Source organism: Acidaminococcus fermentans (assembly GCF_009696675.1).
In the GTDB taxonomy this organism is placed as follows: Bacteria; Bacillota; Negativicutes; order Acidaminococcales; family Acidaminococcaceae; genus Acidaminococcus.
The window spans coordinates 1-89,041 of sequence record NZ_VULN01000011.1; the positions used below are offsets into that span (position 1 = coordinate 1).

An 89,041-nucleotide genomic window follows, 5' to 3' on the forward strand; every position below is an offset into this window, starting at 1 on the left:
CACGGCAAACCTCCTGTCCTGTGAGGGAGAATTTCTGTCCGATAATTAATTTCGTACTATCCGTACAGTATACACCGTATGTCCAAAAATTACCCCCTCCGTGTCCAATTTTAGTTTACCACTTCAACAGTAACCTTAAGAAAGATATATCTAAAAAATTTTGGGGGCGTTTTGAGACACTCCTAAAGATTATAGTATTTATTATAAGAGCCAAAGAGCAAATCCCTGATTCTCCCTTACTTATTTACTTATTTTGGGGGCATTTTAGGTTTTATTTGTCCCCATAAATAAGTCTTAAAAAGATTGTTAAAATGATATGATAAAGTATATGGTTCTTTTCATCTGTCTTTTTATTGAGTCAATATAACAACTACTATAGAGTACCAAAGACCACAACTACTATAGAGCAACACCAAAGATAATAATTACCATAGACTCTACTTTAAAGGCTACATCAAAGATAATAACTACCATAGGCTCTACTTTAAAGGCTATACCAAAGATAATTACCAAAGATAATAATTACCATAGACTCTTTACCAAAGGTCTTTTTATCAGGTCTTTCAAGGAATCTCTTATATGGATATCTCTTATATGGATGATGCCTGTTCCAATTAAAAGCCCGGAAACCCGCATGGATACTGGGTGAATTTAATTGGCACACTATAAGGGAGAAGAGGGGGAAAAAAGAACTAGTCTAAGACTATTATAAGATATTACTCCAGTATAAGTATTATATAAAGAAATACTCTATAGAATTCTTTACGTGAGATTTCTAAATAGGGTCTTTCATAAGTCTTTTATAGGTCTCATGTATTGATTTGTATTCTAAAAGAGTGCAATTATTAATCATCATCAATCATCATCATTGCTAAAGGGTCTTTAGTTATTGGTATTCTCGTAATAATGTACATAAGTCCTTTATATGAGGACAACATAAGTGTTATTATTATTATTAATTTCCTCCCTATGTAGTTCCCCTGTAGCTATCCTATGTATATCCCTATTGGGTGCTATGTGGGTATATCTTAAATTTAATGGTCTCTTTGTCTTTAGTTATAAATATTATCCATTGTGTATGTGTTGTTTTCCTCCTTATTATGGCCCCTATAGCGGTATCTTAACTTATTCAGGTACTCCCTATAGGGGCTTTTTTTTTAATCGTTATTTATTATATATGAAGAACTAACCAAAAAGAAAAAGAGAGGACTACTCCTTATTATGTATCTGAAGTAGTCCCCCTATATATATCCCTGTATGATTCTCTCTATATTGCTCTATACAGCTCCTTTATAAGGTAAAGTTTGTAGTGGTCATAATTGGTCATATATGGTATTGAAATCCTTATCATCATAATCTACACCGATAAAGACACCGCCTGTATAGCCCCATATATTCATACTAATTAAATCTTCTAGTACATCTTCTGCATAGCACTTCTTTTCTCTAGCCCTATCATCCTCTATAAGGTCAAGACAAGAATTAAATAGAGTCATATCATCTGTAGGCCAATTTCTTTCTATTTCATCATAAAGACACTCTGTAATATCTATGGAACCATGAGAAGAAATAAGAAAGAATTTCTGTTTGTCTCTAGCATATTTTAAGGCCGCATGGGTACCCCAATAGCCCTTTAAAAGGAGTCTCTGTAATGGTTTATTGCTTATCTGATTCACACAGGATTCAATAAAGATTTTCTCTGCAAAGTTTTTTCCCCCTCTGTTCTCTAACAGGGTCTTTAATTCGGTCTCTGTCTTGATTTCCCCTTTACGTCTGATAATGGTGTTATTCATCATAATAATGATTCCTCCTTCTTAATAAGTTAGCAATATTGCCATTGGTGGTTATCCAAAGGATTATATTTCTCATTCTGTACTTTCATTTCCTTATTGGTATACTCTACATAAATTCTTGTAGTGGATACATCTTCATGCCCTAGTATCTTTTGAAGAGTGAAGAGGTCTCCCCCATTGAGAAGAAAGGTCTTTGCAAAGGTATGTCGCCATGTGTGAGCTGATAGGCGTTTCTCTGGTATCCCTAAGCCCTTTAGGTGTTCTTTCAGGTACTTGAACACCGTATCAATGCCCCCATTGCCTAAGGGAGTCCCATAGTAGGTTATAAGGAGTCTAGGAGTAAAGGCCCCATATTCTTGAAGGACTGTCTCTCTCTCCCTAAGATACCTTTTCAGGATACGCCGCAAGGAGACCCCTAAAGGAATTTCCCTTGATTTATCCCCCTTTCCATGCTGTACCACCAAAAAGCCTTCATGAATGTGAATATCCGTTACCGATAACTTCATTGCCTCTGTCTTTCTCATTCCTGTACTGAAGAGAAGGCACATGAGCATATAATTACGATAGCCAATAAAGGTGTTCTTATCAAAACTTTTCAGAATCTCTAAGACTTCCTGTGTAGAGAAAGTCCTTGCGTGTTTCTTTTGGTATTTAGGTTTCCTGATATGTTTCATGGGATTCTCTGCAATGTATTCCCACTCTGTCAGGAAGTTATAGAATACTTTGAGTACCATATATTTGTCCGCTATGGTCACTCCTGCTAAGTTCCTCTTACGGAGGTATTCAAGGTACTTTAAGACACTGTCAGGAGTCGTTTTATTTATAGTCTCTATATGCTCCTCCTGTGTTAGGAATAACATATAGGGTAATAGGCTCCTCCTGTAGTTGTCTATGGTGCTGACCGCTAAATTACTACTGATACAATGCCGATAGAAAACATTTAAGGACTCTTGTACTGATAATTCCATTTGGTTCTCCTCCCTTTTCGTCTTTCTCATTTTCTCCTCCTGTGTTATATATAAATTTTGTTCACAATTTGTTCACAATCTAGGGACTCATTTAGACCCTTTTTCACAGGTTTTTACAGGATTTTATAGAAGAAATAGGGAAAATTAGCATGGAATACAGATACATAAGAACCCGAATAGATTTTAAATCTTGCGTGTTCCTAAGCACATATAACAAAAAAGACACCCCTTTTGGGATGCCTAATTGTCTACCGTATGTAGAATTTCAAGGGTGACTAAACTCTGAACTACTGATTAATACTAGGTTTACGATTTTCTCGTGTACCTTTAATCTAGTACAGAACTTAACCACTAGAAAAAATGGCGGAGTGGGAGAGATTCGAACTCTCGCGGGGTTTAACCCCCCTAACGATTTAGCAAACCGTCCTCTTCAGCCACTTGAGTACCACTCCGTTTGAATCAGCTGACTTGTTTATAATACACGATTTGCTGGTTTCTGTCAACAGTTTTTTTAGAGGGGATATGGCAGGGCAAATACCCGGCATTTGCCTTCCATCGGCCGCTGACCGCTGACAAGGGGGTGTTGCACGTTATGTGCAACACCCCGGCCTCGTGAGCCGCATAGCGGCTCAGTCTCGGGTCTCGAGCCAAATGAAAAATTTGCAGGCAAATTTTTGAACGTGTAAATCGATACCGTAGGGGCTGCACGCCGGGCAGCCCGCCAAATCATCGATTATCTGTGCATTTTGCGGGGCGCCGGGCCTGCGCCCCCTACGGTTATACACAATAAGAAGAACCTGGTCGAAGGACAGGTTCTATCCAGTAGCCCGCGACCAAAAAAAGGGGTGCTGCTCATGCAGCAACCCCTTTACTTAAACCACTTGTCATAGATCTTCTGATATTCCCCGCTCTTTTTCAGTTCTCCCAGAGCTTTGTTCAGCTTGTCGCTGAGCTCTTTGTTCTTTTTGGCGGTGGCGATGCCGTACATGTCCCCTTTGGTGGGTTCTCCCACCATTTTGGCATATTCGCTGCCCCCCTGTTTCAGGAAGTACTGGAGTACCGGCAGGTCACTGATTACCGCATCGGCTCCCCCGTTCTTCAGTTCCAGGCAGGCGGTATCGGAGGTATCAAAGGTCTTTACCGTAGCCCCTTCGATTTTCCCGGAGGCGTCAGCCCCGGTGGTCCCCAGCTGGACGGCGATGTTCTTCCCTTTCAGGTCCTCCAGGCTCTTGATGGCGTTGTTGTCCTTCCGGACCACGGTGGCCAGACCGGATTCATAGTAAGGATCCGTGAAGTTCACCTTCTGTTTCCGGGCATCGGTGATGCTCATGCCCGCAATGGCCACGTCGATGTTGCCGGCGTCCAGGGCAGGGATCAGGGCATCGAAGCCCATGCCTTTCACCGTGACTTTCTCAAACCCGGCCTTTTTCCCCATGGCCTTGATCAGGTCCAGATCGAACCCGGTCAGCTCTCCGCTCTGTTTGTCCGGGAATTCAAAGGGCGCAAAGGAAGGTTCCGTCCCTACGATCAGTTCCTTCTTCTCCGCCGGCTTGGTTCCGGCAGTCTGGCTGCCTCCGCAGCCCAGGGTTCCCATCAGTGCAGCGAACAGGCAGATCGCAGCTAGAATCTTTTTCATAATTATTCCTCCCTCATTCAGCCCTTTCCGTATTGTATGGCTTTGATTGGGATTAATTATACGACTCTATGTATTATTATGCAACAACTTTTTAATAAAAATACAAAAAACAACTCAGCTGACCTGGTTTTCGCCCCCACACCCGCCTGCTGGAAGGTTCGCTCCTAAGCCTCATGCTCCCCACTACTGCTTCTCTCGCTTTTCGCGGCAGGACTTACTTCTAAGCTGCACCGTGCTCACAATGGCTTTTCATTGCTTACGTGGATCGTTTTGCCTGCAACTGGCATCGACTTGCAACCACAGACCTGAGTTGTTTGTTCTATTATAAAAGCCGGGGAAAACTTTGGCAACCGGAAATTCACAAAGGAGCGGTTTTAGTGTATACTGAAAGCGGATAGAAATCTCAAGCAAAGGTCGAATTCTCATGATCACCATTCCCCAATTCCTGGATTTTCCCACGGATACCGACACCACGGAAATCGTACAGGGGTTCCTGAAACTGCTGGAACTGAAAAGCCACGGGCTCTTTCTCCACAGCCAGCAGGTGGCCAACTATGCGGCTGCCACGGCCATCAAAATGGGGCTGCCTCTCAACGAGGTCGGCTGCATCAAAACGGCGGCCCTGCTCCATGATATCGGGCAGTTGTCCATCCCCAACACCATCCTGGCCAAATATCCCTATTTCAATATCCGGGAACGGGCGGCCTACCGGCGGCACTGTGAAGCCGGGGCCAGCATGGTGGAAAATATCCCGGCCTTTGCCCATATCATGAAGATCATCCTCCACCACCACGAAAACTGGGACGGTAGCGGCTACCCCAAACGGCTGAAGGGAGTCAATATCCCCATCGGCAGCCGGATCATCGCCGTGGCCAATTTCTACGACCGGAAATGCAATCCCTGCACCCGTCAGTGGCAGATCGCCGGCTGCAAAAGCCCCCAGGTGATCCGGGATCTGGCCGGGATCCAGTTCGACCCGGATGTGGTCCAGGCCTTTTTCGCCTCCATTGCCAATCATTAAGAAAGCACAACCGGTCTGCCGGTTTGCCCATAAATCTTTTTGAGGAGTACACACCCATGAAAAACTTTACCGTAAAGACCCAGGGAACCTGTGCCCGCCAGATTGAATTCGGTCTGGAAGACGGCAAGCTCCACAATATCCATTTCCAGGGAGGCTGCCCCGGCAACCTGTCCGCCATCAGCAAACTGCTGGAAGGCGCCGATGCCCGCCATGCGGTGGAACTGCTGAAAGGCAACACCTGCGGGGATAAAGCCACCTCCTGTGCCGATCAGCTGGCCAAAGGTGTGGAAGAAGCGTTGAAGGAAGAATAAGAAAGAAGAGCTGCACACTGGGTGCAGCCCTTTTTTTCATGCCCAATTTATAGTAAAATAGTAATGATACATACTTTTGAGGGGGATTTGTTATGCCAATTGGGGTTTTGATGAATGTGGCTGCGGTGGTACTGGGGGGAATCCTGGGGAATTTCCTGGGGCCGCGGCTTTCGGAGGATTTCAAGGAGAAGCTGACCACAGTGTTCGGCTCCTGTGCCCTTTTGATGGGAGTCATCTCCATTACCTTCATGAAGAATCTGCCGGCGGTGGTGTTTGCGGTGATTGCCGGCACCATTGTGGGCCTGGGGATCCACCTGGGGGACCGGATTGTCAACGGATCCCGGAACCTGGAAAAACTGATCAGCCGGGTGCTGCCCGCTTCCACTGGGGACAGCCTGATTCCCCGGGAAGAATATGAAAGCCGGCTGATCACCATCATTGTGCTGTTCTGCGCCAGCGGCACCGGGATCTACGGCAGCATGGTGTCCGGCATGGCCGGGGATCACAGCATCCTCATCGCCAAATCCATCATGGACCTGCCTACGGCAGCCCTTTTTGCCTGTGAACTGGGGATCATCGTCAGTTTTATCGCCCTGCCCCAGCTGGTGATCTTCCTGTGCCTGTTCGTTCTGGCCAATGCCCTGCTGCCCTTCTGCACTCCGGACATGATCGGAGATTTCAAGGCCTGCGGAGGGACCCTGCTCCTGGCCACCGGGTTCCGGATGCTCCAGCTGAAAGATTTCCCCATAGCCGATATGATCCCGGCCATGGCCCTGGTGATGCCCTTGTCGGCGGTGTGGAGCGGAGTAATCGTACCGCTGTTGTAAGAAAACGGGGCTGTTGCGTATGCAACAGCCCCGTTTTTCACATCCTCAGCATCAATTCTTTTTCCACTACTTTCCCGTCCTGCACATACACCCGGGGCACCCGCTTGCTGATGTTGCAGGTGATTTCGTAGGGAATGGTGCCGGCCAGAGCGGCCAATTCATCCAGGGACTGATGGGTGCCGAACAGTTCCAGTTCGCTGCCCACGTCCACTTTCGGCTTGTCCGTCAGGTCCACCATGCACATATCCATGCAGATCCGTCCCCGCTGGGGAGCCAGGCCCTGTTCCGTCACGAAACCGCACCGGTTGGACAGGCAGCGCATGAACCCGTCGGCGTACCCGATGGGCGCCACCCCCATCCGGGTGGTCCTGTCACAGGTGTAGATGCCTCCGTAGCTGATCCTGGTCCCTTTGGGATAGATCTTGATGGTGCTGATGGTGGTCTTCACCGCCATCACCGGCTTCAGCCCCAGGATCCGGGCGTGTTCTCCATAGCCGTAAAGCAGCAGCCCCGGCCGGACCATGTCCAGATGGGTATCGGGGAACAGGGTGGTGGCTCCGGTATTGGCGCAGTGGCGGAGTTTGAATTTCTTTCCGGTCCGTTTTTCCACTTCGTCGCAGACATTTTTGAACAGTTGGAACTGGTGCCGGGTATAGGCCAGGGCCTCTTCTCCCGGTTCATCAGCCACAGCGAAATGGGTGAAGATCCCTTCCGGCTCCAGCCCGGACAGACTGCAGGCGTGGATGATTCCCTCCACCCCGTGTTCGAAATAATCTCCCTCGCAGATGTACCCCAGCCGGGACATGCCCGTATCCACCTTCACATGGATCTTCAGGGTTCCCCCGTACTTCACGGCTTCTTCACTGTATTCCAGGGCCTTGGCTTCACAGGTCACCGCCTGGGTGATGTTGAAGCAGATCAGCCGGTCCACCTGTTCCCGGGGGGTATGGCCCAGGATCAGGATGGGCATGGTGATGCCGTTGAACCGGAGTTCCATGGCTTCGTCGATGCTGCTCACCGCCAGATAGTTGGCGCCCAGGGACTGGAGCAGTTTCCCCACCTGGACGGCTCCGTGGCCGTAGGCATCCGCCTTCACCACTCCCAGGAATTTCACCTTGGGTCCGATGTGTTCCCGGATTTTATGATAGTTGTAGGCCAGGGCGTCCAGATCGATTTCCGCCCAGGTACGGCGCAGCGTAGATTTCATGTTCATATCCCCTTTGCAGAAGGCCACGGCTCAAGGCAGGCCCATTTCTCTGCTTTATGATACCACATTTTTTCGGCCAGGGCACGGTTTACTGGCCGAAGCTCTTTTCCAGGGCTTTCCACTGGTACCGGGGATTCACTCCCAACACCGCATGGACCAGGGTCCCCTGGGGATTTTCCTGGAGTTGTCCGTTCTTGTCCACGGTGATCCGCCGGTCCTCCACGGCGAACTGTTCCGGAGCCAGCTGATAGAGCACCGGGAAAATAGCCGGCAGCACCGCCGCATTCTCTTCCCCGGTTTTGGCATGGGCAGCCTGGTTGGCCCGGATCAGATCCAGGAATTCCGGCCAGGTACCCTGCCGGGACAGATTCTGGAGCTCTTCTTCTTCAATGTACTGGGTACCGGTGAGTTCCACCGGGAACAGGGTAATGTCCAATCCGCTTTCCATTACGATTTTCACCGCTTTGGGGTCCCAGGCGAAGTTGGCTTCCCCCAGGGTTTCCGGATCCGGAGCCGCCAATTGGCCTCCCAGGATGTACACCTGGTCGATCCGGCTTTTGATGTCCGGATCCTGGACCAGGACTGCCAGGGTGGACAGAGGGCCGGTGGCCACATAGGTGATGTGCCGGTGCTGTTTCAGTTTTTCCCGGGCTTCTTCCAGGCTGCCGGGCTGAACCAGTTTCCGGCCGTTTTTTTCGTTTTTATCCCGGAAGGTATCCGAAAGGCCCAAAAGACCATCCTTCCCGTTGAATCCGGGTTCCCGGTATCTGGGCTTTTTCCCCTTCCAGGGACGGTCCGCCCCGTGGTATACCGGCAGATCCAGTTCCAGATCCCCCAGGACCAGCACCAGGTTGCTGCTGGTCTGCTTTTCCGGGGCATTGCCATAGGTAGCCAGAACCAGATCCGGTACCACCTGCCTTTGCTTCATCAGAAACAGGGCCAGGGCATCATCGCTGCCCGGATCGCTGTCAAAGACCAGGGACGGGGCTCCTGCCGTTTCTCCTGCCGCAGCTCCGGAAATCCCGGGGATGCTGAAGGTACAGGCACATATCAGGCCTGCCACCAGCAAAGCCAGTTTTTTCTGTATGTTCACCAAGGTACCAAACCTCCCATTGTCAAAAATAACCATGGAATAGTATAGTACGGAAGAAGAAAGGTGGCAAGGGAAAGCGGATATGGTATAATCGGGGAAGACGACAATCATGAAGGAGAGATGCACTATGGAACCCAATCCGCAGGAAAATCCCGAAACAGCGGAAAACAGCCAGGCGTCCCCGGATACAGCGGCGGACGCTTCGGAAGAAAAAAAGACGGAACAGACGGAAGCTCAGGCTTCCCAGGAGGCAGCCGCCCCAAACCTGCCGGCGGAAGATGAGGCAGAAGAGGCGGAAACCCGGCCCATGGACGAAGAAGAAGAGAAACCCCTGGCCCGGGCGGACCGGTCCCTGATGTATTTTTTCTGGCCTCTGGTGGTGCTGATTCTGTACGTGCCGGCAGGGCTGATCTGGCTCTGCTTCCGGTTCATGTACTATAAATCCCAGCTGCTGCTCCTTACCAATAAACGGCTGGTGCTGTTCAAAGGAGCATTCAAGAAGAAGCAGTATATGATTCCCCTGGACATGGCCGCCCAGATGACCATGGAACAGGGATTCCTGGGCCGGAAAGCCGGCTACGGCACCCTGGTCATCGGAAAAGGCAAAGAAGCGATCCGGTACGATTACGTCCGGGATCCGGAGAAGTTCATAAAGAAGTGCAAAGAGGCTGTGAATTGATTCACAGCCTCAGCCGCGGCCCCAAAAAGGGGACTGTTGCACATGCAACAGTCCCCTTTTTGTCATTCCAGCTCAAACGCTCCCGTGTACAGCTGCCAGTACATCCCCTTCTGGGCCAGCAGCTGTTCATGGGTTCCCTGCTCCCGGATCCTGCCGTGATCCAGCACCAGGATCTGATCAGCGTTCCGGACGGTGGACAGCCGGTGGGCGATGACGAATACGGTCCGCCCTTCCATCAGGGCATCCATCCCCTGCTGGACAATCTGTTCGGTCCGGGTGTCGATGCTGGAGGTGGCTTCGTCCAAAATCATCACCGGAGGATCCGCCACCGCCGCCCGGGCAATGGCCAGCAGCTGGCACTGGCCCTGGCTGAGCCCGGCACCGGCCCCTTTCAGCACTGTAGCATACCCCTGGGGCAGGTGCCGGATAAAGTCGTCCGCTCCGGCCCTTTTGGCCGCCGCCACACATTCCTCATCGGTGGCGTCCAGCCGTCCGTACCGGATGTTTTCCAGCACCGTGGCGGTAAACAGCACCGTATCCTGGAGCACCATGCCCAGGGACCGGCGGAGAGCCCCTTTCCGGATCTGTTCCAGAGGGATCCCGTCATAGGTGATGGACCCGGAAGCAATGTCGTAGAACCGGGTGAGCAGGTTGGTGATGGTGGTCTTCCCGGCGCCGGTGGCCCCTACCAGGGCGATTTTCTGGCCGGGCAGGGCATCGATGGAAATATCCTGGAGGATGGGTTTACCCTTTTCATACCCGAAATCCACATGGCGGAAATGGACCTCTCCCTGGAGAGGCTGCAGTTCTTCCTTTCCCGCTTTTCCCGGCAGCACCCAGGCCCAGTGCCGGACCCCAGTGCCTTCTTCCAGAGGCCGCAGTTCCACGGTCCCGCTGTCCTGTTCCGATTTTTCGTCCAAAAGCCCGAAGATCCGTTCCGCCCCGGCCATGCCCATGACCATGGCGTTGATCTGGGGGGAGATCATCTGGATGTTGGTGGCAAACTGCCGGCTCATGCCCAAAAAGGGCACCATCACCGCCAGGCTGAAGGGCAGCCCGGAAAGGGACAGGTTGGGCACCTGTTTTTCCAGGAACAGGCCTCCGCAGGCCGCCACGATGATGTAGATCAGATAGCTTACATTGTTCAATATGGGCATCAGGGTGTTGGAATACTGGTTGGCTTTGCAGGAAGCATCAAAAAGAGCCTGGTTCACCCGGTCGAACTCCGCCCGGGCTGCCCTCTCATGGTTGAACACCTTGATCACCTTGCCCCCGTTGATGCTTTCTTCCATGAAGCCTTCACAGTCCGCCAGGGTGTGCTGCTGCTCCATGAAATACCGGGCACTCCGGCCCCCCACTTTCCGGGTAATGACCACGGACCAGAGGGAGCCTCCCACCACCACAAGGCTCATCCACAGGCTGTAATACAGCATAATGGCCAAAAGCACCGTCAGCGTCACAGCGGTGACGCATAACTGGGGAAAAGACTGGGAAATCATCTGCCGGAGGGCTTCCACGTCGTTGGTGTAATAGCTCATGATGTCCCCCCGCTGGTGCCGGTCGAAATACCCCAGAGGCAGGGTTTCCATATGGGTGAACAGCTTTTCCCGGAATTTGGCCAGACTCCCCTGGTTGAATACCGCCAGCAGCTGGTTGTAGGTTACATTGGCCAGAAGGCTCACCAGGTACAGCAGGGCCAGGATCCGCACATAGCCGTAGATTTCCGGCTGGACCGCCGCCCAGGGCAGCTGCTGGTTCCAGGCCCTTTCCAGCACGGCCACCACCTTCTGCATGAAGATCCCGGGCAGGGACAGGATTCCCGCATTGATGAAGATCAGCACCAGGATCCCGGGCAGCAGCCGGGGATAGAACCCCCACAGGGGCCGGAAGAACCGCCAGGCTTTTTTCCAGCTGAAGATGTTTTTCTTCTCAGCCATGGAGCGTCCCCTCCTTTTCCCTTTCTTTTTCCAGCAGATTCTGGGACCGGGCCATTTCCTGGTAGATGTCATCGGTCCGGAGCAGCTCTCCATGGGTACCCATACCGTGGATCCGTCCCTTGTCCAGCACCAGGATCCGGTCCGCCCGTTCCACGGAAGACAGCCGCTGGGCGATGATGAAGGTGGTGGTGCCGGGAAGGGCCGTGGCCAGGGCGTCCCAGATGGCCCGGTCCGTCCGGGTGTCCACTGCCGACGTGCTGTCGTCCAGGATCAGGATCCTGGGCCGTTTCAACAGGGCCCGGGCAATGCACAGCCGCTGTTTCTGGCCTCCGGACAGGTTGGTGCCCCCCTGTTCGATCCAGGTGTCATATCCTTTGGGCAGCCTCCGGATGAATTCGTCCGCACAGGCCCACCGGCAGGCTTCTTCCAGTTGGGCCTGGGTGGCATGGGGATTTCCCCAGCGCAGGTTGTCCGCCACCGTACCGGAAAACAGCAGGTTTTTCTGGAGCACCATGGCCACGTTTTCCCGGAGGGTTTCCAAGTCGTACCGGCGCACGTCCACCCCGCCCACCTGGACAGAGCCGGCAGTCACATCATAGAGCCGGGGAATCAGCTGGACCAGGGAGGATTTGCCGCTGCCGGTGCCTCCCACGATTCCCACCACTTCCCCGCTCCGAACGGACAGGGTAATGTCCTGGAGCACCGGTTCCCCGGTACTCCCTTCATATTGAAAAGAGACCCCCTGGAAATCCACAGAGCCGTCCCGGACGGTTTTCACCGGATCAGCCGGGGAAGTGAGGGTACTGGCTTCTTCCAGCACTTCCCGGACCCGCTGGACCGATTCTTCCGTAAAGGTAAGCATCACCATGATCATGGACAGCATCATGAGGGATCCCAGGATCTGGAAGCTGTAGGTGAGCAGGGTGGAAAACTGGCCAATGTCCAGCAGCCGGCCCCGGGTGGTGACGATGAGCCGGGAGCCCTGGGTCAAAAGGAAAATCATGACCCCGTAAATGCAGATCTGCATGAGCGGGTTGTTCAGGGCCACGTACCGTTCCCCTTTGGTGAAGATGGCCTGGACCTTCCGTGCGGTTTCATCGAATTTGGCGATTTCCGTTTTTTCCCGGACAAAGGATTTTACCACCCGGATGCCCTTGATGTTTTCCTCCACCTTGTAGTTCAGGGCATCGTACTGAGGGAAGCCTTTCCGGAAAAGGCCCACGGACAGCACGGCAATTTTATACAGTCCATAGCCCAGAATGGGGATCACCACCAGAAAGCACAGGGCCATCCGTCCCCCCATGTACCAGGCCATGAAGAAGGAGGCCAGCAGGTTGAAGGGGGCCCGGAAGGCGGTGCGCACCAGCATCATGAAGGCCATCTGGATATTCTGGATGTCCGTGGTGAGGCGGGTCACCAGGGAGGCGGAGGAGAACCGGTCCATATTCCCGAAGGAAAATTCCTGGATCTGATAGAACACGTCCTGGCGGAGATTCTTGGCAAAACCGCAGGAAGCCCGGGCGCAAGTGATTCCGGCCACATAGCCGCAGGCTAGGGCGCACAGAGCCATGAGGAGCAGGATCCCCGCATAGTGGAGGATCCGGTCCAGTCCGCAGCCTGCCTTCACCTCATTGACCAGCAGAGCGATTTCATAGGGGATCAGGGCCTCGAACACCACTTCCCCCATGACGGTAATGGGAGTCAGCAGAGCATCTTTTTTGAATTCCCGGAGGGACCGGAGCATCATCAGCCAGGAACCCTGGCGGGAAACCCCTGCCCCTGATTTTCGGTTGTTGTTTTCCATAGCACATCCCCTGTTTCCGTTAGTATGAACTATCTTATAGCTTACCATAAAAAAGGAGCTGCTGCACGGGCAACAGCTCCTTTATCAATTCCCACTGGCCAGGGCCAGCGCATAAACCTTTTTCACTCCTCCCTGCTTCAGGGTCCGGGCGGCTTCTTCCAAGGTGCTGCCGGTGGTGCAGATGTCGTCGCAGAGCAGCACGATATCCGGCAGATTTTCCTGCCGGACCAGGGTGAAGCATCCTTTGATGTTCTTTTTCCGTTCTTCCGGGGTCAGGCCGTACTGGGGCCGGGTGCTCCGGTTCCGGATCAGCAGGGTCTCCCACCGGTACCCTTCCTGCCGGCACCAGGGCCGGAAGATTTCTTCCGGCAGGTCGTATCCCCGTTTTTTCCGCCGCCGGGGATCCGTGGGGATGCCGGTGGCACACAGGGTCACTTCCGGAGGCAGGTCCCAGGAGAATTTCCCCTCCTGGCGGATCCCCCGGGCCCATTCTTCCCCCAGCCGGGGCAGCAGGTCCTCCCGCCCCTGAAATTTGGCCTGCTGGAGGGTTTTCTGGATGGCCCCGGCGTAATCCAACAGGAAGAACATCCCGTCCACATGGGGACAGTCCAGACTCCCGGGATGGAAAGAACGGGGATGCCACACCCCTTCCCGGCACCGGCCGCACAGGACCCCCGGTTCCCGGACCTCCTCCCCGCAGCCGGGACAGCAGTGGGGATAGAACAGGGACTGGAGCAGGGCAAGGATGGATGAGAACATGGTGCACCTCTTCACTCACTGTACCTTTTCAGCCGTTCCGCCAGGAGACTGTAACGCTTCCGGGTCCGGTCATTGCCTACAGCGGCGGCCAGGGCTTTTTTGCTCCCGGCCAGGTACACCTGCTTTTTGGCCCGGGTGATGGCGGTATAGAACAGGTTCCGCTGGAGCAGGATGTAGTGGCTCAATACCAATGGCATGAGCACCACGGCATATTCGCTGCCCTGGCTTTTGTGGACGCTCATGGCATAGGCCAGCCGCAGATCGGAGATTTCCGCCCCTTCGTAGGTCACCGCCTCCCCTTCCGCCCGGTCCGGGAAGTCCACGGTCACATAGGCTCCCTGGATGCTCCGGATCCGGCCGATGTCCCCGTTGAACACGTTCTTTTCATAATTGTTCCGGATCTGCATCACCTTGTCCCCTTCCCGGAGCAGCAGGAAGCTTCCCCGGTACTCCTGTTTTTCCGGGTCCGGGGGATTCATCCGGGCCTGGAGCAGGTTGTTCAGGTTCTCCACCCCGCACAGGTTCTTATGCATGGGGGTAAGCACCTGGAGGCTGTCCTGGGGTTGGGTCCGGGCCAGATGGGCATAAAGGTCCACAATATAGTGCATGGTTTCCTCTTCCGTGGCAAATTCCCGGAAGCTGAAATCCTTCTCCCCTTCCCATTGGGGCATCAGCCCCTGGTTGATCCGGTGGGCATTCCGGACTATGGGGCTCAGTTCCGCCTGACGGAACACGTTTTCCAGCCGGACAATGGGCATGGTGCCGCTGCGGATAATGTCCTGGAGCACGGAGCCGGGCCCCACACTGGGCAGCTGGTCCACATCCCCCACCAGGATCAGCCGGCAGCCCAGCGGCAGAGCCTTCAGCAGGTTGTACATCAGCACGATGTCCATCATGGAGGCTTCGTCCACAATCACCGCATCCGCCTCCAGGGGATTGTCCTCATCCCGGCCCCAATAGGAATCCCCTTCTCCGTTGGGAGTGTATTCCAAGAGCCGGTGGACCGTAAGAGCCGGCTTCCCGGCGCTTTCCGACAGACGCTTGGCCGCCCGTCCTGTAGGCGCTGCCAGCAGGATCTTGCACCCGGCCTGTTCCATCACCGACAGGATTCCCTTCACCACGGTGGTTTTCCCGGTGCCGGGACCCCCGGTGAGCACAAAGACCCCATGGTCCACGGACGCCTTCACCGCTTCCGCCTGTTCCGGGGCCAGCTGGATCCGTTCATCCTGTTCCCATTCCCGGATGATCTTCTGGTAGTCCACCTTCCACAGGGCGTTCACATTGTCCCGAAGGGCCAGGAGCCGCCGGGCCACCCCTTCTTCCGCCCGGTACAGGTATTCCGGATACACGTCCACATGGTCCCCCTGGTCCTCCACCCGGAGCAGGTTGTCCCGGAGCAGCTGGTCGAAGACCTGACGCACTTCCAGAGGTTCCACCTGGAGCACTTTGGCCGCCATGGCCACCAGCCAGGAATCCGGCACACAGGTATGGCCCTGGTTGGCTCCCTGGAGCAGGGTAAAATGGATCCCCGCCCGGATCCGGTCCTCGTCATGTTCATCCACCCCCAGGTTCCGGGCCAGGGTGTCCGCCGTCCGGAACCCGATCCCGTCCACATCTTCCGCCAGGCAGTAGGGGTTGTTGCTGATCCGGGTCACCGCCGTATTCCCGTACAGAGCCTGGATCCGGGGAGCGAAGTTGCCGCTGATCCCGTGGCTTTCCAGGAAAAACACCAGTTCCCGGTTTTCCCGGAGTTCTCCATAGGAAGTCACAATGGCCTCCGCCTTCTTTTTGCCGATGCCGCTGACCTCCCGGAGCCGTTCCGGGAATTTTTCCAGGATCTCCAGGGTATCCTCCCCGAACTTGTCCACGATCCGCTGGGCCATGGCCGGGCCCACTCCCTTCAGCACCCCGCTGCCCAGCATCTTCACCAGGCCTTCCGCCCCCTTGGGCTGGATGGCTTCCCAGCTCTGGGCCTGGAACTGACGCCCGAACCGGGGATGTTCCCCCCAGGTGCCCGTAAGCCGCACCTGTTCTCCGGCATAAGGGGCCTGTCCCTTGTAAACAATGGAAATGGTCCCCACTTCCGGATTTTCTCCCCGGAAGACACTGAAGGTGCCTGTAGCTGCCTGGAAGACGATATTTTTAATGGTGATTTCGATGGAAACGGTTTCGGCCATACCCTGCTGCTCCTTCTGAACGTATGTTCCTATCATTATAACATAGTTTTCCGTTTTTTTTGACAGCCCATGGAGAATTACGGTATAATAAGAAAGCTGAATTCTGAACGAAATCGAAGAAAATCAAAGGAAGTGAACGCCACGTGATTGGAAAAGGCACACAGGCAGCGCTGGACATGTACCGCTGTGCAGAAGAAGTTGTATTCGACAAAGAAAAGATCCGGGATATTCTGGAAGAAGCCGCCGAACGGTTCTGTCTGAAGGAACTGGCCCTGTATTCCACAGAAAATGATGAAGGAGACGATTTCTGTTTCGTCATGCTGTGTACCAACGGCCATCTTTTCCTCCATGTCTTCCCCACCTACGGGTATGTGGAGGCGGATGTATTCACCCTGGAAAGCGCGGCCAATCCGGAACAGGTGGCTGTATTCCTGCGGCAGGAATTCGGTCCTGACCAGTCCAAACTCACCACCCTGAAACGGGGGGACTACGGTTCCATCAAAGACATGAAGCCTCAGCGGAAAAAGATGGTGAAGACCATGCGCCGGGCCAAGAACGCAGGCGCCAAACTGAAGAAATTCATGACCTGGAAAAAAGACAAGGAATAAGACAAAGAACAAGAGGCTCTGCTGCGGCGCCTCTTGTTTTTGACAATCAAAGGAAGAATGAACCATGAAATATATCTGCTGGGACATTGACGGCACCCTGCTGCTCACCAACTACGCCGGGGTGGCTGCCATGAAGTCCACCATCAACGACCTGTACGGTCTGGACAATTTTGAATTCACCTACGGCATGGCCGGCCGGACGGACACCTATATTGCCCGGAAGGCCATCGAAGGGATCCAGGGCCACTGTACCCCGGACGAAGTGACCCGGATGCTCCAGGCCTACGGAAAAAAACTCCCGGCCTCCCTGGTGGCCAAAAAAGGCCATCTCCTGCCCCATGTACAGACCACCCTGGACTGGCTCCGGGAAAACCCGGACACCACCAGCCTGCTGCTCACCGGCAACTGCGAAGTAGCCGCCCATGCCAAGCTCCGGTATTTCGGCATTGAAGAGGAATTCGACTACAGCCGCAGTGCCTTCGGGGAAATCAGCGAGCTCCGGGACGACCTGTCCCAGGCCCTGTGGGACAAAGTGCGGAAAACGGATCCGGCAGCCACCCGGGACCAGCTGGTGGTCATCGGGGATACTCCCCACGACATTACCTGCGCCCAGGCCATCGGGGTCCGGAGCCTGATTGTACTGAAAGGCTCCGCCTACAAACCGGACCGGCTGGAAGCTTATCACCCCTGGAAGATCATCCCGGAACTGCCGGAAGACCCCAAAGACCTGATGGCCATCCTGGAGGAGGAGTAAGACCATGTTTGGAAAAAAAGTTTTTCTCACAGCCCTGCTGGCCCTGACCGCTGCCCTGCCGGTTTCCGCCTACCGGCAGAGTGATGTGGATCAGCTGCTGGCCACCCGTTCCTGCCCCGGCGGGGATCTCCGGGGCGCTTATCTCCGGGATGCGGATCTTACGGGAGCCAATCTCCAGGGGGCGGATCTCAGCTATGCCAATATGACCAGCGCCATTTTGGAAAACGCCAACCTGAAGGAAGCCAATCTCCAGAAAGCCAATCTGCGGAATGCCTATATGGCTGGTTCCGACCTGGAAGGGGCGGACCTGTCCAACGCCAATTTTTCCCATACGGTGCTGAACCGGAGTTCCCTGGTGGGGGTCACCGCCTACCGGACCAGCTTTTCCCATGCTCTTTTGACCTTCGCCAACCTGTACACGGCGGACCTGCGGGAAAGCAATTTCGACTATGCCAACGGAGCCATGGCCAACTTCTTTTCCGCCAACCTGGCCCGGAGCTGGCTGTTCGGGACCCAGCTCCGGGGAGCCAACTTCACCTCCGCCAACCTGTACAACGCCCGGCTCCGGAAGGCCAGCCTGCCGGAAGCCAATTTCAAGAACGCCAATCTCATGAGCTCCACCCTGGAAGGGAGCAACCTGAGCAAAGCAGTGCTCACCAACGCCAACCTGGACGATGCGGACCTGAGCCACGCCAACCTGGAAGGTACCCAGTTCTCCAGCGCAGATCTGGCGCTGGCGTACAGGAAATAAAAAAGGAGGTGTGAAAGAATTCACACCTCCGGTCTCGGACCGCGGGTCACGACCCGAGACCTTCACAAAAAAAAGCTGTTGCTCTCGCAACAGCTTTTTTTATACTTTTTATTTCCCTTCAGCAGCAATGGCGTCGCTGGCGCAGACAGCCACTACGTCTACTACGTCCTGGGTGGAGCAGCCGCGGCTCAGGTCCAGAACCGGTTTGGCCAGGCCCTGTACCAGAGGCCCAAGGCAGGTGGCACCGCTGAACCGTTCAACCAGTTTGTAACCGATGTTGGCAGCGCACAGGTTCGGGAAGATCAGCACGTTGGCATGGCCGGCCACTTTGGAGCCAGGAGCCTTCCGTTCCCCAACTTCAGGAACCAGGGCAGCATCAGCCTGGAGTTCACCGTCGAAAGCGAAGTCCACGTTCCGGGATTTCAGGATTTCAACAGCTTCTTTCACTTTGTCAACTTCTTCACCGGAGCCGGAGCCTTTGGTGGAGTAGCACAGCAGAGCCACTTTCGGTTCTGCGATTTCCAGGGTGGTCTTGGCCCGTTCAGCGCAGCTTACAGCGATATCGGCCAGCTGTTCAGCAGTGGGATCGATGATAACGCCGCAGTCCCCGAAGACCAGTTTGCCGTGGTCGCCCAGGTTTTCTTTGTCGCTGAGCACAATGAAACCGCTGCATACGGTCTTGTTGCCGGGTTTTACGCCCACAACCTGCAGGCCGGCTTTGATGGTGTCAGCGGAAGTCCGGGTGGAACCGGAAACAACGCCGTCAGCATCGCCCATGGCCAGAAGGCCGGCACCAAAGAAGGTGGTATCTTTCAGCATGATTTCCCGTGCTTTTTCCACGGTCATGCCCTTTTTCTTTCTCCGTTCTGCGAAGTAAGCGCACAGTTCGTCCATTTTTTCATAGGTTGCAGGGTTGACGATCTTTACGCCGTCAAAGCTGATGCCCAGACGTTCTGCATCTTTCTGCAGTTTGGCGGGATCCCCTACCAGCACGATTTTAGCAAACCCTTCCTTCGTAACGATAGCAGCAGCTTTCAGAGCTCTGTCACTGTCGTTTTCCGGCAGCACAATCACCTTTTGTGCAGGTTTAACACGAGCCTTCAGTTCGTCCATAAATGCCATTCCATATCACTCCTACCCAAATATTAAAAGGCTGGCGCAGAGCGCCCCTTTTCACAGTTTCTATTATATCACTTTTTTCCGCAATGCCGCAGGAGAACTTTTCCCATTTTAAAACAAGTAATATTCTGATAAAGAAAGGTGGTGTGAAAAAATTCACACCACCAGCCGCGAGCCGCGACTCAAAAAAGGCTGTTGCTTGCGCAACAGCCCCTTTTTTTACTTCGCTACAATATTCACCAGCCGGCCGGGGACGGCGATGACTTTCATCACTTTCTTGTCTCCGATGGCGGCTTTGACTTCTTCCTGTTCCAGGGCCAGGTTCCCCAGGTCCTCTTTGCTGATTTCCGGTGCGGTCATGATCCGTGCCTTGGGTTTCCCGTTGACCTGGATCAGCACTTCCACCTGTTCCACTTTGATGGCTTCCGGGTCGTAGGTGGGCCAGGGTTCCTTGTGGATGCTGTTTTCGCTGCCCATGGCGTCATGCCACAGTTCTTCGGTGATGTGGGGCGTAAAGGGCGCCAGCATCAGCAGCAGCTTGGAAATGGCTTCGTACACCAGACCGTCGTTCACCGGTTTGGCCTTTTCCCGGTACGCATACAGGGCATTCACCAGTTCCATCAGGGTGGAAATGGCAGTGTTGAAGTTGAACCGGTTGTCAATGTCCTCGGTGACCTTCTTGATGCTCACATGGAGGATGTGCCGCAGTTCTTCGTCCGCTTCGTTCAGGTGGGCGGTATCATAGGAGGTGACCTTCCGGGCCAGCACATCCTTGAAGTAGTACACGATCCGCCATACCCGGTTCAGGAACCGGAAGGACCCTTCCACTCCCTGGTCGCTCCATTCCAGTTCCCGTTCCACAGGAGCGGCGAACATAATGAAGAGACGGGCGGTATCGGCCCCGAACTTCCCGACGATTTCTTCCGGAGACACCACGTTCCCCAGGGATTTGGACATTTTGGCCCCGTCCTTGATCACCATGCCCTGGGTCAGCAGGTTGGTGAAGGGTTCGTCCGCTTTTACCAGGCCGGCGTCGTGGAGCACCTTCATGAAGAACCGGGAATACAGCAGGTGCAGGATGGCGTGTTCGATGCCCCCGATGTACTGATCCACCGGCATCCAGTGGTTTACGGCTTCTTCACTGAAGGGAGCCTTGTCATTGTGGGGATCGGTGTAACGCAGGTAGTACCAGGAAGAGCACAGGAAGGTATCCATGGTGTCCAGTTCCCGTTTGGCCGGGCCCCCGCATTTGGGGCAGGTGCAGTTGACGAACTGTTCACTGGTAGCCAGGGGAGAAGAGGCACCGGCGTCGAACTTCACATCCAGAGGCAGCTTCACCGGCAGGTCTTTTTCCGGTACCAGCACTTCTCCGCAGTGCGGGCAGTACACCACCGGAATGGGGCAGCCCCAGTACCGCTGACGGCTGATCAGCCAGTCCCGGAGACGGTAGTTGATCCGCCGTTTCCCCAGGCCTTTTTCTTCCATATAGTCAATGATGGCCTTCATGGCCTTGTGCATTTCCATGCCTGTGAAGGGACCGGCATTCACCAGTACCCCGTCTTTGTCCTCATAGGCATCGGTCATTTCTTCCAGCTTCAGTTCCTTGTCCTTGGGCTGGAGGGTGAGGATCTTCTTGATGCCGTATTTGGTGGCAAACATCCAGTCACGATGGTCCCCGGTGGGCACCCCCATAACGGCGCCGGTACCGTAGTCCACCAGTACATAGTTGGTGATCCAGATCTGGACTTTTTCCCCGGTGAGAGGATGGATGCAGTCCACTCCGGTGTACATGCCCAGTTTTTCCGATTCACTGGAGGTCCGTTCAATATCGGAGGTGTTCTTCACTTTGTTGCAGAAGGCTTCCAGTTCCGCTTTCCGGGGATTGTCCTTCAGCAGTTCTTCCACCATGGGATGTTCCGGAGGGATCACCACGAAAGTGACCCCGTAGATGGTATCCGGACGGGTGGTGTACACATTCAGTTTCTTGTGAAGACTGGGAACTTCAAAGCCGAATTCCAGACCTTCGCTGCGGCCGATCCAGTTCCGCTGCATGGTCTTCACCCGGTCCGGCCAGCCCGGCAGTTTGTCCAGGTCGTCCAGCAGCTGTTCCGCATAGTCGGTGATCTTAAAGAACCACTGGCTCAGCTGTTTCTTTTCCACCGGCTGATGGCAGCGCCAGCATTTGCCGTCTTCCACCTGTTCGTTGGCCAGTACGGTTCCGCAGGTGTCGCACCAGTTCACGGAGGCTTCCTTCTTCACAGCCAGGCCCCGTTTGTACATCAGTTCAAAGAACCACTGGGTCCATTTGTAGTACTCTTCCTTGCAGGTAACCACTTTCCGGTCCCAGTCATAGGACAGTCCCAGTTCCTTCAGCTGCCGGGTCATATTGGCGATGTTTTCCATGGTCCATTTGGCAGGGGGAATCTTGTGTTTGATGGCGGCATTTTCCGCAGGCATGCCGAAAGAGTCGAAGCCGATGGGATGGAGCACATTGAAGCCCCGCATGGTCCGGAACCGGGCCACCACGTCCCCGATGGAATAGTTCCGCACATGGCCCATGTGCAGGTTCCCGGAGGGATACGGGAACATTTCCAGCACATAGGATTTGGGCCGGGGATCCTCATTGCTGACCTGGTAGGTCTTGTTGTCTTCCCAATACTTCTGCCACCGGGCTTCGATCTCGTGTGGCTCGTACTTTTCCTTGAACATGAACATACCTCCTAAAAAAGAAAACCCGTCTGAAACACCTTGCATAAGTTCTCTGGATTCAGTAACATATGAGTATTACAGTGGTTTTTGTCTGTGTAATAGATTCATTATATATTTCGTATCACATAAAGTCAACGCAGGAAGGAGTGGGAACAATGGCAATTTATGCCATGGGGGATCTGCATTTTTCCGGAGAACCCCCCACAAAGCCCATGGAGGTTTTTGGAGCCCAGTGGCTGGGCCATCGAAAAAAAGTCATCACATACTGGAAGGAAACGGTAAAGGACGGAGACACGGTGCTCCTGGTGGGAGACACCTCCTGGTCCATGGATCTGGAAGACGCGGTGGCAAAGGATCTGGGGCCTTTGGCGGCCCTCCCCGGGGATCTGGTGATCCTCAAGGGGAACCATGACTACTGGTGGAATTCCTTAAAGAAACTCCAGGCGGCCCTGCCCCCCAAAGTCCATTTTCTCCACAATACCTTCTACCAGACAGGGGATGTGGCCCTGTGCGGCACAAGGGGCTGGAACCTGCCCAGCATGCCCGGGTTCGGGGAACACGACCAGCTGGTCTACGACCGGGAATGCCAGCGGTTGGAACGGAGCCTGGCCGGAGCCCGGGAGGCCGGGGCGAAGCACCTGATCGCCGCCCTCCACTACCCTCCCCTGTACAACCCGGAAGAAATCACCGGCTTTACGGAACTGTGCAAAAAGTACCAGGTGGAACAGTGCATCTACGGCCATGTCCACGGAGATGCGGCCCATTTCCTGAACCTGTTCCAGGGAGAACGGGACGGCACCCGGTACCGGCTGGTGGCGGCGGATTATGTGGATTTTCATCTGGTGAAGATTTGCGATTGAAGAAAGGGACCCATCGTGCATCAATATCTGTTTTTTGTAGGCGGCTTCCCGGTGCGCATGTACGGGATCATGCTGTGCATCGCCATTTTCATGGCCACTGCCGTGGCTTATTTCCTGGCCTGGCGGGACGGCCGGGGCTGGGAAAAATACCTGCCGGACATCGGCATCTACGGAGGCTTCTGCGGGCTCATCGGAGCCCGGCTCTGGGATGTGTTTTTCTTTGACTGGGGGTATTACAGTGCCCATCTCCTGGAAATCCCCTTTGTGTGGCAGGGCGGCATGGCCATCCAGGGGGGCATCCTGGGAGGGGTGCTGGGCGGCGCCCTGTACTGCTGGCGGCACAACGTCAACTGGATCGACATGCTGGATGTGATCTGCCCGTCTCTGTTCATCGGTCAGAGCATCGGCCGGATGGCCAATCTGCTGAACGGGGACGCCTTCGGGGCTCCCACGGGAGGAGATTTCGGCATCCTGTATCCGGCAGGGACCCTGGCCCGGTCCACCTACGGAGCGGTTCCCCTGTGGCCGGCAGAAGTGTGGGAAGGCCAGATCGATGTGATTCTTTTTGCCCTGCTGCTGCTGTTCCAGACCACCAGGCCCAAAAAAGGACAGCCCTGCTGCCTGTACGTAATGCTCTACAGCCTGCTCCGGTTCTTCCTGGAATTTCTCCGGGGAGATTACGTGGAACCCATGCTGTGGGGTCTCAAAAGCGCCCAGGTCACCGCCCTGGTGTCCTTCGGCGTTGCTCTGGTGCTGTTTGTGTGGGCGGGGATGAGAAAACCGGCTGCTTGAGGCAGCCGGTTTTTGTCAACGGCCGCTGACCGTTGGCAGCTGACAGCGATAGGGTGTTGCACGCAACGTGCAACACCCCCTTTTTTTATTTCTTCCGATTGTAATTGATCAGGCACCCGGCCTTGATGATTTCTTTTTCTTCCTGGGTCAGGGGTTTGATGAACAGGGTCAGTTCCACCGGTTCTCCCTCTTTCAGCACCCAGGCCCGGATCTGGTCCAGACTGCCGTCCAGGGCTTCCCGGATCCCCGGCACGAAGATCCAGTCTCCCACTTCAAATCCTTCCGGTTCCCCTTTCAGGTGGAAGGGCAGCATCCCCCAGTTGATCACATTGCTCCGGTACCGTTTGGTGGCATAGTCCTGGGTGATGTTGGCCAGGCCCCCGATCACCCGCTGGCAGCTGGCAGCCTGTTCCCGGGCAGACCCGTCACCGGGCCGGGTGGCGTACACCAGGGACCCGATTTCCGTATTGGACAGGGCAGCCCCTTCTCCTCCCGGGATTCCCTGGATCCGGCGGAACAGAGTCCCCAGTTCCGGGTTCTCCAGCAGCAGGTCTTTGCCGGCTTCCCGGGCCAGTTCCAGTTCCTTCACCGCTTTGGTCCGTGCAACATAGCCCGGATCCCGGCGGCTCAGGGTGAATTCCGCCAGGCCCAGAGGGTTGGACCGGTAGGAGGAAGTTTCTCCGGAGGGGATCAGTTCATCGGTGGTGGTCACCGGATCCAGGATCTTGGAGCACACCTGGAGCAGTACATTTTCTCCCAGTTCCGGCATTTCCGGCCAGTCCTTGATGTTGGGACCGTAGAACAGCTTCTGTTCCGGTTCCGGTTTGCCAAAGCCGTTGTACACCCGGGCCTTGTAGGCGCTGTCGTCGAAATGGTATTCCGGTACGCTGCCGAACACATCCCCATAGACTTCTGCGGAAGTCAGGATGCCGTTATTGGCTGCGGTAGCCGCAATGCTCCGGGCGTCCATCAAGGCCACTGCCGCCATCTGTCCCTGGCCCGGTTTGGACCCTTCCCGGTTGGGGAAGTTCCGGGTATTGTGCCGGATGGACAGGCCATTGTTGTTGGGGGTATCCCCTGCCCCGAAGCAGGGTCCGCAGAAGGCGGTCTTTACCACGGCTCCGGCAGCCATCAGATCTCCCAGCAGGCCCTTTTTCATCAGATCCATGTACACCGGCAGAGAAGACGGATACACATTCAGGGCAAATTCCCCGCTGCCCATGGACCGGCCCCGGAGGAGAGCGGCGGCTTCCGCCACGTTGGAGTAATTCCCGCCGGAACAGCCTCCGATGACCCCCTGCTGGACCTGGAGCTTCCCGTCCCGGATCTTGTCCGTAAGGGTATAGGGAGCCCGTCCCTGGGACACTTCTTCCGCTTTCTTTTCCGTTTCCCGGAGGATGTCTTCCAGGTTGGCGTTCAGTTCATCGATGGTGTAGGCGTTGGAAGGATGGAAAGGCAGGGCGATCATGGGCTTCACCTGGGACAGGTCCACCTGGATGCAGCCGTCATAATAGGCCACTTCTCCCGGATTCAGTTCCTTGTAATCGGCCTCCCGGTGATGTTCCTTCAGGAAGGCCCGGGTATCTTCGTCAGTCCGCCAGATGGAGGACAGGCAGGTGGTTTCCGTGGTCATTACGTCCACCGCATTCCGGTAGTCCGTGGACATGGAGGAAACCCCGGGACCCACGAATTCCATCACTTTGTTCTTCACGTAGCCGTTCTTGAACACCGCCCGGCACAGTGTCAGTGCAATGTCCTGAGGTCCCACCCAGGGCTGGGGCCGGCCGGTAAGATACACGGCCACCACTTCCGGGTAATCCGTATCCCAGGTGTCTCCCAGGATCTGTTTGTCCAGTTCCCCGCCCCCTTCGCCTACGGCTAGAGTCCCCAGGGCCCCGTACCGGGTATGGGAGTCGGAACCCAGGATCATCTTCCCGCAGCCGGCGTGCATTTCCCGCATGTACTGGTGGATCACGGCTACATGGGGCGGTACGAAGATGCCCCCGTATTTCTGGGCGGCGGTGAGGCCGAAGAGATGGTCGTCCTCATTGATGGTGCCTCCCACGGCACACAGGGAATTGTGGCAGCAGGTGAGCACATAGGGCATGGGGAAATGGTCCATGCCGGAAGCCCGGGCGGTCTGGATGATCCCCACATAGGTCAGGTCGTGGGAAGTGAGGGCGTCATAGCGGATCTTTAGATGATCCGGGGAACCGCTGGTGTTGTGGTCCTGGAGGATACCCCAGGCAATGGTCCCCTTCCGGCCTTCTTCCCTGTCCAGTTTCCGGCCCAGTTTCTGTTCTCCCAGGGCCTTGTTCTCTTCCGGGATCAGGTCCCGGCCGTTCAGCAGATATGCACCGTTTTTCGTCAGTTCAATCATTTCATTCACCTCATGGATAGATTACAGGAACAGGCCGCCCAGGAAGAATACATGCAGGGCTGCCATAATTACATTGATGCCCACATTGGCCACACTGAGCAGGAACAGGGTCTTGAACATTTTGTTCATCTCGTAGGTGGTGGTTTCCTTGGCTGCGGAATAGGAGGACATGATGATGGCCCCGCCGGTGGACAGAGGGCTGATGGCCGCCGCAAAGGAGGTGGCGGTAATGGCGGAGATCAATTCCACGTAGCTGACGCTGCCTCCGAAGGTACCGGTGATCTGGTGAGCGATAGGATACAGAGCCGGCATGACCACACCGGTGGTGGAGCTGACCCAGGACAGGATCCCGGAAGTCGCGGCCATAATGGGCACGGCGGTGGAAGCGGTCATAAAGGAAGCCAGGAAGTCGGACACCAGTTTGATGCCTCCCAGTTTGGTGATCACGCTGACCAGCATCCCCACCCCGCAGATCAGCATCAGGGTGCCCCAGGGAATCTGGCGGATGGCCTGTTTTTCGTCAGCGCATTTCAGGAGGATCAGCACGGCAGCCGCCACAAAGGCGAACAGGCCCGTATCCATCTTGAAGCCGATGCAGAAGATGACCATGACGGCAATGGCGCCCATGGTGATTTTCTGTTCCCGGTTGAAAGCGGGAATGTCGGACAGTTTCAGCGGGTTGTCCCCATTCACCTTGTACCCTTTGTACAGCAGGTAGACAACCACCGTGAACACAAAGCCGGACAACAGGGTGGTCAGGAACAGGTGGAGGCCGAAGCCGTCGATGCCATAAGGTTCCGACAGGTTCCGGGCCAGGATCCCGGTAAGGGACAGGGGAGAAGCGCAGCCGGCGTTGGCCCCCAGTTTGGCGTACAGAGCCGTGGCCATAGGGTTGATCTTCAGCTCAAAGGCCAGGTACACGGCGAAGGTGGTCATCAGGATCCCGGCGGCAATGTGGCCGGGTCCGATGGAAGAGATGAAGGCGCTGAGCACAAACATCAGGATGGGGATCAGGTAGGTCCGTTTCCCCACCAGAGCTACCACTTTTTTGGAAAACAGATCCAGTGTGCCGTTGGCGGAAGCCATGCCGAACAGGAAGGTGACCCCTACCAGGGTTACGAACATGGAGCTGGAGAACCCGCTGACAATGGCCTTGGCCGAAAGGTTCCCCGCCATACCCAGCAGGAAGGCGGCCCCCACAGAGAAGAAACCGATGTTGATTTTTTTGATGAACCCTACGGCGACCACCAGGGCCAGCACCAGCAGGGAAATTACGCTGAAGTCCATATCCATTCTCCTTTTTCTTCTGTATCAGACCCGTACCCGGGCCAGGCCTTCCAACAGCAGGTTGGCTGTCCGGTACCCGAAGGTATCCAGGATTTCCGGCACCGTTCCATTTTCCTTCCAGTCCACTCCGCAGGGCAGGATCCCTCCCGGATGACCGATCCGGATGTTCTGGAGATCCCCTTCCGGACGGAACACCTGCCGGACCAGGGTGCCGGGGACCGCTGCAGCGGCCGCGGTGCACATGGCTCCCGTCATGGCGTAACTGGGATGAGCCTTCTGCATGGACATCATCCGGGCCACCAGGTCCACCTGGTCAGCCTTTATGGTTTCCCCTGCCGAAGTGGTGTAGGCGGCAGGAGGAGCCACCAGTGTCATCTTGGGCAGTCCCGGAGTCACCCAGGCCGCTTCTTCCGGTTTCTCACAAAGTCCCAGCTTCACCGCTGCCAGGCCCCGGATGGTTTCCAGCAGCCGGAGCAGTTCCGGATCTCCGTTGATGGCATCGGGCAGTTCCGTTCCCGTAAGACCCAGGTCAGCAGCCCGGACAAATACCAGAGGGTTGGCCGCATCCACCAGGGATACTTCCACCGGACCCTTCCCCGGTACTTCCAGCACATCCACCGGGTTCCCGGTGGGCAGCAGCCCTTTCCCCAGGGTCCCCGCCGGTTCCACGAACCGGAGTTTCAACGGAGACGCCGTCCCCGGCACCCCGGCGATCCGGAATTCTCCCTCATACTGGACCTGCCCGTCACGGGTGGGGACTTCTTCCTGGATCACCTTGCCGGTGTTGGTGTTGTAGATCCGCACCAGGGTAGTGCCTTCCAGAGCCGGCACCAGTTTCTTTTCAATGGCGAAAGGCCCGACCCCGGAAGAAATGTTGCCGCAGTTGCCTCCGTAGCTGACCACCGCCTTGTCCACGGAAACCTGGGCGAAGGTGTAATCCACATCCGCGTCAGGCCGGTCCGATTTCCGGAGGATGGCCACCTTGCTGGTCACCGACTGGCTGCCTCCCAGTCCGTCGATCTGTTTCTTGTCCGGGCTTCCCATGAGCCGCAGCAGCAGGGCATCCCACTGTTTCCGATTGGCCGGAAGATCCTTTTCCAGCAGATAGACCCCTTTGCTGGTGCCTCCCCGCAGTATCGTTACCGGCAGTTTGTATGCTTTCTCCATGTTTCTGTACCTCCCTGGATTCCTGAACTCCGTTCTTTCGTTGACTCTATGGTACCAGAATTTTCAGAATGGGTTAAATTCATCTTTTATCAGTTCATCATGAATTTAATTCATGGTTTTAGACCCAAATTTACGAAGAAAAGCTTTTTTCTGAACAGTACTTTTTATAAAATCAGTTATTTTGTCACTTTTTATCCGCTTGAAGGGTTCTGTACAGAAAGAAAAGAGAATTTTTGTATTTTCAGTACAATAAAAACAATTCATGTTTTCTATATTAGCTATGGTTTTCAGGAATGATCCAGGGTATAATCAAAGAAAAAACAAGGAGGATGCCATGGATTTCAAAGAACTGAACTATGTGCTGGCCATTGCCCGGCACCAGAACATCACCAAGGCAGCAGAAGCCCTCCATCTCACCCAGCCCACCCTGTCCAAATTCCTGAAGGCCCTGGAAACAGAACTCCACCAGCCTCTGTTCCAGCGTCTGGGGAACCGGTACCAGCCCACCTACGCCGGGGAGCGGTACCTCCAGCGGGCCCGGGAGATCCTGGAGGCCAAACGGGCCCTGGACCAGGAAATGGGGGATATTATCAAGAACAACGAAGGGTATCTGAAAATCGGATTTCCCACCATGCGGGGCACCTATATGCTGCCCATCACCCTGCCCCTGTTCCATGAAAAATACCCCAATGTACGGATTGACGTCCACGAGGCCAATTCGGACCATCTGGTCCGGCTGCTCCTGGACGGGGACATCGATCTGGCCTTTTTCAACTACCTGGACCCGGAGCCCGGGCTGGCCACTACGGTGATCAGCCGGGAGGAAGTGGTGCTGGTGATGCACAAAGACAGTGAATTCACCCGATACGGACAGAAGAAGAAGGACTGCCGGTATCCCCATATGGACCTGCGGCTCCTGAAGGACCAGGGGTTCATCGTCCAGAACCCCAGCCAGCGGACCCGGCAGGTGGTGGACCGGCTGTTCCGGCAGCAGCACCTGGAGCCCCGGATCATCCTGGAAACCAAGAACATCCAGGCAGAAGCGGAACTGGCGGCCCGGGGCTACGGGTTCACCTTCATCACCGAGACCCATCTGAAGTACATCCCGGACCGGAGCCAGCTGGCCCCGTTTTCCGTAGGCAGTCCCAACACTACGGTTACCTTCGTGGCCGCCTACCGGAAAAACGGCTACCTCCCCTTCCACGCCCAGGAGTATATCAAAATCGTGAAGGAGTTTACGTAAAAAAGAGGATGCTGCACGCGCAAAAAACACACGTGCAGCATCCTCTTTTTGTCAACGGTCAACGATGGGGTGCTGCGTGCAGCACCCCTTTTTCACTTCACCATCTCCCGCATCTCCGGCAGATAGTACTTTCTTCCCTCTTCCAGGATCTGTGCCGGGATGCCGAAGAAGGGTTCGGCGATGCTGCCGGCCATGGCGGCCAGGGTGTCCGTATCCCCGCCCAGGGACACGGCGTTCCGGAGGGCGTCTTCAAAATCTTCCGCCTCCAGGAAGCTTTCCAGAGCCTGGGGCACAGAGCCTTCACAGGTGGCATCCCCCTGATAGCTGTCCCGGATCTCCTCCAGCCGGAAATCCAGGGGATAGTACTGGCGCAAATAGGTACGGATCTGGTCCTTGTTCTTGTGCTGCCGGGCCAGGAACACCGCCCCGGCCACAGCCCGGGCCGCCCGGTAGGAATCCGGATGGTTGTGGGTCACCTGGCAGGACAATACCGCCAGATGCTGGGCCTCTTCCAGGGTGGAGGCGAACCACCCTGCCGGGGATACCCGCATGGCCGCTCCGTTGCCGAAGCTGCCATAGGGCCCCAGAGACGGATCACGGAGCCACAGCCGGAATTTGCCCCCGAACCCGGCATTGGGATACTTCTGCCCCAGGTTCCGCATTTCCCGGGCCAGAAGGGGCAGCACTGTATCCGCCTCCAGCAGTTTCCCGGCCTGTTGGGCCTCCCCAAAGGCCCTTGCCACCGCCAGGGTCATAAGGGAATCGTCCGTTGCCCGGCAGCCGGGACCGAACAGGGGAAATTTCTTCCCTTTGTGCCCGGACCATTCATAAACCGATCCCACAATATCTCCGATAAATGCCCCTTCCATCCTGTACCTCCTATTTCCACTCCAATTCCACCGGGCAGTGGTCGCTGCCCATGACTTCATTGTGGATGATCACGTCCTGGATCCGGTCTTTCCCGTTCTGGGACACCAGGAAATAGTCGATCCGCCACCCGGCGTTCCGTTCCCGGGCCTTGAACATGTAGGACCACCAGGTGTAGGCACCGGTCTTGTCCGGATACAGGCTCCGGAAGGCATCCACGAACCCGTGTTCCAGGAACTGCTGGAACTTGGCCCGTTCCTCGTCCGAGAACCCTGCGTTCTTGTGGTTGCTGTCCGGATTCTTCAGATCGATGGGCTGGGCGGCCACGTTCATGTCCCCGCAGACAATCACCGGCTTCTGTTCTGCCAGTCTGGCGCAGTAGTCCTGGAACACGTCCTCCCAGTCCATCCGGTAGTCCAGCCGGGTAAGCCCCCGCTGGGAATTGGGGGTGTACACGTTCACCAGGATGAAATCCGGGTATTCGGCGGTGATCACCCGGCCTTCCTGGTCGTGTTCCGCAAGGCCCAGGCCGTAGGTCACTTTCAGGGGTTCCGTCTTGGAAAAAATGGCGGTGCCGGAATAGCCCTTTTTCACCGCGCTGTTCCAGTATTCATGGTAGCCGGGGAACTGGAAATCCGCCTGTTCCCGCTGCATCTTGGTTTCCTGGACGCAGACAATGTCCCCGTCCGCCTCTTTCATAAAATCAGCAAAGCCTTTGTTCATACAGGCCCGGAGGCCATTTACATTCCAGGTGATCAGTTTCATGGGTATACCTCGTTTGTCTTTTATCGTGAATCGTTGGTCAAAGGATACGGCGCCGAACAAATGGCGGCGCCTAACCCACCACCATTGCGCAGGCGCAACGGTCCCCCGCCCTTGAAAAGGGCGGATATACTGCACGCCGGGCTGCGCCCTTGTGCATAAAGCAATGGGCCGCAGGCCCGAGCCCCTATCCGCCCTTTTCAAGGGCGGGGGACCAGCCGCAAGGCTGGTGGTGGGTTAGCAGCCCCCGGCTGCGTTTCCATTCATCGCCATCTGCCCCGGGCAGATGGTCTCCATGGACTGCGGACTAGAGACCAGTGACTGTTTGCCTCTCCCCCAGCTCCGGAAAAATCCAGTTCAGGACCCCCAGCCAGGCTGCCCACAGAACCGGATACACCGGCTCCGGGAGGATGAATACGAAGGATGTGAGAAAGCTCCAGAAGGCCGCCGTAATGAGCAGCAGACCTCCGTTGAACAGCAGCCGGTGCTGGTAATGGGCACCGCAGCGGCAGTATTCCAGCCCCAGGGCCAGGTAGAACAGCTGCTGGAGGAAGGCCGCCCCCAGGGCTCCCTTGTCCGTGTCCCACACGGCCCACAGGGCCCCCAGTGTCATGAGCACCGGCCACAGTGTCCACAGGGCGCCCCGGGGCTGACGTATTTTCCGCCAGCCGAAGAAATGCCACACACTGTACCAGGTACAGGGCACTGTCACCAAAAACCACAGTTCCAGCAGGGGATATTCCACCCGCAGCGGCCAGGCCGCCGGAAACAGGTACAAAGTCCCCAGCACCAGGGCCACCGCGGCCAAATGCCAGGCTTTTTCCCTCTTCTTCAGCCGTTCGATCACCGGCAGGGCCAGCCACACCCCGGACCCCACCCAGAACAGCAGCACCAGTTTCAGAGGAAAATACCAGTCCAGGGCCGGAGTGGCAAAGGTGGTCAGGGTGTTGAACAGCAGCACCACCCAGAAAATCAGGTCCTTCCGCTGCCGGAGGATCAGTTTGCTCAGCTGCACCTTATCCATGGCTGGTTTTCTCCATTTTGGCCAGAAATTCCAGGCTCCGGAGGGGCCGGTCCGTCTGGTACAGGATGAACTGGTGGAGGATCTTCTCCATGGCCATCAGTTCCCGGCCCCGGACAGTGAAATCCGGAGGGGACGCCAGGTCCAAATGGAGCAGCCGGTCCATCAGGTCCCGGGTGGCCACCGTAAAGGGCAGTTCGTCCCCCATGGCACAGTTTTTGCACAAAAAGCCCCCCTGGACCAGGCTGAAATACCCGTCTTCCGTCACTGGTTCCCCGCAGCTGGTGCACTGGTCCAGGATGGGGTTCAGCCCGCACAGGGCCAGCAGCTTCAGCAGGGTGCTGTCGGTGACCAGCCGCCGGTTCCGCTTCCCCAAAAGACGGAAGGCTTCCAGCAGCAGCAGGAACACCTCTTCCTGGGGTTCCTCATCCCCCAGGAGATGTTCCGCCGCTTCCCCGATAATGGCTCCGTAGGCCAGGTTCTCCCAGTCCATGGCAAGGGGCATCTCCAGGCTTTCACAGCTCCGGAGAGAAGCCACCTTCCTCCCTGGGGAAAGGCTCAGCCGGAGATGGGCAAAAGGCTGGACCAGGCGGCCGCTCTGGCTCCGGGGATAGGCCGCTCCATAGGCCACAAAGGGGATTTTGCCGTGTTCACGACAAAAGCAGACTGCGTATTTATCCGCAGTCTGCCAGTTTTTTACTCGGAGGATCACTGCTTCGTCTTGAAACACTTCACTGCTCATGGACAGCCGCTTCCTTCTTGTCTTTTTTCAAAGGGATCACCCGGACCCGGAGCACCCGGAACCCGGTGGAATCCAGCACTTCGAACTTGTAGCCGTTTTCCTCCACACTGTCGCCCACCACCGGCTGCCGGCCGATGAGGCCGAACACATAACCTCCGATGGTGTCCTCTTCCGGATCATCGAACTGGATCCCCATGATTTCCGATACTTCATCCAGGAGCACCAGTCCGTCGAACACATAAGAACCGTCTGGCATCTTGTTGATTTCCGGCATATCCGTATCATGCTCGTCCTGGATATCCCCTACGATTTCTTCCAGCAGGTCTTCCATGGTCACCAGCCCTGCGGTGCCCCCGTATTCATCGGCTACCGCCGCCATCTGCACATGCTTGTGCTGCATCAGCTGGAGGATCTTGGCAATGGACATGCTTTCCGGCACCACGTCGATTTCCCGCATAATGGACCGGAGGTCGAAGCCCGGCTGCCGGTAGTCCGCATTCATGAATTCCCGGATGTGGACCATCCCCAGGATATGGTCCCGGTCCTCTTCACAGAGAGGGTACCGGGTGTGGCCGGATTCCCGGATCACCTTCATGTTTTCCTCGATGGGATCGTCCACGAACAGGCACACCATGTCCTGCCGGGGCACCATCACTTCCCGGGCCACCCGGTCTGCAAAGTCGAACACATTGTCAATGAGCCGGCTTTCCACCGGATCGATGCTGCCGCCTTTTTCACTGGCACTGACCATTTTCCGGATGTCATCCTCCGAATGGCTGGCCCCCTTCTGGGCCGGTTCCACCCCCATGAAATGGTACAGGGCAGCGCCCACATGCCAGAACAGATAAGCAAATGGATATAAGATTGGTTTCAGTATGCGCCCAAGCGCAGGTCCCGCGTCTATAGGACATCTCTCCTTTGATCATTTTGCCGGTTTTTCCGGCGGGGTATATCGCTCAAATTATACACTTTTTCCCGGCGTCCGGTCAATATTGGGGACGGTCTCCGGCCAGCCCCAGCCGTTTCAGGTCCCCTTCCTTTTCCCGCCATTTGGGACGGACCTTCACCCACAGTTCCAGGTACACCCGGTTCCCCAGGAAGGCTTCCATATCCTCCCGGGACCGCTGGCTGATTTCCTTCAGCATCTTCCCCTTGGCCCCGATCAGGATGGCCTTCTGAGAATCCCGTTCCACATAGATATCTCCCCGTACGTACACCATCCCGTTGGGCCGGGTCTTCATTTCCTGGACCTGGACCGCCACCGCATGGGGCACTTCGTCCCGGGTCAGCTGGAGGATCTTCTCCCGGATGATTTCCGCCGCCATCACCCGTTCCGGCTGGTCCGTATACATGTCTTCCGGATAGAAATCAGGCCCCACTGGCAGGCAGCTCTGGATTTCCTGGAGCAGAGGCGAAAAGTCCTCATCTTCCAGAGCGGACAGGGTCAATACGCTGCGGAAGGGATATTCCTTCCGGAATTTGTCGATCATGGGCAGGAGCACCGCTTTGTCCGCAAGCCGGTCGATTTTGTTCAGTACCAGGATCACCGGCGCTTTGCAGTCTTCCCGCAGCCGTTCCAGGATCACCTGTTCTCCCTTCCCCCGTTTTTCCGAGGCATCCACCACAAAAAGCACCACATCCACTTCTTTGATGGCATTGAGGGCCGCCTGGACCATGTGTTCTCCCAGTTTGTCCTGGGGTTTGTGGAGGCCGGGGGTATCCAGGAACACCATCTGGGCTTCCGCCGTGCTCAGGATGCTCAGGATCCGGTTCCGGGTGGTCTGGGGCCGGTCGGAGATGATGGCCACCTTCTCCCCCACCAGATGGTTCACCAGGGTGGATTTTCCCGCATTGGGCCGTCCCACCACGGCTACAAAACCGGAGCGATGCTGTTGGGTATTCTGTTCTTCCATATAAGTCCTTTCTGTATTACAAACTGAAATCATAAGGCAGCAGGTCCGCCACCGTGGCGGTCTTTACCTGTCCCTTCACATTGGTCAGATAGATCCGGGGGATGCGGAATTCCGCCATCACCTGCCGGCATGCCCCGCAGGGGGACACCGGTTCCGGCGTATCGGCAGTGACGCACAGGGCGGCAAACTCCCTGATACCTTCCTTCACGGCGGCAAAGATGGCACACCGTTCCGCGCAGAGGCTCAGGCCATAGGAGGCGTTTTCCACATTGCAGCCGGTGAAGATCCGGCCGTCCGCTGCCCGGACCGCTGCTCCCACCGCAAAATGGGAATAGGGGCTGTAGGAATTTTTCCGCACGGCACAGGCCGCTTCAAACAGCTCCCGGTCCAGTTCAGCCTCCATAGTTTTCCTCCGCCAGGTCCAGTTCCCGGAGGATTTCCTCCTCCCTGGCCCGCATCACCCGTTTGTCCGCCTCTTCCATATGGTCATAGCCCAAAAGGTGGAGCATGCCATGAACCGCCAGGTAGGTCATTTCCCGGGTGAGCCCATGGCCAAATTCCTCTCCCTGTTCCACGGCCCGGGGAGCGGAGATGATCACGTCCCCCAACAGGTGTTCCGCTTCCCCGTCGTCCACTTCCGGTTCCTCGTCCCCTTCGTCCAGGGCAAAGCTCAGCACGTCCGTAGGCCGGTCGATGCCCCGGTAGTCCCGGTTCAGGGTATGGATCTCTTCATTGTTTACAATGGTAATGTCCACTTCCGTGTTGTCTGTGAGGTTTTCCTTCCGGGCCACGATTTCCATGGCCTTTTTCAGGGTCTCTTCCAGTTCTTCCGGAATGGCAATCTCCGTCTGGTTGTTTTCCAGGGTAACGATCATTTTCCTTCTCCTTTATTCCTGTCAGCACCGGGCTGCCGGCGTTTCTTCCGGGCCCGGTCGTATTTTTCATAAGCCCGGATGATGGCCCCCACGATTTCGTGCCGGACCACATCCTGTTCAGAAAAATGGATGATGCCGATCCCCGGCACGTCCTGGAGCACCTGGGCCGCATTCACCAGTCCGGAAGGCCGTCCTCCCGGCAGGTCCACCTGGGTGGCATCCCCGGTGACCACCAGCTTGGAGCCGAAGCCGAACCGGGTAAGGGCCATCCGCATCTGTTCCTGGGTGGTGTTCTGGGCCTCGTCCAGGATGATGAAAGCATCATTCAGGGTCCGGCCCCGCATGTAGGCCAGAGGGGCCACTTCGATGATCCCCCGCTGGAGGTTCTTCTGGAAGGCCTCCACCCCCAGCATTTCGTACAGAGCATCATACAGGGGCCGCAGATAGGGATCCACCTTTTCCTGGAGATCCCCGGGCAAAAAGCCCAGCTTTTCCCCGGCTTCCACCGCGGGACGGGTGAGGATGATCCGTTCCACTTCCTTGTTTTTCAGGGCCTTCACCGCCATGGCCACTGCCAGGTAGGTCTTCCCGGTACCGGCGGGCCCGATGGCAATGGTAATGTCATTCTGGGCAATGGTCTTCAGATACCGCATCTGGCCCAGGGTCTTGGCCTTTACCTGCCGTCCCCGGACAGTGGTGAGCACCGTATCGGTGAACAGCTTGTGGAGCTGTTCCTCCTGGCCTTCCCGGACCAGTTTCAGGCTGTATTTCACATCATGCTGGGTAATGGGCAGCCCCTGGCGGTACAGGTACAGCAGCTCTCGGATCAGCCGGTCCGCCAGTTCCACATCCTGTTCCGCTCCCTGGGCGATCAGTTCGTTTCCCCGGGGGATCAGCCGGCAGCCCAGGCTCTCCTGCATCTGCTTCAGGTATTCATCTGTTTCTCCCAGTACCGCCACCATTTCCCGGGCGTCCTGGAATTCAAACCGTTTTTCCGTCACTTCCGACAAACTCCATTCCTCCTGCTTGTTACGAGTTGATTGACTGTTCCTTTCATTATATCGTTTCCGGAAGAAAAAAGAAACAGGAAACCCACTTGACAAAGAACCCCATTATCGTTTAGAATAAGTTTGTTGCTTATGGAACTATAGCTCAGATGGTTAGAGTATCACGTTGACATCGTGGGGGTCACTGGTTCGAGTCCAGTTAGTTCCACCAGATAAAAAGCAGAGGCTGCCGGAAGGCAGCCTTTTTTGTTGTATGGGTTCAGCGTTGGTTGTTTCAGAATCAATTTGTCAAAATTGATTTCCATCGGCCAGTGACCAGTGACAAAAAAGAGGCCCGCAGGCCTCTTTTTTCTTATTTACTTCACCCTATTCCGCAGGGTCCCGATTCCTTCGATGGAACATTCCACCACGTCCCCGCTTTTCAGGAACCGGGGCGGGTTCATGCCGATACCGGTGCCGGCGGGAGTACCGGTGGCGATGATGGTCCCGGCCCGAAGGGTCATCCCTTTGCTCAGTTCGCTGATGATGTAAGGGATTCCGTGGACCAGCAGTTTCGTGTTGCTGTCCTGGCGCAGTTCCCCATTCACCTTGCAGGTGAGATGGAGCGCCGGCGGAAAATCAAATTCATCCGCCGTAACGATGCAGGGCCCCATGGGGGCAAAGGTGTCCAGGCTCTTTCCGAAATACCACTGTTTGTGGGCCACCTGCACATCCCGGGCGGTCACGTCGTTGATGATGGTGTAGCCAAACACATAATCCCCGGCATCCTTTTCGTCCACATCCCGGGCTTCTTTGCCGATGATCACTGCCAGTTCGCATTCATAGTCCAGTTCCTTCACCACATTGAAATGGCCGTCGATGGTCCCGTCCGGATCCACCGCCCGGTCCACCCGTTTGGAGAAGTACACAGGTACCTGCCGCTGGACGATTTTTTCCGGTACATATTCATCAGGCAGTTCGTCGTCGTGGGATTTGTAGTTGATGCCCAGACAGATAATGTCATTCCGGGGATGGGTAATGGGAGCCAGGAGCTTGACCTGGTCAATGGGAACCGCACCCATGTCCACCCGGGCAATAGCCAGCAGTTCTTCAAAATCCGCCTGCTGGATCAGTTCATACATATTGTTGTACTTGTTGGCCGGGATCACAAATTTTCCATCCTCGGAAATGATCCCCACCTGTACATCGCTGTCGTATTCGAAGGTAACGATTTTCATGACTCTCCACTCCCCTAACCGATTCCACGGTACAGTGTTTTCATTTCTCTGTATTCATTGTACAATGTTTGTGCTAAAATTACCAGTATATGATACAAAACTTCCTAACTGTAAACCTTACTGTTATAGAAGAATCTGTTTTTCCCAAAGGAGGATGCCATGTTTGCCGGATATCAGCTGGATGACGGCCACGGAGACTACAACCGCAGCTACGAACAGAACTGGGATATCGATTACGCCGACTATTCCACCGACCACAGAGAGAACAACTACAGGAACTATGAATGGAAAGTTCCCAAAAGCAAAAAGGAACGGATCAAAAGTATATTGAATCATTATGAGTGACAAAGGGGTGCTGCACACAGCGTGCAGCGCCCCCTTTGTCTTTCCTCCGTGCACAAGAAATTGTTTCTAAATGGCGAAAATTCTTCTACAGTGGACAAATTCTCTGTTAATTCCCATAGTTGTCTTTACCTCGATAACACTTTGAAAAAATATTGTATGAGGTATACAAAAAACTGTTGACAATTGTATCCGGTAGTGATAAATTACGTACCATAAACAAGCATCCGATTTGATCACGGCACTTGCATTCCCGAGTGTCGGATTTTTTTCGAAGGAGTGATGATGATGAACGGATTAACGCTTGTGTGTCTTGCTATCGTAATCTTTATCTGCGCGTACATGTTTTATGGCCGCTGGCTGGTAAAGACCTGGGGAATCGAACCGGATGCGAAAACTCCTGCCTACCGTTTCCGGGATGACAAGGACTTTGCCCCTGCTTCCCGTTTCACGGTATTTGCCCATCAGTTTTCTTCCATTACCGGTGCCGGCCCTGTAACCGGTCCGATTATCGCCGCCATGTTCGGTTGGGTTCCTGCTTTCTTATGGATTTTGGTAGGCGGCGTATTCTTCGGTGCGGTACAGGATTTCACCGCTCTCTATGCTTCCGTGAAGAACGATGGCAAAGGCATGGGTGCCCTGATTGAAAAATACGTGGGCCATACCGGCTGCAAAATGTTCCTGATGTTCGGCTGGCTGTTCTCCCTCTTGGTAATCGCCGCCTTCTCTGACATTATGGCCAGCACCTTCAACGGCTTCTCCAAAACCGGCGAAATGATGGGGCCCAACGCCTCCGCCGCTTCCATTTCCATGATCTATATTGTAGTAGCCATGATCTTCGGTGTGGTGACCCGTCGGTTCAACATCCACGGCTCCAAAGAACTGATCCTGGGGATCCTGTGCATGGTGGCCATGGTGAGCCTGGGCATTGCCCATCCCATCTATGCTTCCCGTACCACCTGGCTGTATGTGACCTATGCGTACTGCTTCGCCGCTTCCATTATGCCAATGTGGCTGCTGATCCAGCCTCGTGACTATCTGTCCGTATTCCTGCTGCTGGGTATGATCCTGGCCGGTGTGGTTGGGATCATTGTTGGGAATCCTTCCATTAATATGCCTGCCTTCACTTCCTTTGATGTAGCCGGCAAGCCTTTGTTCCCCATCCTGTTTGTAACCATCGCCTGCGGGGCTGTATCCGGGTTCCATTCCCTGGTTTCTTCCGGTACTTCCTCCAAGACCATTTCCAATGAAAAAGATATGCTGCCCGTTGGGTACGGTTCCATGCTGATTGAATCCACCCTGGGTGTGGTTTCCCTGGTTATCGCCTGCTCCGTGGCTGTAAACGGCCAGCTGCCCAAAGCCACTCCGTTTGCTATCTTCGGTGGTGCCATCGGCAACTACTTCACCATGTTCGGTATTCCCAAATATTACAGCACCTGCATCGTGACCATGTGCGTATCTGCTCTGGCCATGACCACCATCGATGCGGTAACCCGTATCGGCCGGATGATGCTCCAGGAAATCCTGGCTCCGGAAGAAGGCAAGGAACAGGGTTCCGTGGCCAAGTTCCTGAGCAATACGTATGTGGCCACCGTCGTGACCCTGATCCCCAGCTACCTGCTGTGCCTGGGCGGTTACATGAATATCTGGCCGCTGTTTGGTGCTGCCAACCAGCTGCTCAGTGCCCTGTGCCTGGTTGCCCTGGCCGTATTCCTGAAAGTGACCGGACGTAAGAGCTGGATGCTCTACATCCCCATGACCTTCATGTTCCTGGTGACCATGAGCGCCCTGTGCCTGTCCATCTACGGCATCTACAAGAAAGCCATGGCCGGGGTGTTCTTCCCCATGGTGGAAGGTCTCCAGCTGGTAGTAGCCCTGTGCCTGATGTTCCTGGCCATCAACGTGGTCCGGAGCTGCACCAAGGAACTGTTCACCGGCAAAGTAGAAGTTGCCGACAAATAAAAAAAAAGACTGCCTTCGGGCAGTCTTTTTTTCATCACTCCAGCAAGAAGGGGGCTGTTGCATGAGCAACAGCCCCCTTCTTGGGTCGCAGATCGCGAGTCGTGACCCGTGGCCCGCGACCGGGAGTGTGAATTTTTTCACGCCCCCTTATCTCCCCAACAGCCGCAAAAACTCTGCCTCGTCCAGGATGGTCACTCCCAGATTCTGTGCCTTGGTGTACTTGCTGCCCGGGTCAGCTCCGGCTACTACGTAATCAGTCTTTCTGCTGACACTGCTGGTGACCTTGGCGCCCACTTCCTGGGCCATGGTCTGGGCGGTGGCTCTGTCCAGGGTGGGCAGGGTACCGGTGAACACCATGGTCTTCCCATAGAAGGGATGGTTCTCATCCTGAGCCGGTCCGGAGGTCATTTCCATATTGAGCCCCAGTTCCTTCAGCCGTTCCACAAAGGCCTGGTTCATGGGGTCAGCAAACCAGGTGACCACGCTTTCCGCAATCACCGGACCGATGTCCGGTGTCTGGGCCAGGTCTTCCTGGGTGGCTGCCATGAGCTTGTCCATGGTGCCGTATTTCTGAGCCAGGGTCCGGGCCACCTTGGCCCCTACGTGGCGGATCCCCAGGGCAAAGAGCAGCTTGTCCAAGCTCTGGCTCTTGCTCCCTTCGATGGCGCTGATCAGGTTGTCCGCGCTTTTGGGCCCCATCCGGTCCAGCTGCTGGACCTGTTCCCGGGTCAGGAGATACAGATCTCCCGGATCCTTCACCAGCCCGGCTGCCGTCAGCTGGGCCAGCACACTGGGGCCGCAGCCGTCGATGTTCATGGCGTCCCGGCTGGTAAAATGGATCAGTCCTTCCCGTCCCAGGGCCGGACAGTGGGGATTGGTGCAGCGCCAGGCCGCTTCTCCCGCCTTCCGTTCCACCTTCCAGCCGCATTCCGGACAGGTTTCCGGCATGTGGAACTCTTTTTCCTCCCCGGTCCGTTTTTCCGGCACCACCCGGAGCACTTCCGGAATGATTTCCGCGGCTTTGTTGATGATCACATGGTCCCCGATCCGGATATCCCGTTCCTTGATGAAATCTTCATTGTGGAGGGTGGCCCGGCTGATGGTGCTGCCGGACAGCCGCACCGGCTGAAGTACGGCAGTGGGGGTCAGCACCCCGGTGCGGCCCACCTGGATCACAATATCTTCCAGCACCGTTTCCGCCTGTTCCGGAGGGAACTTGTAGGCCATGGCCCAGCGGGGATCCTTGCCGGTGGCTCCCAACAGGTTCTGCTGCCATACGTCGTTTACCTTCACCACCACTCCGTCGGTGTCGTAGCCCAGGGAGGCCCGGCGTTCTCCGTGCTTTTTGATCAGTTCATTGGCTTCCTGGATGGTGTCCACCAGGGTCCGGCCTTCGGTGGTGGTGAACCCGTACTGCTGGAGCATGTCCATGGAGGCGTTGTGGGTGGGCAGGTTCCCGGCTCCCACTCCGATGCCATAGGCAAAAAAGGCCAGGGACCGTTTGGCGGTGACCCGGGGATCCAGCTGGCGCAGGGATCCGGCCGCCGCATTCCGGCAGTTGGCGAATTCCTGTTCCCCGGCTTCCTGCCGCTCCTCGTTCAGCTTCACAAAGGCCTGCCGGGGCATGTACACTTCTCCCCGCACATCCAAAAGCTCCGGGATCTCCATGCCGGGAATGGGCTTCAGCACTTTGGGAATGTTGGCAATGGTCCGGACGTTTTCCGTAACGTTTTCCCCCACCACTCCGTCACCCCGGGTGGCCGCCCGGACGAACCGGCCATTTTCATAAATGATGCTGCAGGCCAGGCCGTCGATCTTGGGTTCCACCACATACTGGACTTTGGCATCCTTCGGCAGCCCTTCATGGACCCGCCGGTCGAACTCTTCCATCTCTTCCGGGGAAAAGGCATTGGCCAGACTCAAAAGCGGGGTCATGTGCCGGACTTCCGTAAATCCTGGCTTGGCATAGCCTCCCACATGCTGGCTGGGAGAATCCGGGGTCACAAGCTCCGGATACTCTGCTTCCAGGGCTTTCAGTTCCCGCATCATGGCATCGTATTCCGCATCGGTGATCAGGGGATTGTCCTGGACATAATACAGATAGGAATTCTTTTTCATCACGGCCCGCAGCTCGTTGATCCGGGCTGCCGCCGCCTCTTTGGTCATTTCACTCATGGCACTCTGCTCCTCAGATTTTCTGCAGGATCTTGTATTTGGTGGCCAGCTGTTTGATGCCGCTGCCCGGGAAGGCCACAGTCACCAGCTGACCCTCGCTGCCGTCAGGACGGGCTTCGATGATGGTCCCCACCCCGAACTTCTTGTGCCGGCATTTGTCCCCGGCCCGGAATTCCGGCACCGGACCCCCTTCCGGCACGAAATGGCTCCGGGGAGATGGGGTATCCAGGATGCTGCCTCCCCGGTTCCGGGCAATGTTCCGGAGGCTGGCATGGGTGCCGGCGCTGCCCTGATGGCCCCGCTGACCCCCGTAGCTTCCGTAGGTGCTCCGGCGCACCGCCACGTTTTCGATCAGGTTCCGGGGAATCTCCTGGAGGAACCGGGAAGGGGGATACATGACCACATGGCCGTACACCATCCGGCTCCGGCAGCTGGTGAGATACAGCCGCTTCTTGGCCCGGGTGATTCCCACATAGCACAGCCGCCGTTCTTCTTCCAGTTTGTCCTCGTCTTCCAGACACCGCTGGCTGGGGAACAGGCCGTCTTCCATGCCTCCGATGAATACCACCGGGAACTCCAGCCCCTTGGCGGAATGGAGGGTCATGAGGGTGACGGAATCCTGGGTCAGCTTGGCGTCGTCGATGTCCGCCACCAGGGCCACATGGTTCAGGAAGTCTTCCAGGGTCTTGTTGTTCTCTTCCCCGGGATCCTTGGCAAATTCGTCGGCGATCCGGAGGAATTCGTTCAGATTGTCCAGCCGGCTCTTGGACTGGTCGGACCCTTCCAGCCGAAGAGCTTCCAGATACCCGGATTTTTCCAGCACCTGGGTCATCAGGTCCTTCACCGGCAGGGTATCCTTCACCCGGGCCAGTTCCTGGATCATGTCACTGAAGGCCTGGATTTTCCCAAAGGCCCGGCCCAGCACCTCTTTGGCCTGGACGGTCTGGAGCACTTCCGGCAGGGTCATGCCGCTTTCTTCCAACAAGCTCCGGACCTTGGCCACGGTAGCCGCCCCGATGCCCCGCTTGGGTTCGTTGATGATCCGCTCCAGCCCCTGGATGTCCCGTTCGTTGGCCAGGAACCGGAGATAGCTCAGGGTATCCTTCACTTCTTTCCGGTCGTAGAACTTCAGGCTCCCTACCATTACATAGGGGATCCCGTTGTTGATCAGGTTTTCTTCAAACATCCGGCTCTGGGCGTTGGTCCGGTACAGGATGGCCATATCCCCCAGTTTGGTGCCGTCATTCTGGAGCTTCCGGATCTGGCCCACCACGAATTCCGCCTCTTCCCGGTCGTCCCGGGCCTGGTAGTAGGCAATGGGCTGGCCGTTGCCATTTTCCGTCCACAGGTTCTTGGGCCGGCGGGCGGCGTTGTGCTTGATCACTTCATTGGCCGCATCCAGGATCACCTGGGTGGACCGGTAATTCTGTTCCAGCTTGAAGATCCGGGCCTGGGGGTAGTCCTTCTCGAAATCCAGGATGTTGCTGATGTCCGCACCCCGCCAGCCGTAGATGCTCTGGTCAATATCCCCCACCGCGCACAGGTTGTTTTCCGGAGCGCTGAGCAGTTTGGCCAGCAGGTACTGGACATGGTTGGTGTCCTGGTACTCGTCGATGAGCACGTAATGGAACTTGTTCTGGTATTTTTCCCGGACTTCCGGCACGGTCTGGAGCAGCTTCACCGTCAACAGCAGCAGATCGTCGAAATCCACCGCATTGCTCTGGACCAGATGCTTCTGGTATTCAGCGTAGATCTCCGCCACCTTCTTGGCATGGTAGTCCTCCGCCTGCCGGGCAAAAGCCGCCGCATCCACCTGGGCATTCTTGGCATTGGAAATGGTGGCCAGGAGCCCCGGAAGGGGATAGAACTTCTCGTCCAGGTTCAGCTTTTTCAGAGCTTCCTTCAGCACGTTTTTGCAGTCGGAAGGATCATAGATGGAAAAAGACGTGGTGTACCCGGGAAGAGCATTGATGTCCCGCCGGAGCAGCTGGTTGCAGAACCCGTGAAAGGTGTACAGCCACACGTCCTTGGCGGAAGGGCCCACCAGGGCATCCACCCGCTGGCGCATTTCCTTGGCCGCCTTGTTGGTGAAGGTGATGGCCAGGATGTTCCAGGGCTTCACCCCTTTTTCCAGGAGGTAGGCAATTTTGGTGGTCAGGGCTTTGGTCTTGCCGCTGCCGGCCCCGGCCAAAATTAAAATAGGCCCGGCAATCTGACGGACTGCCTCAGCCTGCTGTTCGTTCAAAGAAGCTAAAAGGTCTCTCATTTTTTCCTCGATTCTATGTTTTGTTCCCTAATATTCTAACAGATTCGGTCTTTTTTTGCTATAATAGAAGAATCCTTCAAATGAACCTGTTTTAGAAAGGAAGTCTACTATGGAACAATTCTGCGAAAAGGTTTTCCACCTGAAGGAAAACCACACCACCATGCGGACGGAGATCATTGCCGGGATCACCACCTTCATGACCATGGCCTACATCCTGATCGTGAATCCCTCCATCCTGAGCGCCACCGGCATGGACAAAGGGGCCCTGCTGACGGTCACCGCCATTGCCTCCGCCCTGGGCACCTTCTTTATGGCGGCCTTCGCCAACTATCCCTTCGCCCTGGGACCCGGCATGGGACTTAACGCCTACTTTGCCTACACCGTTTGCCTCCAGATGGGGAACACCTGGGAAATGGCCCTGTCCGCCGTACTGGTGGAAGGGATCATCTTTGTGATCCTGTCCCTTACCTCCATCCGGGAAGCCATCTTCAATGCCATCCCCATGACCCTGAAGCAGGCCATTTCCGTGGGGATCGGCCTGTTCATCGCCTTCATCGGTCTGCTGAATTCCCGGATCATCGTAGCCAACCCGGCCACCAAGGTGTCCCTGTATTCCTTTACCAAGGCCATGGCCGACGGCACCTTCCACAGTGTGGGGATCACCGTGCTGATCGCCATGGTGGGGATCCTGCTCACTTCTTTCCTGATCATCAAGAACGTCCGGGGGAACATCCTGTTCGGCATCCTGGGCACCTGGATTTTGGGGATGATCTGCGAAGCCACCGGGCTCTACGTGCCCAATCCGGAACTGGGAACCTTCAGCGTATTCCCTGATCTGTCCCGGGGCCTGGCGTCCTTTGCCCCCATCAGCCCCACGCCCCTGTTCCTGCAGCTGGACTTCTCCCATGTGCTGAGCCTGAACTTCTTCGCCGTCATCTTCGCCTTCCTGTTCGTGGATACTTTTGACACCCTGGGGACCCTGATCGGGGTGGCTGCCAAAAGCGACATGCTGGACGAAAAGGGTCAGCTGCCCCACATCAAAGGAGCCCTTATGGCTGACGCCTGCGCCACCTGCACCGGGGCGCTCCTGGGCACCAGCACTGTAACCACCTTCGTGGAAAGTGCCGCCGGGGTTTCTGAAGGAGGCCGCACCGGACTCACGTCCATTACTGTAGCCATCCTGTTCCTGTTGTCCCTGTTCTTCAGCCCCTTCTTCATGGCCATCCCCTCCTTCGCCACCGCTCCGGCTCTGGTGATTGTGGGGTTCCTGATGTTCTCTTCCGTGACCAAGATCAACATGACCGATCTGACGGAAGCCATCCCCGCCTACATTGCCATCATCGCCATGCCCTTCGCCTACAGCATTTCCGAAGGGATCTCCTTCGGGGTCATCACCTACGTGATCCTGAACCTGTTCGCAGGACACAAGGACAAGATCAGCGGCTTGATGTACGTGCTGGCAGTGCTGTTTGTCTTGAAGTATGTGTTGTTGTAAGGATTAAAAAAAGACCGCTTCGGCGGTCTTTTTTTGTCAGCGGTCAACGGCCGAAGGATGCCAGATGCCCACGCATCTGCCTTTGAACGTGAAACCCGGCGGGTTCCCTCCTGCCGCTAGAGACTAGTGACCAGTGACTGTCAGCTCATGACCATCTGCCCCCGGCAGATGGTCTCCTTTTGCGTGAGACAGAAAAGCGGCCCTGCCCCTTTTCACCCCCGCCCCCTTACACCCTGTGATGCAACTTTTACTCTTTCTCCTCCGGCTGGGGAGCCAGCATGATCTTGATGATCTCCTTATCGGTTTCCCGCATGCCTTCCCGGCCCAGCTGGCTTACGTTGCGGATGGTAGCTTCCACGCCGTTGTTCACGATGCCGTCCCCGCTCTTGAACTCGTTGCCGCTCTTGTACATGGAATAGCCCAGGAGCCCGGCTTCCACGCTGGACGCGATCTTGGCGGCGCAGGAAGCCTTGGCCCCGTCGCAGATGATCCCGGACACGATGGCCAGGGAGTTCACCAGGGTATGGGAAATGGCTTCGTACCCTTCTCCGTGGAGATAGGCGATGCCGCAGCCGGCGGCGCACCCGGCGCTGACAGCCCCGCAGTAGGCGGACAGCCGGCCGATGCCGGTCTTTTCATGGATGGCGATCAGGTTGGACAGTACCAGGGCCCGGTACAGTTTTTCCTTGGAAACATTCAGTTCCTTGGCATATTCGATTACGGGCACGGATACGGTGATTCCCTGGTTGCCGCTGCCGGAATTGATCACAACCGGCAGTTCACAGCCGTTCATCCGTGCATCGGACCCGGCAGCCGCCTTGGCCACTGCCCGGTTCTTGATGTCGCTGCCATAGGTCTTCAGCAGCACGGAACCGATGTTGGCCCCGTAGTTCCCCAGCAGTCCTTCTTCAGAAATGGCGGTGTTGCACTGGATCTGGGGATCCAGCATGGGCTTCACGTCTTCGAGGTCACAGGTATTGGCGAAATCCATGATGTCTTTGATGTTCAGCAGGTTCTTGTCCGCCAGGCCCACTTCCCTGGTTTCGTCCTGGCAGCCGGCGCCTCCGTCCTTTTTGGCTTCGTACAGGGTCTTTTCATCCTTCTGGATCAGGACGATGTTGGTGTGGTACTGGGCGATCCGCACCAGGGAAGAATGGTCTCCCTTATGGAGTTTGACAATGATGTCGAAGATCAGGCCATTGTCCACCGCATCCACTTGGATGGCCACGTTCTTCAGGAAGTCCTTCATTTCTTTCTTCTGTTCCGGAGTCACTTCCGCAATGACTTCCAGCTGCTTTTCAGCTTTGCCGCCCACGATCCCGGCGGCGGCTGCTGCCTGGATGCCTTTCAGTCCGTCAGTGTTGGGCACCACCACGCTCTTTACGTTCTTGATGATGTTGCCGCTGACGCCGATTTCCACCTTGTCCGGCATTTCACCCAGGATTTCCCGGGCTTTGGCCGCCGCATAGGCGATGGCGATGGGTTCAGTACAGCCCATGGCCGGCACCAGTTCTTCCTTCAAAATCTGTACATAGGTCTGATATCTGTTATCCATCTTTTCCATGTTAGTCTCCCCTTATTTCTTCCGATTGAAAGTCAGCCGCATCTGGTGCCACACCACATCTCCGTGGGTGGAATCAGAAATTCCTTCATCCACAAAACCGAATTTGGCATAATAGTAGACCAACCGTTCCTTGCAGGTGAGTACCACTCCCTGCCGGCCCTCCGCCTGGGCCGCATCGATGAATTTTTCCAGCACCTTTCCGGCCAGGCCCTGTTTCCGGCGGTGGGGATCCGTGTCTACTCCGAAAATCATCTGCCAGGCCCCGTCTTCCTGGTGCATATCCGCTTTTTCATACATTTCGTCGGTGAGATCCGGGTGATCCGTCACCAGTCCATTCACAAAGGAAACCAGCTGATCCCCGTCCCACAGAAGGAAAAAGTGATTGGGATAGGCCTTCACCCGGTCCGCGATGGATTTCCGGGTAGCCGCTTCTGCCTGAGGGAAGCAGGCAGCTTCCAGGCTGGCGATGGCGTCCACATCCTGGGGTTTTGCACAGCGAATTTCCATATCAGTCTTCCTCCTTTTTCCCGCTTTTGTTTTTGTCCTGAAGAATGTCCACAATGGTCTTTTCCGTTCCCGTCATGCCGGGGGAAGCGATCCGTCCCATGTTCTTCATGGTTTCTTCGGGAGTGGCCCCGTTGATTCCGTGAGCATCGAAGATATAGGCATCATCCATGGCCAGAGTTGCCGAAGCGAAGGCCATTTCCACTGCCGTCATGCCTTTCATGACGCAGCCCTGGTTGCCTCCGTCGCAGATCATGCCGGTAATGGAACTGGCCATGTTATTGAGGGCTCTTGTCATGGCCTCTGTATCCCCGCCCTTCAGGAACACCAGGGCGCAGGCGGCACCGGACATGGTGGCCACAATAAGAGCAATGGGGAAATCCATCCCCAGCTTCCCGGATAAAGACAATCTCTTCCAGAGGCACGGTCCGGGCGTAGTCCGCCAGCTGGGCCAGGGTGTACCGGTGGATTACCGGCACCTGTTCTTCTCCTTCAGCTTCCGTGATTCCGGCGGTTTTGTCCAGCACCGTCCGGCCGTCTTCCGTTACCTTCACTATGTTGGTGTGGGCGTCCCGGATCAGGCAGGAGGCACTGTGGCTCCCGGCAGCCACCCGGGCTTCGATGGAGATCCGGCTGGTGATTTCGCTCATATGGATGGCGATCTTCCCTGCCTTTACCATGGCTTCCGCTGCCTTCACATCTTCATCCGTGATCCCGTCCAGGCACAAAAGCCCTTTGTCCGGGTCTGCCGCCAGGGCTCCCAGGGCCGCCGCATAGGTGTTCCCCACATGGCTGGTGCCGGGGATGCCGCAGGTAAAGGCGTTTTTATAGATGCCGCTGTTCAGGAACAGCTCCACCTTCTCCGGTTTTTCCGGCAGATGGCGGCAGGCGGTGGAAACCGCCAGGGCAATGGCTCCAGGTTACGTCACCCCCAGGGCCGGTTTCATATCCTCACGGATCAGTTGGGTCAAAGCATGCATGGTTGTGATCTCCTTCGTTTTATTGGTAAGGAACCGCCCAAAAGGCGGGTCCTCTCCTTAGGCCGCTGTCAGTTGGCAGCTGACCGTTGACAGTCTTTATTTCAGTACTTCCTTCAGATCCAGGGTCTTGCTGCCGTCTGCTTTTACGAAGCAGGGGATCCCCAAACGTTCGGTGCTCCGGATTTCAGCGTACAGCGGATCGCTGTCCCGGAGGGCCAGGTACTGTTTCAGGTCAGCATGGCTGGCCAGGATATCCACAAAGTCGATTTCCGCGCCGGCAGCGGCCAGCTGGTTCAGGGCATAGAGGGTGTCGGGGCAGCAGTGGCTGCCGATTACTTTGATCTGCATAAGTCATCTCTCCTTATGTTGTACACTGTTTCACAGGTATTATACCAGATTTTATTTGTTCCCGCAGTCGCATCCACCGATCTGGGCGGCAATAGCTGCTTTTTCCGGATCGGTCTTCCGGTCGGTTTTTTTGTCCATCCATCCCTTGCCTTCCACCATCCGGCTGATCATCATGGAAGCCACGGTATCCCCGGAAGAGTTCAGGCAGGTGGCCATGGGGTCAACCAGGTAACCGATGGTCACGATGATGGGGAATGCTTCCTGGGGAAGCCAATTTCGACATCCGGATGTACATGGACATCCTGGACGAGGAGAACATCCAGATCTGCCAGCACACCTACACTGGCCGGATCACCCATTACGGAGCCCTGACCAATATGGTGTTCCAGAACTACAATGTGCGGCTGGAGCAGTACATGATCTCCGTCCCCTCCCCCTACATCGACGGGGAACAGAAATGGGCCCTGGCCTTCGGCATTTCCTCCCATCCCCTGATGCCCACCTCCGCCAAGCTGCTCCTGAGCAAAAAAAGGCTGGAAAAAACGAAGGAGCTGGCCCAGAAACTGACCATCTCCAAAGAGGATATCCGATTGTTGAAGCTGTATAATTTGTTTGTGGTGCTGTAATGAAAAAGGCCGCCGGATTTTCCGGCGGCCCTTTTGTCAGCTGACCGTTGACAGGGCTGTTGCGCAGGCAACAGCCCCGTTTCATCTCCTCCCCCTCTCGCTCCCCCATTCCACCGCCAGCACCAGGACAGCCAGGCCCCATAAAAAGGCTCCGGCTTCCTGCCATTTGTACTGCTGGAGGGCCAGGATGAGAGGAGTGCCTATGCCTCCGGCGCCTACCAGGCCCAGGATGGAAGCTTCCCGGAGATTCACATCCAGCCGGTAGAGCAGAGCCGTGGCTGTACTTTTTTTCAGCTGGGGCAGGATGGTCCACCGAAAGGCGGCGGCCCACCCGGTACCCATGGCCCGGCAGGCGTCAAAGGGCTGTCTGTCCCCGCTGTCCAGCCCGATCTGGAACCGTTTGGCCAGGAGACCGATGCTGCACACCCACAGGGTCAGGGTACCGGCAAAGGGGCCGGGCCCGGTAACCCGGAGCCACATGAGCCCATAGACGAAAACCGGTACCGTCCGGATGCCCAGGAGCACCAATCGGGGCAACAGAGCCCCTTGCACCGGCAGGAACCGGAAACTGGAGAAAAAGGCCAGGAAACCGGCGGCCATGCCTCCCCCCAGGGTTCCCAGGAAGGCCATGGCAAACGTCTCGCCCAACAACCAGGGGACCCCATCTTTTTCCAGGGAAAACAGTAGGGACGGGTCCGGTGCCAAAAGTCCCCGGATCATGGCCCGGGCTGCTCCCAGGCCTCCCCTGCCTGCCGGTTCCAGAGTTCCCAGGGATCCCAGGAAAAGCACTATTCCCAGTACCACCATCCCCTTTTTCATCCAGGATTGGAGCCGCCACTGGCCGTTCAGCACCTTCCCCAGGGCTTCGCTGAGACTTTCTGAAGCCAGCACAGCGCCGTAAAGCAGTACCAGGATGGACCCTACCCGGCTGTAGGCCCGCCAGGCCAGCTGCTGGTTCATCAGCAGCCCGATGCCCCCGGCTCCCACATATCCCAGGATGGCCGCCTGGCGCACATTGGCTTCCCACAGATACAGGGCATTGTTCAGATACCCGGGGAGCAGCCGGGGCAGAATGGCCCGGCAGAAGGCCTTTCCCCGGCCGCAGCCGGATGCTTCCAGGGCCCGGGCGGTTTTCCAGTCCAGATTCTCCATATCTTCATACCCCAGCCGGGTCATTACCCCGAAGGTACTGAAGGTGAGAGCCAAGGTACCGGCCAGAGTCCCCAGCCCCACCAAGAAGGTGCACAGAAGAGCCAGGATCAAGGCCGGCACCGTCCGCAGCAGCTGGATAAAGCAAAGGAAGGACACCCGGATCCAGGGATGGGGATCGGTCCGCCGGCTGCCCAGGACGGCTCCCAGAAGGCCCAGCAGACTGCCCAGGAAGGAGCCCGCCAGAGACATGCGCACGGTGCCAAGAAGAGGGCCTGCCGCTTCCTGGAAAAATCCCTTATCCGGGGGCACCATGGCCCGGGCGATGTCAAAGAACCGGCTGCCCCGCTCTTCCAGCAGTTCCAGGTCGAAACCTGTCTCGGCCAGGGAGACGGCCGTCATCCCCAGCACCAGGATCCAGACCGTTCTTTTTTTCATGACTCCCTCCTGTACAGCTGCCTGAGTCTGTCTTCCGTCCAGGCCTCCGGCGGCCCCTGGAACAAGATCCGTCCCTGACGGAGCCCCATCACCTGTTGGGAGAAAGCCATGGCCTGTTCCACATTGTGGCTGTTCATGACCACCGTAAGCCCCCGGATCTCCTGGAGCTTCCGGAGAAGTTCCAGAATGGCCTGGCCCGTTCCCGGGTCCAGGGACGCCACCGGTTCATCCGCCAGGATCACCGAGGCTTCCTGGACCAGAGTCCGGGCAATGGCCACCCGCTGTTTCTGACCCCCGCTGAGACTTCCGGCCAAGGTATCCTCCCTGTCTCCCAGTCCCACCATTTCCAAGGCTTGCCGGGCTTTGGACACTTCCTCTTCCGGGAACTTCCCCCACAGGGCACGCCACAGGCTGATCCGTCCCAGAGCCCCGCAGAGCACATTTTCCAGACAGGTGCTTTCTTCCACCAGACAGAAATCCTGGAAGATCATCCCCACCTGCTGCTGGACCTGCCGGCGGTGCTTCCCTTTCAGCGTATCGAACCGTCTGCCTTCTACCCACACTTCTCCGGACAGGGGCCGGACCATGCCGTTGAACAGTCGGAGCAGGGTGGTCTTCCCGGCGCCACTGGGGCCGATCAGAGATACAAAAGAACCCCGGGGCACGGAAAGGGACACCCCCTGAAGAATGGGATGCCCCTTTTCATAGGCCTGGATAATATTTTTCAGTTCCAGTGCGGTCGGGTTCATTGGAGTTCCTTCCGGATTTTCCGTTCCCCGTCATAGTCGGAAGCCTGGGCCCAGTCATACCCTTTGTGGCCGATGGTCTTCAGCACCTTCAGTCCTTCTTCCGTTTTCCCGATTTCGATCAGGGCTTCTCCCAGAGCCTTCCGGAAAGCCGGGTCCTGCATTACCTTGCTGGTTTTGCTTACGCTCACCGTGTCGTTGAAAATCTTCCCGGTGACCCCGATGATCCCTGTCTGGTCCCAGATGGATCCGGTGCCCCCCAGTTTGGCCTGCCAGTCTTTTTCCATCTTGGCCCGGATATGGGAATAAGCCACCATTACATCCACCTGGCCGGAAGCCAGACGGGCTGTGGAAGTAGTGTAGGAATCGGACTGGACCACATGGGACAGGTCCTTCAGGGTCTTCCCGTAATTTTCCTTCAGCCACAGGGAAGGATACAGGTAGCCTGAAGCAGATGCCGGACTCATCACCGCCCAGTTCAGGCTGTCCAGTTCCTCCCAGGTGGGCTTTTCTCCCTGCTTCACCCTGGCCAGCAGGGCCTGTCCCTTGGGGCTGGGGCCCACCACCACAGCAGACCGGTAGTACTTCACCAGATTTTTGGTGAATTTGTCCGGCTGGCCGTTGTTCCATACGGACAGATCCGTGGTATCCTTGTCGATGCCTTCCCGGAGGGCTGTCAGCAGCACATCCACATCCTGGTCACAGAGTACGTAGGTGGCCCCGGAAATGAAGCCCACATCGGCGCTGCCGGCACTAAGGGCTTCTCCCACTGCATTGTAGGAGGTTCCCACGTTCAGGGTGATTTTTTTCACGTCATAGCCCTTTTCCTTCAGTTTGGCCTGGAGCATCTTCCCCAAAGGCTCGGTTTTGGTCCGCAGGGTATCCGCATCCTGATAAGGTGAAATGGCGATTTTCAGTTCCGGAATGGTCTTGCTGCCGGCCTCCTGTTTCTTTTCCGTGCTGCCGCAGCCGCCCAGGACCATGGCCCCGGCCAGCAGCACCCCCAGCATCTTCATCCAGTTCTTCACAGTACTTCCTCCTTTTCTACACAAAAAAACCGGCTGCCGCTTTCTTGGCGACAGCCGGTTTTTTGTACGGTTCCCAGGATGCGGCAGAGAGACTCCTCCCTCCGGCGGTCGGTACTTGGGTACCCTCTCAGCCCGGTCCACGGGCTCCCTCGCATCCCGGTCCCTGTTGCGTCCTTCCGCAAGGCAGGATCAGGGCGCTCCCCCTCATCCCACATGCAGACCGGATTTATTTCTTTTCTTCTTTTTCCTTCTTCACAACCGTGCTCCGGATATGGAGTTCCCGCAGCTGCTTTTCGTCCACCACGTTGGGTGCCTGACACATCAGGTCGATGGCACTCTGGGATTTGGGGAAAGCAATTACGTCACGGATGGAAGGCCGTTTGGCCATGAGCATCACCAGACGGTCCAGGCCGAAGGCCAGACCCCCATGGGGAGGTGCTCCAAATTCAAAGGCTTTCAGCAGGAAGCCAAATTTTTCCTGAGCCTGTTCGTCGGTCAGGCCGATGGCTTCGAAGACCTTCTTCTGGATGTCTTCCCGATGGATACGTTCGGAACCACCGCCGATTTCCACCCCGTTCAGCACCATGTCATAGGCCTTGGCATACACATGGCCGGGATCGGTGAGCAGCTTGTCCACATCTTCATCGCAGGGAGCGGTGAAGGGATGGTGCATGGCCACATACCGGTGTTCTTCTTCGCTGTATTCGAACATGGGGAACTTCACCACCCAGGTGAAGCACAGTTTGTCCTTGTCGATGAGACCCAGACGCTTGCCCATTTCCAGACGCAGGGCGCCCAGAGCGGCAGCCACCACCTGGGGTTTCCGGTCGGCCACGAACAGCAGCACGTCGCCTTTTTCCGCCTTGCCGGCTTCCAGGATCCGCTTCATTTCTTCTTCAGAGAAGAATTTGGCAATAGGAGATTTGATGGAACCGTCATCGTTGACGATGATCCAGGCCAGCCCTTTGGCCCCGTAAATCCCTACGAATTCCACCAGACCGTCCAGTTCTCTCCGGGGGATCTTGTTGTAGCCCTTTACGTTGATGGCTTTCACCAGGCCGCCCTTTTCGATGATGTCCTTGAACACCTTGAACTGGGTCCCCTGGAGGGCTTCATTCATGTTCACCAGCTCCATGCCGAACCGCAGGTCCGGTTTGTCGCTGCCGTATTTGTCCATGGCTTCGTCCCAGGTCATCCGGGCCATGGGCACGGGAACGTCCACGCCCAGGGTTTCCTTGAACACATAGGCGATGAGTTTTTCCGTGAGGGCCATGATGTCATCCTGGTCCACAAAGGACATTTCCATATCCAGCTGGGTGAATTCCGGCTGACGGTCGGCCCGCAGGTCTTCATCCCGGAAGCACCGGGCAATCTGGAAGTACCGTTCCATCCCCGCAATCATCAGCAGCTGTTTGAACAGCTGGGGAGACTGAGGCAGCGCATAGAACTTGCCGGGGTTCACACGGCTGGGCACCAGGTAGTCCCGGGCCCCTTCCGGGGTGCTCCGGATCAGATCCGGGGTTTCGATTTCCAGGAAGTCCTGCTTGTCCAGGAAGTCCCGGACAGCCTTGGTCACCCGGTGACGGAGGATCAGGTTCTGCTGCATTTCCGGACGCCGCAGATCCAGATACCGGTAGCGGAGACGGACGTTTTCATCCACATCGATGCCATCCTGGATATAGAAGGGCGGAGTCTTGGAAGGATTCAGCACGTTCAGATCCTTCACCACCACTTCCACATCCCCGGTGGGCAGGTGGGGGTTCACGGTTTCAGCGCTCCGTTCCCGCACCAGGCCCCGGACCTGCAGCACATATTCGCTGCGGACCCCTTCCGCCTTGTGGAAATCCTTTTCGTCATGGGCCGGGTCGATGACCACCTGCACCAGACCGTGACGGTCACGGAGATCGATGAAGATGATGCCGCCGTGGTCACGCCGTTTGCTTACCCAGCCGCACAAGGTAACTGTCTTGCCGGCATCTGCTTTTCTCAAGTCACCGCAATGATGACTGCGTTCCATACTCATTTTTGTTAACACCTCTGGTTTTTATTTGTTGAAATAGGCTTCCAAAGCCCCGAAGCAGACTTCTTCCTGGCTGCTGTCCGCCATGTTCCGGACGGTGACAGCCCCTCTGGACCGTTCTTCTTCCCCGAAGATCAGGGCGAAACGGGCCTGTTCCCGGTTGGCCTGTTTCATCTGGGCCTTCATGCTCCGTTCCACCAGGTTCATGTCGCAGACAAGTCCCTTGTTCCGGAGATTGGTGACCACCCGGAAGGCATCGGCCACGCCCCCTTCGTCAGGAATGACGGCAAAGATGTCGATGGCTTCCTTGCCGGTGGGCAGCAGGTTCTGTTTTTCCATGGCCAGGAGGATCCGTTCCAGGCCGATGGCAAAGCCCACACCGGGAGTGCTGGGCCCGCCCAGTTCTTCCACCAGGCCGTCATACCGTCCTCCGCCGCCTACAGCGCTCTGGGCGCCCAGGGGGGAATACTGGATTTCGAAAGCGGTCTTGGTGTAGTAGTCCAGCCCCCGTACCAGGTTGCTGTCCACTTCATATTCCACGCCGGCTTCATCCAGCAGCTTCTTCACGGTTTCGAAGTGAGCCCGGCAGTCGTCGCACAGATGGTCGGTGATTTTGGGGGCACCGGCCATGAAGGGTTTGTCCGCATCCACCTTGCAGTCCAGGATCCGCAGCGGGCTCCGGTCGAACCGGCTCTGGCAGTCTTCGCACAGTTCACCCAGATGAGGACGGAAATAGTCCTGGAGCAGCTTCCGGTGCTGAGGACGGCAGTTGGGGCAGCCTACGGAGTTGATCTTCAGTTTCAGGTCCTTCAGGCCGAAACGCTTCAGCACCGTCAGGGCCAGGAGGATCACTTCTGCATCCACCACGGGAGATTCCGCCCCCAGGGCTTCCACCCCGAACTGGTGGAACTGTCTCATACGGCCGGCCTGAGGACGGTCATACCGGAACATGGGTCCGATATAGAACACCTTCAGCGGCATGGGTTCCGCATACAGTTTGTTTTCCACAAAGGACCGAACCACGGAAGCGGTGTTTTCCGGGCGCAGGGTCAGGCTGCGGCCGCTCCGGTCCGTAAAGGTGTACATTTCCTTGTCCACTACGTCCGTGCCGTCCCCGATTCCTCTCTGGAAGAGTTCGGTGTGTTCAAAAATCGGGGTTCTGATTTCCTGATAGTTGAATTCCCGGCATACTTCACGAATGATTTGTTCTGCATAGCGCCAGCCATTGATGGTGCCCGGCAGAATGTCTTTGGTACCACGCGGTGCCCCTGTTAACATAAAAATCCCCTCCGTCCTCACGACTTGTTTGAACTTATTAATTTTAACACAGTTTATTGGTTTTTATCAACCTGGCCTTTTTCTCCCGCATGCCAAAAATACCCGTACAGCACCTTGATGATGGCCAGCACCGGCACGGCAAAGATCAGACCGGCCACTCCGCCGATCTGGCCCCCCACCATCACCGCCAGGATGATCAGCACCGGGTGCAGGGTGATGCTGTGGCCCATAAGATTGGGCATGATCACCTGGGCATCCACCTGGTAGTACACCAGGTACAGGATCAGCACCTTAAGGGCCAGGGACGGCTTCTGGAGCAGGGCGATGAACACCGCTGACAGGGTCCCCACCACCGATCCCACCAGGGGGATCAGTTCGCTGATCATGGCCAGGAACCCCAGCACCAGGGTGTACTGGACGCCCAGGAGGGAAGTCCCTGCTGTCAGGCAGACGGCGGCAATGAAGCACAGCTTGAACATGTTGTCCACATAGGCACAGAGCATCCTTCCCATGTCCGTCAGCACCCGGTCCGCCAGGTCCTGCTTTTCGTAAGCGAACAGGCCCACCACCATCTTCTTCAGGGTCCGCCAGTCCTTCAGGAAATAGAAACTGAGGAAGGGGACCAGGGCCATGCTCACTAGGCTTTTGGCCGCCTGGACTGTGGAGGCCAGCATGTCCTTCAAAAGCCCCATAATGTAGCTGCTCAGGCTGCTGGCCGCCTGCTGGAGCATGTCCCGGGTATTGGGGGGCAGCTTCTGGGCTTCACTGCCCAGAAACAGGCTGATGCTTTCGTTGGCCCGGGCGGCCAGTCCCGGCATGGCTTTCAGCAGGGTGTTCACCTGGGTCACCAGGGGAACGATCAGCACATTGGCCGCTGCATACAGGAACAGCCCGAACAGCAGAAAGGCAATGAGCACTGCCAGGGTATTGGGAAAAGGATGGCCCTTCACCTGGATCCTTTCCAGCCGGTCCACAATGGGATACAGCAGGAAGCTCATGCCGATGGCCAGGAACACCGGCAGGAACCAGTGTCCCAGGAGATAGAAAGCCCCAAAGCCCAAAAGGCCGAAAACCAGCTTCACCACCAGGCCCCGGGGCCGCTGCTGATACTCCGTCATAGGCTCACGACCTTACTGGAGGAACGGGTTCCGGCGCTTTTCCCAGCCCACTGTGGTGGCAGGGCCGTGGCCCGGCAGCAGTTTATAGTCGTCGGGCAGCACCAGGAGCTTGGTCTTGATGGAATCCAGGATGGCGTCATAGGAGCCTCCGGGCAGATCCGTCCGGCCGATGCTTTCCAGGAATACCGTGTCCCCGCAGAATACCACCCCGTCCCCGATGATGCACACCCCGCCGGCGGTATGACCCGGGGTGGCGGCAATGGTGAAGTCCATGCCGGCTACCGTGAGTTTTTCCCCGTCGGTGAAGAATTCATCGGGGGGATCGAATTTTTTGTCCCGGTTGGTGGAATAGGACAGGCTGCTGTTCCACACCCGGAGCATGGGAGCGTCTTCCCGGCTCATGTATACTTTGGCGCCGGTGGCGTCCTTCACTTCGTCCAGGGCGGACACATGGTCCCCATGGCCGTGGGTGATGAAAATGGCCGGTACCTTTTCAATGCCGGCTTTCTGCACCGCATCCATGATCCGGTTGGCTTCGTCCCCGGGATCCACGATGATTCCCTGGTTGTTTTCCTCATTTTTGATGATGTAACAGTTTTCCTGGATCGGCCCTACGACCACCCGATAGATTTTCATGTTGCTCTGTTTCCTCCTAAAAAGTCTTTCCGCTGTCCAAAAGGATGGTTACCGGCCCGTCGTTTACCAGGGCCACTTCCATATGGGCCTGGAACTGCCCGGTGGCCACCGGGATCCCTTTGGCCCGGAGGCTGTCCGCCAGCTTCTCATACAGCCGGTTGGCCACATCCGGGACCGCCGCCTGGGTAAAGGACGGCCGCTTCCCGTGGCGCACATCCCCATACAGGGTGAACTGGGACACCAGCAGGATGCTGCCGCCCACCTGGGCCACGGACCGGTTCATCTTTTCCTCTTCATCCTCGAAGATCCGGAGCCCGGCCAGTTTTTCCGCCAGGTAGGCTCCATCCTTTTCCGTATCCTCCCGGGACACCCCCAGGAGCACCAGGAGACCAGGGCCGATGGCCCCTACGGTCTTTCCTTCCACGGTGACGGAGGCTTCCGTCACCCGCTGTACCACTGCCCGCATGGTTCCCTCACATTCCGGACACTTTCCGGTCCACTTTGTATACGCCCTTGATCCGCCGCAGCCGTCCGATGATGTAGTTCAGCTGTTCCACGCTGCTGATGTCCAGCCCCATGTCGATGTAGGCGGTTTTGTTGGGATTGGTATGGGCATTGATGGAATTGATGTTCACTTTGGTTTCGCTGGCCACGGTCATGATGTTGGCCATGACCCCAGGCTGATCCACCGCCGTAAGCCGGAGCACCACCTTGTAGGCCACGTCCGTATCCACATTCCAGGACACTTCGATCATCCGGTTGGGATCTTCCGTGTTGGCCAGCACGTTGGGGCAGTCCGCCCGGTGGACGGAAACCCCGTGGCCCCGGGTGATGTATCCCACGATCGGGTCCCCGGGAATGGGGTTGCAGCATTTGGCCAGCTTCACCATAATGTCGTCTTCCCCCTTCACCAGGATCCCGTGGCTGCCCTTGTGGGTCTTTACGGTCTTGGGTTTCAGCTCGCTGAGGAGCTGGGACAGGTTCTTGGTGGTGTTCTGGCGCTGGGTCTTCTTGTACAGATCCACCAGCTTCACCATGACTCCGTTGACCATCAGGCCCCCATAGCCCAGGGCTGCCAGCAGGTTCTCCACGCTGCCGTCCATATGGCACCGGGAGGCCACTTCCTTCAGGTTGTCGGAAGTGAGCATGGTATTCACATCATAGCCCAGCCGCCGGCATTCCCGTTCCAGCATTTCCCGGCCGTTGACGATGTTTTCTTCCCGCCGTTCCTTCTTGAAGAACTGTTTGATTTTGTTCTTGGTCTGGCTGGATCCCACAATGTTGATCCAGTCCCGGCTGGGTCCCGGAGACTGTTTGGATGTGATGATCTCCACAATGTCCCCGTTCTTCAGGTGGTAGTCCAACGGCACGATTTTCCCGTTGACCTTGGCTCCCACACAGCTGTTGCCCACCCCGGTATGGACCCGGTAGGCGAAGTCGATGGGCACGGAGCCCTCCGGCAGGTCCAGCACATCCCCCTGGGGGGTGAACACGAACACTTCGTCGGAGAACACGTCCATCTTCACGGTATTCACGAATTCATGGGGATCCCGCATGTCCTTGTGCCATTCCAGCAGCTGGCGCAGCCAGGCCATCTTGGCATCCACGCTTTTGTCCGAAGCGCTGGGCATTTTGGAGCCCCCGCTTTCTTTGTACCGCCAGTGAGCCGCCACCCCGTATTCGGATACCTTGTGCATTTCAAAGGTCCGGATCTGGATTTCCAGAGGCTGTCCGCTGGAAGCCACCACGGTAGTATGGAGGGACTGGTACCCGTTGGATTTGGGTACGGCGATGTAGTCCTTGAACCGGCCGGGAATGGGTTTCCACTTCCCGTGGACGATCCCCAGCACCCCGTAGCAGTCCTTCACCGTATCCACCAGCACCCGGACTGCCAGCAGGTCATAGATTTCATTAATGGTCTTGTGGTCCCGCTGCATCTTTTTGTAGATGCTGTAGAAGCTTTTGGGCCGGCCCTGGATCTGACAGTTGATGCCGGATTCCTCGCACAGCTTCCGGAGTTCGTCCATGGCCTCCTGGACCATGGCTTCCCGTTCGTGGCGCTTCACCTTCACCTGTTCCACCAGTTCATAGTAATGCTGGGGTTCCATGTACCGGAAGGCCAGATCCTCCAGTTCCCATTTGATGGCGTAGATCCCCAGCCGGTGAGCCAGAGGGGCGTAGATTTCCAGGGTTTCCGAAGAGATCCGTTTCTGCTTGTTCACGGGCATGTATTTCATGGTCCGCATGTTGTGCAGCCGGTCCGCCAGCTTGATCAGCACCACCCGGATATCCTTGGCCATGGCCAGGAACATTTTCCGGTAATTCTCCACCTGCTGTTCTTCCCGGGAGATGTATTCGATTTTCCCCAGTTTGGTGACCCCGTCCACCAGCATGGCCACTTCCCGGCCGAAAATGTCTTCCAGCTGGTCCAGTGTCACTTCCGTATCTTCCACCACATCATGGAGGAAGGCCGCCGCCAGGGTCACATCGTCCATCTGGAGCTGGGCCAGGATGGAGGCCACTCCCAGAGGATGGATGATATAGGGTTCCCCGGAAGCCCGTTTCTGCTTGGCATGGGCTTCCGCCGCAAAATTGTAGGCTTCCCGGACAAATTCCACCTGCCGGGGGGTCAGATATTTGCTGATCCGGGCGTAGAACTCCTCCGCACTGATCGGCTTGTCATCGAGCTGTTCCATGGTTTCACCTTCCTGCTGCCCAAAGAGCGGCGATTTCCGCCGGCTGCAGCCTCCAGCTGCGGTTCAGGGCCTGGAAACGGGCGTCATATTCCGCCTGCAGGGCCTGGAACCCTTTGGATTCCTGCATATTCTTGTGTCCCGTATCTCCCAGGGAAACCAGTCCCGCTTCCCGGGTGAACAGGTGCAATTCGTAAAAAATGTCCAGTACAGCCTGGCTGATCCGGCAGCCGTTGGGTGCCGTCAATTGGAGCAGCTGGGCTTCCTGGCAGGCGCCCTGCTCCCGCAGCCGGTTCCGTATGGTTCCGTAGCACACCCGCAGACCGGCCACATCGGGATACTGCCGGCGCAGGGTGTCCCGCCGGGCCAGGAGATCTTCCCGGCCGTACAGAAGATAGAGCCGCCCGGGCTGGTCCCCTTTCAGAGGGAATTTTCCCGGCTGGAGGACTTTTTCCGCGCCCCCGTCCCAGAACACCACCGTGGCAGTTCCCTCCGGCAATGGTGCCCCGTAGGACAGGATACAGGCTTCCGGATATTTTTCCTTTAGGGCTACACTATCCTCTACATATACTACCGTCTTTTTATCTTTTTGTAAAATACTATTTACCTCTGTCTCCTTGTTCCGGTTCTCATGGCGCCAGTCGATGATGGTATAGGGAGCTTCCACCGCCGCCACTTCCAGATCCACCGCCGTCACCCCCCGGAAGGTATTCAGCCGGGGAGAAAAGGCCAGTGCCGCCGTTTCTCCGGGATAGAAGGAATGGAACCGGGGCCCTTCCTGCCACAGGAGGCCCTTGTACCGGAATCCCCCCTGGGCAATCTGGAACTTCAGATGGTTCTGGTCCCGGCCCAGGAGAGAGACCTCTTCGATTTTCGCTTTGGCAAAACCCAGTACAGGAGCCGGGTTCCCCACCCCGAAGGGTTCCAGTTTTCCCAGCTGTTCCACCGCTTCCGGGGTGATTTCCCGGCCTTCCGGCACGAACCAGTCCGGTTCCGCTGCCGGTTCATAGGGTTTGTGGTCCAGCATCTCCGCCACCACCTGGGAAAAAGCGTCCCGGAAGGCAGGGATCTCCGCCGTCTTTATGGTGAGCCCGGCCGCCTGGGCATGGCCTCCGAACTGAACCAGATGGTCCCGGCACCGGTCCAGGGCCTGGTACAGGTCCAGGGGCGGGATGCTCCGGCAGGATCCTTTGGCCGTATCCCCGTCAATGGACAGGAGCACCGAAGGCAGATGGTATTTTTCCGTCATCCGGGAGGCCACAATGCCGATGACCCCGGGATGCCAGCCTTCTTCTCCCAGCACCAGGCTCCATTCCGGACTGCCTTGGGCTGCCAGCTGGTGTTCCGCTTCCTCAAAGATCTTCTGGCTGAGAGCCTGGCGTTCCTGGTTGGCGGAATTCAGTTCCTCCGCCAGCTCCCGGGCGGTTTCCGGCTCCTGGGCCGTAAGCAGCTTCACCGCGGTCATGGCGTCATCCAGCCGGCCGGCAGCGTTGATCCGGGGCCCCAGGCCGAAACCGATGGTGCCACTGTTGATGGCAGCCCCGGGGGCCACGGTCACATGGATCAGGGCCTGAAGTCCCAGGAGCGGACTGTGGGGCATTTTAGCCAGTCCTTTCCGGACGATTTCCCGGTTCTCATCCCGAAGGGGCACCATGTCCGCCACAGTGCCCAGGGCCACCAGTTCGATCAGATCATCCCAGAACAGCTCCGGATTTCCCGTCAGCTTCTGTTCCAGGGCCTGGCACAGTTTGAAGGCCACCCCCACCCCGGCAATGCCTTTGAAGGGATACCCATCCCCGGGCTGGTTGGGATTCACCACCGCCAGGGCCCGGGGCAGTTCCCGGGGAGCCAGATGGTGGTCAGTGATGATGATGTCCAGGTCTTTGGGAGCCTGGGCCACCACCTGGGCACCGCTGATCCCCGTATCCACCGTGATCAGCAGTTTCGTCCCCCGGCCGGCGATCTTTTCCAGGGCCGGAACATTGAGGCCATATCCTTCCCGGTCCCGCCGGGGCACGTACACATCCACCTGGGCTCCGTGGCGGCGGAGAAACAAATACAGCAGGGAACTGGCCGATGTACCATCCACGTCGTAATCCCCGTAGATAGTCATGGGTTCGCCCTGCTGCAGTGCCCCGAGGATCCGTTCCACAGCCCGGTCCATATTCTTCAGCCGGAAGGGATCGTAATAGGGCTGTTCTTTCCCTTCCAGGAATTCCTTCACCTGGGCCGGATCCGTCAGGTTCCGGCGGACCAGGATTCCGGCCAGAAGGGGCGAAAGGCCCAGTTCCCGGCACAGGGCCTGGACCTGGGGCTCCCGGTCTTCCGTATGCTTTCTGATTTTCGTATAGATCATATTCCTTCTTACTCCTTGGGCCGGAAGGGTTTGATGATGGGGTCTTTATCCTTTTTCACATCAAAAGGTTTGCTTTTTCCTTCTCCCCGCCGGGGCAGATCCATCCGGGGGATCCGGAAGCTGTCCATCCGTTCCCGCTGCTGGGCCTCCCAGGCTTCCTTCTTTTCTTCCAGCTGCCGGAGCTGTTCCTTCAGCTTCCGGTCTTTCATATAATGTCCCGCTTTCACCTTCAGGGTCCACAGACTGGCCAGGAGGAATCCCAGCAGCAGGCAGCCCATGATGATCAGGGCCAGGGACAGGGAAAAATGCCAGATGAGGAAGCTCACTTCCACAGCCGCCGCATTCTGGAGTGCAAAAATGGCAATGAACAGGGCAATGATGCCCATCAGGATCACATAAAGCATGACGCACGTCCTTTCCATCAAAATTCCAAGGATAATACACCTGCGTGATGTTCTATTATACCGTATTTTGGGGAGAAAAAGAAGGGGCTGTTGCTTGTGCAACAGCCCCTTCTTTATACGCTCTTCTTGTATCCCGTTTTCCGGTCCACCAGATTTTCCAGCGGCTCACCGGCCAAATAGTGTTTCAGGTTCCGGGCGGCAATGGCCACGGCTTTGTCCCAGGTCTGGGGCAGGTGATGGTCCCCGCTGATGTGGGGAGTGATCAGGAGATTGGGCACATCCCACAGGGGACTGTCTGCCGGCAAAGGTTCCGGATCCGTCACATCCAGAGCCGCCCCGGCCAGATGCTCTTCCGAAAGGGCCCGGGCCAGGTCCTCCTGGACCACCGCATTTCCCCGGCCGCAGTTGATAAAGAAGGCTCCGGGCTTCATGGCCTGGAACATCCCGGCATCATACAGATGGGTGGTTTCCGGCGTCCCCGGCAGCACGCTGGCCACTACATCCGCCTGTCCCAGGAACCCTGGCAGATCTTCCAGGGTCCCCATTTGGTCCGCTTCGGTCGGGATTTCCCCCCGGTGCCGGCGGATGCCGATCACGTGGGCCCCCAGCAGCCGGCACAGCCGTCCGTAAGACCGGCCGATGTCCCCAAAGCCCACCACCACCACGGTGGCCCCTTCCAGGCTGGTCACTTCCCCTTCATCCTTCCACTGATGCTGCAGCTGGTTCCGGTGGTACAGGTACAGCTTCTTCTGGAGGGACAGGGTCAGGGCCAGCATATGTTCCGAAAGAGCCTGGCCATAGGCTCCGGTGCAGTTGGTCAGCTGGACGGAAGGATCCAGGATCCCTGGTTTGCAGTAGGCGTCGGCCCCGGCGGAATTCAGCTGGACCCATTTCAGACCGGCAAGGCCTGCCAGCTTTTTAGGGGCCACATTGCCGATGATCACTTCCGCCCCCTGGAGGGTGTCCAGGTCCTTTCCGTAGCAGAATTCCGCTCCGGGAGCCGCCTTCTCCAGCACTTTTCTGTCCTTTTCCCGCATAAACATGGGTACCGCGATTTTCATGGTATCAGTCCTTTCCTTGTGGGCTGTCGGAAGGAACCCGTCCAGCAGGTTCCTTGAAAAAAACGCAGCCTGCGGCTGCTAACCCACCACCATTGCGGAGACGCAACGGTCCCCCGCCCTTGTAAAGGGCGGATAAATTGCACGTCTGGCTTACGCCTTGGTATCAATAAGCAAGGGCCGAAGGCTCAATCGTATATCCGTCCCTTTTCAAGGGCGGGGGACCAGCCACAAGGCTGGTGGTGGGTTAGCAGCCCTGAGGCTGCGTTTTTGTTGGCAAAAATTTGCCTGCAAATTTTATCCCTTGGCCACTGGCCGGAAATAAGGCGCTGCAGGCGCCTTATCTCCCCAGTTTCTTCCGGAAAAACAGCCACATGCTCCCGGCCAGGAAGGTGGAGGTGTAGAACCCGCTGCCAAAGCCCACCAGCATGGCGAAGGAGAAGTTGTGGATGGTCTCTCCCCCGAACAGGAAAATGGCCACCACCGCAAACAGGGTGGTCAGGGTGGTGTAAACACTCCGGGTCATGGTCTGCCAGATGCTGGCATCCACCAGATCCCCCATGCTTTCGTTCCGCCGGTGGATGTGGAGATTTTCCCGGATCCGGTCGAACACCACAATGGTTCCGTTTACGGAATACCCTACAACGGTCAGCAGAGCCGCCACAAAGGAGGAGTCGATTTCCAGGTGGAGCACCGAGAACCAGGTCAGGGTCACCAGCACGTCAATGATCAGGGCTACAATGGCCGCCAGGGCGAACCGGAGCTCAAACCGGATGGTGATGTAGATGATCATCAGCACCCAGCTGAGGACTACAGCCCCCACGGCGCTTTTCACCAGGTCGCTGCCTACGGTGGCTCCCACGTTTTCCACCCGGAGCACTTCATTTTTCCCCAGGCGGCTGGTAAGATCATTCATCACTTCCACCCGCTGGCTGTCGCTCACAAGGCCTGTACGGATCAGCACCGACTGGCTGCTTTCCACCTGCTGGTCACTGCTGCCCAGCTGGATCACACTGCTGCCCAGCTGATGGTCGCTCAGTACGCTCCGGACCTGGGCCACAGTCACCGGCTGTTCGAACTTGATATCCAGGATGCTGCCCCCGGTGAAATCGATTCCCAGGTTGAAGCCCCGGGTGAACATGGAAACAATCCCTACAATCAGTACCACAGCCGTAATGGAAAAGAAGATCCTGGCATGCTTGACTATGGAAAACTTTTTCATCGTGCCGCCTCCCCTTTTCCGTCTTTTGTTTTCGGCTGAGGGGCCTTAGCCCCGAACCAGGCCGGATTCTTGGTGAAATTGCTGCCAATGAAAGCGCTGAGGATGAACTTGGTCACCGTCACGGCCGTGAACATACTGATCAGCACCCCCAGAGCCAGGGTCACCGCAAAGCCCTTGATGGGGCCGGTGCCCAGATAGAACAGCACCGCAGCCGCCATGAGGGTGGTCACGTTGGAGTCCAGGATGGTGGTGAAGGCCCGGGAGAACCCGGCGCTTACCGCCGCCCGGAGGGTCTTGCCCCCCAGGATCTCTTCCTTGAACCGTTCAAAGATCAGCACGTTGGCATCCACAGCCATACCGATGGACAGGATGATCCCGGCGATTCCCGGCAGGGTCAGGGTAGCGTTGAGCCCCTTCATCACGGCCAAAAGAAGCAGGGTATACAGCAGCAGCACAATATCAGCCACCAGACCGGACAGCCGGTAATACAGCAGCATGAACAGGAACACCCCGGCCAGACCGATGGCAAAAGCCTTCATGCTGGCGTCCTTGGCGTCCTGGCCCAAGGTGGGGCCTACGGTGCGGTTTTCCACCACTTCCAGTTTCACCGGCAGAGAGCCGCTGCGCAGGAGGATGGCCAGATGTTCCGCTTCCTTGGCGTCCTTGGACCCGGTGATCTGGGCATTGCCCCCGGTAATGGGTTCGCTGACCCGGGGAGCGGTGAGCACGTTGCCGTCCAGCAGGATGGCAATCTGCCGGCCCACGTTCCGGGCGGTCAGGTCGGCGAATTTCTTGGCTCCTTCTTCATTGAACTGAAGGGTGACCACCGGCTGGCCGCTCTGGTCCGCGCTGGCCTTGGAATCCTTCAGATCCTTCCCGGTAAGGACGGTGTTCCCGTCCATGTCCTTGAATTCCAGCATGGCCGTCTTGCCCAGCATGGCAATGGCCTGTTCCGGATCCTTCACCCCGGGCAGTTCCACAATGATTTTGTCCTTGCCCTGGCGCTGGATCACCGGTTCCGTCAGGCCCAGCTCGTTGACCCGGCGTTCGATGATCTGGATGGACCGGTTGATGGCATCATCGTCCACCTTGCTCTCCGGGGTTTCCTGGGCCTGGAGCACTACATGGGTGCCGCCCTGGAGGTCCAGCCCCTGCTTTACCGTACTGGCCAGAGGTTTGATGAATACGGCAAAAGCAATCACAATGGCCAGCACTGAAACCAGCAGCTTGACCCGATTTTTACTTTCCAAAACGATTCCCCCTCATTTTCCGTTATTCTTGCATACCCGCAGTCCTTTTTCCGTACACAGATAACGGACCTTTGCGTCATGGGCACTGGTGGGCAGCTCTTTTTGCACCTGCACTTCGTACCCGATTGCCATGGGAACCCCTTTGGTGCACCGTGGCAGGAACCGGTCATAATACCCGGCCCCCCGGCCCAGCCGTTCTCCCTGGGAGGTGAAGCCCAGTCCCGGAGTCAGCACCAGGTCGATGTCTTCCGGCGCCACTGTTTCCACCGGTTCCTGGGGAGTACGGATCCCGTACCGGTCCCGGGCCAGCTTCTTCAGTGTCACCAGCCGTGCGGCGGCCATTTGGCCAGGTCCTTCCAGGATCTGGGGCACGCACACGGTCTTGCCCATATTGAGGGCGGTCTGGAGAGCCTGATCGATGTTCACTTCTCCCGGTTCCCCCAGATACCCCATGATCACTTTCCCTTCCAGGAACAGCCGGCTGTTTACGATGTGGCTGTTGATTTCCCGGTTGAACCGGTGGATTTCCCGCTGGTTCAGCCGCAGGATCTTTTCCCGGATCTCCTGGCGGACAGCTTTCTTATCCATTATTTTTCTTCTCCGTTCCCTTCTGCCTGGGCAGCTCCTTCAGCAGGGGCTTCCGCCGGTTTGGCTTCCGGTTGGACAGGCGTTTCCTTCTTGCTTTCCTTCTTGGTGAAGGCAGAAGTGATTACGCCGCCTACGGCAGATTTCCTGATGTGGAATTCCACCCCTTCGGCCACCTTGATCCGGACCTTGTCTTCCTGGACCTTGGTGATGGTGCCCAGGATGCCGCCGATGGTCACAATGTTGGTGCCCACCTTCAGAGAATCCAGCATCTCACTGCGTTTCTTCTGGTCCCGTTTCTGGGGACGGTAGATCATTACATAGAAGATCACACCCATGAGAATGAAAGGCCAAGCCATTTGAAGCAGATTGTCCATCGAAAATTACCTCCTTGTGGTTTCATAGTTCTCTAAGAACGCTGCCCGGAATTCGGGGAACGTATCGTTAGCGATGGCTTTTCTCATATCCTCTGCAAATTTTAGCAGAAAATGGAGATTATGTATAGACAAGAGCCGCAGGGCCAGGATTTCTTCCGCCTTGAACAGATGGCGGATGTAGGCCCGGCTGAAGTTCCGGCAGGTATAGCAGTCACAGTGCTCGTCAATGGGCCGCCAGTCTTCCGCATACTGGGCGTTCCGCACCACCAGCCGGCCGGTGGGGAGCATGGCGGTGCCGTTCCGGGCCACCCGGGTGGGATACACGCAGTCGAACATGTCCACCCCCAGGTTCACCCCTTCCACCAAACAGTCCGGGGTGCCCACTCCCATAAGATACCGGGCCTTGTCCTTGGGCATGTGCCGGGTGGTCTTGTCCAGGATGTCGTACATCAGGGGATGAGGTTCCCCTACGGACAGGCCCCCGATGGCGAACCCGGCGAAGTCCATGTCCGTAATGGCCTTGGCGCTGTATTCCCGCAGATCCGGGTACATGCCTCCCTGGATGATACCGAAGAGACCCTGGTCTTCCCGGGTCTTGGCTTCCAGGCACCGCCGGGCCCAGCGGGTGGTCCGTTCCGTGGACTGTTTGGCATAGCCGTGGTCCGCCGGATAGGGGATGCATTCATCGAAAGCCATGATAATGTCCGCCCCCAGGTCCTCCTGGGCTTTGGTGGCCACTTCCGGGTTCAGGAACTGCCGGGAGCCGTCCAGATGGGTCCGGAACATGACCCCTTCTTCGGTGATCTTCCGCATCTCTCCCAGGCTGAACACCTGGAAGCCGCCGCTGTCGGTGAGCATCCCCCGTTTGTAGTTCATGAACTTGTGGAGGCCGCCGGCTTTCCGGACCAGCTCCGTCCCCGGCCGGAGGAACAGGTGGTAGGTGTTGGACAGGATCACCTGGGAGTGCATGGCGTACAGCTCTTCCGGGGTCAGGGTCTTCACTGTGGCCTGGGTCCCCACCGGCATGAACATGGGGGTGTCGAAGGTCCCGTGGGGGGTGTGGAGTTTCCCCAGCCGGGCCCCGCTCCGGGAATCTTCCTTGATGAGTTCGAAATAGACGGAATGCATATTTTCTCCTTTAATGAATGAACATGGCGTCGCCGAAGCTGAAGAACCGGTACTTCTCCTGAACCGCCACCTTATAGGCGTGGAGGATGTTTTCCCGGGTGCTGAGGGCGGACACCAGCATGATCAGCGTACTCTGGGGCAGATGGAAATTGGTCACCAGGGCATCCACGAACCGGAACTGATAGCCCGGATAGATGAAGATGCTGGTCCAGTTGCCCCCGGCTTTCATTTCTCCGCTGGCTCCGGCACTTTCCAGGGTCCGGACGGAGGTGGTGCCCACGGCGATGATCCGCCGTCCTTCCCGTTTGGCTTTGTTAATGGCGTCCGCCGCCTCCTGGGACACGGTGTAGAATTCCCGGTGCATCTTGTGGTCCTCAATCCGGCTTTCATTCACCGGACGGAAGGTGCCCAGCCCCACATGGAGGGTGACGAACACTTCTTCCACTCCCATGTCCCGGATCTTCTGGAGCAGTTCCTTGGTGAAATGGAGCCCGGCGGTAGGGGCCGCCGCGCTGCCCCGTTCCCGGTTGTACACGGTCTGATACCGTTCCTTGTCCTGGAGCTTTTCGTGGATATAAGGCGGCAGAGGTGTTTCTCCCAGCCGGTCCAGGATTTCCTCAAAGATCCCGTCATATTGGAACCGGGCGATCCGGCCCCCGAAATCCGTGGTTTCCAGGATCTCACAGCTCAGTTCATCGCTGAACTTGATCTGAGCTCCTTTCTGGAGCTTCTTCCCGGGCTTCACCAGGACTTCCCAGTCCGTGGCGTTCTTCCGGGTCAGCAGGAATACTTCCACATGGGCTCCGGTGGTCTTGAACCCGTGGAGCCGGGCCGGGATGACCCGGGTGTCGTTGAACACCAGCACATCTCCGGGCTTCAGATATTCCGGCAGATTGAAGAAATGCCGGTGTTCCAGTTCTCCGGTCTTTTTGTCCATCACCAGCAGCCGGGAAGAATCCCGGGGTTCCACCGGTGTCTGGGCAATCAGTTCCTGTGGCAGATCATAGTCAAAATCAGTAACTTCCATTTGTTTTCTCTCCTAATAAACCTGTTTTATCGTTATACCCCGATAATAATGGGACAGGATAGTCTTGTAATTGTTCTTTTTTTCCTTCTGGAGGGCCATGCCCCGGGCGCCCCACTGGCTCAGGCCGACCCCGTGGCCGAACCCGTTGCCGATGAAGCTCACCTTTTCTCCCTCCACATTGGAAAACAACCGCATGTCTCCCACACTGGCTCCGTCCGGCACATCCTTTTTTCCGTCCCCGATGGGGATGGTCTTTTTTCCGATGGGATATCCATAGCCGTTGGTGATGGTCACGTCCAGTTCTTTGGGCCGTTCCAGGCCGATCTGCACATCAAACAGCGTGCTGTTCAGATCCAGCAGAGACCGGACCTGGGTGCCGGTAAGGGTAACGTTTTTTTTCGACCCCACAAAGGTCAGCCGCTTCACCCGTCCGGAAACACCCCGGTCCGGGGTCCAGCGCATGGGAGCTGGCGTCCGGGCAGACAGCCGGATTCCCTGAAGGTCCCCCAGTTCGTAGCCTCCCTGGCTCAGGAGCCGGGTCAGCTGGGCCTTGGTAAAGGTCCTGGTCCAGGCATATTTGGGGGAATCCTGGTCGTAATCCGGCACCGCCTGGAGATAGGGGATGTCCTTCCCCCACACGGCACTGGCCGCTTCCGTATAACCGCCTCCGCTGCTGTGGAACACCGCCTGGATGGGAGCCCCGTCATAAAGGGCCGCCATGCCGCTGGTGGCATCCACCAGTTTGGAGGTGTTGGCGTGTTCCGCGGAAAGGCCTCCATACACCTGGCCCAGTTCGTTGGCCCGGATGTCGAAATTGGGATACTTCCCGTTGTCCATACTGTACAGGGCAAAGCTCCGGGCCGCCACTGCCTGGGCCTTGATGGCTTCGTCCGGCCACAGGGGCAGCACTTCCTTGGCCACCACCCCATAGAGATACTGCTCCAGGGGCAGGGTATTCACCACATTCAGGTTCTTTTTCCCGCTGTTCAGGAGCACCGTCAGGGCGCCCCGGTACTTTTTCCGGTTCACCAGCAGGGGATTTTTGGCATCCGCCGCCACAAGGGACACCTGACTGCCGGACAGCTTTTTCTGGTCCGCATACAGGGAGCCGTTCTTTACGCTGATGAAATGGTTCCCCGGATTCAACACCGTGGTCCGGCCGCCGGCATCCACCACTTTGATTTTCCCGGCAGAACTCACTTGGGCTGAAAACTGGTTCACCGCCAGTCCCACCCGAAGCCGGGGTCCTCCCCCTGCCGCCAGGACCACAGCGTGGATCAGCAGCAGGAAGAAGGCCGTCAGGAAAAGGGTCCGTTTCCCTTTCATTTGCTTCCGTCCTCCGTGGGATAGGGCACTCCCAGATACTGGTAGGCGGCCAGGGTGGCCTGCCGTCCCTTGGGTGTCCGCTGGAGCATCCCCAGCTGCATCAGATAGGGTTCATACACATCTTCCAGGGTCTCAGTCTCCTCGTTGAGGGAAGCTGCCAGGGTATCCACCCCCACCGGCCGTCCGCCGAAATCCTTCACCAGCTTCTTCAGCAGCCGCCGGTCGTTCTGGTCCAGGCCCAAATCGTCGATTTCCAGCCGCTTCATGGCATCCCGGCACACGTCCCGGGTAATGGTGTCGTGGCCCCCCACTTCCGCAAAGTCCCGGACCCGTTTCAGCAGCCGGTTGGCCACCCGGGGAGTGCCCCGGCTCCGGCGTCCGATTTCATAGGCCCCTTCCGGATCGATGGTCACTTTCAAAATTTCCGCCGCCCGTTCCACAATGATCTGGAGTTCTTCCGGAGTGTAGAATTCCAGGTGGCAGATCACCCCGAACCGGTCCCGCAGAGGTGCCGCAATGGATCCCATCCGGGTGGTGGCCCCAATCAGGGTGAACCGGGGCAGATCCAGCCGGACGCTCCGGGCTGCCGGCCCCTTGCCGATGATAATGTCCAGGGCATAGTCTTCCATGGCGGAATAGAGGATTTCCTCCACAGTTTTGGGCAGCCGGTGGATTTCATCGATGAACAGTACATCGCTGTCGCTGAGATTGGTGAGGATGGCCGCCAGGTCCCCCTGGCGCTCCAGGGCCGGACCGCTGGTGATCCGGATGTTCACGTTCAGCTCATTGGCGATGATGTTGGCCAGAGTGGTCTTCCCCAGGCCCGGAGGCCCATAGAGCAGCACATGGTCCAGGGCTTCCTTCCGTTTCAGGGCCGCCTGGATGAAAATCTCCATATTCTTTTTCACTTTGGACTGGCCGATGTATTCCGCCAGCCGCCGGGGACGCAGGCTGTACTGCCAGCCGTCCTGTTCCTGCTCGTGCCCGGCAATCACGCGATTGGTATCTTCCATTTAACTCCTCCTGGCCAAAAGGCGCAGAGCCTCCTTCAGAAGGTCCTCCGCCCTGCTGTCAGCAGTGATTTTCAGTTTCTTCAGCACCTGGGCAATCTCTCCCTGGGTATACCCCAGATAGCTGAGCCCTTCGGACACAGCCCCCAGGGTGGTGGTGTCGTCTTCCGGGAATTCCCCGTCAAAGCCTTCCCCCGTTCCCTCTTCTTCCAGACCTTCCGGTCCGGTCATGTCCTTTAATTCCAGCAGCAGCCGTTCTGCGGTTTTCTTTCCGATTCCCGGCAGCTTGGTCAAAAACTTCAGGTCCCGGTTCTTCACCGCCAGATAGAAGGCATCCACCTTGGCCGCTGACAGGATCCCCTGGGCCACCTTGGGGCCGATGCCGCTGACGGTGATCAGCTGGGTGAACAGGGAATAGGCGTCGTAGGACAGGAAGCCGAACAGTTGGAGGGCATCCTCCCGTACGGACAGATAGGTGTAGATTTTCACCTTCTGATCCACCTGGATTCGGGACAGATCCCCGGTATTCAGGAAGATCCGGTAGCCCACCCCCTGGGTGTCCACCAGACAGAAATTCGTTCCAATATGGTCCACCCGTCCGGTAATGAATCCAATCATCGCATTCTCTCCCGCAGTTCCTGTTCCCGGATGAAGTTCAGCCCTGTGATTCCGATGGCCAGGGCATCGGCCACATCATCCGGTTTGGGTTTTTCCTCGATATGGAGCAGTTTCTGCACCATATAGGTCACCTGTTCCTTGTTGGCCCGTCCGGTCCCGGTGATGGCCTGCTTCACCTGGATGGGGGTATAGCCATATACCGGGATGCCCGCCCGGGCCGCTGTGAGCAGGATAACCCCCCGGGCCTCTCCCACTGCAATGGCCGTGGTCACATTCCGGTTGAAAAACAGTTTTTCCACGGACATGAAATCCGGATGGAACCGGTCGATCAGATCCGTCAGTTCTTCATAGATTTTATTCAGCCGCCGCTCCGGCAGCATGTCCTTGTCGGTAAAAACGGCCCCATAGTGGACCGGGATCAGCCGGCTCCGTTCCAGCCGCACCAGCCCGTAGCCGCAGATTGCCGTTCCCGGGTCGATACCCAATGCCAGCATATCCTGTTTCCCTCCTTAGGGTCAAAAAGCCGGCCTCCGGGGAAGCCCTTCCCCAGCTGGCCGGCCGTATTCATTCCTGGGATGGCTGTGAGGCAGCTTCCCCCTTATTCTTCCTCAGGCAGGTCAGCGTTCGTATAAACGTCCTGCACGTCGTCCAGATCGTTGAAGGCATCAATCATGTTCTGGACTTTTTCTGCATCTTCCCCGGTGACTGCCACAGTGTTGTCCGGAATCAGGGACAGTTCACTCATGGCCACTTCGATGTTGTGGTCGGCCAGAGCCTTTTCCACGGCATCATAATCTTCCGGAGCGGTGGTGATCACATAGGCGTCATCGGTGGTTTCCATGTCTTCCGCACCGGCATCCAGTGCCACTTCCATCACTTCGTCTTCAGAAGGAGCCCCTTCCTTTTCCACAGTGAACACGCCTTTGTTCTTGAACATCCAGCCCACGCAGCCGGATTCCCCCATGTTCCCGCCTTTGGAGAACACGTGCCGCACATCGGCAGCCGTCCGGTTCCGGTTGTCCGTCAGAGCGCTGACCATAATGGCCACCCCGGCCGGGCCGTAGCCTTCGTAGGTGATCTGTTCGTAGTTGGAGCCTTCGGTGGCACCCTGGCCTTTGGCGATGGCCCGTTTGATATTGTCCTTGGGGATGTTGTTGGCTTTGGCCTTGGACAAAGCCAGTTTCAGTCTCATATTGCCAGTAGGATCAGGACCGCCCATGCGTACTGCAATGGTGATTTCCCGGCCGATCTTCGTGGTGATCTTCCCACGGAGGGCATCAGCCTTTCCCTTTTTGAATTTGATATTTGCCCACTTGGAATGTCCTGACATGTTAACTTCCTCCTACCTAAATTCGAAAACGCCGGGTATGGAGCCCTGTTTTCAACGTACTCATACCCGGCTATTTTATCACACTCTGTTTATTTGCGCAAATATACCCGTTCCATGTCCACGTTCTTCACGCCGTCCATGGCTTTATCGATTTTCCCGGCACTGTCCGCCTGGGTGGTGCCTGCAAACCGTTTCAGCAGCACCCGGGTGAGGCCCGGTTCCGTCAGAGCCCCCGGTCCGTTGAGACAGCCTTTCTGGCAGGCCATCCCTTCCAGATACTGGAGATCCAGTTTCCCGGCTTCCACATCCTTCAGGGCCCCCAGACACTCATCCAGCCCGTTGCAGTACAGGGTCTTCAGAGATTCCACATCCACTTCCGGATGGTTCTCCCGGATATAGTCCTTCACAGCGGTGCTTACCCCGGCCGCCTGAGGGAAGCTGCACCCGTCAGCGGAAGAAGCAGGATGGAACGGAGCCACTTCGCAGGCTGCCGGGTCGATGCCCTGGCTGTCCATCATGCACTTCAGTTCTTCGAAGGTCAGCACAAAGTCGATTTCGTCCGGATGTTCCCGGGCTTCCACCTTTTTGGCGATGCAGGGACCGATGAAGCAGGTGAGGGCACCAGGATGGGCGTACTTTTCCAGCTTGCTCCGGGCCACCATGGGAGACACCGCATCGGAAATGCAGTCCGCCAAACCCGGGGCATGGCGCTTTACTGTAGCCACAAAGGCCGGGCAACAGGAACTGGTCATGATTTTCTGTTTGCCGGTGGGCACCTTTTCCAGGAATTCTTCCGCTTCGGAAATGGTGGTCATGTCCGCACCCAGGGCCACTTCCTTCACAGAAGCAAAGCCCAGTTCCTGACAGGCCTTCACAATCTGCCCCGGCTGTACCTTCAAACCAAACTGGCCCACAAAGGAAGGAGCCAGGAGAGCCACCACTTCCTTGCCGCTCTTGATGGCCTGGATCAATTGGACGATATGGCTCCGTTCCTCGATGGCGCCGAAGGGGCAGGCACCCCGGCAGGCACCGCATTCCACGCAGATGTTCTTGTCGATTTCCGCTTTTTTGTTCTTGCCGGTATGGAGGGCATGGACCTTGCAGGCATTTTCACAGGGACGGGCGATTTCCACTACAGCGCCGTAGGGGCAGGCCCGTTTGCAGTTGCCGCATTCGATGCACATGTCATAGTCGATATGGGCACGGCCCTGGTATACGGAAATAGCCTTCTTGGGGCAACCGTTCATGCACCGGTGGGTCAGACAGCGGCGGCACACGTCGGTGATCATGTACTTGTTCACCGGGCAGGCAGAGCAGGCTTCCGGCAGCACGGCAATTACATGCTGGGTCCGGTCCACCGGTTCCGTGGTGGCCTTGTTGGCGGCGTCGATGATGTTCATGTCCTCGTACACACCCAGGGCCACACAGATCCGTTCCTTCAGCACCGCCCGTTCCTTGTGGACACAGCACCGGGTCCGGGGGGTGTTTTCGTTGACGATCTGCAGCACATCATACACATGGTCCGGCAGATTCCCGTCATAGGCCATTTTCGACAGCATGGTCAGCACTTTCCGTCTGATATTCGTAATAACAGTGACTTCCATTTCTTGCTCCCCTTTGAATCAATGAAATTCGATCATTCTACATGCCCTCTATCATATCATATTTTACAAGAAAAAATAAGCCGGGAACTGTACTTTTTTAAGTCAAACTGACACAAAAGTTACACTTATCCATAGATTTTTCCTTATAAAAGGTATAATAAAAAGGACCCTGACGGGTCCCTTTTATGTCATTCTTTATTCCAGCCCCAACAGCTTCTTCACTTCCCCTTCCATCTGGGTCTTGTCCACCACGTCGCTCTGGCGTTTCTGGAGATGGGGCAGTTCCTGCATGCTGGCAGGGATGGGCAGCTTGGCCGCCTTGCTCAGGTCTTCCATGGCCACAAAGGGATCCAGCTTTTTCCCTTCGTAGGTATCCGGATCGATGGAAGCCAGGACCACATCATTGAACTTGAAGGGGCTGGCGGTGCTCAGGACGATGCTGTAGGTTTCGTCCCCGGTCATCAGCCGGTATTTTTCCATGGCCTTGTAGGCCACTGCCGTATGAGGATCCATTACATAGCCGTAGTTGTTGTACACATCCCCGATGGTTTCCCGGGTTTCCACTTCGTCCACCCAGGTGCCGAAGAAGTCCTTCAGGATCTGGTTCTGGAGTTCAGTACTGATCTTGTATTCGCCTTTTTCGTTCAGTTCCTTCATCCATTCCGCCACCTGGGCCGCATCATGGCCGGTTTCTTCAAACAGCAGCCGTTCCAGGTTGCTGGAAACCAGGATATCCATGGAAGGAGAAATGGTCTTGTGGAAGGGGCGCTTCCGGTTGTATACCCCGGTGTTGATAAAGTCTGTCAGCACATTGTTGCTGTTGGAGGCGCAGATGAACTTGTTCACCGGCAGCCCCATCAGTTTGGCATAGAACCCGGCCAGGATGTCCCCAAAATTCCCGGTGGGCACGGCGAAGTTCACCGGTGCGCCGTTTTCGATCCGGCCGCTGTTCACCGCATCCGCATAGGCGCTGAAATAGTACACGATCTGGGGCACCAGCCGTCCCCAGTTGATGGAGTTGGCCGAAGAGAAGGCACAGCCGTGGGCCTGGAGTTCTTCTGCCAGAGGCCGGCTGCCGAACAGGATCTTTACCCCGGTCTGGGCGTCATCGAAGTTCCCTTCCACCGCCACCGCATGGACATTGGCCCCTTTCTGGGTCACCATCTGGAGCTTCTGGATGTCGCTGACCCCTTCCTGGGGATAGAATACGATGACTTCCGTTTCCGGCACATCGGCAAACCCGGCCATGGCCGCTTTCCCCGTATCCCCGGAAGTAGCCACCAGGATCACCAGTTTCTTCTGTTCCCCGGTCTTCTGGACCGCCTTGGTCAGGAACAGGGGCAGGATCTGCAGGGCCATGTCTTTAAACGCACAAGTAGGGCCATGCCACAGTTCCAGTACGTCCAGGTTGTCTTTCAGCAGGTGCAGCGGAGCCGGGAAATCCCCGAACCGTTCCTTGCTGTAGGCCGTTTCCACACAGTGTCTCAGTTCCTCTTCACTGTAGTCTGTCAGGAACCGGGCCAGCACCGTCAGTGCCCGGGCACTGTAGGGTGCTTCCCGCATGGCATCGATTTCCGCCAAGCTGATGGGCGGAAATTCCTTGGGCACGAACAGTCCCCCGTCAGCAGCCAGGCCATTGGAAATGGCGTGAGCGGAGCTCACCATATCAGTTTTCCCTCTTGTACTAATGTATAACATAGTCCCCCCTACTTTCTGCATATCGCACCTCGTATCATAGCATAAGAGCTGTATATACGCAACATTTACAAGTCAAATATTTTCTTTGTTCGCATTTCAGCCTTCCCCCAGGGCCCGCCTTTCCTATCCGGTCCCCTTTTGCTATAATGGAAGCAGTTTAGTTCTGTTCATTATATCAATTTATGGAGCGAGAGACAAATGGACGTAAAAATTGCTTGTGCACAAATCCAAATCGAACCGGGCAATCCGGAAGCCAACACCCGGAAAGCCCTCCAGGCCATAGCCAGCGCCCGGGAAAATCAAGTGGACATCCTGCTCCTGCCGGAGCTGATGGTTCCGGGCTATCTGCTGGGAGATCTGTGGGAACAGAGCGCCTTTATCCGGGACTGTGAAGCCTGGGGCAAAGAGATCATCGCCGCCAGCCAGGGCCTGTGCGTGATTTTCGGGAATATCGCTGCCGATCCGGCCAAGGTCAACGAAGACGGCCGGGTGCGGAAATACAACGCCGCCTTTGTGGCCCAGGACGGAAAGCTGCTCCAGGGGGGACTGCCTTATCCTTTCATCAGCAAAACCTCCCTTCCTGACTACCGGGAATTCGACGACAGCCGGTACTTCCACAGCACCGCCAAACTGCTGCCGGAACTGGGTGGCCAGGTCACCATGGAAGACCTGGTAAAACCGGTGACCGTCACCATCCGGGGCCGGGAACTGAAGCTGGGAGTGCTCCTGTGCGAAGACGGCTGGACGGAGAACTACCATTATAATGTGCCGGAACTGCTGGAAAAGAACGGAGCCCAGATCCTCTGCAACCTGTCCTGTTCCCCCTATACCTTCCACAAGAACCGGAAGCGCCACGATCTGTTCGTCCGCCAGTCCCGTCAGGGAGGCATCCCCCTGGTTTACTGCAACAATGTGGGGATCCAGAACAACGGGAAAGACGTGTTCACCTACGACGGCTGCAGCTGCATGTACGATGCCAGGGGCCGGATGATCACCGATTCTCCTGCCTTCCAGGAAGACCTGCTGATAAGCCGGTGGAACCCGGACACCGGGGAGCTCCAGGGGAAACGGGGACTCCAGCCCTCCCTTTCCGACGCCCAGGAAATCTATCAGTCCCTCCGGTACGGGGCTTCCCGGTTCCTGGACCAGCTGGGGATCCGGAAAATGACCATCGGTGTGTCCGGGGGCATCGATTCTGCCGTTACCGCCGCTTTCTACGTGGACATTTTGGGACCGGAAAACGTGCTGCTGGTGAACATGCCCAGCCAGTTCAACTCGGAACTGACCAAGAGCCTGGCCCAGAAAATGGCGGAAGCCCTGGGGGCCAATTACGCCATCCTCCCCATCCAGGAAGTGGTGGAAAAGACCATCCTCCAGTTCAACAGTACGCCCATCCACGATTACACCTCCGGGGAGGACTTCCATCTGAAAGTCACCCCCTTTGCAGCGGAAAATATCCAGGCCCGGGACCGGGGCGCCCGGGTGCTGGCCGGCCTGGCTTCCCTGTTTGGCGGCGGTTTCTCCTGCAACTCCAACAAGGCGGAAATGACCGTGGGCTATGCCACTTTCTACGGGGACATTGCCGGGGTACTGGCACTCATCGGAGACCTGTGGAAACACCAGGTCTATGCCCTGGGCCGTTACCTCAATGAGGAAGTGTTCCGGCGGGAAGTGATCCCGGAAGAAATCTTCCGGATCAAACCCAGTGCGGAACTGTCCGCTGCCCAGACCGTAGGCACCGGCGGGGACCCTCTGGTGTACCCCTACCACGATTACCTGCTCCAGGCCTTTGTGGAAAGCTGGACCAAGACCTCTCCGGAAGAACTGCTGACCTGGTACCTGGAAGGCACCCTGGAAGAACACCTGGGCTGCGAAAAGGGACTGGTGGCTGAGCTGTTCCCGGATGCCCGGTCCTTTATTGCCGACCTGGAACGGTGGTGGAAACTGTTCTGCGGTCTGGCTGTGGCCAAGCGGATCCAGGCTCCCCCCATCTTGGCCATTTCCAAACGGGCCTATGGCTATGACCACCGGGAGTCCCAGCTGAAGCCCTTCTACTCCCGGAAATACCGGGAACTGAAGGCCCATGCCCTGGGAGAAGACCAGTGAACCCTCAGGTCTGGCTCCTGCGGAATGCCCTCCTGGCCGCCATCTATGCAACCCTGACCCTGGGCCTGGCCCCTTTCAGCTATGGGCCTGTCCAGGTGCGGGTATCCGAATGTCTCACCCTGCTGGCCTTCTGCAGCAGGAAATGGATCCCCGGGCTCACCGCCGGCTGCTTCCTGGCCAACCTGGGGAGCCCCTTCGGCCTGCCGGACATGGTCCTGGGAACCCTGGCCACCTTCCTGGGGATCTGGCCCATGCACAGGCTGAAAAGTCCCCTGCTGGCTTCCCTGTGCCCGGTGATCAGCAACGGAGTGGTAATCGGGGCAGAGCTGGACGTGCTGGCCGCCCTGCCCCCGGATCTGTCCCTGGGGGCCGCCATGATCTACATCGGTGCAGGAGAATTCCTCAGCGTCACCGTCCTGGGAACCCTGCTGCTGAAAATGATCCTGAAAAATGAAACATGCAGGAAAATATTGATGGAATGAAAATGAGGTGCTGCCTGGGCAGCACCTCATTTTCATCAATCGACAGCCTTTTTGAAAAAATCTCCCAAAATCTTTTCCATCTTCTCCCGGCCATCTCCCGGCTGGGCCTCGTAGATTTTTTCTTCTCCATAGAAGAAAGTGGGCACGTAGTAGTACTTCCGGCCCTTCAGTTTTTCCGGTTCCCGGTTTTCGTTCACCTTCACCAGGGGGATCTTTTTGTATTCCGGATGGCCGGCATACAGACCTTCCAGTACCTCCCCGGCCAGTTTGCAGTAAGGGCACCCGTCCATATAGATAAACAGCAGTTCCATGATTCTTCCTCCTTTGTTTTTATTTTGCGTTAACCTCTTATTTAAAAAGGTTGACCGCAAAATCCTCATTCTTTATAATGATAAGCATATTATACCAGAAGGGATGAGATCATTGAAGATAGAAGCACTGCGCGAACTGACCGACCGGATCATGGACGGGTACCGGCTGAAACCGGAAGACCCGGAAGTCCAGGACCTTCTGACCCAGGACCTGGCCGAACTCCAGCAGGAAGCCGGACGGCTCCAGAAGCACTTCTGCGGCAACCATGTGGATTTCTGCACCATCATCAACGCCCGGAGCGGCCGCTGCGGGGAAAACTGCAAATACTGTGCCCAGGCCGCCTGTCACCATACAGGCTGTGAAGAATACGGGTTCCTGTCCAAAGAAGAAGTGATGAAAACCGCAAAAGCCGACCAGGATGCTGGTGCCAACCGGTTCGCCATGGTCACTTCCGGACGGGCTCTTACCGGGAAGGATTTTGAAAAGGCCCTGGATATCTACAAAGCCATGAAAAAGGACCTGACCATCGACCTGTGTGCCTCCCACGGCATCATCAGCCGGGAACAGTTCCGCCGTCTCCGGGAAGCCGGGGTCACCAGTTACCACCACAACATCGAAACCTCCCGGCGGTACTTCCCCCAGATCTGCACCAGCCACACCTTTGACGACCGGATCCGCACCATCAAGGCTGCCCAGGCGGAAGGCATGTGCGTATGCTCCGGCGGCATCATCGGCATGGGCGAAACCTGGCAGGACCGGCTGGACATGGCCTTTACCCTCCAGAGCCTGGGGATCGAATCCATTCCCATCAACGCCCTGATGGCCATTCCCGGCACCGGTATGGAAGGCCGGAAGCCCCTGCCTGCAGAAGACATCCTCCGGACCATTGCCATCTTCCGGTTCATCAACCCCACCGCCAATATCCGTCTGGCTGCCGGCCGGAAGCTGCTGCCCAAAAACGGAGCCACTGCCCTCCTGGCCGGAGCCTCCGCTTCCATTACCGGCAACATGCTCACCACCAGCGGCACCACCATCAAAGACGATATGGAAATGCTGAAAGAGCTTGGCCTGACCAATCACTGAGCATAAAAAAAAGCCCCCTTCACGGGGGCTTTTTTCAGGCTCAGAAGCATTCACAGTTAACCATGAAATAGGATTTGGGATGAGCGCAGACCGGGCATACTTCCGGTGCTTTTTCCGCTTCCACGATATGGCCGCAGTTGGAGCAGATCCACACGGTCTTTTCGCTGCGCTGGAACATGGTGCCATCTTCCACTTTCTTCAGCAGAGCTCTGTACCGTTCTTCATGGTGCTTTTCAATGGCGCCCACGGCTTTGAACTTGTAAGCCAGATCCTTGAAGCCTTCTTTTTCAGCGGTTTCTGCGAATTCCTTGTACATTTCAGTCCATTCGTAGTTTTCGCCGGCTGCTGCATCCTTCAGGTTTTCCACCGTATCAGGGATGGAGCCACCATGGAGAGCCTTGAACCAGATCTTGGCATGTTCCTTTTCGTTGCCGGAAGTTTCCAGGAAGTTCTTGGCTACCCGTTCGTACCCTTCCTTCTTTGCTACACTGGCATAATACCCGTATTTATTGTAAGCCTGGGATTCACCTGCAAACGCAGTCCATAAGTTTTTTTCAGTCTGAGAACCTTTCAATTCAGCCATTGTCAAATCCTCCTTTTTTTCTGTTGTTCCCCCTTCCGGGGAACTGTCTTGTACCCTTTTTTTCATTGTCATTTCCTGACACCCATATAGTACAACAAACCTAGAAAATAGTCAAGGGTTTTTAATAATTATTTTCTTTTAGTCTGTGTTTTGTTCTGTTCCTTCCGGGCCAACCGTTCTGCCAGGATCTGTTCTGCCGTCCGCACCCGTCCGGATTTCTTCTGTACCTGAGAATCATGCTTCCCTTCCCAGAAAATCCTCACCGGAAGATTGGAAGAACCGGGGGGAGAGAAGTAGAAGGAAGCGCTTTTCCCTGCCGGTACCGTCCCCAGTTTCATGGTTTCCCCGTCATGGTTCCAGCCAAAGGACAGCCGGTTATCCGGGATCCGGATGTACCGGGCAGTTTCCCCCTGAGCGGTAAGTACTCCAAACCCAGCATAGGCGCCCCCATAGGGATTGAACCGGAGCTGAGCATCATTCTTGCCCCGGGTCCGGAAATTCACGTCGTACATGACCCCGTAGTTCCCATAGTTGACCACCGGTTCATTCCGGGTCACATCGATGCCCCGTACATAGGGATCCTTGTTGTCGTCTGCCAGTTCCAGGCCCCAGATGGTTCCCTTGTCCGTATCAAAAGCATCCTGCAGGGTCACATGGACATTGGCCCCTTCAAAAGTACCCCGGAGCACATGGCCTCCTTCATCAGGGGGCAGGATGGAATAGACTTCCGCAGATACCCTTGGATCCGCATCCACCGGCATCATGATAAAGGAAACTTCCACCGGTCTTTCAAAATTCAGATCCACAATCCCGGTGACCAGTTCCTGAGGATGGAGAATGTACCCCTTCCCGTTGTTCAGGATATCCCGGGGCCCGCTGAGGAAGAATTTCCGGCCGTTGGGGGTGGAACTGTAATACCGTTCCTGGGCTTCCTTCCCGGCTTCCAGCCAGTCCTCATTGGGACGGGAGATTCCGTTCTTCCCCAAGTTAACCAGGCTGGGCCGCAAGGTAGTCCGCCGGAGCAGCACCGCCAGCCGTTTGTCCGTACGGGTGTCGTTTACATGATGAAAGAAAAGCCGCACCGGCCCCTCCACCGTATCCCGGTACATGATCCCGATTTTTCCCACCATTTCCGGGCTGTCGGAAAAAATCAGTTTGGGACCGTCATGGGTAATGGTCCCTTTTACTTCCTCATAGGCCGGCACCCCATCCTGCCAGGCCAGATCCTGGACCGAAGCCTGGGCTCCCAGGGGAAGCAGCAGGGACAGTCCGGCACAGAGCCAACTCCATAAAGATTTACGGTAATGCAACAATGAAACCTCCTGTATCATTAAAGTAGATTGGCAAAAAACACATTCCTTATTCTAACACAAAAACCTCCCGCCTTGTTGTTTTCAGAAATTACTCAAAAGTCCGCTTTTTCCCTTGTATAATACAGGGCAAATCGCTATAATATAAAATATAGGATTTAATTATGAGAGTATTTTAAGAATTCGTTGTATAAATGGTTCTTTTCCAAGAAAGGAAGTTGCTATGAAAGTCCGTACCATTCAGGCCGATCCCAGCGGCAACATAACCTTGTATGTGCTGGATCCGGTCCCTCAGGAAAACCGTAAAGAACTGAACCGGCAGCTGCTGGCCCTTGACCCTTCTGTGGAGCAGGTAGGGTGTCTTTCCTTTAAGGAAGACCAGCCCCAGGTGGAGATGATGGGTGGGGAATTCTGCGGAAATGCCACCCGTTCTGCCGGTGCCTGTGCCCTCTTCTACCAGGGGAAGAAAGAAGGAGAATATCAGGTCACCTGCAGCGGCTGTCCCACTCCCCTCCCGGTTTCTGCCAAAAAGATCCGGGAAAATCTCTACGATGCCACAGTTCAGCTGCCGCCCCCTTTGTCCATTGGGAAGATTCGTCTTTCTTATGAACGGGAAAGTGTGGAATGCCAGGAAGTGGTCCTGCCCGGGATCACCCATTATGTGTATTTTACCCTGAATGTGGACGAAGTGGACCAGGACCAGCTGTTCTATTCTCTCCAGCGGGAAATTTCCCGGGGAACGGAACCGGAAGCCTATGGGCTGATGCTGGTGGAAATCAGCACCTTGAAAGTGATCCCCATTGTCTATGTATCCGCTACCGGTACCTTGTACCACGAAAAAAGCTGCGGCAGCGGATCTGCTGCTGTGGCTGCCGCCCTGGCCCATCGTCAGAAACGGTCCCTGGCCGCCACCCTCCAGGAACCAGGAGGCCGGATCGATATTGAGGCCGACTGGAAAGACGGAGAAATCATTTCCCTCACCATCGGCGGCCCCGTCCGTCTGGGAGCTGAAACCCTGGTGGACACGGACCAGGGAAAGTAAAGCCCTTTTTTCTCTTGACAATGGTTCCAACCCCATGCTAAAATAATTTTATTGTGATACCCATCACGCTTGCCGAAGTGGCGGAATTGGCAGACGCACTTGACTCAAAATCAAGCGCCCTAAAAGCGTGCCGGTTCGAGTCCGGCCTTCGGCACCATTATTGAAATGATAAAAGAGGCTGTTGCAAATGCAACAGCCTCTTTTTGGGTCACGAACAGGGGGTGCTGCATATGCAGCACCCCCTGTTTTCATTTCGCTGGTACAATCGTCCCTTTGAATTTTTCTTCGATGAACTTCTTCACCGCTTCGGAATGGAAGATTTCGGCGATTTTTTTGTATTCCGCCTTTTCCTTGTCCTTTTCCCGGGCTACCAGTACCATCACGGCCAGAGGTTCATCATCCTTTTCCCAGAACAGCCCCTGTTTCTTCACGTCCATACCGGAGCTCATAACATAGTTCATGGTGATCACTGCCAGGTCCACATCCGCCAGGCTCCGGGGCATCTGGGCCGCTTCCAGTTCCTTGAACTTCAGGTTCTTGGGGTTGTCCACCACATCGTTTACGGTAGCCTTGAAACCGACCCCTTCCTTCAGTTTGATCAGGCCGGCTTTTTCCAGGAGTGCCAGGCCCCGTCCTCCGTTGGTGGGATCGTTGGGGATAGCCACCGTGGCGCCGTCCGGCACATCTTTCAGATCATGGATCTTGTCACTGTAGATGCCCATCCGCATCAGGATGGTGTTCCCGATGGGCACCAGCTTGGTACCGTTCTGCTTGTTGAAGTTGGCCAGGAAGGGCGCATGCTGATAGCTGTTCAGATCCAGGTCCCCTTCTGCCAGGGCTTTGTCCGGAGTGATGTAATCGGAGAATTCCACCACTTCCACGTTCAGCCCCTGCTTCTTGGCTTCTTCCGCCACCGCATGGACCACATCCGCATGAGGCCCGGCCGTAGCCCCGATCTTGATGGGCTTGCCGCTGTCGGCGCTTTTCTTGTCGGCACCGCTGCCTCCGCATCCGGCCGCCAAAAGGGCTGCCGCAACCAATCCCGTCAAAAACAAACGGATCTTACCTTTTCCCAACATCTCATCGCTCCCTTTTAATTCATATTGTTTTACTAGTAATTAATGTGTATATCATAGTCGGAAAAGGGAGAGATGTCAAGGGGCTGTTGCCTATGCAACAGCCCCCTCTCACCGATTGATCCATTCGTTCACTTTCCGGTTGTAATACTCATTCTTTTTCTTCTGGACCCATTTATCCCGTTCTTCGCAGATGGCCAGCATTTCGTCCACCATTTCTTCTGCCGTAGGGGGCTGGACGTGGATCAGGTACTGGGTCATCCGTTCCACGGTGCTCTCCGTCCCCAGGTTCTGGGCCATCAGTTCTCCCAGTTCCGCCGGATACCCCAGGTTCACCACCACATCCACCAGTTCCCGGCTCAGCTGTTCCAGTCTTGTCATATCATTCTCCTTCGGTTTCCTTATTATTTCTCTTCCCACAGCCGGCACAGCAGCTGTACTGCCAGGATACCCACAAACACTCCCAGGGTATCCAGCAGCACATCCGACACCTGGGCACTGCGGCCCGGGCTGAACAGCTGGAGGCATTCGTCCACGGCCCCTGCCGCAGCTCCCAGAAGCAGCGCCGGAAGGCCCCGTCCTGTAAGGCCGGTCAGCACCATGCCCAGGGCAGTGAATTCCGTCAGATGGGCCAGTTTCCGGATGGTGTAGAAATTCAGATACCCCATCCCCGGCAGACTGCCCCACCGGGCCAGGGCCAGATGGAGCACCGACTGGCTCTCGGCCTGGGAAGCTGTCCCATTCTGGAGAGAGTGCCCCCAGATGAACCCCAGCAACACCACCAGCAAAACCCAAAGCACCCGACGGCCCATATCTTCACCTCCTGTATAATGGGATTATTATAACATAAAAGGAGCCGTCCCATAGGCAACGGCTCCTCTTCTTTTTCTTTTATACCGACCAGGCACTGGATTCAAAATCCACAGGCCCACGCCCTTGTCTGGCTGCCTTTACCTTGGGGCAGGACTGCTTCGGACTGTTCTTCTGGATTACGGCCCCCCATACGCTCTGGAAATCCTTGGGACGGAAGCCCAGATTCATTTCCCACATCGTAAAAACTTTCTTTTCCATACGGATCTCTCCCTTCCCTTGTTTTCCTGCAGATTGGTTTGTTTTCTCTTTGTGACTACAGTATACGACGAAACTTATACAAAGAAAAACAAATAGATTTCAGTGTTATTACAAGCTGGAGATTGTAGTATAATACAGAAAAAGGAGGCGGTCCCATGGAATTGGCGCAAAAAATGTTTCTGCTGGCGGCGGAAGAGATGAATTTCACCAAGGCAGCCAAACGGGCCTTTGTAACCCAGCAGTGTCTCAGCGAGCATATCAGCAAACTGGAAAAACAGCTCCATACGAAACTGTTCCTCCGGGGCAGGCATCTCCAGCTGACGGAATCAGGAAAAGCCATGGTCAGCACCCTCCGGCAGATCCAGCACCTGGAAGAAAGCCTGGGCCATCGGATCCAGGAAATCGAGGCGGGAGAAATCGGGGAGATCCGCCTGGGGATCAGTACCTCCCGGGCCCGTCTCCTGCTGCCCCGTTTTCTGGAAACATTCCACGGGACTTATCCACAAGTCCACATTTCCATCACCCTGGGGGATACAGTCCAACATATCCAACTGATGAAAACCCAGCAGCTGGATCTGGTGTTGGGGCTGGATGCACCTTCTGATCCCTTCCTGGAAGAGAAGCTGATTGGCAAAGAGAAACTGATGGTAGTGGGCACCCTTTCTTTTTTCCGCCAGTATCATCTGGGTACCTTCTCCCCGGAAAACTGGAAAACAGGAAATACCATCTCCCTTCAGGAATTCAAGCCTTTTCCCCTGATCGGCAATCGGGAACACAGCACCCTGCTGGAACTGGTCCAGAGCTGCCTTCGGGAAAATCATCTGGACTGCCCCCAGCCCATTTCCATCAGCGACATCAGCACCCAGATCCAGCTGTGCCGGCTGGGCCATACAGCCACCTTCTGCAATGATGTGCTGGCCTATCCTCTGATCCGGGAAGTCCAGAAGGATCAGGAAGACCCCCTGCTGGCCTTCTACATAGCCGGTGAGACCCACACCATGCGCTCCAGCATTCTCCGGCTGAAAGCCCAGGTAAGGCCCAGATACCTGGAAGATTTCACCAACAAACTGCTGGAATATATGAAAAAAATCCAGAATGGATAAGGGGTTGTGAAATATTCACAACCCCAGTCGTGGGCCGTGACTCACAGCCCGCGACCCGCGACAAAAAGGCCTGCATCTTTCGATGCAGGCCTTTTCTCTTAACCGGCAGCTCCCTATCCTCCCGGACCGTTTCCAGTCGAGTACTTTCGGCGTATAAGGGCTTAACTGCTGTGTTCGGCATGGGAACAGGTGGATCCCCTTAGCTATCGCCACCGGATTATGTAAC

Annotated in this window: 82 protein-coding genes, 3 tRNA genes, 1 rRNA gene and 1 pseudogene; 21 read left to right on the forward strand and 66 right to left on the reverse strand. The window is 56.5% G+C overall.

Features of this window, described 5'->3' with window-relative positions; all coding sequences use genetic code 11:
• Window positions 1-1,313 precede the first annotated feature (1,313 nt).
• The 4 genes from FX155_RS08110 to FX155_RS08125 all read right to left on the reverse strand — a co-directional run bounded on the left by FX155_RS08110 (window position 1,314) and on the right by FX155_RS08125 (window position 4,397).
• Window positions 1,314-1,796, reverse strand: a complete 483-nt coding sequence (locus tag FX155_RS08110) for a hypothetical protein (RefSeq protein WP_154488381.1) — start codon at window positions 1,794-1,796, stop codon at window positions 1,314-1,316.
• Window positions 1,797-1,822: 26 nt separating this feature from the next.
• Complete coding sequence (locus FX155_RS08115) at window positions 1,823-2,791, reverse strand: tyrosine-type recombinase/integrase (protein WP_154488382.1); 969 nt, start codon at window positions 2,789-2,791, stop codon at window positions 1,823-1,825.
• A gap of 331 nt (window positions 2,792-3,122) precedes the next feature.
• Window positions 3,123-3,213, reverse strand: a tRNA-Ser gene (locus FX155_RS08120).
• Between the two features lie 416 nt (window positions 3,214-3,629).
• Entirely contained in the window at window positions 3,630-4,397 is a 768-nt protein-coding gene (locus FX155_RS08125; protein ID WP_154488383.1) for a basic amino acid ABC transporter substrate-binding protein, read from the reverse strand.
• Window positions 4,398-4,821: 424 nt separating this feature from the next.
• Between FX155_RS08125 and FX155_RS08130 the strand changes: the two genes are divergently transcribed.
• The 3 genes from FX155_RS08130 to FX155_RS08140 all read left to right on the forward strand — a co-directional run bounded on the left by FX155_RS08130 (window position 4,822) and on the right by FX155_RS08140 (window position 6,556).
• Window positions 4,822-5,418: an HD-GYP domain-containing protein gene (locus FX155_RS08130; protein ID WP_022487092.1), complete on the forward strand. Its 597-nt coding sequence runs from the start codon at window positions 4,822-4,824 to the stop codon at window positions 5,416-5,418.
• A gap of 56 nt (window positions 5,419-5,474) precedes the next feature.
• The gene (locus FX155_RS08135; RefSeq protein ID WP_022487093.1) at window positions 5,475-5,729 is read left to right on the forward strand and encodes a TIGR03905 family TSCPD domain-containing protein; all 255 of its coding nucleotides are present in this window, start codon (window positions 5,475-5,477) and stop codon (window positions 5,727-5,729) included.
• 92 nt (window positions 5,730-5,821) lie between these two features.
• Window positions 5,822-6,556 carry a DUF554 domain-containing protein gene (locus FX155_RS08140; protein ID WP_022487094.1) on the forward strand — a complete coding sequence of 245 codons (735 nt, stop codon included), beginning with the start codon at window positions 5,822-5,824 and terminating at the stop codon, window positions 6,554-6,556.
• A 37-nt stretch (window positions 6,557-6,593) separates the two neighbouring features.
• On the opposite strand, the gene alr is transcribed toward FX155_RS08140, so the two are convergent.
• Together alr and FX155_RS08150 are read right to left on the reverse strand one after the other, a co-directional pair.
• Window positions 6,594-7,763, reverse strand: coding sequence for an alanine racemase (alr, locus tag FX155_RS08145; protein WP_154488384.1), 1,170 nt, complete (start codon window positions 7,761-7,763; stop codon window positions 6,594-6,596).
• 88 nt (window positions 7,764-7,851) lie between these two features.
• Window positions 7,852-8,856 carry a nucleoside hydrolase gene (locus FX155_RS08150; RefSeq protein WP_195839640.1) on the reverse strand — a complete coding sequence of 335 codons (1,005 nt, stop codon included), beginning with the start codon at window positions 8,854-8,856 and terminating at the stop codon, window positions 7,852-7,854.
• Window positions 8,857-8,983: 127 nt separating this feature from the next.
• On the opposite strand from FX155_RS08150, the gene FX155_RS08155 reads away from it, so the two are divergent.
• Window positions 8,984-9,535 carry a PH domain-containing protein gene (locus tag FX155_RS08155; RefSeq protein ID WP_022487097.1) on the forward strand — a complete coding sequence of 184 codons (552 nt, stop codon included), beginning with the start codon at window positions 8,984-8,986 and terminating at the stop codon, window positions 9,533-9,535.
• A gap of 62 nt (window positions 9,536-9,597) precedes the next feature.
• Here FX155_RS08155 and FX155_RS08160 read toward each other — a convergent pair whose 3' ends face one another.
• From FX155_RS08160 to FX155_RS08175, 4 genes are all read right to left on the reverse strand, one after another.
• On the reverse strand, window positions 9,598-11,472 hold the full coding sequence (locus FX155_RS08160) for an ABC transporter ATP-binding protein (protein WP_154488387.1): 1,875 nt from the start codon (window positions 11,470-11,472) through the stop codon (window positions 9,598-9,600).
• A complete protein-coding gene (locus tag FX155_RS08165) occupies window positions 11,465-13,276 on the reverse strand; it encodes an ABC transporter ATP-binding protein (RefSeq protein WP_229778496.1) in 1,812 nt (603 codons plus the stop codon). The genes FX155_RS08160 and FX155_RS08165 overlap by 8 nt, the downstream gene beginning before the upstream one ends.
• 84 nt (window positions 13,277-13,360) lie before the next feature.
• On the reverse strand, window positions 13,361-14,035 hold the full coding sequence (locus tag FX155_RS08170) for a ComF family protein (protein ID WP_022487100.1): 675 nt from the start codon (window positions 14,033-14,035) through the stop codon (window positions 13,361-13,363).
• Window positions 14,036-14,046: 11 nt separating this feature from the next.
• The gene (locus tag FX155_RS08175) at window positions 14,047-16,212 is read right to left on the reverse strand and encodes an ATP-dependent RecD-like DNA helicase (protein ID WP_022487101.1); all 2,166 of its coding nucleotides are present in this window, start codon (window positions 16,210-16,212) and stop codon (window positions 14,047-14,049) included.
• A 143-nt stretch (window positions 16,213-16,355) separates the two neighbouring features.
• Between FX155_RS08175 and speD the strand changes: the two genes are divergently transcribed.
• The 3 genes from speD to FX155_RS08190 all read left to right on the forward strand — a co-directional run bounded on the left by speD (window position 16,356) and on the right by FX155_RS08190 (window position 18,325).
• Window positions 16,356-16,820, forward strand: coding sequence for an S-adenosylmethionine decarboxylase (speD, locus tag FX155_RS08180; protein ID WP_022487102.1), 465 nt, complete (start codon window positions 16,356-16,358; stop codon window positions 16,818-16,820).
• A 64-nt stretch (window positions 16,821-16,884) separates the two neighbouring features.
• On the forward strand, window positions 16,885-17,574 hold the full coding sequence (locus FX155_RS08185) for an HAD family hydrolase (protein WP_022487103.1): 690 nt from the start codon (window positions 16,885-16,887) through the stop codon (window positions 17,572-17,574).
• A 4-nt stretch (window positions 17,575-17,578) separates the two neighbouring features.
• Window positions 17,579-18,325: a pentapeptide repeat-containing protein gene (locus FX155_RS08190; protein ID WP_154488388.1), complete on the forward strand. Its 747-nt coding sequence runs from the start codon at window positions 17,579-17,581 to the stop codon at window positions 18,323-18,325.
• A 108-nt stretch (window positions 18,326-18,433) separates the two neighbouring features.
• Here FX155_RS08190 and pta read toward each other — a convergent pair whose 3' ends face one another.
• On the reverse strand, window positions 18,434-19,447 hold the full coding sequence (pta, locus tag FX155_RS08195; RefSeq protein WP_022487105.1) for a phosphate acetyltransferase: 1,014 nt from the start codon (window positions 19,445-19,447) through the stop codon (window positions 18,434-18,436).
• A 216-nt stretch (window positions 19,448-19,663) separates the two neighbouring features.
• The gene (gene leuS, locus FX155_RS08200) at window positions 19,664-22,153 is read right to left on the reverse strand and encodes a leucine--tRNA ligase (RefSeq protein WP_022486643.1); all 2,490 of its coding nucleotides are present in this window, start codon (window positions 22,151-22,153) and stop codon (window positions 19,664-19,666) included.
• Between the two features lie 155 nt (window positions 22,154-22,308).
• On the opposite strand from leuS, the gene FX155_RS08205 reads away from it, so the two are divergent.
• Both FX155_RS08205 and lgt read left to right on the forward strand, forming a co-directional pair.
• Entirely contained in the window at window positions 22,309-23,013 is a 705-nt protein-coding gene (locus FX155_RS08205) for a metallophosphoesterase (protein ID WP_154488389.1), read from the forward strand.
• Between the two features lie 15 nt (window positions 23,014-23,028).
• Window positions 23,029-23,805, forward strand: coding sequence for a prolipoprotein diacylglyceryl transferase (gene lgt, locus FX155_RS08210; protein WP_326831129.1), 777 nt, complete (start codon window positions 23,029-23,031; stop codon window positions 23,803-23,805).
• Between the two features lie 85 nt (window positions 23,806-23,890).
• Here lgt and FX155_RS08215 read toward each other — a convergent pair whose 3' ends face one another.
• Genes FX155_RS08215 through FX155_RS08225 form a run of 3 tightly spaced genes read right to left on the reverse strand, consistent with a single transcriptional unit; the run spans window position 23,891 to window position 28,639 of the window.
• Entirely contained in the window at window positions 23,891-26,185 is a 2,295-nt protein-coding gene (locus tag FX155_RS08215; protein ID WP_154488390.1) for a hydratase, read from the reverse strand.
• Window positions 26,186-26,206: 21 nt separating this feature from the next.
• Complete coding sequence (locus FX155_RS08220; protein ID WP_154488391.1) at window positions 26,207-27,472, reverse strand: SLC13 family permease; 1,266 nt, start codon at window positions 27,470-27,472, stop codon at window positions 26,207-26,209.
• Window positions 27,473-27,496: 24 nt separating this feature from the next.
• Window positions 27,497-28,639, reverse strand: coding sequence for a 2-methylaconitate cis-trans isomerase PrpF family protein (locus FX155_RS08225; RefSeq protein WP_154488392.1), 1,143 nt, complete (start codon window positions 28,637-28,639; stop codon window positions 27,497-27,499).
• A 334-nt stretch (window positions 28,640-28,973) separates the two neighbouring features.
• Here FX155_RS08225 and FX155_RS08230 point away from each other — a divergent pair, with 334 nt between their 5' ends.
• Window positions 28,974-29,882 (forward strand): LysR family transcriptional regulator, encoded by a 909-nt coding sequence (locus tag FX155_RS08230; protein ID WP_154488393.1) that lies wholly within the window; start codon window positions 28,974-28,976, stop codon window positions 29,880-29,882.
• Window positions 29,883-29,974: 92 nt separating this feature from the next.
• Here the strand turns inward: FX155_RS08230 and FX155_RS08235 are convergent, their stop codons facing one another.
• From FX155_RS08235 to FX155_RS08275, 9 genes are all read right to left on the reverse strand, one after another.
• Window positions 29,975-30,751 carry an ADP-ribosylglycohydrolase family protein gene (locus FX155_RS08235; RefSeq protein WP_154488394.1) on the reverse strand — a complete coding sequence of 259 codons (777 nt, stop codon included), beginning with the start codon at window positions 30,749-30,751 and terminating at the stop codon, window positions 29,975-29,977.
• 10 nt (window positions 30,752-30,761) lie between these two features.
• Entirely contained in the window at window positions 30,762-31,514 is a 753-nt protein-coding gene (locus FX155_RS08240; RefSeq protein WP_154488395.1) for an exodeoxyribonuclease III, read from the reverse strand.
• A 304-nt stretch (window positions 31,515-31,818) separates the two neighbouring features.
• Window positions 31,819-32,535 carry a hypothetical protein gene (locus FX155_RS08245; RefSeq protein ID WP_154488396.1) on the reverse strand — a complete coding sequence of 239 codons (717 nt, stop codon included), beginning with the start codon at window positions 32,533-32,535 and terminating at the stop codon, window positions 31,819-31,821.
• Window positions 32,528-33,274, reverse strand: a complete 747-nt coding sequence (gene recO / locus FX155_RS08250; protein ID WP_154488397.1) for a DNA repair protein RecO — start codon at window positions 33,272-33,274, stop codon at window positions 32,528-32,530. Before recO ends, FX155_RS08245 begins: the two co-directional genes overlap by 8 nt.
• Window positions 33,264-34,106, reverse strand: a complete 843-nt coding sequence (locus FX155_RS08255) for a hemolysin family protein (protein WP_022487754.1) — start codon at window positions 34,104-34,106, stop codon at window positions 33,264-33,266. The genes recO and FX155_RS08255 overlap by 11 nt, the downstream gene beginning before the upstream one ends.
• Before the next feature lie 154 nt (window positions 34,107-34,260).
• Complete coding sequence (gene era / locus FX155_RS08260) at window positions 34,261-35,187, reverse strand: GTPase Era (protein WP_022487753.1); 927 nt, start codon at window positions 35,185-35,187, stop codon at window positions 34,261-34,263.
• Between the two features lie 16 nt (window positions 35,188-35,203).
• Window positions 35,204-35,590, reverse strand: a complete 387-nt coding sequence (locus tag FX155_RS08265; protein ID WP_195839641.1) for a cytidine deaminase — start codon at window positions 35,588-35,590, stop codon at window positions 35,204-35,206.
• Window positions 35,580-36,062 carry an rRNA maturation RNase YbeY gene (ybeY, locus tag FX155_RS08270; protein WP_154488399.1) on the reverse strand — a complete coding sequence of 161 codons (483 nt, stop codon included), beginning with the start codon at window positions 36,060-36,062 and terminating at the stop codon, window positions 35,580-35,582. The genes FX155_RS08265 and ybeY overlap by 11 nt, the downstream gene beginning before the upstream one ends.
• Entirely contained in the window at window positions 36,059-37,072 is a 1,014-nt protein-coding gene (locus FX155_RS08275) for a PhoH family protein (protein ID WP_154488400.1), read from the reverse strand. Before FX155_RS08275 ends, ybeY begins: the two co-directional genes overlap by 4 nt.
• Before the next feature lie 131 nt (window positions 37,073-37,203).
• Between FX155_RS08275 and FX155_RS08280 the strand changes: the two genes are divergently transcribed.
• A tRNA-Val gene (locus FX155_RS08280) sits at window positions 37,204-37,280 on the forward strand.
• A 145-nt stretch (window positions 37,281-37,425) separates the two neighbouring features.
• Here FX155_RS08280 and FX155_RS08285 read toward each other — a convergent pair.
• Window positions 37,426-38,286 carry a fumarylacetoacetate hydrolase family protein gene (locus FX155_RS08285; RefSeq protein ID WP_154488401.1) on the reverse strand — a complete coding sequence of 287 codons (861 nt, stop codon included), beginning with the start codon at window positions 38,284-38,286 and terminating at the stop codon, window positions 37,426-37,428.
• Between the two features lie 159 nt (window positions 38,287-38,445).
• Between FX155_RS08285 and FX155_RS08290 the strand changes: the two genes are divergently transcribed.
• Entirely contained in the window at window positions 38,446-38,631 is a 186-nt protein-coding gene (locus FX155_RS08290) for a hypothetical protein (RefSeq protein WP_022487748.1), read from the forward strand.
• 285 nt (window positions 38,632-38,916) lie between these two features.
• Entirely contained in the window at window positions 38,917-40,590 is a 1,674-nt protein-coding gene (locus FX155_RS08295) for a carbon starvation protein A (RefSeq protein WP_154488402.1), read from the forward strand.
• A gap of 147 nt (window positions 40,591-40,737) precedes the next feature.
• Here the strand turns inward: FX155_RS08295 and ligA are convergent, their stop codons facing one another.
• The gene (ligA, locus tag FX155_RS08300) at window positions 40,738-42,765 is read right to left on the reverse strand and encodes an NAD-dependent DNA ligase LigA (protein ID WP_154488403.1); all 2,028 of its coding nucleotides are present in this window, start codon (window positions 42,763-42,765) and stop codon (window positions 40,738-40,740) included.
• A gap of 13 nt (window positions 42,766-42,778) precedes the next feature.
• Window positions 42,779-45,031, reverse strand: coding sequence for a DNA helicase PcrA (pcrA, locus tag FX155_RS08305; RefSeq protein ID WP_154488404.1), 2,253 nt, complete (start codon window positions 45,029-45,031; stop codon window positions 42,779-42,781).
• A 109-nt stretch (window positions 45,032-45,140) separates the two neighbouring features.
• Here pcrA and FX155_RS08310 point away from each other — a divergent pair, with 109 nt between their 5' ends.
• A complete protein-coding gene (locus FX155_RS08310; protein WP_022486671.1) occupies window positions 45,141-46,526 on the forward strand; it encodes an NCS2 family permease in 1,386 nt (461 codons plus the stop codon).
• Window positions 46,527-46,773: 247 nt separating this feature from the next.
• Here the strand turns inward: FX155_RS08310 and FX155_RS08315 are convergent, their stop codons facing one another.
• The 6 genes and pseudogenes from FX155_RS08315 to FX155_RS11565 all read right to left on the reverse strand — a co-directional run.
• A complete protein-coding gene (locus FX155_RS08315; protein ID WP_154488405.1) occupies window positions 46,774-48,090 on the reverse strand; it encodes a serine dehydratase subunit alpha family protein in 1,317 nt (438 codons plus the stop codon).
• A 12-nt stretch (window positions 48,091-48,102) separates the two neighbouring features.
• Entirely contained in the window at window positions 48,103-48,597 is a 495-nt protein-coding gene (locus FX155_RS08320) for a GNAT family N-acetyltransferase (RefSeq protein WP_154488406.1), read from the reverse strand.
• A 1-nt stretch (window position 48,598) separates the two neighbouring features.
• Entirely contained in the window at window positions 48,599-48,979 is a 381-nt protein-coding gene (locus FX155_RS11555; protein ID WP_229778497.1) for an L-serine ammonia-lyase, iron-sulfur-dependent, subunit alpha, read from the reverse strand.
• The gene (locus FX155_RS11560) at window positions 48,873-49,451 is read right to left on the reverse strand and encodes a hypothetical protein (protein ID WP_229778498.1); all 579 of its coding nucleotides are present in this window, start codon (window positions 49,449-49,451) and stop codon (window positions 48,873-48,875) included. Before FX155_RS11560 ends, FX155_RS11555 begins: the two co-directional genes overlap by 107 nt.
• A 219-nt stretch (window positions 49,452-49,670) precedes the next feature.
• Entirely contained in the window at window positions 49,671-49,922 is a 252-nt protein-coding gene (locus tag FX155_RS08330; protein WP_154488407.1) for a glutaredoxin, read from the reverse strand.
• Between the two features lie 51 nt (window positions 49,923-49,973).
• A pseudogene (locus FX155_RS11565) lies at window positions 49,974-50,189 on the reverse strand (hypothetical protein); the annotation flags it as partial.
• Between FX155_RS11565 and FX155_RS08340 the strand changes: the two are divergent.
• Window positions 50,177-50,548: a hypothetical protein gene (locus FX155_RS08340; protein WP_154488408.1), complete on the forward strand. Its 372-nt coding sequence runs from the start codon at window positions 50,177-50,179 to the stop codon at window positions 50,546-50,548. The pseudogene FX155_RS11565 and the gene FX155_RS08340 overlap by 13 nt on opposite strands.
• Before the next feature lie 81 nt (window positions 50,549-50,629).
• Here the strand turns inward: FX155_RS08340 and FX155_RS08345 are convergent, their stop codons facing one another.
• The 25 genes from FX155_RS08345 to thrC form a co-directional block, all read right to left on the reverse strand.
• A complete protein-coding gene (locus FX155_RS08345) occupies window positions 50,630-52,135 on the reverse strand; it encodes a PhnE/PtxC family ABC transporter permease (protein WP_154488409.1) in 1,506 nt (501 codons plus the stop codon).
• A complete protein-coding gene (phnC, locus tag FX155_RS08350) occupies window positions 52,132-52,884 on the reverse strand; it encodes a phosphonate ABC transporter ATP-binding protein (protein ID WP_154488410.1) in 753 nt (250 codons plus the stop codon). Before phnC ends, FX155_RS08345 begins: the two co-directional genes overlap by 4 nt.
• Window positions 52,881-53,909, reverse strand: coding sequence for a phosphate/phosphite/phosphonate ABC transporter substrate-binding protein (locus FX155_RS08355; RefSeq protein WP_326831130.1), 1,029 nt, complete (start codon window positions 53,907-53,909; stop codon window positions 52,881-52,883). The genes phnC and FX155_RS08355 overlap by 4 nt, the downstream gene beginning before the upstream one ends.
• Window positions 53,910-54,135: 226 nt before the next feature.
• On the reverse strand, window positions 54,136-55,932 hold the full coding sequence (gene aspS / locus FX155_RS08360; protein ID WP_154488411.1) for an aspartate--tRNA ligase: 1,797 nt from the start codon (window positions 55,930-55,932) through the stop codon (window positions 54,136-54,138).
• Window positions 55,933-55,953: 21 nt separating this feature from the next.
• Window positions 55,954-57,207 carry a histidine--tRNA ligase gene (gene hisS / locus FX155_RS08365; protein ID WP_022486661.1) on the reverse strand — a complete coding sequence of 418 codons (1,254 nt, stop codon included), beginning with the start codon at window positions 57,205-57,207 and terminating at the stop codon, window positions 55,954-55,956.
• A 53-nt stretch (window positions 57,208-57,260) separates the two neighbouring features.
• Complete coding sequence (locus tag FX155_RS08370; protein WP_022486660.1) at window positions 57,261-58,325, reverse strand: AI-2E family transporter; 1,065 nt, start codon at window positions 58,323-58,325, stop codon at window positions 57,261-57,263.
• A gap of 12 nt (window positions 58,326-58,337) precedes the next feature.
• The gene (locus FX155_RS08375) at window positions 58,338-58,961 is read right to left on the reverse strand and encodes an MBL fold metallo-hydrolase (protein ID WP_022486659.1); all 624 of its coding nucleotides are present in this window, start codon (window positions 58,959-58,961) and stop codon (window positions 58,338-58,340) included.
• Window positions 58,962-58,977: 16 nt separating this feature from the next.
• Entirely contained in the window at window positions 58,978-59,427 is a 450-nt protein-coding gene (gene dtd, locus FX155_RS08380) for a D-aminoacyl-tRNA deacylase (protein ID WP_154488412.1), read from the reverse strand.
• A gap of 7 nt (window positions 59,428-59,434) precedes the next feature.
• Window positions 59,435-61,657 carry a RelA/SpoT family protein gene (locus tag FX155_RS08385; RefSeq protein WP_022486657.1) on the reverse strand — a complete coding sequence of 741 codons (2,223 nt, stop codon included), beginning with the start codon at window positions 61,655-61,657 and terminating at the stop codon, window positions 59,435-59,437.
• Between the two features lie 4 nt (window positions 61,658-61,661).
• Entirely contained in the window at window positions 61,662-64,010 is a 2,349-nt protein-coding gene (gene recJ, locus FX155_RS08390; protein WP_154488413.1) for a single-stranded-DNA-specific exonuclease RecJ, read from the reverse strand.
• A gap of 8 nt (window positions 64,011-64,018) precedes the next feature.
• Entirely contained in the window at window positions 64,019-64,414 is a 396-nt protein-coding gene (locus FX155_RS08395) for a LapA family protein (RefSeq protein ID WP_022487551.1), read from the reverse strand.
• A 113-nt stretch (window positions 64,415-64,527) separates the two neighbouring features.
• Entirely contained in the window at window positions 64,528-65,475 is a 948-nt protein-coding gene (locus FX155_RS08400) for a D-2-hydroxyacid dehydrogenase (RefSeq protein WP_154488414.1), read from the reverse strand.
• A 337-nt stretch (window positions 65,476-65,812) separates the two neighbouring features.
• On the reverse strand, window positions 65,813-66,694 hold the full coding sequence (gene secF, locus FX155_RS08405; RefSeq protein WP_022487411.1) for a protein translocase subunit SecF: 882 nt from the start codon (window positions 66,692-66,694) through the stop codon (window positions 65,813-65,815).
• Window positions 66,691-67,944, reverse strand: coding sequence for a protein translocase subunit SecD (gene secD / locus FX155_RS08410; protein WP_022487412.1), 1,254 nt, complete (start codon window positions 67,942-67,944; stop codon window positions 66,691-66,693). Before secD ends, secF begins: the two co-directional genes overlap by 4 nt.
• Before the next feature lie 12 nt (window positions 67,945-67,956).
• Complete coding sequence (locus tag FX155_RS08415) at window positions 67,957-68,532, reverse strand: 5-formyltetrahydrofolate cyclo-ligase (protein ID WP_154488415.1); 576 nt, start codon at window positions 68,530-68,532, stop codon at window positions 67,957-67,959.
• Window positions 68,532-68,906, reverse strand: a complete 375-nt coding sequence (yajC, locus tag FX155_RS08420) for a preprotein translocase subunit YajC (RefSeq protein ID WP_154488416.1) — start codon at window positions 68,904-68,906, stop codon at window positions 68,532-68,534. Before yajC ends, FX155_RS08415 begins: the two co-directional genes overlap by 1 nt.
• 6 nt (window positions 68,907-68,912) lie before the next feature.
• Window positions 68,913-70,034: a tRNA guanosine(34) transglycosylase Tgt gene (gene tgt / locus FX155_RS08425; RefSeq protein WP_154488417.1), complete on the reverse strand. Its 1,122-nt coding sequence runs from the start codon at window positions 70,032-70,034 to the stop codon at window positions 68,913-68,915.
• A gap of 10 nt (window positions 70,035-70,044) precedes the next feature.
• Window positions 70,045-71,061: a tRNA preQ1(34) S-adenosylmethionine ribosyltransferase-isomerase QueA gene (queA, locus tag FX155_RS08430; protein ID WP_154488418.1), complete on the reverse strand. Its 1,017-nt coding sequence runs from the start codon at window positions 71,059-71,061 to the stop codon at window positions 70,045-70,047.
• Between the two features lie 12 nt (window positions 71,062-71,073).
• Window positions 71,074-72,387 carry a SpoIID/LytB domain-containing protein gene (locus FX155_RS08435; protein WP_154488419.1) on the reverse strand — a complete coding sequence of 438 codons (1,314 nt, stop codon included), beginning with the start codon at window positions 72,385-72,387 and terminating at the stop codon, window positions 71,074-71,076.
• On the reverse strand, window positions 72,384-73,400 hold the full coding sequence (gene ruvB / locus FX155_RS08440) for a Holliday junction branch migration DNA helicase RuvB (protein WP_154488420.1): 1,017 nt from the start codon (window positions 73,398-73,400) through the stop codon (window positions 72,384-72,386). Before ruvB ends, FX155_RS08435 begins: the two co-directional genes overlap by 4 nt.
• Window positions 73,401-74,015, reverse strand: a complete 615-nt coding sequence (gene ruvA / locus FX155_RS08445; protein WP_154488421.1) for a Holliday junction branch migration protein RuvA — start codon at window positions 74,013-74,015, stop codon at window positions 73,401-73,403. It abuts the gene before it with no gap.
• Window positions 74,012-74,509 (reverse strand): crossover junction endodeoxyribonuclease RuvC, encoded by a 498-nt coding sequence (gene ruvC, locus FX155_RS08450; protein WP_022487420.1) that lies wholly within the window; start codon window positions 74,507-74,509, stop codon window positions 74,012-74,014. The genes ruvA and ruvC overlap by 4 nt, the downstream gene beginning before the upstream one ends.
• Before the next feature lie 104 nt (window positions 74,510-74,613).
• Window positions 74,614-75,345: a YebC/PmpR family DNA-binding transcriptional regulator gene (locus FX155_RS08455; protein WP_022487421.1), complete on the reverse strand. Its 732-nt coding sequence runs from the start codon at window positions 75,343-75,345 to the stop codon at window positions 74,614-74,616.
• An 89-nt stretch (window positions 75,346-75,434) separates the two neighbouring features.
• A complete protein-coding gene (locus FX155_RS08460; RefSeq protein WP_154488422.1) occupies window positions 75,435-76,949 on the reverse strand; it encodes a 4Fe-4S dicluster domain-containing protein in 1,515 nt (504 codons plus the stop codon).
• A gap of 195 nt (window positions 76,950-77,144) precedes the next feature.
• Window positions 77,145-78,647 carry a threonine synthase gene (gene thrC / locus FX155_RS08465; RefSeq protein ID WP_154488423.1) on the reverse strand — a complete coding sequence of 501 codons (1,503 nt, stop codon included), beginning with the start codon at window positions 78,645-78,647 and terminating at the stop codon, window positions 77,145-77,147.
• Window positions 78,648-78,845: 198 nt separating this feature from the next.
• On the opposite strand from thrC, the gene nadE reads away from it, so the two are divergent.
• A complete protein-coding gene (nadE, locus tag FX155_RS08470; RefSeq protein ID WP_154488424.1) occupies window positions 78,846-80,753 on the forward strand; it encodes an NAD(+) synthase in 1,908 nt (635 codons plus the stop codon).
• Window positions 80,750-81,235 (forward strand): QueT transporter family protein, encoded by a 486-nt coding sequence (locus FX155_RS08475; RefSeq protein WP_288310587.1) that lies wholly within the window; start codon window positions 80,750-80,752, stop codon window positions 81,233-81,235. The genes nadE and FX155_RS08475 overlap by 4 nt, the downstream gene beginning before the upstream one ends.
• 35 nt (window positions 81,236-81,270) lie before the next feature.
• Here FX155_RS08475 and FX155_RS08480 read toward each other — a convergent pair whose 3' ends face one another.
• The gene (locus tag FX155_RS08480; RefSeq protein WP_154488425.1) at window positions 81,271-81,546 is read right to left on the reverse strand and encodes a hypothetical protein; all 276 of its coding nucleotides are present in this window, start codon (window positions 81,544-81,546) and stop codon (window positions 81,271-81,273) included.
• A gap of 103 nt (window positions 81,547-81,649) precedes the next feature.
• On the opposite strand from FX155_RS08480, the gene bioB reads away from it, so the two are divergent.
• The gene (gene bioB, locus FX155_RS08485) at window positions 81,650-82,630 is read left to right on the forward strand and encodes a biotin synthase BioB (RefSeq protein ID WP_229778500.1); all 981 of its coding nucleotides are present in this window, start codon (window positions 81,650-81,652) and stop codon (window positions 82,628-82,630) included.
• Between the two features lie 40 nt (window positions 82,631-82,670).
• On the opposite strand, the gene rbr is transcribed toward bioB, so the two are convergent.
• Window positions 82,671-83,213: a rubrerythrin gene (gene rbr, locus FX155_RS08490; RefSeq protein ID WP_022487429.1), complete on the reverse strand. Its 543-nt coding sequence runs from the start codon at window positions 83,211-83,213 to the stop codon at window positions 82,671-82,673.
• 128 nt (window positions 83,214-83,341) lie between these two features.
• Window positions 83,342-84,523, reverse strand: coding sequence for a copper amine oxidase (locus FX155_RS08495; protein ID WP_154488426.1), 1,182 nt, complete (start codon window positions 84,521-84,523; stop codon window positions 83,342-83,344).
• Between the two features lie 223 nt (window positions 84,524-84,746).
• Between FX155_RS08495 and FX155_RS08500 the strand changes: the two genes are divergently transcribed.
• Together FX155_RS08500 and FX155_RS08505 are read left to right on the forward strand one after the other, a co-directional pair.
• Window positions 84,747-85,565 carry a hypothetical protein gene (locus FX155_RS08500; protein WP_022487431.1) on the forward strand — a complete coding sequence of 273 codons (819 nt, stop codon included), beginning with the start codon at window positions 84,747-84,749 and terminating at the stop codon, window positions 85,563-85,565.
• 71 nt (window positions 85,566-85,636) lie between these two features.
• A tRNA-Leu gene (locus tag FX155_RS08505) sits at window positions 85,637-85,722 on the forward strand.
• Between the two features lie 91 nt (window positions 85,723-85,813).
• Here FX155_RS08505 and FX155_RS08510 read toward each other — a convergent pair.
• From FX155_RS08510 to FX155_RS08525, 4 genes are all read right to left on the reverse strand, one after another.
• Complete coding sequence (locus FX155_RS08510; protein ID WP_022487436.1) at window positions 85,814-86,644, reverse strand: MetQ/NlpA family ABC transporter substrate-binding protein; 831 nt, start codon at window positions 86,642-86,644, stop codon at window positions 85,814-85,816.
• A 108-nt stretch (window positions 86,645-86,752) separates the two neighbouring features.
• Complete coding sequence (locus FX155_RS08515; protein WP_022487435.1) at window positions 86,753-87,022, reverse strand: hypothetical protein; 270 nt, start codon at window positions 87,020-87,022, stop codon at window positions 86,753-86,755.
• 23 nt (window positions 87,023-87,045) lie between these two features.
• Complete coding sequence (locus FX155_RS08520; protein WP_022487434.1) at window positions 87,046-87,453, reverse strand: VanZ family protein; 408 nt, start codon at window positions 87,451-87,453, stop codon at window positions 87,046-87,048.
• Between the two features lie 79 nt (window positions 87,454-87,532).
• Window positions 87,533-87,712, reverse strand: coding sequence for a hypothetical protein (locus FX155_RS08525; RefSeq protein ID WP_022487433.1), 180 nt, complete (start codon window positions 87,710-87,712; stop codon window positions 87,533-87,535).
• 155 nt (window positions 87,713-87,867) lie between these two features.
• Between FX155_RS08525 and FX155_RS08530 the strand changes: the two genes are divergently transcribed.
• Complete coding sequence (locus tag FX155_RS08530) at window positions 87,868-88,815, forward strand: LysR family transcriptional regulator (protein WP_022487432.1); 948 nt, start codon at window positions 87,868-87,870, stop codon at window positions 88,813-88,815.
• A 100-nt stretch (window positions 88,816-88,915) separates the two neighbouring features.
• Here FX155_RS08530 and rrf read toward each other — a convergent pair.
• A 5S ribosomal RNA gene (gene rrf, locus FX155_RS08535) occupies window positions 88,916-89,032 on the reverse strand.
• Window positions 89,033-89,041 lie beyond the last annotated feature (9 nt).

Bases quoted from the DNA above. Each gene is read 5' to 3' on its own strand.
- FX155_RS08290 (WP_022487748.1), top strand. From the start codon at position 38,446: ATGTTTGCCGGATATCAGCTGGATGACGGCCACGGAGACTACAACCGC.
- nadE (WP_154488424.1), top strand. From the start codon at position 78,846: ATGGACGTAAAAATTGCTTGTGCACAAATCCAAATCGAACCGGGCAAT.
- ligA (WP_154488403.1), bottom strand. From the start codon at position 42,765: ATGAGTGAAATGACCAAAGAGGCGGCGGCAGCCCGGATCAACGAGCTG.
- FX155_RS08215 (WP_154488390.1), bottom strand. From the start codon at position 26,185: ATGATTGAACTGACGAAAAACGGTGCATATCTGCTGAACGGCCGGGAC.
- FX155_RS08185 (WP_022487103.1), top strand. From the start codon at position 16,885: ATGAAATATATCTGCTGGGACATTGACGGCACCCTGCTGCTCACCAAC.
- era (WP_022487753.1), bottom strand. From the start codon at position 35,187: ATGGAAGAACAGAATACCCAACAGCATCGCTCCGGTTTTGTAGCCGTG.
- FX155_RS08510 (WP_022487436.1), bottom strand. From the start codon at position 86,644: ATGTTGGGAAAAGGTAAGATCCGTTTGTTTTTGACGGGATTGGTTGCG.
- FX155_RS08480 (WP_154488425.1), bottom strand. From the start codon at position 81,546: ATGGAACTGCTGTTTATCTATATGGACGGGTGCCCTTACTGCAAACTG.
- FX155_RS08320 (WP_154488406.1), bottom strand. From the start codon at position 48,597: ATGGAAATTCGCTGTGCAAAACCCCAGGATGTGGACGCCATCGCCAGC.
- alr (WP_154488384.1), bottom strand. From the start codon at position 7,763: ATGAAATCTACGCTGCGCCGTACCTGGGCGGAAATCGATCTGGACGCC.
- FX155_RS08155 (WP_022487097.1), top strand. From the start codon at position 8,984: ATGGAACCCAATCCGCAGGAAAATCCCGAAACAGCGGAAAACAGCCAG.
- FX155_RS08530 (WP_022487432.1), top strand. From the start codon at position 87,868: ATGGAATTGGCGCAAAAAATGTTTCTGCTGGCGGCGGAAGAGATGAAT.
- ruvC (WP_022487420.1), bottom strand. From the start codon at position 74,509: ATGCTGGCATTGGGTATCGACCCGGGAACGGCAATCTGCGGCTACGGG.
- pta (WP_022487105.1), bottom strand. From the start codon at position 19,447: ATGGCATTTATGGACGAACTGAAGGCTCGTGTTAAACCTGCACAAAAG.
- FX155_RS08330 (WP_154488407.1), bottom strand. From the start codon at position 49,922: ATGCAGATCAAAGTAATCGGCAGCCACTGCTGCCCCGACACCCTCTAT.
- FX155_RS08230 (WP_154488393.1), top strand. From the start codon at position 28,974: ATGGATTTCAAAGAACTGAACTATGTGCTGGCCATTGCCCGGCACCAG.
- tgt (WP_154488417.1), bottom strand. From the start codon at position 70,034: ATGCATTCCGTCTATTTCGAACTCATCAAGGAAGATTCCCGGAGCGGG.
- recJ (WP_154488413.1), bottom strand. From the start codon at position 64,010: ATGATCTATACGAAAATCAGAAAGCATACGGAAGACCGGGAGCCCCAG.
- FX155_RS08295 (WP_154488402.1), top strand. From the start codon at position 38,917: ATGAACGGATTAACGCTTGTGTGTCTTGCTATCGTAATCTTTATCTGC.
- FX155_RS08520 (WP_022487434.1), bottom strand. From the start codon at position 87,453: ATGGGCCGTCGGGTGCTTTGGGTTTTGCTGGTGGTGTTGCTGGGGTTC.
- FX155_RS08265 (WP_195839641.1), bottom strand. From the start codon at position 35,590: ATGGAGGCTGAACTGGACCGGGAGCTGTTTGAAGCGGCCTGTGCCGTG.
- FX155_RS08125 (WP_154488383.1), bottom strand. From the start codon at position 4,397: ATGAAAAAGATTCTAGCTGCGATCTGCCTGTTCGCTGCACTGATGGGA.
- FX155_RS08220 (WP_154488391.1), bottom strand. From the start codon at position 27,472: ATGGACTTCAGCGTAATTTCCCTGCTGGTGCTGGCCCTGGTGGTCGCC.
- yajC (WP_154488416.1), bottom strand. From the start codon at position 68,906: ATGGACAATCTGCTTCAAATGGCTTGGCCTTTCATTCTCATGGGTGTG.
- FX155_RS08245 (WP_154488396.1), bottom strand. From the start codon at position 32,535: ATGGATAAGGTGCAGCTGAGCAAACTGATCCTCCGGCAGCGGAAGGAC.
- queA (WP_154488418.1), bottom strand. From the start codon at position 71,061: ATGGAAGTTACTGATTTTGACTATGATCTGCCACAGGAACTGATTGCC.
- bioB (WP_229778500.1), top strand. From the start codon at position 81,650: ATGAGATCATTGAAGATAGAAGCACTGCGCGAACTGACCGACCGGATC.
- FX155_RS08175 (WP_022487101.1), bottom strand. From the start codon at position 16,212: ATGGCCGAAACCGTTTCCATCGAAATCACCATTAAAAATATCGTCTTC.
- FX155_RS08235 (WP_154488394.1), bottom strand. From the start codon at position 30,751: ATGGAAGGGGCATTTATCGGAGATATTGTGGGATCGGTTTATGAATGG.
- FX155_RS08500 (WP_022487431.1), top strand. From the start codon at position 84,747: ATGAAAGTCCGTACCATTCAGGCCGATCCCAGCGGCAACATAACCTTG.
- recO (WP_154488397.1), bottom strand. From the start codon at position 33,274: ATGAGCAGTGAAGTGTTTCAAGACGAAGCAGTGATCCTCCGAGTAAAA.
- hisS (WP_022486661.1), bottom strand. From the start codon at position 57,207: ATGTTAACAGGGGCACCGCGTGGTACCAAAGACATTCTGCCGGGCACC.
- FX155_RS08415 (WP_154488415.1), bottom strand. From the start codon at position 68,532: ATGGATAAGAAAGCTGTCCGCCAGGAGATCCGGGAAAAGATCCTGCGG.
- ruvB (WP_154488420.1), bottom strand. From the start codon at position 73,400: ATGGAAGATACCAATCGCGTGATTGCCGGGCACGAGCAGGAACAGGAC.
- leuS (WP_022486643.1), bottom strand. From the start codon at position 22,153: ATGTTCAAGGAAAAGTACGAGCCACACGAGATCGAAGCCCGGTGGCAG.
- aspS (WP_154488411.1), bottom strand. From the start codon at position 55,932: ATGAGTATGGAACGCAGTCATCATTGCGGTGACTTGAGAAAAGCAGAT.
- FX155_RS08165 (WP_229778496.1), bottom strand. From the start codon at position 13,276: ATGGAAAACAACAACCGAAAATCAGGGGCAGGGGTTTCCCGCCAGGGT.
- FX155_RS08240 (WP_154488395.1), bottom strand. From the start codon at position 31,514: ATGAAACTGATCACCTGGAATGTAAATGGCCTCCGGGCCTGTATGAAC.
- FX155_RS08285 (WP_154488401.1), bottom strand. From the start codon at position 38,286: ATGAAAATCGTTACCTTCGAATACGACAGCGATGTACAGGTGGGGATC.
- ybeY (WP_154488399.1), bottom strand. From the start codon at position 36,062: ATGATCGTTACCCTGGAAAACAACCAGACGGAGATTGCCATTCCGGAA.
- FX155_RS08115 (WP_154488382.1), bottom strand. From the start codon at position 2,791: ATGAGAAAGACGAAAAGGGAGGAGAACCAAATGGAATTATCAGTACAA.
- secF (WP_022487411.1), bottom strand. From the start codon at position 66,694: ATGAAAAAGTTTTCCATAGTCAAGCATGCCAGGATCTTCTTTTCCATT.
- FX155_RS08455 (WP_022487421.1), bottom strand. From the start codon at position 75,345: ATGTCAGGACATTCCAAGTGGGCAAATATCAAATTCAAAAAGGGAAAG.
- FX155_RS08160 (WP_154488387.1), bottom strand. From the start codon at position 11,472: ATGGCTGAGAAGAAAAACATCTTCAGCTGGAAAAAAGCCTGGCGGTTC.
- FX155_RS08370 (WP_022486660.1), bottom strand. From the start codon at position 58,325: ATGACGGAGTATCAGCAGCGGCCCCGGGGCCTGGTGGTGAAGCTGGTT.
- FX155_RS08135 (WP_022487093.1), top strand. From the start codon at position 5,475: ATGAAAAACTTTACCGTAAAGACCCAGGGAACCTGTGCCCGCCAGATT.
- FX155_RS08140 (WP_022487094.1), top strand. From the start codon at position 5,822: ATGCCAATTGGGGTTTTGATGAATGTGGCTGCGGTGGTACTGGGGGGA.
- phnC (WP_154488410.1), bottom strand. From the start codon at position 52,884: ATGAACCCGACCGCACTGGAACTGAAAAATATTATCCAGGCCTATGAA.
- FX155_RS08460 (WP_154488422.1), bottom strand. From the start codon at position 76,949: ATGGAAGTCACTGTTATTACGAATATCAGACGGAAAGTGCTGACCATG.
- thrC (WP_154488423.1), bottom strand. From the start codon at position 78,647: ATGTTATACATTAGTACAAGAGGGAAAACTGATATGGTGAGCTCCGCT.
- FX155_RS08170 (WP_022487100.1), bottom strand. From the start codon at position 14,035: ATGTTCTCATCCATCCTTGCCCTGCTCCAGTCCCTGTTCTATCCCCAC.
- FX155_RS08385 (WP_022486657.1), bottom strand. From the start codon at position 61,657: ATGGAACAGCTCGATGACAAGCCGATCAGTGCGGAGGAGTTCTACGCC.
- FX155_RS08340 (WP_154488408.1), top strand. From the start codon at position 50,177: ATGCTTCCTGGGGAAGCCAATTTCGACATCCGGATGTACATGGACATC.
- dtd (WP_154488412.1), bottom strand. From the start codon at position 59,427: ATGCGGGCAGTGGTACAGCGGGTGACGGAAGCCTCCGTCACCGTGGAA.
- FX155_RS08525 (WP_022487433.1), bottom strand. From the start codon at position 87,712: ATGGAAAAGAAAGTTTTTACGATGTGGGAAATGAATCTGGGCTTCCGT.
- FX155_RS08310 (WP_022486671.1), top strand. From the start codon at position 45,141: ATGGAACAATTCTGCGAAAAGGTTTTCCACCTGAAGGAAAACCACACC.
- FX155_RS08205 (WP_154488389.1), top strand. From the start codon at position 22,309: ATGGCAATTTATGCCATGGGGGATCTGCATTTTTCCGGAGAACCCCCC.
- FX155_RS08515 (WP_022487435.1), bottom strand. From the start codon at position 87,022: ATGACAAGACTGGAACAGCTGAGCCGGGAACTGGTGGATGTGGTGGTG.
- FX155_RS08395 (WP_022487551.1), bottom strand. From the start codon at position 64,414: ATGCTTTATGTGATCCTGATGGGCATCATTGCCCTGTTCATTGCCATT.
- FX155_RS08130 (WP_022487092.1), top strand. From the start codon at position 4,822: ATGATCACCATTCCCCAATTCCTGGATTTTCCCACGGATACCGACACC.
- FX155_RS08435 (WP_154488419.1), bottom strand. From the start codon at position 72,387: ATGAAAGGGAAACGGACCCTTTTCCTGACGGCCTTCTTCCTGCTGCTG.
- FX155_RS08225 (WP_154488392.1), bottom strand. From the start codon at position 28,639: ATGGAGAAAGCATACAAACTGCCGGTAACGATACTGCGGGGAGGCACC.
- FX155_RS11555 (WP_229778497.1), bottom strand. From the start codon at position 48,979: ATGGATTTCCCCATTGCTCTTATTGTGGCCACCATGTCCGGTGCCGCC.
- FX155_RS08190 (WP_154488388.1), top strand. From the start codon at position 17,579: ATGTTTGGAAAAAAAGTTTTTCTCACAGCCCTGCTGGCCCTGACCGCT.
- FX155_RS08400 (WP_154488414.1), bottom strand. From the start codon at position 65,475: ATGAAAATCGCGGTACCCATGTTTATGCGGGAAAAGGACAGAAAAGTG.
- FX155_RS08315 (WP_154488405.1), bottom strand. From the start codon at position 48,090: ATGGAAAAGATGGATAACAGATATCAGACCTATGTACAGATTTTGAAG.
- rbr (WP_022487429.1), bottom strand. From the start codon at position 83,213: ATGGCTGAATTGAAAGGTTCTCAGACTGAAAAAAACTTATGGACTGCG.
- FX155_RS08345 (WP_154488409.1), bottom strand. From the start codon at position 52,135: ATGAAAAAAAGAACGGTCTGGATCCTGGTGCTGGGGATGACGGCCGTC.
- ruvA (WP_154488421.1), bottom strand. From the start codon at position 74,015: ATGATTGGATTCATTACCGGACGGGTGGACCATATTGGAACGAATTTC.
- FX155_RS08375 (WP_022486659.1), bottom strand. From the start codon at position 58,961: ATGAAAATCTATCGGGTGGTCGTAGGGCCGATCCAGGAAAACTGTTAC.
- pcrA (WP_154488404.1), bottom strand. From the start codon at position 45,031: ATGAGAGACCTTTTAGCTTCTTTGAACGAACAGCAGGCTGAGGCAGTC.
- FX155_RS08110 (WP_154488381.1), bottom strand. From the start codon at position 1,796: ATGATGAATAACACCATTATCAGACGTAAAGGGGAAATCAAGACAGAG.